Origin of the sequence: Hassallia byssoidea VB512170, assembly GCF_000817785.2 — a bacterium.
Lineage (GTDB): Bacteria > Cyanobacteriota > Cyanobacteriia > Cyanobacteriales > Nostocaceae > Hassallia > Hassallia carrinoi.
In genome coordinates, this window is record NZ_JTCM02000001.1 from 57001 (window position 1) to 172343 (window position 115343).

The following is a 115343-nucleotide window of genomic DNA, read 5'->3' on the forward strand; positions in this document are numbered from 1 at the left end:
CATATATTGCTGGGTATCTGAAAATGTCAAGATATTTGAAAGTACTAAGACTGTTTTGGAGTGCTGCCATAGCAGCGGAGATGGAGTATCGCATCAACTTTCTTTTAGCTACCCTCAGCAGTGTGGGGAATCTTGTAGGTAGTTTATTCGGATTATTCTTGTTTTACCGTACCGGCTACACCTTTGGTGGCTGGTCGTGGTCAGCTGCTTTAATAGTCTTGGGAATTTTTACTTTATTGCAAGGCTTTTCCGCTACTTTTCTCGCACCAAACCTAAATCGTATCGTCCGCCATGTGCAAGAAGGTACGCTAGACTTTGTATTATTAAAACCGATTCGCAGTCAGTTTTGGCTTTCTATCCATACCTTATCACCTTGGGGAATGCCGGATATAATTTTCGGTAGCGTGATAATTGCTTATGCAGGTTCAAAACTTAACTTGCGAATAAACGACTATTTACTTAGTATCGTGCCGCTGTTTTTCGGCTTAATAATTCTTTACAGCTTGTGGTTTATGCTGGGTGCGACTAGCATCTGGTTTGTGAAAATATACAACGTTACTGAAGTGCTGCGCGGTTTGTTGGAAGCTGGAAGATATCCGATGGTTGCATATCCGACTGCTTACCGCTTTTTCTTTACATTTGTAGTTCCGGTAGCTTTTTTAACTACGATTCCAGCAGAGGCAATGCTGCGTCGGGGTGAAATCAGTTGGGTACTAAGTGCGGCAGGATTGGCAGTGGGACTGTTTGCGTTTTCTACTTATTTTTGGCGGTTTGCTTTGCGTTTTTATACAAGTGCTTCGAGTTAGTCAAAATTATCAGGCGATCGCGATCGCCCTACTCAAAGCTATTACACTCAATCTAACTAATTAAATAACATAACTATCCGAAATCAATCGTTTTAATTTTGGATATACATATAAGATTTTATTTTCAAATGAAAAGCGCATGAGCAAAACTATTATAATACGTTTAAATTACAGACGTAGTTTAATACTTGCAATGTTAATTAGCAGTTTTTCACTGACTACAGCATGTAATATAGCTGTTTCAGATAAACAGAACAAAAACTGCCCAAAAGTTGCAAATCGCCTTTCAGCCGATTTATTGCACAATGATAATTCGTTAAACCTAACCAGTAGCGCTATAGTGCCGATACGATGGCGACCAAAACTTAAGCGATCAAAATTTCCCCCAGTTCGTCGTCTTCCTACCCGACTTAAACCTCTGCCAAAACCCGTTGGAAGAACAAGTCCAAGACAAATTCCACCTACATACACTAACCTCGATGATCTGCGATGGGGTCATCTAGCTGATGATGCAATTAAACAGGCAGAGAAAAAACTAGATGGGCAGATGATTTGGCGTGAAACTATATCACAAGCACATAATGACTTAATTAAGCAAGAAATCAAAAAAATAGTTATTAAAGAAGCTAGAAAAAATCCACATATTATAATTAACGAAGCATCTGTTCAAAATGAATTTCAAAGTATTGCAGAGCAAGCACTTTATCAGACAGATTATGTCTTCGCATTTGTGAATCAAGCCGCAGAGGATAAAGCTTTTGAATTTGCTCAATCAGGAGTAAAAGAACGCGTAACCCTGGTAGATGCACGTAATGCTATACAAGATGAGGCTGATAAAGCTTTCAATCAAAGTTTAAAGCAATTGCAGCGGCAGGAGCGCGTAGTAATTGTAGGTAACATCAAAAAAATTACCATTGCAGCAGTAGTTGGAGCGGCAATGACAAATATTACTCCCTGCTTGAGCAAAAATTAGGTATCCCGTAGCATACTCAAACAGATGCGATCGAGAAGTAATTACCATAGTAGACACCGTTTAACAAAATTCATCCAATTTTTATTACCTTGTACTACTTGCTGCAATATCTGCTCAATTTGGAAAGCCTCCTGAGTCATACCCTCCTTTTTCAATAAATAGATAGCAATTTTCAGACGCTCTATTCCATCCTCTTGCTTTCGTTGAGATAGTAAAGCGAACCCTAAATAAGCATAAGCAAATGCATCATTTATATTGAAGAGAATAGCTTCTTTTAATTGAGCAACTGCCTCTTTGAGCTTGCCCTGGCTATATAAAATTCTACCCAAATCTCTATAAAAAACTGCGTTGTCAGACTCGATGTAAATTGCCTGTCGGAGACTAGCAATTGCCTCCTTTAAATTTGTTTGCCTATATAGAGCCATACCCAAGCCACCATGAGCTTCTGCAAGATTGGGGTTAAGTTCAATTGCTTTTTTGTATTCGGTAATTGCCTCATCAAAGTTGTCTTGCTGGGATAAAGCGCGTCCCAATCGATTGTGAAAATCCGCCTTTTCCGGCTCGATTGCCACTGCTTTTTTATACTCATAAATTGCTTCATTTAAATCTGAATTATAAAAAATATTTCCCAGATGATAATGAAGTCGGGCATCGTCAGGTTCGATGCGAATTGCTTCTCTATACTCAGCGATCGCCTCTTGTATTTTGTTTTTAATCAACAAAACATTTCCCAAATTTCTGTGCGTGATTGGGTTGTTATTATTAATCAGAATTGCCTCTTTGTATGCCAGAATTGCTTTATCATTATCTTGAGCATTATACAGAGCATTACCTAGACTATTGTAAATTTTATCTAGATCCTCACTTTTTAATTTCCAAGTTTGCTGCAAAAGTTTAAATTCATCACGAGTCTGATCTGAAAAATGTGACTCATGATTAAGTGCCTCAACAAATCTTCGCAGGTAATTTTTCAAATTTTCCTGGTACTCTTGGTAAGGCTTTAAAGCCTCTGCTTCAATGGCATAAGCCTGTTCGTCTGTTATTTTTAGCTCTTTTATATAATCTGATAAAATGTGACGCTCGATATCAGAAATCTTGCCATCACAGGCAAACTCCTCAACTTTTTGGCGATATGCTTCAACAGCAGATAAACTGTATGTATGTTTATTCTTTTCGGAAATCTGTTCTTCAAATGTATCCGTTTTATCGACTGACTCAATAAGATTCGGCTTCTTTTTCAGCACTGGAATAGATTCACCTGAAACCCCAGCAAGCTGAATCGCATTGCAAGCAATGTTAAAAGCAAACTCTATCGCCGAGCCTTCATCGTATTGAGAATTGTAACGTGCTAGAGCATCGTAAAAACCAACAGCAAATTCCAAAGCGGCTTTATCCCCAATTGGCGCATTCATGCCAATGACATAATCAATATGTTGAGCGATCGCCACAGCTTGTTCTTCACTATAACAAGCATTCAACACCACACACTCTAGTTGGCTAGCGAACTGCGAGAACAGTCCGGCAAGTGCTTGTGCGGTTACTAGCTTTTCTTTTCCGGTTTCATCTTCAAATAATAATCCCGTCGTCTGCGAACCATGCCCAGAAAAATGGATAATATTTGGTCGAAAATCTAACACAGCACGGCGTACATTTTTTGGTTGTACTGCCCATTCTTGTTTTAGGATAAATGTGTCACGCTGTTGCGAAAGCCGCAAACCTTCGTTAATGTCGCGCACTTCCTCATCTAGACGCAGACGTGATGTTTGTTTCGGATTCGCTGTTAGAATTAAGATTTTTTTGATCGGGGTGCTGCTAATCATGCCATAGCTATCAAAAGGTATCTTTATTTAGTAATAATGACACAAACGAAGCCCAAACAATTGCCAAACATTTCATCAAGGATTGCTGACTGATTTTAAATATGAATAAAGAAAATTTGACGAATGATTGCAATATTAAAACCCGCCTTTGTAGAGACGCCTCTCTTGTGGAACGTCTCTACTAGGAATTAGGAATTTCAGCCTTTATATTCAGCAACGCCTTTAAACAAATCAAAAAAGCAAAAATCCCTCACAACACATCTGGATTTTCCCCCAACTCTCTTAATTTAGCTGCTAAACGTTCGGCTCGTGCATTTGCTTCCTCCTCTCGTGCAATTGCTTCCTCCTCTCGTGCAATTGCTGCATCCGCTTGTGCAATTGCTTCCTCCTCTCGTGCAACTGCTGCATCCGCTTGTGCAACTGCTGCCTCCGCTTGTGCAACTGCTGCCTCCTCTGGTAACAAAACCAGATTGCCAGCCACATCGTAAAACCGCAACCATACCGCTGTTTCTCTATCTATTGTTCCGGACCAAGTCCCCAACCATAAACCTAAACGTCTACACCATAGCCAACTGCGCTCATTTGGGGTCAAAGACTGGTATTGTTGATTATCATCTAAATGCCATCCTTGCAAAGAATTAGCGTCAAAGGGGTCGTAGACAAAATAATCTGAGGTATGAAAAGTTTGTTCGTAAAGGTTTTTCTTAATACCTTTGTCTATTGCTGCGGTAGATGGTGACATTAATTCCACAATTACATCGGGATAACGACCATTTTCTTCCCACACTACCCACCCTTGTCTAGAGTTATTGCCGTCAACATTGAGGACAGCAAAAAAATCTGGACCCCGGAAATCACGGTTACGAACCTGGGTGCTGCTGTAGTAAATAAACATATTGCCCCCGGTAAAATAATCATTGCGGTCAGCCCAAGCTTGCTGCAATGACCGAATCAGGATATTCATCGCAATACGGTGTCTATTTGATTCCAAGGGTTCACCATCATCAAAAATTAAATCTGTAGGTGGCTTATGGGATTCCCAGTCCACAACGGCTAGATTGTTTTCGGTAGTCATGAGGGATTATCGCCTTTCCTATCAAGCCTGAAATTTCTATCATAATCTGCCTAGGCTTGCTGAAAGTATTTTACCTGGTCAGGACTTACGCACGGACTACGTATTTCCCTCATTGCGACGCCAGGAAGCAATCTCAAAGTCTTGTTTTCTCGATCAGGAGTGTGTAAGTCCTATTGGGTACTAAATACAGCTTTGCATAAGTTCGTAGCGTTTTGAAACGCACTCGTAGCGCACCAGGTAGCGCAGAGGAACGCAGAGTTTTTGTGATAAATTTTCGTCATTAATTTATGCAATATTGTAGTAAGTGCGGCAGCTTTGCCTGTGGAAGTGTTTGCGTTTTCTACTTATTTTTTGCAGTTTATTTTGCGTTTTTATACTAATGTTTCAAGTTAGCCTGAAAAGGCGATTAACGTAGTTTCCGGAATATTTAATTTAAATGCTGTTTGTAGTTACTACATAATTAAATCAAAGATTTTACAGACAGATGCGATAAAATGAATATTGACACTCCAGCGAAAAAAATCTTAATTCTGGCAGCGAATCCGAAGCAGACATCTCGTTTGCGTTTGGATGAGGAAGTGCGCGACATCAAGGAAGGTTTGCGGCTTTCGCAACAACGTGATAAATTTATTTTGCAACAAGAATGGGCGGTACGTCCGAGAGATGTTCGCCGTGCGGTGTTAGATTTTCGCCCAAATATTATCCATTTTTCCGGACATGGTGCGGGAACCACAGGATTATCATTTGAGGATGAAATCGGCAAAGAAAAGTTAGTAACAGGAGAAGCACTCGCGGGACTTTTTGGACAGTTTGCCAAGCAAGTAGAGTGTGTGGTGTTGAATGCTTGCTATAGTGAAGAACAAGCTGTAGCGATCGCTCAACATATTGATTATGTCATTGGCATGAATGCAGCCATTGGAGATAAAGCAGCATTAGAATTTGCCGTTGGCTTTTACGATGCTCTAGTAGCTTACGATCCGCGATATGATACTTACTCGCGAATAGAGTTTGCTTTTAACATTGCTTGCAATGCGATTCAGTTTGCTGGCATTTCGGGTGACTCTATCCCAATTATGAAAAAGAAGCCGCATTTGGGTAAAGTTGAAGAACAACCCGCAAACCTTGTAGAGGAATCGCAGTTATCTAATGACATGTCAGTAAGGCAAAACTTGAGCCAAGAAGATATAGCGTCAATTGAAGCGATAATTTCTAATAAACAATCTACTTCTACTAATGAAAACGAACCAAATTCATTAGACGAATCACCGTTATCTAGTAACACCGCAACCTTTAGCCAAAATCAGAAACAGTCAGTTGCCCAAACTTCTGCACCTACTAATAGACTTTCTAATTCTACTTCAGTTCTGAGAAATAAAAAATCCCTGATTGGCGCAGGTATTGCCGCTGTTGTAGCGCTAACATCCTATTTTGTATTTAATTCACAACCTAGCTTAAAAGGAACATCCACACCCACTACCAGTTCTTCTCCGCAAGCCAGAGATAATAGTAGTTACCAAAAATCTTGTCGGAATATTTCTATTAATGGAGATGAGCTATCAGCTACTTGCCCTCAAAGTAATGGCTCATATAAACAAACATCAATTCGGGTTCTGGGCATTGAAAACAGCAATGGAGAGTTGAAGTATTATCCCAATCCTCGGACTGCTAGTACTTACCAAGGATCTTGTCACAATATTTCTATTAGTGGAGATACGCTATCAGCTACTTGCACTCAAGGCAATGGCTCGCATAAACAAACATCAATTCGGATTCTGGGAATTTCAAATAACGAGGGAAATTTAAGCTATTAAACTTAAATATGAATCAAAGGAGGTAGCAGCACTTTTTTCAGGCTGGCAATTGATGCGATCGCATTCTTTTAGTTTTCCACTTACAGCAGTACTTAGATTTCTGGTAAAATCAAGTTCTAATAACTGTGCAAACGGGAGAAACTAAAGTTGCCTAAAAACATCAACATCAACCTCATCGCTACCATCCGACAAGCGCGGCGACAATTCCGAATCTTCTACCAATTTTTCTTAACCGCTGTCATCATTATTCTTATCAATAGCTGTAATTCTCAAATTCCGCCTAATCAAACTGCTGATTCTCAAACTTCACCAATTCAAACTATCACTCAATCGTCAAAATGCGGCAGTCGTAGCAATGCACCTCAAGACAATCCCATTACTGTAAAATATAAAGATAACGCTTTTTCTTGGACTAAAAATATTAAATGGAATTGCGTTTATAACATTAAATATTTTCCCGCTTCTACCATAGATGCTAGCTTTAATGCGGCACGCGATGCTGCATCTGCTAACGGTGGGGGTGTTGTCTATTTTCCGGGTGGAACTTACAACTTTGCAGATAACATTTACTTAAAAGATGGTGTAGTTATCCGTGGAGATACACCCGCAGTCAATGATGCTAAATCTAGTTCATACAATCCAGCCACAAAGTTAGTTTTTCCTCAATATAAACCGAGTTTTTCTGGTAGCGGTACACCGAATAATACAGCTTTTAAAAAAATCTTCACTACTAACCCAAACCAAGATAGCAATATCGGTGTAGTCAATGTAGATATTAATCGTGCGGCAATTGAATTTTCATCAGCCGAAAATTCTGATAAAATTACTAACCAAAATATCATCATCTTCGGAGTTAGAAGTAATAACGTAGCTACTCCAGAACCTCGTGTTCCCGAATCATTTCAAAATCCTTGGCAGCGATTTTCTCACAGGTTTGCTGCTAATATACAAATTCAAGCTTTTGCTAACGTTTTAATTAGTAACAATCGACTCAATGATGCTGTCACCGATAATTTTGACCAACCAAATTATATAGTAAAACAACTTCGGGGAAATTCAACAGTTACGTATCCGGAAGGTGAAAAAGCTAAGTTTAACTATACAGACCATTATGGAATTTCCCTGAACCGCTTTAGTTCACCCAAAGAATTACCTAATGACCCAAATCGCTTTCCTAACTTCTTTCGTAAAGGTTTAGTAATTCAGGACAATTGGGTTTATCACACTATGCGAGTTGCTATTCATGCAACTGGAGATAATTTGATAATTAGAAATAATCAAATCAAAGATGAAAAAAATAAGCAAGTTTGGATAGATCCCACTGGCACAAAACAACCTCAAAACGCTGCTACTTTTGAAAATCGTGCGATTGATTGGTCTGGCTGGAATGTCACCATTGACGGCAATGATTATGAAGTTTCCCGTCATAAAATTGCGGGAGGCAATTACGAAAGCATTGATGGAGAAGGTATTCTGATTCAAGAATGTTGTGGTGGAACTAGCGTTAATGGCGTGAAAATTAGCAATAATACGGGTAATTCTTATATCGGTATCTACAAAGTACCTGAAGTAAAGAATGTGTTGATTACCGGAAACAAAATATTAACTAATATGACCAATACTCCAGCAATTTATGTTAATGCTGATACGAATGGAAGCAAAAACAGAATGGATAATGTCAAGATACAGAATAACACGTTAAGTAATGGAATTTTAGCTAGAGCTAGTAATGGTGGTATCGATAATTTTATTGAAGGAAATCGCGGTAATAATGGCGGAGATATATCTTATTCTTGTGGAATTAAGGTAGAAAATAATATTGGCTTTGCAATTAAGCAGTGTGGAACATAAGTAGTTTTGATTTCAGATACCCGACTTATTTCAGAAGTCGGGTATCTTCGTTTACAAAAAGACCCCTCTCCAAACCTCTCACGCCACATCGCTCAACGGGGGGGAACCCCCGCACGCGAGTGGCTCCCCCACGGGGGGAGAGGCTTTGAAACCCCCTTTTCCTCTAAAGGGTTGGGGGGCAAAGGGGGGTTAGGTCTGTTTGTCAAATCTAATACTTTCACTTGCATCCTCTGAGGATTTTAACGGCTGAAGCCGTTACTACGTTAAGGAACGTTTATTTATACTCATCTACTTATTATAAATTCGTGGAGTTATGAAGGCGATCGCTTACCCTCCAATCTCCATTTGGGCTAAAATCAAGACCTGAGGATGCAAACAGGAGAAATTAGAGTGTCTACACTCGGCGTAAATATTGACCACATCGCTACTATCCGTCAAGCGCGACAAACGGTGGAACCAGACCCTGTAGCAGCTGCGGTACTGGCAGAATTAGCAGGTGCTGATGGAATTACCGTACATTTGCGCGAAGATAGGCGCCATATTCAAGATAGAGATGTGCGTTTATTGCGGCAAACGGTACGATCGCATCTTAATCTAGAAATGGCAGCGACTGAGGAAATGTTAGCGATCGCTCTCGATATCAAACCCGATTATGTAACTTTAGTACCCGAAAAACGCCAAGAAGTCACTACCGAAGGCGGTCTCGATATCGTCGGTCAAATTGCTAGAATCGGTGAGATTGTTGATAAGTTGCAAAACGCTGCTATCCCAGTTAGTCTGTTTATTGATGCCGAACCCGCACAAATTGAAGCTTCTGTCAAGGTACAAGCTAAATTTATTGAACTGCACACCGGGCAATATGCTGAAGCGAAAAATGAAACAACTCGTCAGCAAGAATTAGCTTTGTTAGCATCGGGGTGTGAACAAGCGATTAAATCCGGATTGCGCGTGAATGCCGGTCATGGACTGACTTACTGGAATGTTTATCCTGTGGCTTGTCTTCCAGGAATGGAAGAGTTGAATATCGGTCATACTATCATCAGTCGGGCAGCTTTAGTCGGTATAGAAAGAGCAGTCCGCGAGATGAAACAAGCCATGCGGGGAAATCTTTAGAAGCGAACATGTTTAGGGGATGTTGCTGCGAAATCTAAAAAATAGAAGTTCGACAGAAGACTTTGAAGCGATCGCTTACGTTTTATTAAATTAATTGTTAAAAATATTCCTTTTGAGGGATGCTCTAATAGTGAAGCTTTTAGTCGTGGTGTGGTTATCAAGCGCTGCACCCTTTTGGCTAAATCGAACTAACGCAAAACTTGAGTCAAATCTTAAACCAAGACTTCTATGAGCGCAACACAATCTAACAGCCTTCCGCTTTGGGTGCAAGATAGAGATACAGTAATTGCACAAAGCACTGATGCAGAGTGGCGTTATCAAACGCCACCAGATTATTCGCGGTCAAAAGAAAATCTCGCTCAAGAAAGTGTGTGCAATCACCTTGAAGGTTCGCTAGAAGCGATCGTGCAAAACTTGGTCAGAACCTTCGAGATGGAAGCATCATTCAAAAGCGACCCGCAACAGTGGTTGTCGGTTGTGAGTGACAAGTTTCGCGTCAGTACCAATGGTGGAGTAGAGTATACAGCCGCTGAATTAGGAGTTGCTGGTACTTACAATTTGTTCATGGCTGATTCACAACATTATAAAGCTTCTGAAGAAGACTTTGAATCATCGGGACAAATTTTTCATACAACATTTCCGGAAGGATTTCCTTGGGAATTGTTAGAAGTCTTTTCTGGACCACCAAACGTTACATTTAAATGGCGGCATTGGGGACATTTTAACGGTTCATACAAAGACTTTGCAGGTACTGGAGAAATGGTGGAAGTTATCGGTATGAGTATTGCCCGCGTCACCGATGATTTGAAGATAGTTTCTATGGAACACTACTTTGACAATACCTTGTTTTTAGACAAGCTGACAGCAGGTGGAAAAACAACTACATCAAAGCTGACAGGAAACGAAAAACAAGCTACAGGAGAACAGAAACCAACATTTTTGGGTATAATCAAACGACTTTGGAACTGGGGAGAAAAACAAGTAATTAGCGAATCGCCAGCTAGTCGTTGTCCTTTTAGTGCTTTGCTCAGGTAAAATTTAAGTTTAAATGAGTCCCCGTCCTTAAGGACGGGGTCTAATTTAGATAGGGGCATGGTGGCTGACACTGTGCCCTTATCATTATTAATGAGTCCCCGTCCTTAAGGACGGGGTCTAATTTAGCAAGCAAGCAAAGAATGAATATGCAAACATACTATTACGCTTTGGCAAGTGAACGCTTTCTCATACAAGAAGAACCAATCGCGGAAGTTCTTAAAGAACGCACTCGTCACTACCACGAACAAGAAAAAGAAATTGATTTTTGGTTAGTTAAGCAACCAGCTTTTCTAGAATCTAAGGAAATGGCACAAATCAAACAGAAGTGTCCCCAACCAGCCGCAGCAATTATTTCGACAAATTCCCAATTTATTACCTGGTTAAAACTGCGATTGGAGTATGTGATTACAGGCGAATTTCAGTCACCTTCTGAGACGATTCCTGAAGCTTTAGCATCTCTTGCCAACGTTTCTTGATATAATATAGCGCTCAGTTGTCTTGGAAAGCTTTGATCGGAGGAAACCTCCGCTCAAACTTTCCGCTGCGATCGCCTGCATAGGGGCAGGTCTGATACTTGCCCCAAAAAAGGAACAAAACATATTTTTAGGGAATCTTTGGAAAAAATTTAGAAAATTTAATTATGTATCAAATTGTGATGCGTATTACGACTTTATCAAGTGCTTTGGTGTTAGCGATCGCCAGTTTGATTGGTGGGAAGATCAGTTCTGTCACCGCTCAAAAAAACATTCCTGTTTGTCAACCACCAGCTGCTGGTGAGTATCTGTTATTGGTAGTCAGCCCCACACAAGATAATCAAACTCAGTTGCGTCGCGCTTTGCCCACTGAACTAAAAACCACCACCTGTAAATATCTCAACGATACAGTAACTCGCATTGGCGGGTTTAACAAGATTGACGATGCCAATCGTTGGGCAAGGTATGTTAACAGTATTGTCGGCTTGTCTGCCATTATCACCACTCGACCGACGACGACAACGACAACGACAACAACAAACGTACAGCAGCCTCGTTCTCAGGCAGTAAGCTATAATCCCCAATCACTAGGAATGGGTTATGCCGTCTTGGTGGATTATTTCAACCGTCCAGAATTGGCAACTCAACTGCAACAAATCGTAGAAGGTGACGTGGGTTTTGTTTCTTATGGACAACGCCCTTACTTGCTAGCAGTTTACACCACTAACCAAAAGGAAGCATACAACACATTGCAAAAGCTGAACGAGCGCGGTTTTTCCACCTATTTAGTAGACAGCCGAAAGGTGTTGCTACTGCGTTCAGTTGTGCGGTTATAGTAGTTATTTGTTAGTTGTTAGTTGTTGGTTGTTGGTTGTTATTTGTTGGTTGGAACGTTGAAGCGTTGGAGCGTTGGAACGTTGTAAAAAACAACCACGCTCCCACCATCCACCATCCACTACCCATTACCCATTACCCATTACCCATTACCCATTACCCATTACCCACTAACTAATAAGCAGACCTAGCTAACCAAGAAATGGTTATGCCCAAAGCGGAACCGACTATCACCTGAACTGGTGTGTGTCCTAGTAATTCTTTGAGACGGTCTTCGTTAAATTCTGGATGTTCCCGAAACAATTCGTCAATCATTTGATTGAGAATACGAGCTTGCTTACCAGCAGCTTGCCGAACACCTGCTGCATCGTACATGACGATGATGGCAAAAACTACAGCGAGTGCAAACTCTGGAGATGCCCAACCCAAAGTTTGCCCCACACCAGCGGCTAAAGCTGTAACTAAAGTGGAATGAGCGCTGGGCATTCCTCCAGTGGTGACTAAAACACTAACATTAACTTTACGATGTTTGACTAGTTCAATTATGAGCTTTAATGCTTGGGCAATTAAACAAGCAATAAGGGCAACTAGCAGCACCCGATTGTTTAAGATGTCGCCTATGTCCTGCATGGTATTTTGAGCTTTGTTAGTAAATATTAGCAGGGGTTGTTATTTAGGGAAATATTTCGCTCAAGCCGAAAAGCGAAGTCGGCATCTTCTAATATAATTGGATGCTATTCAAAGCAAGCTGCCCCGCTACGATATAAGCCGCAGAGAATTCGCGCGACAAGCACTTTTTGTGACTTGAAAATACAAAATATACCGTACCCTGCGCTTTAATTAAAAATTAAAAATTAAGTAATTTTAATTTTTAATTTTTAATTTGCTTGGGGGATAGAACTAGCGATCGCGATTGATGATATATTGAGCGATCGCTATTAGCGGTTTCGCTTTCTCACCAAATGAATCTAATTCCACACAAGCGGCTTCAATTAGCTCTTCAGCCTTACTACGCGATTCCTCCAACCCCCAAAGCTTGGGATAAGTCACTTTGTTGGCTTTTTGGTCTTTCCCAGCAGTTTTGCCCAATTGCTCCTGCGTCGCCGTGATATCTAAAATATCATCGATAATCTGAAATGCCAGCCCAATATTTTGAGCATAACGAGACAGGCGTTGCAAATCTTCAGACGAAACCCCAGTCAAAACTCCGCCACAGGCAACGCAAGCTTCTAAAAGAGCGGCTGTTTTGTGATTATGAATGAAATTCAGCGTTTCTAGTGAAATGTCGGGCTTTCCTTCCGATTCTAAATCGACCACTTGACCGCCAACTAAGCCAGCTGCCCCCAACGCACGCCCCAAACGGGCAATTACTTGCAATACTCGCTCTGTTGGCACATTCTGGGTGCTAATGGCGACATGTTCAAAGGCAAAAGCCAACAAGCCATCTCCAGCCAAAATCGCAATATCTTCGCCATAGACTTTGTGATTTGTCAGCTTGCCGCGCCGATAATCATCATTATCCATCGCCGGCAAATCGTCGTGAATCAACGACATGGTGTGAATCATCTCCAAAGCACAAGCCGTTGGCATTGCCATTTCGATTGTTCCACCAGTCATTTCACAGGTAGCAAGGCAAAGGATGGGGCGCAGACGCTTACCTCCAGCTAACAGCGAGTAGCGCATTGATTCATAAATCTTGTCTGGGTAACGCATGGGAATCGCGTTATCGAGAGCAGTTTCACAGAGCTTTTGCCGCTCTTTTAGATAAGCTAATAGGTCAAACTTAGCTGACTCAGGAGTTTTGTGAAGGTTATGCGCTGCTACCATCCTTAAATTCCTTACATTTTTTAATTTTTGTCATATAAGTCACAATTTTACGGGTATTTGGAGCTAAAAGAGTTAGGAGTTAGAAGTTAAGAATTAAAAATTTATAACTTATAACTCATAACCCTGTACAGACGCGACCGGTCGCGTCTCTACCCATAACTCATAACTCATAACTCATAACTCATAACTTACCTACCGCCCATGCACAGAATAGCTATAAACTGTATTTTGCAACAACATAGCGACAGTCATCGGACCTACACCGCCAGGAACAGGAGTGATAAATCCTGCCACGTTTTTGGTTGAGTCAAAGTTGACATCGCCAACTAAGCGACTATTACCACTAGAATCGGTGACACGATTTATTCCCACATCTACCACAACAGCGCCCGGTTTTATCATTTCTGCGTCGATGAGATTGGGACGACCTACTGCTGTAATGAGGATATCAGCATTATTAGCGATCGCTTTGAGATCGTGCGATCGCGAATGAGCGATGGTAACAGTCGCATCAGCTTCTAAAAGCATCAAAGCCATTGGTTTACCCACCAAAATACTGCGTCCCAGCACCACCGCTTGTTTTCCCTTCAAAGGAATTTCATATTCCTGCAACAGCCGCATAACTCCATATGGAGTGCAACTGCGTAAACCAGGTTCTCCCCGCACGAGTCGTCCCAAATTAAGCGGATGCAGTCCGTCGGCATCTTTGTCGGGATCAATTTGATGTAGTAGAGTGACAGCATCCAAATGATCTGGTAGAGGAAGTTGTACAAGAATGCCATCCACTCGTTCATCAGAGTTGAGTGCAGCAATAACCAATTCTAGTTCGGCTTGGGTGGTTTCGGTCGGAAAATGCTTACCAAAAGAGGCAATCCCCACCGACGCACAAGCGCGTTCTTTGCCGCGTACATAAGCCGCAGAACCTGGGTTATCACCAACCATCAGCACTGCTAAACCTGGTGGGCGTCCTATTTGGGGTTGTAATTTTGTAATCACAGCAGAAAGTTCTGTCTGAATTTTTGCTGCTATTGCTTTACCATCAATAAGTTTGGCAGTTTTTGTTTCCATAACGCTTCGGGGGAGTGGGGGAGTGGGGAGTGGGGAGTGGGGAATGGGGAATGGGGAATGGGGAATGGGGAAAGGGGAAGGGGGAAAGGGGAAGGGGGAAAGGGTTTGGGAAAATATAATACATGTATTTAAATAACTCTTCTTACAAACGTCAACCAGACCCACACCGACCCCGCTGAGGAAAGCGCTTTATTTCCATGCCTTTTCCCTTTACCCTTTACCCTTTCCCCCTCTTAAAAAAGCCCATTGCCCAATTCCCCATTCCCAATGACCAATGAATACTATTGATGAGAACTAACTTTATGAAACTGGCGACAAGGCAAGAAAGTAATGCAAAAATTCCCTCAACACATGCCTGTGATGCAACAAACAAAAAAAATTAATTTTTACTACTGGGGGTTGACATTTTTATGTTTATTTGCTTTACATAGTTGTGGTTATTCTGGGCAGTCTGGGCTGAACGGCGTTAACTTCAGTATCGGTGTCAATGTTACCCCGATTCGGGAACTGAAACCACGGCAAGAGAAAGCTACAGTTTACATTCAAGGTAAGGTAAACTCATCAGTTCCTCTTGTGAAGCAGCAGGTTTATCAAATCAATGACTCAACTGGCAAAATTTGGGTTTTAACCAAGCAAACTGGTTGGAAAGAGGGACAGCAAGTGGTAGTTAAGGGTAAAGTGAACTACCAAAGTATCCCTTTAGCGGGCAAAGAGTTTGGGGAAATTTATTTAGAGGAAGAGTAATTATAGTTACTTTAAATAGCTACTTAAAATTTTATGACTAATCAACAGGTGCATGTAGCGATCGCTATTCTCTACCAAAAAGACAAGTTTCTCATGCAATTGCGTGACAACATCCCCAATATTCCCTATCCTGGTCAATGGGCGCTGTTTGGCGGACACATCGAAGTCGGCGAAACTCCAGATATAGCACTAAAGCGAGAAATTTTAGAAGAAATCGGCTATAATTTACCACCAAGATTTGCTCACTTTGGCTGTTATGCCGATGAAAGAGCGATGCGTCATGTCTTTTATGCACCTCTAGAAGTAGAATTCAATCAACTGGTTCTGAATGAAGGCTGGGATATGGCATTATTGACACCATCCGATATTCTACAGGGAAGTTGTTATAGTGCGATCGCCCTCGAAGTGCGACCTTTAGGAATAATACCTCAGCGAATTATGCTGGATTTTATGAAAATGGGTAATGGGTAGTGGGTAATGGGTAATGGGTAATGGGTAATGGGTAGTGGGTAGTGGGTAGTGGTTAGCGTCAACCATCAACCATCAACCATCAACCATCAACTATCAACCATCAACTATCAACCATCAACCATCAACCATCAACTAACCACTAACAACCATCAACTAACCACTAACAACTATCAACTAACCACTAACAACGCTCCCACCAACAACTAACCACTAACTATTATCAATTTCCCAATGATGCAAACAGCAAACAAACTGCCACGATGGTTAAGTTTAGGATTGGCATTTCCCCTTGCCATTCTTAACGGTTGGCTCTTGATCCAGGTTGTAAAATATTTTCAACCTTTGGTGAGTGTTTTTGTTGCTGCAATTTTGCTAGCTTTTGTTTTAGATTATCCGATTCAGTTTTTACAGCGGCAAAAAGTAAAACGCAACCTGGCTATAGTAGTAGTTTTGCTGTTGAGTGTGGTGATTTTAGTGGCTTTGGGTATAACCTTAGTTCCGCGAATTCTCGGACAACTCAACGAACTAGCCAACATTTTGCCAAGTTGGATTGATTCTGGAACCGATCAACTGCAAGCTTTTCAAGATTGGGCTTTAAATCAACAGCACCTACCGATTAATTTAAGTGGTTTAGTTAACCAAGTACTCGACCGATTATCTAGCCAACTTCAAACTTTTACAGGTCAAATTCTCGGCTTTGCTGTAGATACTATCAATATTGTTGTCAATGGTCTACTTGCCGTGGTGCTGACTATCTATCTGGTATACAATGGCGATCGCCTTTGGGATGGACTTTATCAATGGATACCATCTCGCATTGGCACACCAGTACGGCAATTACTGCGCGAAGATTTTCATAATTATTTTATCGGTCAAGCTACCTTGGGCGCCGTGCTGGGAGTAGCACTTACTCTGACGTTTTTAGCTTTACAAGTTCCCTTGGCTTTACTTTTTGGGATTGTAATTGGCTTTTTCTCTTTGTTTCCCTTTGGTACGGGAATCGGTATCAGTATAGTCAGTCTTTTGGTAGCGTTGCAAAATTTTTGGTTAGGGGTAGAAGTTTTAGGTGTTGCTGTAGCGATCGATCAAGTAAATTCTAACTTTATCGCGCCTCGCATTTTAGGTAATTTAACTGGTTTAAATCCGGTGTGGGTAGTAATTTCTTTATTGTTAGGTGCTAAATTAGGCGGATTGTTGGGTTTATTAATCGCCATACCCTTAGCCAGTTTTATTAAAGATGTCGCTGATAGCTGGCTTGCTGGGGGATTCCATAAAGTAGATGATATTGAATCAGAACCTGCAACAATTGTCAATGAGACAGCGGGAACTTATTCGTAGTAAGCACTTCAGTGCTTAAATTTGAAAGCGCTGAAGCGCTTACTACGGTTTGTGAAACTACACATAAGCTGATAGCGTCAAACAAAGAAAATATTTGTGTGGATCTTCGAGCTTGAAAACGCGCTCTAATTACTGGCAACTTTTACCGTATATTCGACCCCAATGGCACAATATTGTCAAGGGTTTTATTGGCATTTTAGGATATGTATTAGCAACTTTAGCTCTGATTACGCTAGCGCGTCAATTTGCAAGTGTCTTTGGTGGGAGAAATTTATCTGCGATCGCTCTCGAAATTTCTTTACTCGCAACGGTGTTTCTTGTCAGAGGTTTTTTTCAATCTGTGCAAGATATCTACATGGCAAAAGCCGCTCTGCGAGTCGCTTTTAATCTTCGCAAGTATATCTACACCCACTTACAAAAGTTAAATCTCAGCTATTTTGAAACTGCAAAAACAGGTGATTTATCTTATCGATTGACCGAAGATGTTGACCGAGTTGGGGAAGTTGTCCATAAACTCTTTCACGACTTTATCCCCTGCGTTTTGCAGTTGGTGGCAATTCCGATATACATGATTTGGTTAAATTGGCAATTAACCTTAGCTATTATTATCGTTGCGCCGTTGATGGGCGTTTTAATCGGTTGGTTTGGCGAACGTTTGCGTATATTTTCGCTGAAAAGTCAAAGTCATGTATCTGATTTATCGGCAATTTTAACGGAGGTTTTCAGCGGAATTAGAATTATTCAAGCATTTGCAGCGGAGAAGTACGAAATCGCTCGCTTTAGTCGTGAAGCCGATCGCACGATGAAAGCGAAGTATTCAGCGGAACGTCTCAAAGCAATTCAGATTCCCATCATCGGATTTTTAGAAGCTGTTAGTATTTTAATTTTACTTTTTGTGGGTGGTTGGCAAATTGCTACTGGTAATTTGACGGTTGATAAATTCGTCGCTTTTTTAACAGCAGGAGCTTTATTAATCGATCCGATTGGTCATGTTACCAGCAATTACAACGAATTTAAACAGGGTGAAGCTTCTGTAGACCGCGTTTTTGAGTTGTTGGCAATTAAACCAACGGTGGAGGAAAAAGCAAATGCTCTAACTCTACCTGATGTCAGCGGTAAGGTGGAATATCGTCATGTTTCCTTTGCTTACAAAAAAGGCGAATTTGTAATTAAGGATATCAGTTTATTGGCGATGCCAGGAGAAGCGATCGCTCTTGTTGGTGCTTCTGGTGCTGGTAAAACTACTTTCGTAAATCTTCTACCCCGCTTTTACGATCCCGAAGCTGGTCAAATCTTAATTGATGGTGTTGATATTAAAGATGTGACGCTAGATAGTCTGCGACGACAAATTGGCATTGTTCCTCAAGAAACTATCATGTTTTCGGGGACAATTGCTCAAAATATCGCTTTCGGACAAGATGCTTTTGAGATGAAAGCTGTAGAAGAAGCAGCGAAAATTGCTAACGCTCATCAATTTATTACGCAACTACCTGATGGTTATGATACTTGGGTAGGTGAGAGAGGAGTGAATTTATCCGGTGGACAAAGACAAAGAATAGCGATCGCTCGTGCTGTTCTGCGAAATCCGAGAATTTTGATTTTAGATGAAGCGACATCTGCTTTAGATTCAGAATCAGAAGCTTTGGTACAAGAAGCACTGGAAAGATTAATGGCTTCGCGGACGGTATTTATTATTGCTCATCGGTTGAGTACGGTGAGAAGATGCGATCGCATTTTAGTTTTTGAACGCGGGCAAATTGTCGAATCTGGTACTCATGAAGAATTATTAACGCTTGAGCGTCGCTATGCGCGATTTTATGCCCAGCAGTTTAGTTAAACAGGTGAATATAATGTTGCAAAACACTCCGACTATCCTGTTTTTATCTGGTGCATCCGGTGTTGGGAAAACTACAATAGTTGCTAGTCTTCGGGAACATAATACTAATCCGTCTCGTGTTTTCCTGCACGCTGATTCTGATGGTGTTCCCTCTCTCACCGAGATGATTTCGCAAGCCGGTTCTTTGGAAAGATTCCAGGAAATTGCTACACACAAGTGGATTGAAAAGATTACCCGCGAATATCAAAGTACAGACACGGTAATCATAGAAGGGCAAGCTCGCTTTAATTTTATTGAGGACGCTTGCCGTAAATTCGGTGTCACAAAATACGCCATTATTTTAATTGACTGCGATTGGGAAATAATGCGCGATCGCCTGCTCAACAATCGGCAACAACCAGAATTAGTTACTCATGATATGCATAACTGGGTTAAGTTTCTACGCAAGCAAGCGCGGGAAAAAAACATTCCGATAATAAATACTTCTTGTTTGACCCTAGACGAGGTAGTGGACATTATTCAAACTAAGGTTTTACCAATTTCTGCCAGCGCAGGTTAAAAATCCTAACAGCAAGCTGGTCTTGGAGAGCAACGCGGCAAATTTAAGGAGTGATGGTGCAAATTACACCTTAACTTGGGAAGTCTTAGCTTAAGCTTTGGTGCGTTCGCCCTTGGCGTTGGCGGAGCCATCGCTTGTCAAAATTGCTTCTTGAACGGATACGCGATCGCGCAAGGCAGATAAATGCTACTTACCTACGCACGAACTTTACGCCGTAGTAAACTTATCATGCCCATACAAGATATCAAAGCTACAACAGTTGATGGTTCAGGAACAGTTGTTTTTTGTGTCTCTAAAAAATTAGCCATATCTTCACCAATGATTTGATGTACGCGACGAGTGGGATGAATCTCGTCGTAGTAATAATAATTATCAGGTGTTGAACAACCAGGCTCCAACCCAGCAGTAGTGTATAAAAGTTCGCAGGCATCATTTATATTGGTAAAACCATATGCCGCTGGGGTAGAGCGAATTTTTTTGGTAATTGCAACGTGGTCATACAGTGCAACTTCAACACCTAATTGCTTATTCAGAGTATCGAGTTGACCGGGAAGACTTTCATTGATAACATCTCTAAACTTAGCTGCCTCTTGTGAGTATTGCTCAAAAAGCGGTAATGCAGCTAAATCTGTAGAATTTACGACAAAAAACTGTTTTGCCCCTAGCGCTGCAAGTTGTGATACTCCAGAAGCAATATTGTTAACAGCAGCATCAGCTAGTGCATCGACCGAACCAGTCTGATTATTAAAAAACCTTTCTAATAAGTCATTTGTAGATATAAAAATGAAGTATAACCCTTTAGAATCTGCCACGCGATTAACTTCTGTTTTATATTCTTCGATTTGACCAAATAAACCCGTATTTTGATATTGATCAAGCCAGGTACTTAAATTGCCATTACCGCTTTTTGCACCACCTACAGCATAATCTGTTAACTGTAAATTTTCTTGTTTTGCCAGTACCTCAACTGATGTTAATCCGGGATTATTTGTCCATCGACCACCAGAGTCATACACATCCACTCGTGGGAATATAAATGATCCAGGTACCCCAGCTTTGACTGCTGCTGTTGAAATCACAAGTGCTGCCCCATTATCTGAATAGCTATCACCAAAGGCATAAATACGAGAAATGGAGTTGAAAGAAGCGGCAATAGCGTTATGAACACCCACACACAAGAAAGCCGCACTACTTACTGCGGCAATAGCGAAAGTCTTCAAAAAAGTATTTTTTCGCATACGAACAAACTCGTTTACAAATATTCAATATGAATTATAAATTATGTTCGCATGAATTTTTAAGTGGTAGCCCTTCGTCTTGAGGACATGGTTCTCCCGATCCGTCTGACAACGGGCACGCTCAAAGTGAACCATCTCAACAACTATGCAGTTTTAGCATTCTCATCTAATGCTTGTTCTGCAACATTTTTCAAGCGACTCGACCTGATTTTGCGGACGCGATCGCTATTGCGAACACCACCCGCCATCTCATATTCGCGGCTGTCTTTGCCGTACTTGATAGCAACCACCATCAGCATCTTCTCAGAAAGCTGACTCAAGTTTTTTTCCATGTCTTCAATCTCAGTTTTAGAAGAGTCAACCACAGACAGAGCGGTGTTATAAACATCAAGTTTGTTACGTAACTGCTCAATTGACTCAATCAGTTTTTCCAGACTATAATTTTCATCAAATTTGATGTTTGGAACAATCGATTTCAGTCCAGCGGATCTTAACTGAGCTTTTTCTAAAATGCGCGATGTGCGTTTTTGACGAGACATAAATTTATTTCTTTAAGATACTTCTAGAGCTAGCTTGCCTCAATTAAACTGCATTCCGGTTCAGCAAAACTCGCAATTGTTTCTAATAAAATTTTCAGTTTATCTCGGTAATTTTTCGGTATTTAATCAGTAATGCAACATGAGTTCGACGGCTTATATAATGTTCGCCTAGTTAGTCGAATCAAAAAACCTCTCCCTGGTTTTACTACGCAAAATCTGTCCCTCTCCGAGTCGGAGAGGGACAGACTTGAACTTTAGTTCAAGGCAGGGAGAGGTTTGTGTTAATGCAAGAAGGCACGAGTTAGACCGCTCCCGTCACGAGGTAGACCGCTCCCGTCACGAAGGAGACCGCTCCCGTCACGAGGTAGACCGCTCCCGTCACGAGTTAGACCGCTCCCGTCACGAGGTAGACCGCTCCCGTCACGAGGTAGACCGCTCCCGTCACGAGGTAGACCGCTCCCGTCACGAGGTAGACCGCTCCCGTCACGAGTTAGACCGCTCCCGTCACGAGTTAGACCGCTTCCGTCACGAGTTAGACCGCTCCCGTTTGTTGGTTTGGTTTAGACGCAAAGCGATTTGTTGCTAGATATCGCTGCGTAGGCAAAACTCAACTTAGGCGATCGCAGTTTATAAGAGATAGTTAGATATAATTTGTGACGAAAAACATGCCATCAGCGCAAACACGCACCATGTTATCTTAGTTAACGGTGTCTTGCGGCTTAATCATCAACGCTGCCACGATCGCACTGACGATCGCCAGTCCAGACGCAATCAGCATAACTAAACGAAAACTACTTACAAATGATTGAGCGATCGCGCTTTTCAATACCGAAGCAACCGCTTCACTTAATCCAGCTGGAATTTCTGCTCCAGCTAGTTTAACTCGTTGCGGGTCTAGCATTTGTTGGACTTCAAACGGTATTTGTAGCTGTGTCAAACGAGTATCAAGAGCAGAATTAAAGGCATAGGAAATGATTAAACTAAAAACAGCGATCGCTAGTAAACTGGCAGTTCGAGCAACTGCATTATTAATCCCCGAAGCAGTTCCAGCTTGCTCGACTTTCACCGCTCCCATTACTGTAGTAGTTAGTGGTGCAACGCTGATTGACATGCCAAATCCTAAGACAGCGATCGCCGGAAAAAATGTTGTCCAATAACTACCCCCAATGCTGGGTAAAGCAAACAGAGCAAATCCTACAGCAGCAATACTCGGACCGATAATCAATGGTCGTTTTGCTCCGTAACGGCTGACTAATCCACCAGACCAACGTGACAGCAGAAACATTAACAAAATCAGTGGTAAAAAAGCACCACCTGCGGCAGTTGCTGAGTAACCTTGTACCTGAATTAAATTAAACGGAAAAAAGAATAACACTCCACCCAATGCAGCATACAACAGCAGCGTGAGTAAGTTTGCACCACTGAAAGTCCCAGAACCAAATAAACTCAACGGCATCATCGGCATACGCTGATTTTTTTCCACCAGCACAAACACAATCAGCGTTGCAATACCCATACCCAATCCAATAATCGCAACTGGATCGCTCAAGCTTCTATGTCCGGCTTCCAGCAATCCATAGACAAGACTACCTAAGCCGACTGTCACCAAAAATGCACCCCACCAATCCAGCTTGCCCGTTGCCGCTTCATTACGGCTTTCTGGTACGCGCCAAAATACAATTCCTAAGACCACCAATGCTATAGGCACATTCAGAAAAAAGATCCAACGCCAAGATGCTTGTTCGACTAACCAACCACCCAACACAGGACCCAGTGCAGATGTAATCGCAGTAAAACCCGACCAAGTACCGATCGCTTGTCCTCGTTGTTCTTGACTAAATGCAGCACTTATGATAGCCAAACTTCCAGGCACTAACAGCGCACCTCCAATTCCCTGTATGGCTCGTGCTAAAATTAACTGATTGATATTGGGCGACAATCCACACCAAATCGAAGCTAAAGCGAAAAGTGCGATTCCGGCTGCAAAAATGCGTCGCCGTCCGAAGCGATCGCCCAACGCTCCACCAACTAAAATTAATGCCGCCAGAAACAGCGCGTAAGACTCTACCACCCACTGCACCTGAGTTGCGGTTGCATTTAATCGAGCTTGCATCACAGGTAGTGCGACGTTAACCACACTGCCATCAATCATTGCCATGCTGGAGCCTAGAATCGTCGCAGCCAAAACCCACGGTCTCACATCTCTAGCACATGGCTCATGGCTGGATGTAGTGCGTATAACAGCTTCATCGCAGGGTGGTTTGACGATATTAGCCATCTGCTTTAATCCCTAGTTTCCATTTTGATAATCTCATCTTCGCGGGTTGCGGTAAACTTAGTTTTCAGGATTTCAATGCTGACTTTGATAACGAGCATTGCCAGCAAAAGCCCCTGTAATGTTAATGCTGGTAGCAATCCACCGAATATGGCTAATGTAAGAGCGATCGCTACTGAAGCAACCATCAGCCAAGAGAAGTTGCGACGACAGGCAGTCACCGAAATAATGGAAATCGACAGCATATAAAGAGCAACTCCTCCGCACAGTGCCCAACGTGCCCCAAATGAAAGCACATGATGGCTGGCTTCATGGATTGTATGCTCGGTGCCAACTGCGACTAAAGCAAGTCCCATAACGATTGGCAGGTGTCCGTAATTATAGACGTGAACCGAACGAATACCGCGAATAATCACTGCTGTTTCCAGAAAATTGAAATAAAGCCACCACAAGCAAGCGGCGATCGCAAAGCCGAATACAGCTGCGATTGTGGGCAGTAAATCCCAGTTGCCTCCAGCAGTGGTAGAAGCGACAGAGACGATTTCTTCGCCAAGCACAATCAGCGTTAACAAGCCAAAACGTTCTGGCAAATGCGAAGGATGTACTGGAGTTCCCGTTAACAGTCGCGATCCGAGAATCGGGGTAAGTAGCTCAATTGTCATGGCGATCGCCCAAAGAATGTAGCGAGTTGGTTCACCAAAGGCAATCGAGGCTAACCAAAGGATGGTACTGGGAATGTAGGAGCGAAGATATAGGTTAAGATTGGCTCGTGCAACGGAAACATACTGCACTACTCGTATATATAGCATCAGAACAATCGATCGCGTCGCTACATAAGCCAAAGTAAAACCGATTGCACCATTATTAAATGCGTTGTGGACATTCGCTGCTAGAAAGATGATTGCCAGCATTCCACTTAAAATTAATAGCCGATGCACCACATCATCAGTGTCATAGCGATCGGCGTAGAATGTAAAGAGCGTCCATGCCCACCAACACGGAACAAACAGTGCCGCAAACTGCAAGAAACCAATCAAGGAAAGATGCGTTTCTAAAGTGTGACTTAGTTCGGCGATCGCAACCACAAATACTAAATCGAAAAATAATTCAATCCAACTAGCATGGCGCAATCCTTCCTCATCACTGTCTACCCGTAAACGAGGTTGTCTCCAGCGATCGTTGGTTAGGTGAGGAATTCTTGTCTCTTGACGCATCGTGGTTGTTTCCTAAACAAACTTATTCTCAAAATAACACCGCCAACCCTCACCGATTTGAGCGTCGTTATCCGCGATTTTATGCTGACTCAGTTTAATAAGAGGGACTAGGGCAGTCAATCAATGTAATATTATAAATACATTTGTACTAAAGCGATTAACTAAGCAATATATGGCTATTCCTAAGAAAGGTTCAAGATTAATAGTGGTTGATGGCGATCGCTATCGGTGGCGTGTCCGCAGAAAAATCACTTATTCTCAATGTAATGGATGGACAAAGCTAACCGTAGCAATCGAACACTTTGATAAATCAGGCGCGACTTTGATCGTTAAGATGCCTCAAGGACATCCAAAAAATTGGACGTGGGAACCGGTCGTTCCCGTTCTTCCGTGTGATGTCGAATATAGTATACGTCAAGCGATCGCCAAAGGTTGGAAGCCGTCCGAACCGGGTAGTTCATTTGAACTGCAATATTAAACTGGGGACTGGGGACTGGGGATTAGATAAAGAATTATTATACATTTCCCACTCTCAACTCCTAACTCCTAACTCCGCTCCTCCCAACTCCCCATTCCCCATTCCCCAATCTCAAAGACTTTCCAAATAGTTGAGCAGGTCTGCCATTTCTTTGACGCTAGGCTTGAATTTTGGCATTGGTGGGGTGTCACCGCTGGTTACTTGGTGAATTAACCCATAACGTGACTTTCGCTTGGAGACGGCTTGCAAACTCGGACCCACTCGCCCATCGGCTTCTAACCCATGACAACCCGCACAGTTTATTTGAAAGATAGCGTGTCCTTGAATTGGGTCTCCTGTCAGCGATAGAACACTCTTAACATATGGATCGGAGGCTCTAAGGGTGCGAACAGCAAAAATGCCCAAAAGGATTGATAGCAGAATCGCCACTGCCAACAAAGCGATCCGCTGAATCAGAATTTCAGGTTTAGTAATCTGGTTATCCAAAGGGTTTGCTGTAAAACTATAAGAAAGTTTTCATTTCATACACATAGCTTAAAAGTTCTTGATTGTGTCTGCAAGCACAAATTTAAGTTTCGTTATTTTTATTCAGCGCTGAAAAATGCAATTCAATTGGGGATTCATGCCCGATTTGGTAGAATCGAAAGCAGAAAACGTTAATTATAGGAGATTTACAGTGGTTGAACCCCTGCTATCAGGCATTGTTATTGGTTTGATTCTTGTCACCCTGGCTGGCTTGTTTTATAAGGCTTACGAGCAATTCAAACGCGGCGAAAAGCTCGGTCTGTAAATTGGGCATGGGGCATGGGGCATTGGGCATTGGTAATTGGTAATGGGGAATTGGTAATGGGGAATTGGTAATTTTAACTCCCCCAGCTCCCCCAGCTCCCCCAGCTCCCCCAGCCTCCCCTGCCTCCCCTGCCTCCCCTGCCTCCCCTTGTCTCCCTTGTCCCCCCATCCCCCCCTCTCCCCCTCTCCCCCACTCCTCATTCCCGAATCCTGTAGAATGTCAAAGCGGTGTTGCCGTAAACTTTCTCGCGGCATATTTCCCAAGTGGGAATTACTGGGGCTATCCAATTTTGGGGACTGTGTTCTACTGCTATTTCACCGCTAGAATCTAAAAGCTGACCTACCGCGATCGCTTCTAACACTGGCTGATATAATCCACTTGCATAAGGCGGATCGAAGTAAATTTTATCAAATTGCTTTCCTTCTAAGTTTTTTAAGCGCTGCAATACGTCTCCCCGCAGCACTTGAAATTCCTGATTTTCGTTTTGTACTTGCTGCCAGTTTTGTTGGATAATGGCACAGGCTCGACTCGACTGTTCAATGCCGACAACAACGCTTGCTTGTCTAGATAAAGCTTCTGCCCCCATTGAACCGCTACCAGCGCACAAATCCAGCCAGCGACAACCAGCTATTTCTCCCTGCCAAATATTAAAAACTGCTTCGCGTACCCGCGCACTCGTGGGACGGGTATCAAGTCCAGGTAAAGTTTTTATCTGGCGATTTCCGTAAATTCTCAGACTCATTTTTAATTGGTCATGCGTCATTAGTCCAATGGATGTCAGGACTAATGACTAGGACTAAACATAAAACTCACATTTATATTATGCAGGAATTTTTTCGCGGACTTGAGAAACAAAATTAGAGAGGATTTGCAGTCCTATATTAGAGGATTTTTCAGGATGAAATTGGACTGCCATGAGGTTATCGGTTGCGATCGCTGCTGTGACTGTTTGATTACCGTGGGTGACAGTGGCAGCGCGGACTTGGGGGTCAATTGGGTCAACATAGTAAGAATGGACAAAATATACCCAAGGCTGATAGGGCAAATGTTCCCACAAAATACTTTTTGGCTGAGTCAATTGCAGTTGATTCCAACCCATGTGGGGAATAGTAATTCCTGGTTCGTGAATAAACCGTCGCACTTTTCCTTTGATAATTCCCAGTCCTGGTAGTTTGCCTTCTTCACTTGATTCAAAGAGAATTTGCAATCCTAAGCATATACCTAAGAAAGGTTTGCCGCTGGCGATCGCTTCTTTTATTGGTTGTTCTAAACCACGCGCTCTTATATGTTGCACTGCCGGATCGAATGCTCCCACTCCTGGCAAAATAACAGCATCTGCTTGTTGTAAATCTTTTGAAGAGTGAGTTATCTTCGGAGTTGCCCCTGCTTTTTCCAAACCTTTGCAGACGGAATGCAAATTTCCCATCTCATAATCTATGACTGCAATTACCGGCATTTACCTTCTCCTTGTAAATTTATTAGGGAGACTTTTTATATTCTAAATAATATTTGTTATGAAGAAAAGAATCCTATTAACTTCTTTTGACATTTGGTTGCCTCATCAGCAGTCAAATTCCTCTGATGATTTATTGATCGAAGTCGGCAAACTTAACTCCCTTGTTTATGATTTGACTTTTTTACGACAGTTACCGGTCGATGGACAGCTTGCCAGTTCTCAGGTTCAGGCAAAAATCGAAGTTGTTCAACCAAATTACATCATCCTTTGTGGCATGGCAGAAAGCCGTAAACAATTGAGTGTTGAAAAAATTGCCAGTAAAGCCGAAAATATTTTGCAGACAACGGTAGATTTAGAACAACTGGTGGCAAAAGCAACCGCAATTGAGATTAGCGATGACTGCGGCAAATTCGTCTGCGAGCATCTTTATTATTCAGTCTTGGACTATTTGAGACAGCACCAACTCACAATTGGTTGTATCTTTGTCCACGTTCCCGTTTTGACTCAAGAAAATTTTGGGGGAATTTTTGCCGATTTCTTATTGATTGTTGACAAATTGGCACTTCTATAAAGTCGTTTGCGTCTCGATAGTGAACAAATATGTAGATTTATGTTGCCTTTTTTACTAATTTTTCCCATCGCTCAAACAACTCCTCCACCACAACCAGAGGAAGTGGTGCAACAACAAGAAGTGCGTCCTTTACCCGGACAGTTAGATAATGTGCCTGTGTTTAACAGTAATAGTCCAGAATTAGTTTTGAAGGAGGGGATTTTACTTTCTACTTTTCCTTCATATGGGAAAAAAATACCGCAGGCACACTTGAATTTTCCTTTTCGGGGAAGATTTGATATTTTTGCTCACCACATTGCCAGAGCGGAACCTCCAGATAATTTGCGGACGTTGTATTTAGGGATAATTTTGCACAACCCAACGAAGCAATCGGTGAAGGTAAATGTTTTGCGGGGAGCGAGTTATTTAAGTCAACCAGATGCACCGTTTATACAATTGCCATCTATTATTGATAATTCTTTAGGTACAGTTTTCGCAGGTCCTGGCGATCGCGCAATGACTGATATTCTAAGAAAACTGCGACAACCAATTTTACCAGCACAAATTGTCATTCCACCTGGGCAAAGTCAGATGTTGTTAAATCAGCCAATTCCCGTCAAGGAATTGACACCGCCGTTAAATGGTCGGTCAACATTGATACATCTGCAAAGTAACGGCACGGTTTATGCAGCAAGTATGGCGATGTTTGCACCGATAAATTCTGATGGTAGCGAGCGATCGCCTTCTCTGCAAGAATGGCAAAATCTCCTAAATAACGGTGATTTAGCCGGACCCCGTGATAAAATACCCACTGAGCCAAATAGTCCTAAACCAATAATATATGGTCGTGTCGCCGGCGTTGCCCAAGGTTCTGAGTGGAAAGCTTTATTAGTAGATCGTCCCCAAGCTAAATATCTAACTATTCCCCAACCCGGTCAAGCCTTTTCTTACGCTCTGAGTACAATTCCGGGTGGTAGCTTGGGAACTAATCAAATTCAAAGTGCGCCGATGTTGGTACGCTATCCTGATACCGCATATCGCGCTCACGGCAACTATGGAATTCAATACAGTCTCAAATTGCCACTATATAATAATACTCAAAGTCGGCGCATTGTAACTATATCAATGCAAACACCACTAAAGCAAGATAAATTAGTAAATCGAAGCTTGCGCTTTTTGAGTATACCCGGACCGCAAGTATTATTTCGCGGTTCAGTGCAACTACGTTACAAAGATGAGCAAGGAAAGCCACAAACCAAACTTATACATTTAGTGCAAAAGAGAGGTCAACAGGGTGAAGCGTTAGCAGTGCTAAACTTAAAAGCAGGCGATCGCTCCGACGTTGAAGTAGACTTACTCTATCCACCAGACGCCACCCCACCGCAAGTATTAACAGTCACAACTCAGTAATTAACGTATTTTTCGTAGTAAGCACTTCAGTGCTTGAAAAGAAAAGCGCTGAAGCGCTTACTACAGAAGTACTCTCAATCTTATTGGTTCAACAACTCCGTAAAGGTAAAAATTGTCTGGCTGCCCTTGTGTCCCCTTAGCAGTAATACTAATTTTCAATGTCAACAACTAAAACAATCATGGGTAAGCGGGGTTTGACACTAGGTAAATTTGCACCTCTCCACAAAGGTCATCAACTTGTGATTGAAACTGCCTTAGCAGAGATGGATGAAGTAGTTGTGATAATTTACGATTGCCCAGAGGTTACTGAGGTTCCTCTAACAATTCGGGCTAACTGGCTGCGAAAAATTTATCCAACGATTCAGATAATTGAGGCTTGGGACGGTCCAACCGTTGTTGGGGATACACCTGAGATCAAAAAAAAGCATGAAGATTATATTCTAGGGCGATTGAAATCGCAGAAAATCACTCATTTCTACAGTAGTGAATTTTATGGAAAACATATGAGCGAGGCTTTGGGAGCAATCAATCGGCTTGTGGATTGCGATCGCCAAAAAGTCCCGATCTCAGGAACGGAAGTCAGAAAAGATCCCTTTAAATTTCGGAAATATTTACATCCCCTAGTGTATTGTGACCTCATTACCAATATAGTTTTCTTAGGTGCCCCTTCAACGGGCAAAACTACGATCACTTCCCAATTAGCGCACGAGTACAACACCGTTTGGATGCCAGAATATGGACGTGAGTATTGGGAAACCCATCAGGTTGAGCGAAGACTCTCGCTTGAACAACTTGTGGAGATTGCATTTGGGCATCTAGAACGCGAAGAAGCGATGAAGCAACAAGCAAATCAGTACTTGTTCACAGATACGAATGCGATTACGACCTATCACTTCTCGCTGTACTACCATAATAGCGTCGCTCCAACCCTGGTAGATTTGGCAAATCAGGCAGCTTTGGGCTACGATTTAGTATTTGTTTGTGAGACAGATATCCCTTATCATGACACCTGGGATCGCTCTGGGGAGACAAATCGAAATATATTTCAGAAAATTCTCCTTAGCGATCTAATTCTCCGAAAAGTTCCATTTTTTCAATTGCGAGGCAGTTTAGATACTAGAATTCAAGTTGTAAAGAGAGTTTTATCACACTACCGGAAATACAGCAATCTTCTGGAATTGTTATCACCGAATGTTTGAATTTTGGAGTGTAAACAACATCGCCTTTAGGCTCATAGGATATCCCATGAGCTACATTGAACTGTTGGGAACAATTTTCTACCTATGGTCAGTTTGGCTAATTTCCAAAAGAGAAATACTTACTTGGGCTGTTGGTATCGTTAGTGTGTTACTTTATATGGCACTTTTTTACCAAATTCGCTTGTATTCTGATGCCTTAGAGCAAGTATACTATCTTTTCGTTAGTGTGTATGGCTGGTGGCGATGGAGTACACCCCAACCCGATACGGGCAAGGTATTGGATGTGCGATATTGTCCACATCGCAAATTCCTACTGACTGCGGTAGTTACTATCGTGGTGGCGATCGCTTTGGGTACAGTTATGAGTCGGGTTCATCTGTTACTCCCTACCATCTTTCAACAGCCTGCATCTTATCCATATCTGGATGCAATCACAACAGTTATGAGTTTTACCGCAATGGGACTCATGGCACAAAAGTGCATTGAAAGCTGGTATTACTGGATTATAGTTGACATTATCGGAATTGGGCTGTACTACGCTAAAGAAGTTAAATTTATTTCATTGCTTTATGTGATTCTGCTTTTCATGGCAATTAATGGATTGATTTCTTGGCGCAAGGCAGCTAAAATGCGAAAAGCCTAAGCCTTTTATTTGTTGGGTTTTCACCCTTCGGGTTCGCCAGTTCCCCATCTGGCTGTAAGCCAAGATGGGGACTGGACTCACTATCGTTCAACCCAACCAAGAACTACTATCCGTTAGGTAGATGTTTAATTTTCGACTTTGTGAAAGCGGGATTGAAGATAGTAGCCAAACCGAGTATAGCGATCGCACCTATACCAAAAACAGCAGAGGGTTCGGGAATAGATTTCCCAACACTATAGCAATTTGCGGGCAAGGAACCTCCATCAGGTACATTGCCATCAAAAATAAATGAGATACCTGTAGTTCTTGTATTTTCTATAAACGCTTGTGTGGCACCACCTGGGTAGCAAGCTTTAGGAGGTTGAGGTCCAGCAACACCGATATAGACATCCAAGCCTGCGGGTAGAGTTACTCTTTCTCTCAATTGCGCTAAATTTGGAGGAGGTCCGAAGTATTGAGCTAGAGCCAACTCTTGAATGGCATCTAATGTAGTTTTACCATTACTACTGTCATAAAAATTAGTTGTTAAAAATCTACCAAACCGATAAGTATTATCATCATTGTAATAGCGATAATAAGTAGTATCTTGCGTCAGGGTCTGTTTTGTACATTCTGAGTTAAGAAACGACGCAATAACGGTAGGTTGATCCAAAACGGAGTCGGGTATCGGACAAGCAGCCGATGCAGGTGTCTGTCCAGCCACAATCACAAAGGGACAAAGACCGATAAATGCCACTCCACCTAACCAAACAGCACAATCCCGCTTATTCATTAAGATAAATTTTACGTGTAATTTCCCAGAGATTCTATCAAGTTCGTTCCTTTTGTGTCAATCAAGAAGTTGGTAACTGTATTAACACGTTGGTACAAGATGTGAGTATAAGCACACACGAGTGCTTATACTCACATCTTAACTTCGTTGAAAACCCTTTGCTGTCGGCTTTTTCCCTTTATCCTTAGACTTAGACTTATTCACATCTGCCAAAGCTTCTTGAAACAAGTTATGCAGATGTATAGGTACACTAGCAATTTCCGGTAACTCTGGCTCAATCGGTTTGTTGAATTCTTGCAAAAGCGGTTTCAAATCACTTGACAAACGAAAATCCGGACGCTGTAAGTAAGTTTGCAACACCTTTTCTAATTGAGTTGGGTACTGTTCAGCTAACCGATACCAAACGAAAGCATTAATACTTTTATCTTCTAGAAAGTAACGAATTAGTTTTTCTGAACCTTCAATATTTTGCACATCAGCTTCTAATATTACCTTCATTTTCCCGTATGTTGGTAAAAACATTTGTCCCCAACGTGGATGAGAAAGTGCCGTTACTTGTTCTGCTTTCTTTAGTTCCGCAGGTAAATCAACCTTTGGCATCACCATTTTATTATTGGCAGATTTATTGTTAAATACCTGAGAAACTACTTTGGAGTCAGCACCCAACTCTTCCGCTGCTGCTTTGATTTCTTCTTCGTCGATACCTGCGGCTGAAGCGGCTTCAGCTAAAGATTTAGAAGTATCAATGCCTGCTTCTGCCAAGCGTTTTTCAGTCATTAACTCTTGGAATTCAACTATTTTTTTATTAAGTTGATATCCAGGTAATGTAATTTCATCGCTACCAAAAAAGTCAACAAATTCCTGATGATATTTTTCTACTGATAGCCAAGCTTCTTCTAATAAATCTGGGGCATCTCCGTAAAGATTATTTTTGTAGTTATCTTTGAAATTACCGATCGCTACTGCTAATTTTGGTTTACCGAGTTTACCCAAGAGTGTATGGGAACTAAAAAACATCCATTCAGTATCGGTTAAAGGAGCAATTCGAGTAAGGAAAATTTCTCCGACTTTAAACCGTGACATTTCTTGAATTGTTAATGTATCAGTTGGCTTGACAATATAGTGTTTATCTGTTAGCCAATTTACCAATTCAAAGCCATCAGGTAAAATTTGAACTACGGCAAATAAGCCAATAAAACTACGATGCCAACTGCGAATCAGGTTGCGTTCTGTTTCTGGTAAATCTGGATGACTTTCTGCAAATAAATCAAGCGGTGTTTTATCACCGACTTTCCCTTCTATCGCAAAACTGTCAATGATAAAATCTTGCTGTTTGCTATCACCCGAACCACGACGCGATTGTTCTGCTGCATAAGTTTCCAGCGCTGTTGCCAGTTCGTCTTCCGCGTCAAGGACGAAATCGATTAAGGCTAGTTTTAATTCGTGCGATCGCTCTAATATTAAATCCACAGTTTCATCTCTCGCATCAACATTGGTACATTATAAGTTCCAAAATACTTTTGGCATCTGGCAATAGCTAGATTTTTAAGAATGCGAGCCAATACCAGGTAAGTTGAGGCGTTATGTATAATACTGCATTTACAAGTAAATCTCACTTTATTCAAAACTTCTAAAGTTGAAGTTATGGAGATAATTAAGTGCTTTTAATCATTGAAAATAAATTTGAGTATATGTAGGGTGCGTTAGCCTTTGGCGTAACGCACCTACGTGTATTTCTATTTTGATACAGTTAATTATAGATTTTATATCATTATTTACACCGATATTTATAGAAGTTTCACAGACATTTTTCCGAAAGGTTACTGTTTTTATTCAAATTCGCTTTTTTGTATGATAAATTCACCAGCTTGTTCTACTGGTATTGCCGTGTCAGTAAATTGATTTCTCACCACTTTTAATATGTCACCAGCACTATACATATTTATTTTTTGGTTAATAATTACTGTATTTATTGTAATTATGTATAACAGCTTAATTTCCAAAAAGAATCAGGTAGATAATGCATTCGCCAGTATTGATGTACTTCTGCAAAAAAGATGGGATTTAATACCTAATTTAGTAGCAGTAGCCCAAAATTACATGCGATTTGAGCAAAAAACCTTAACAAAAATCGCTCAATTAAGAACTAAGGCTATTTCCGAACGAGTAAGTGCTAATACAAGAGTTGGCTTAGAAAACGAAATATCTAAGACTTTAGGTAACATCATAGTAGCAGTAGAAGCATATCCAGAATTAAAATCAAACGAACACTTTCTACAATTGCAATACTCATTGAATGAAATCGAAGAACAAATTTCAGCAGCTAGACGGTTTTATAATACTGCTGTGAAAGAATACAATAATGCTGTGGAAATGTTTCCCACAAATTTTATAGCTTCGTGGATGAACTATCAGTTAAAAGTCCAATTTAAGGCAACTGCACAAGAAAGGCAAAATGTTAATGTAAGAAACCTATTTAATCAATAGATAATATTTTAATTTTGCAATTTTGGGTAAAAATTTATATGTCATCTTTTGAAGCGCTTCAATCTGGGTTGGAAGCTATTAAGCAAGGACGCTACTCAGAAGCTATTGATTTGCTAGAAAACTTTTGTCAATGCGAAGTAACTTCTAAAGCAGTATCTAAGGAATACTTACAAGCACAAATAACTTTAGTTAAAGCCTATCACTGTACTGGAAAACGTGAAAAAGCTCGCGTATTATGTTCTAAACTTGCAGAAAGTAAAAATCTCCAGGTGCAATCTTGGGCACAGCGAATTATGCCATCTTTATCTGCTGAGTCTTGTGTAACACCAGAAAATCTGCAACAAGAAACTTCATCTATTGCCCCTAAAATATTTCTGTCATCAAAGGAAGCAACCGAACTACTGGCACAAGGATATAAAGCGCTAAAATTTAGGCGCTACATTGAAGCTGTTCAAGTTCTTGAAGAATTTTGTCAAAGAACTGATGCGAATACAAAAGACTATTCTCAAGCACAGATGTGGTTGGTGAAAGCTTATAAAGCCAATGGACAATTAGACAATGCGATCGCACTCTGTCAGCAACTTACCACAAGTGAGCAACAAGCTACGCAGATTTGGGCACAGCAATTTCTCTTGACTTTATTACCAGAGGGTGAAGTGCCGTCTTCAGCAACAGAATCAACCACCTGCGAACATCAATCTACATCTACACCAAAACAATCTACTGCTGTGAAAATGAAAATGAGAACTTTAAGTGAGTTCAAAAGTTTCTGTCAGCAGAATTTAATCAGTGATTTAAAGGCTACTGAAGCAACGAGAAAAGAAGTACTGAAATCTATCAGCTTTGTTGGGATTATTCTATTAATTATAGTTGGATTCCTAATTAAGTTATTTCCTACAGAATATATAATTTTTTGTTTAGTACATAAAATAAGTCCGCCATTTTTAATTATCTTTATATTTTTATTTGGGTTTTTAGGTTGTCTGTGGATATGGGTTGCTTTTTACACTTCTGCAACAGAAACTTATACTAGCGGCTTTAAATCAAAGATTATAGAAAAAATCTTTGATTTTATTAACACCGATAAAAATCTTAGCTATTCTAGCTGTTCATCAGATGCAGACAGAGATTATACTTTGTCTGGTTTCATCCACAGCCAGCTTTTTCAAAATTTCTTAAAGCCGAATAAAATTACCCAGAACGAATGTATTTTTGGGAAACTGCATGAGACACCCATCTTTTTTTCAGAAATTTGTGCTGAAGTAGAAGTGCATCATGCTTGGGCTAAATACTTGGATTTTCCACAACATATAAGAATATTAAATTCATTCATGATACCGAGATTTATTACCAGACGTATTTTTGTATTAATGCTTCCTTTATATACTATTATTTTGTTAATCAAACTTATTAAGGCTTTGCCTTATATTGTCAGCCGAATGCTAAAAGGTCAGAAAATAGATTATCAACATTTTGCAGAAGAAGTATTTAGCAACAAAGTATCCAGAAAGAGCCTTTTTAAAGGTTTATTTTTTTCAGCTAATTTTCCGAAAAACTCAAAAGGCAAGACTTTAATTATTCCAACAATTATTAATTCAAATATTCATTCTTTAAACATAGGCAAAAGACAGATAATTAAACTAGAAGACCCTGAATTTACCAAATTTTTCACTGTCTATGGCAATGACCAAGTAGAAGCAAGATACATTTTATCTACGAACTTAATGGCAAAACTGGTTAATTTTAGAAAGAAAGCTGGTAGGAATATTTACGTTTCTTTTGTAGACAATATGATATATATTGCCATTGAGTATGCAGAAGATGTATTTGAACCTAAACTGTTTAAAACTATGTTAAGTTTTGCGCCTATGCGAGAATACTTTGAAAATATACAGTTGATGCTGGGAATTGTTGAAGACTTAAATCTTAATAGACATATATGGAGCCAGAATTAGTTAAAACAAATGCTGCATTATAAAAATAAGCTTTATTAGCCCACGTTATGTAGCGATCGCTCTTGTTTACGAGTTATTTACAGCATCAGGATCGACACCAAGCGATGTCTAACGACAAGCCGCTTCGCGTCTACGCAACTGTTCTTTTAACCTTTCTACCTGTAACTCAGCTTGTTTTGCTCGCTCCTCAGCTTGCTTTGCTTGCTCTTGCGCTTGTTCTCGTGCTAAAATCTCTTGCTGTAGCGCTTCTACTAACTCCCCAGGAGCCAATAACTTTTCTCCTGTATCCTGTTTGTAAAAAGCAATCAATTGCTCGTCAATCTCTAATCGCAGCTGCAAAGCCTCACTTTGCTTATCTGTAATTAACTCATACTCTTGTCTAATTAAACGATAACCCCGCAGTTGTTCGGGAATCCACTCTCCTTTCGGGTCAAATAACCAGTACTCCAGTACTCCTAACTGTTCGTACAAAGTTTTTTTGAAACTGATATCTTGCTCTCTAGTTCCTTGAGAAGTCATTTCAAAAATGACTAATGGTACTTGTCCTTCTTCCCAAATCTTATAATTATCTCTAGCTCCAGGCGCAACATTATAAATTACCATTACATCTGGAGCTACCCTCAATCGAGGATAACCTTGAGCGTAGTAGAGAAACTGATCTGCCAAAACAATTGCCGACTTACCCGCAAGATACTGACGCAAAGCAACAACAGTGTTAATAATTGCATCAGCATGAACAGAAGTTTCTGCCAAAGGTTCACCATCCGAACTTGGATAAAAAATATCAGTTGATTCAGATTTGGGTACGAGGCTAGTCATAACTCACGCCGCCAATTTAAGGGGATAATGAATGATAAATTTAATCGTGTTTTCTTCAAATTATGATAAGTAGGTGGGTATAAATAAACTAACACCCAGATCCCCGACTTCTTTGAGAAGTCGGGGATCTATTTTTCCAATTTTACGTTAATTAGGTTGACTTAATTAAACACAGATGAACTAATTATCTGTGTTTATCTGTGATTCAATTTAAAAGTTCTCGAAGTTAGCGATCGCTTCCTTCATCTTCTCCATCACCTCATCTACAGGTATACTTCCTAACTCCCCTGAAGCGCGTGTACGAATACTTAAGCTGTTGCTTTCAACTTCCTTCGCTCCGACTACCGCCATCACGGGTATTTTTTGTTTCTCAGCATTGCGGATGAGTTTACCCAAGCGATCGCCACTCAAATCGACTTCCGCACGGATACCCAAAACCTGCATCTTCGCTGCTACCTCTTTGGCAAAAGGTAGAAACTCATCACTCACCGGCAACAATCTCGCTTGCACTGGTGCCAACCACAACGGGAAATCCCCCGCATATTCTTCAATCAAAATACCAATCAGCCGTTCAAGAGAACCAAAAGGCGCACGGTGAATCATTACCGGACGTTTGCGAGAACCATCTTCAGCTACATATTCTAAATCAAAGCGTTCAGGCAAGTTATAATCTACTTGCACCGTTCCGAGCTGCCACTCTCTATCCAAAGCATCCTTGACGATAAAATCTAGTTTGGGACCATAAAACGCCGCTTCGCCAATTCCCTCAAAGTGTTCCATCCCCAAAGTTTCCACAGCACGACGAATCGCACTTTCAGCTTTATTCCAAGCTTCATCGTCACCAATATACTTATCTGAAGCTGGATCGCGGAAACTGAGTCGCGCTTTGAAATTCTGATCTAATTTCAGACTCTTAATCACTGACAGAATCAAATCCACCACGTTGAGGAATTCACTGTCTAACTGTTCTGGGGTGACAAATAAATGAGCATCGTCTTGAGTAAAGCCGCGCACTCTAGTTAAACCGCCTAATTCCCCAGATTGTTCGTAGCGGTAAACGGTACCAAATTCCGCAAGGCGTATCGGTAATTCTCGGTAGGAGTGCAACTCACTCTTATATATTTGAATGTGGAAAGGACAATTCATCGCTTTCAGAACAAAGCCTTGCTCATCTGCTGCGGCTTTTTCATCCTCCGCCATCATCGGAAACAAATCTTCTTTATACTTCTGCCAGTGTCCGGAGACTTTAAATAAATCTACTCTGCCGATGTGGGGCGTTACCACAGGCAAATAACCGCGTTTTAGCTGTTGTTGTTGCAAAAAGTCTTGCAGAAGAGTCCGTAATAAAGTTCCTTTGGGTGTCCACAAAGGCAAACCGGGTCCGACTAAATCAGAAAATACAAATAATCCCAGTTCTTTACCTAATTTTCGATGATCTCGGCGTTGCGCTTCTTCTTTGCGTCGCTTGTATTCGGCAAGTTGTTCTGGAGTTTCCCAAGCGGTGGCGTAAATGCGTTGCAATTGCGCTTTGGTTTCATCTCCACGCCAATAAGCGCCGGCAACGCTTTCTAATTCGATCGCTTTCGGGTTTAAATCGGCGGTGTTTTCGACATGAGGTCCGGCGCACAAATCCCACCATTCATTCCCCAGGTGGTAAATGGTGATTGGTTCGGATTTAATATCTTGGAGAATTTCTAATTTGTAAGGTTCGTTAATTTTCTGAATTCGGCTTTCGGCTTCTTCCCGACTAACTTCTTCGCGAATTACGGGAATTTTGCGATTGATAATTTTTACCATCTCTTTCTGGATGGCTTTCAAATCTTTGTCGGTAAATGGTTCGGGACTGTCAAAATCGTAATAGAAGCCGTTTTCAATCCACGGACCAATTGTAACTTGCGCTTTGGGAAACAGCTTTTGTACTGCCATCGCCATCACATGAGAAGCTGTGTGACGAATCTTTCGCAAATTTTCCGATTCGCTGCTACGCGGTAAGTACATTTTTTCGAGTTGTTCTGCTTGGTTTGAAGATGATTGTGGCGACATCGGCTGTTGAACCATTGGCTAAATAATTATATGATGATTTGCGATCGCTCAAGTTTCAAAAAATATACCCAAATATAACAAGGGCTTCAATTCTTTTGCTTTGTCAGGTTTAAAGCTATCATGGATGCACTTTAACATCACGGCTCAATTTCCTTTATGATGCTCTTTTACACAAAAAGAGCGATTAGTTACTTTGCCGCCCTGCAATAGTTGCACGTTAACTGTAATATAAATTCTTTTTATCTTATAGATTTATTTAATTTATTTAGCAGTATTAAATATATCTTTCAAATAAGCGCTTTCAGTTGATCTCTGCAAAGTCTGAAAGATTATTTTTTTAACTGACTGTACGATCAGCTGTTTTCATAAATTATATCAAAACCCTTCCATCATATCATATTTATCATAATTCAACTTTAATATAAATTTTTCATAAAGCTGCATCTATCTTAATGCTGCAAGTACAGCTATACCTATCGGAACTGTACAAACCTTTGGTGTAGCTCATATAATTAAATCTTAACGTTTTTTACAAAAATATAACTATTTCTGTCTTCTGACATATATAAGAAAAATGTAAAGAAATGTAAATAACGTTAATATTAGTAAGCAAGTTAGAAATATGCCTCTGATTTATGCGAGACTCAAACTTACCAGAGCCAGAGTTGTTGAAAACGGTTTTGCAGCCGTTGTTGGAAGATTTTCAGTATTGGTTTGCGCGATCGCGTCAATTGCTGGAAAAAGAGCAACTCTCATTTATGAGTGACCAGGAGCAATCGGATCTACTGTTGCGAGTCAAGCAGGCTCAAGACAAAGTGAACACGGCGAAAATGCTGTTTGCTGCAACTGACGGACAAGTCGGTATTGAGATGGAAACCTTAATGCCTTGGCATAAATTAGTTACAGAATGTTGGCAAGTGGCGATGCGCTTGCGTCAAGATCGAGAAGTTTAATGTTTTTTAGATGAGAACTTTGCTAAACTGCTTGGCAATAGCAAAACGGTATATAAGTCGAAGAGATACTACAAAATCGTTCAAATCCTTTGAATTAAGAAAATATTGTATTTTATGATACTTAACATTGACTGACAGTTAAAAAAATTGTCTCACATCGACATAAGCGCACCTTATGTGCGTTAAGTATTCGCCTTACCCTGGAGTCCCGCCCAAAGCAAAGTAGGGGTGGGGAAACCCCACCCAAAACGACAACATAAATTTTTAAAACCGCAGCACCTAGAGGAAAAACCGATGTTACACTTACTTTACATTCTTGCTTTTACCATCCTTGCTTTTATAGCCGTTGCCAACTTAATTCGCAACCTGGTGATGTTCAGTTTTGACACAGATCGAACTTATTCCAGGTCATCAATGGGGCAGGGAAACTCAGCATATATGTCATCAAGAAAACAATTTATACCCCATCCAGAGTTATTAGACAGTTCCGGAAATTTAATTAAAGAACCTCTATTGGTAATGCGTTCAGTCAACGTTGAAGATGCTCGTCAACAATTAGACGCTCTTTATGAAGCTTCCCCAGGACAAAAGAGTGAGAAGGAAGAAGGCTAAAGCGGGGAATGGGGAGTAGGGACTAGGGAGTGGTGAATTTTTTACTGCCTACTCCCTATTTAAGCGAGGAATGGGGAGTAGGGAGTAGGGAGTGGTGAATTTTTTACTGTCTACTCGCTATTTAAGCGGGGAATGGGGTGTAGGGAGTAGTGAATTTCCTACTCCCCACTCCCCACTCCCCACTCCCCACTCTCTATTTAAGCTTCGATAACTACGCGGAGATTACCGCGTTTTTTGGCGACGCGACAAGCAGTGGTGTTACCAGAGCGTTCAAATTCTAAATCGAGAACGGTACCACCAACGCGCAAATTGTGAAACGACAAACGATTAATCGACTCTGGCAAAGCGGGGTCGATGATTCGCAAGCAGTTATTTTGAGCATCAGGCACCAAGTTGACCATCATTTGCAGTAATTGAAAGATACTGCCAGTAGCCCAAGCTTGAGGAGTACAAGCGACAGGATATTGCACGGGAGCGTTATCACCGTTACGTTCATAGCCGCATAAAAGTTCTGGGGGACGGTGGTAGGGCTGCTGGCTAGTCATATCGATCAAGCCTTGGTACAATTCTAAAGCTTGATCGATTAAACCGAGCGATCGCAAACCCATTGCAATCAGCGCGTTGTCGTGGGGCCAAACTGAACCAATATGATACCCCATCGGATTGTAAGCTGGTGACAAACTACTTAGGGTGCGAATGCCCCAACCATTAAACATATCCGGTGCCCGCAACCGCTCTGCCACACTATAAGCTTTTTCAGGGGTGAAAATTCCTAAAAGCAGACAATGACCGGGATTTGAGGTAATACTATCTACATGCTTACCGTCTCCATCCAAAGCAAGAGCGCAGAAATCCTCGTCTTCCATCCAGAAATCTCGATTGAAACGAACCTTTAGGTTTCTTGCCTCTTCTTGCCAGCGGTCAGCTAAATCAAGCCGCTTTTTCATCCTGGCAATTTCTGCCAGACGCATTTTCGCAGCGTACACATAAGCTTGCACTTCACAAAGGGCAATAGGTCCGCTTGCTAATTCTCCCTTGCGGTCTACAATACAATCACCAGAATCTTTCCAGCCTTGGTTAGCAAGACCGCGTTTAGATTTGCAATAGTAGCTTAAGTAGCTAGTTTCTTTAGTATTGCGATCGATCCACTCCATTGCAGCTAGAGCGTTTGACCAAAGTTGCTCTAAAGTTTCTTGATCGTGAGTCCAAGTGTAGTATTCAGCATACAACATCAGCCACAGAGGAGTAGCATCAACAGTACCGTAGTAGGGCGTGTGGGGAATTTCTTGACAACGCGCCATTTCTCCCAATCGCAGCTCGTGTAAAATCTTACCTGGTTCCTCTTCCCGCCAATCATCTTCACTTTTACCTTGGTATGCGGCTAAAAGAAAAAGAGTTTCTTTGGCGATTTGCGGATTTAACATTAAGCTTTGGTAAGCTGTAATCAGCGAATCCCGCCCAAATAGTGAAGAAAACCACGGCACACCGGCGGAAACAGTTTTATGCTTGCCAAAAGACTGCCGCAACAAATACATATCTTGTTCAGCTCGTTCGATGACTCGATTAAATAAGCTTTTATCTGAGCGAATTCGGGTAATTTGTTGTCCCCAGTGCTGTTCTTCCATCACCTCAGCGGCTTTTGCTTGTCCTAGGGTGGCAGGGGCACTTACAGTAGAGCTAGATTTGTTGTTTGTTAACATGTTCACCCGATAACCCAGTTTTTGGGTTTCGTGGGAAGCCAATTCAAACCGCCAAACCGCCGTGTAACCTTTGAAATAATCGGGGATTCGATGCTGGAATTGAATGCGCGATTCCATGATTGAGCCATCTAGACCTTGATAGGCTAGTGTCAACATTTCTGCTGTCGCTGTTGTCTGTATCGGCGAAACGCCATCACCTGTTAGTATTGCTTCCTCAATTGTTGGGTCTACTAGGCGCAAAAGTTTACCGCGTTTCTGTCTGTCATAGCCCCGCACTTCAAATAAATCGACAAAATCCGCATCAAAGCTGATAGTTAGTTCAAAGGTGATGGGAGTTGTGCTATAATTGGATATCTCTATTTCTTCAAATAGTGCCCCGTTGAGGACAAGTTCGCGGCAAATTCCTACAGTGTCGGCATTTAGGCGATCGTCAATTCTGGGATTAGTACACAAAACTGAAAGTGAAAATCCTTTATCGGCAGTGCTGCTGAGGAGAACAGGCGATCGCCCTTCAATCTGCAACTCCAAACGACTGAGAAATCTCGTATCAGAGCAAAACAGTCCCATACTGGGGTTGCTGTCGTTGAGCGAACAACCAGATATATTGCCGATAGTGTCTGTGACGAAAAATAAATCATCATCTTTAACAGTAAGTGTCGGTTGTGGTCTTTGTGTTACTACACAAGCCCACTCTGGGATAGGTATTTGTTCGGCATGTACAAAAGTTTTTCCGTCTAGCGAAATTTTATCAGCGAAGAACTGCTTATCCGGTGTCATTAGGCAAATTTCCGTGTACAGGTTTATGTGGTGGTTCTAGCAGCGTCTGCAAAAAAGACGCTTTCAAAATTTATTTGAGCCATTGAGCAAAAATGATACTCATATACAGCGACAAAAGGACATGCACAAAAGCTATATAATTAAATCTTTATAATTGTATATTTTTTAAAATTTTTGTAAAGGCAAATCTCAGGCGGAAAAATAGGAACTTTTACTTAATTTATTTAAGGCTGTAACTGAGAAAGCGTAAGGCACAGAGACTATTTAGCCTGCGTTGAAAATTAACGGCTTTTGCTCTCGGTTCGGCGATCCGGATTGTATGAAGCTTTCTTTATATTCATTGATGTTATAACAAAAAAATGGGAAGATTGTCAGCTTTGTGGCAAAAAATCCGATTTTTGATTTATTTCTGAATTGGGGAATTTGCTTTGCTTTATCTGTTAGACGCTAATTTATCAGCAATGCGAGTAGTTTCTGGCAGTCGATATTTTGGCGTGCAGCGCAATACGTAGTCAATAGCCGTTGGTAGACTGACGCGATGACCGCTGGAGATATATAGTGGTTTGACTTTGGTGCGCGATCGCAAAACGGCGCCAATCGTTTCACCCTTATGTATAAGTGGTTGCCAACTGCCTCTTGTTTCTGGTAATATTTCATGTTTACCAACCAGCAAGGATTTTGCTACACCAATTGTCGGTATATCCACAAGTACACCCAAATGACAAGCTATGCCAAATCTGCGAGGATGGGCGATTCCCTGACCATCACAGAGAATAATATCTGGTATTGTTGTAATCTTTTCTAAAGCGTCGAGTACAGCCGGAATTTCGCGAAATGAAAGGAAACCAGGAATGTAAGGAAATGTTGTGGGACGATAGGCTAAACTCGTCTCGATGACCTGCAAATCGGGAAAACTGAGTACCGCTACTGCTGCCCGACTAATCGTCCCGTCTGCTTCAAAACCCATGTCTACCCCAGCAACATACTGAACTGGTTCTTTAAATTTATCTTCGGTAATTACCTCAGCTTGGAGTTGTTCTTGGATAGCGATCGCTTCAGAGAGTGTTAGTTGCCAAGCATGACGTTGATAAATTTTCATGTTTAAATAAGTTTGAGTTTAAAGTTTTTTCCGAAATCGTTACCCGCAAGAGTGTTTTTACTGATGTTACTGATGGAAAAATCTTTTTCGCCTGACACTAAAGCAAAACTATATCACTCAATTTAGCAGATAAAATATGGAAAGTCTGAGAAACAATAATACTAATAACCATCATCACGCATTGTACCTTGTCGGCGGAATAGTTTTATTAGCTTTAGCAATTATTTTTCGTCCCTTTAGCATCGTGAATGCAGGTGAACGAGGAGTTGTCATGCAATTTGGCAAAGTTCAAGATAGAGTTTTTGATGAAGGTATCCATCCTATTACACCAATTGTCACATCAGTTAAAAACATCAGCATTCGCATTCAAAATACTAGTTTTAAAGCTGATGCTACTTCCAAAGACCTCCAGAAAATGACAGCAGAAATCGCTGTAAACTGGAACGTTGACCCGACGCGAGTCAATAAAGTTTATCAAAAAATTGGAGATGAGCAACAAATCATTACAACAATAATCGCTCCCGCTGTTTCCGAAGTTTTGAAAGCAGCAATTTCTCAAAAAACGACAGAAGAAATTATTACCGAAAGGGCAGAAATAAAAGCAGAAATTGATACAGAACTTAAAAATCGTTTAGCGCCTTATGGTGTAATTGTCGATGATGTATCTATAGTAAATTTCGCTTTCCCTGAAGAGTTTAGCAAAGCTGTAGAAGCAAGACTTATAGCAGAACAACAAGCAAGACTTGCAGAATTTAATGCTGATAAAGCAGCACAAGAAGCTCAAGCAAATATCAACCGCGCTAAAGGAGAAGCAGAAGCGCAAAAATTACAAGAAAAAACTTTAACACCAGCGTTTTTACAGAAGCAAGCGATAGAAAAATGGGATGGTAAGTTTCCGATGGTGATGACTGGTGATGGGAAATTACCAATGATTAATATTACAACTGCTACCTCGACTAATAATGCTACTATGTCTTCGCAGCAAAAACAGAAATAGAAGGTGCAGTACCCTAATTATCTATTGTTTTCTCAATTAAGGAACGCAGCGAATCCGCTTCTCCACTTGTCCGCGCTTACTTAAGTTTTCCTTCTTTATCAGCAAGCCTCACATCTAAGGTTTCACTTGACCTTAATGCATGAATTAGCTTGTTAATTGATTTTAATAAGATTTTAACTTCTTCGCGAGATGCCCCCATCCTTGTACTAAACTCAGACAATTTAATCCCATTACATACCTCATTAAGAGCGTTATTTAAAATGAGCAGATCATCTATTGAAAATTGAATATCAGCCTTGTCTTTTGTGGTTTGAAGAATTTGTATCGTCATCAGTAATTGTTCCGTTAATACTACAAAGAACCCCTTGACCAATTTTTTTGGAGAACAAAACTACCATAAATTATCGATAGTTCAAAGATATCTGTGGTAATTACAGCAGCTTCCTGATGAGATTTTATACCCATAGAAAAGCCGATTAGGTCAGCTTCTGGTTCATGTATTTCCTCTGAATCATGCACAGTCCACCTTATGTCGTGACAGTCCTGAAAAATTAGCACATAAGGCAAGCGCTCCTTAGCAGGATTGTACACACATTCAAGTGATACTTCGTTTCCCCATAGAGAGACCTTCACACTTGTAATTAGCGATGTCAGACCACCAAGTTTAAGTAAATGATAATCGTCCGGCATATTAATTTAATTACTTACCTTTTCTAAAGTTTTCTTACTTTATCCCCTCGAACTGAGAAAGTCTGCCGATGCTGTTAAATCAAGCTCAGGCTAAGTCAATTAGGCTTTTTCCGTCGTTGTTAAATGAGGTGCGGAGCCATTCCACAAAATCTGGATCTAATTTCTCAGCCTGCTTCAGCAAGCGCAAATCTTCGCTTTGTTTAGCCATTTCTCGAACTGCCAACGGGTGGCTAGCGATCGCCTCTTCCAGTTTTTTTAATCCAACTTTAGACTCACTGACATTGAAAGATTTGTCTCCGTGAGGGATGAATGCATCAATGGTGTTTGTAACACAGTTCGCCACCCTAATAATCTGCTGTGGGGTAGGATTTAGACAGGCTTCTAGAGTGTTGCAGATCGCTATAGCTGCCTCTTGTGCTTCCATATCAGACAAGCCACCAAAGTCATCCGAGTCTGGGATTACATCTTCACAATCCTCTATTAATTGACGAATTAAAGCAGCATCTACTGGCTTTCCTTGAAGGATTTGCCAAACTTCATTAAGTGCAGTTCTCAGTACAGAAGGATCTCCCCAGTTTTCCAGAAAAGAAAAAGCGTTGTAGTTAGGAAGCAGCCTCTCGCAACAAGAAGCTGCAAACGCGATTCTATGAAGGGGAGGAAGTCCTTTTAGTTCTTTTTCTAAAGCATCAAATTTGTATAAGCGTAGATTCATTTTGTTATTCGCTTGTATCTACACAGCGGTTTTGGCTTTATCCAGCCTGCTCTAGCAATGAAGAATGTTCTTAGGCTTCTAGCCTGCCCCATTTTTCAGTTTTTCATGTTTGAGTTTTGGCATCAGGGTATTTTTGGCATATCCCTTCCGCTGCAAAGGGCTTCAATGGCATCAATTCCAGAGTCCCCAACATGAATCAATGTGTCGTCATAGCCTGCGTATACTTTACCATCTTGAGCCATCACTAAAGTCATATGATAGCTAAAAGCCTGACCGATTACGCAAAGTGGTACACCTACCCGTTCGCTATATTCTTCCACCCAACCTGAACCAATATCTGCAACAGCAACAGTCGGATTGATGTAGAATTCATCTTTTTCGTCCTTGACGCGGTAGTGTGGATATACTACTCGCAAACCCCCAAAACGTTTCAAAAAATCGACTACAACTGCATGAATAGGATACCCTTCTGACTGCAAGCTTTTCTCATATTCGCTTGTATTCACACAACGGTTTTCGCTCCATCCTGCCTGTTGTAGCAATGCTCTTGTTTGTGCGGAAAATACTGCCATAAGTAACTGTTCCTTTTCCTATGTCAAGATTGTCCTTAATTAATCAACGGGTTAGGGGTCGCTTGTCACGTTTGGACCATCAATAGTTTTTCGACAATTTCTACATCGGGGATATGCTTGACCTGTTTTAGTCCTAACCGTATGGACTTCTAAATCTCTTATGTTCGCTCCATCTAACAGCGCATCATTGACTGCCTTAAACTCAGCACAGTTGGAAACCTCCCACGGTTCTTCACTAGGTACAGGCATTCGCTCTGCTAAATATTCATCGATTGTTGTGGGTAAAGGTTTACCGCTAGTGCCATAGTAAACCTTACCAGTTTCAGTATCCACTGCGACAGCGGTTGCAGTCGGTGCTTTTTTACCCAAGTTTTCATACAGTTCAGCAGCCTTTGCTTCTGCTAAGTCTTTCGCTCGCGCAGTTTCAGGTATTTCCGATAATGGTTCTGGTCTTGGTTCCTGGGAAGTGTCCAGTGGTTCATTAGAATCAGGCAAAGTAGATGATGGGTCAGACGAGGAACCAGATGAGCCACTACTTGCTGTTGGCACAGAAGGATTTTGCGGCTCTGGGTCAGCAGAATCTGCTGTCCCATCTGCGTCATAATCAAAATCATTTCTTCCAGGAAAAGTAAAGAATCCGTGTTCCTTCCTCAATAAACGCTCATCTGCTGGTGTATTAGGGTCGTCTGTCTCTTCCCCTGGAATTACAATGAAAGGAGCATTAATCTTATCTCCAGGATTTAATACCCCGGCTGATGGCATTGAATTAATCAAACTTTGCCAGTCAGAATTATTTAGTAATTGAACAGCCGCATTGCGTTTTTCTTGGGGCCAATCTTTCCACTGAGGTGGATCAGAAATTTTAGTAAATGTGGCAGTACCAGCAAAAAAGTTCTCAGGTGAAAGCTGATCGTCCAGCACAACTATATCTTTAGGACAATCCTGAAAAGGACCGTCAGTAAAAGTAGAAGATGAAAAGCTAATACTGGTCGCATAAAGTGTACGCGGATAAAAAACACCACTAAGTTCACAATAAGGCATACCACTAGCAAGCCCCTGACCAGTCACATTCCATGCGAATCCACAAACAGAATCACTTGGATTAGCAGCACAATACTTTTGTTTAGCCTTATTTTGAGCCAAATCATTTTGAGACTGATTCCAATAGTATAAAATTCCTAAAGTACCAAGCCTCGCAGCAACAGAAATTTCAGCAACAGCTTGCACAGAAGAAGAAGTAGCTCCAGCAGCAGTAGTAGTGCTAAGAGTTGAAGCACCAAACCCAGCACCTGTAGGAGCAGAAACAGCAGGAGCTACTTCAGAACTTATAGCAGCAGCACATTCAGGATTAGCAGCGCAAGCGTCTAGAGATGACAGGAATGCGTAAGCAGGTTTAGGAAAGATACCTTTAAATATTAAAAGTAAAAGAAACGTCCAAATTCCTACTAATCTAGATACAGATTTCTTTGTTTTTGAGCGCATTGTTCTAATCACAACACTGTTGAAACTATCTTTGATTTTTCAATTACAGAATCTTTTATAGGAAAAAATCTGTAATTTACTAATTACAAGCTACTACCAGTTTTCAACAGTGGCTGCTGGAAATAATACTGAGTTTTCTATGAAGTTAAGTTGAAGAGATGTAAATAACTTCACATATACCCCTCTCTACATTTTCAAGAAGAGTATTATTATTAGGATAATGTGAAGTTAAATTGAAGAGATGTAAATAACTTCACATATACCCCTCTCCACATTTTCCAGAAGAGTATTATTATTAGGATAAGTGCCTAAAACCCTTATTTATTTGTTGTTGGGCACTGCCCACCTACGGTTATTGAAAATAATGCAAGATGTCAGCTAATCAAATTGCGCTATTTTATTTTTTAAATTACCTGTAAGTTAGGGAACATACAGTTTTATACCAAGCTATTTCTTCACACATACCCCTCTCCACACTTTGGAGAGGAGTAGTATTATTAGGTTAATGCTAGAAAATTCGGCAACAAATAATCCAATAAAGTATCAATACTGCTATCAGATAAATTGGGGATAGATAGCACGCGTTCGGCTTTGGGAAAGTCCCGTTTTATTGACTGTCTATAGGTAGGGTCATAGTGGTATTGCAATATATCCTGCACAAATAATTCCCACTCTCCGGCATCAATCAACTGATACCAGTGACATAATTTATCCCAACCATAGCGAGACTTAAGTTTTTCCAACTTCCATTTTAAAATATCAGCACGATCCACCAAATGCGGATATTCTTCTAAAAGAAACTTCACTCTAGCAGCTATCGGTATTTGAATTTCTACACAGTTAGCCTGTTTCATTTTCTCCCATAAAAATTGGGGTAAGTAAATATTGCCAATTTTTTGGCTTTCTGATTCTACCCACACTGGTTGATGTGGATTGAAGTTTTGTAACTGTTCTAATAGCAGAGATTCAAAGTATTTTTGTGAAGGTTGAGGTGAAAGTTTTCCTTGCCATTCTTCCCCCAGCAGAGAACCGCGATGGTTGGCTAAAGCTTCTAAATCTAAAACTTGAGCGCCACGAGTTAAGCGCATCTGGTGTAAGATATGCGTTTTACCGCTACCAGTAAGACCGCACAGTACCTGATAAGTAAATTTTTGTGGCAAATCTTCGATTTGCTGGCGAACATAGGCGCGATAAGTTTTGTAACCACCTTCGAGTAATGTGACTCGCCAACCAATTTGCGATAGCACCGAAGCCATGCTACCAGAACGCTGTCCACCGCGCCAGCAGTAGACTAGAGGACGGTAGTTTTTATCTTTTGTGGCAAAGTATTCAGTTAGATGCTGGGAGATGTTTTTTGATACTAAAGCAGCCCCAATTTTCCGAGCGGTGAAGGGGTTGATTTGTTTATATATCGTTCCCACTTCAGCGCGTTCGTCATCATTCAGCACTGGTAAATTGATAGCTTTGGGGATGTGGTCTTGGGCAAATTCGCTCTTTGAACGAACATCAATTATTTCACTATAAGATTCAGACCAAGGCTGTCGGGTATATGTAGGTGAAGGTGTCATTGCAGTCAAACCTATCTTTCTCAATTGTGGCACTCCCATAAGTTTTAAGCGGGATGATGGGATATGGCGAATGAGTGCAATTGTAAAGAAAGCTGTGATTGATTGGTTGTTGGGCGAGAGGTATTATTTAATCGTTCATATGATATTTATAGTTTGTTCTGATACAGCCGAATAGACGTGAAAATGGCGATGTGTAAGTTGAGAGTGCGATCGCATCGTCTGAGTTTACCTAACCATTAATTTAAATGAAGCGGAGGATGGGTCATATGAAAAAATTTGGATTACCTATATGGTTTCCTTATCCTAATTCCTGGTTAAGTGCTTTAATGTTATCTGTGCTGATGACTGCGTTTGTCAATATTATTAGACGCAATAGTGAATTGTTGCTGAATCTGGCTAGATGGTCAAACAGACCGGAACAATTTATCATCTGGCTGATTTTGTTACTTATACTACCAATTCCGGCGATCGCCTTTTTGCATCACTTTTTTCTCGGTCGCTTTATTTCCGCAATTCCCGGTGAAAAAGTCAGCAAAATTCAAGGTTTTTTTCCTGGGTTCATCAGTTGGTGGGAAAGTTTATATAGTTGGCTTGTATTTATTCTGTCAACCTTAGCCGCAACGTTGTTTTGTACCCCTTTTCTACCTTTATTTAATCTCAGCTACGAAAAAATTATCACCAACTCAAGTTTCATTGACAGAAACATACAAACAATCTTTGCTGTAGTCTGGCTGATTAATGCGGCTTTAATTTACCAGATTGGGTATTTATTTAAGTGTCGCTTGGTTTATGGTGATTCTGTTGATAATACAGTAGAAAACCCCAATTTGGATGCATCTCCCCAAATTGAGACTGACAGCATGGGAGATGAAACTATTTCAACCCAGATGCAAACAACTGAAGAGTTACCAGCTAAAAAACCAACTTTTTTGAGCTTTATTACCAAGCATGGTAAATCACCAAAGAGAATATTTACAATTATTTTGATTCCTTTGGTGGCTGCATGGATATATTTGTTTACCAAGTTACCAGAAGTTCAACAAACTGCAAATTTAGCAGAGCAAATTAGATTATCTGTTTCTTCTGAAGCTACACCAGTTAATTCTAAATCTCTTGAGGATGATACTTTTGAAAAAGGACTAAGCAAAGGTAAAAGTGCAGCAAAACTAGCTAGGGTTGCAGAATCTCATGATGAATGGAAGATGGTTGAAAATATGTGGAAAGAAGCAATATTTTTGATGAATTCTGTGCCATCTTCAAGTCCTGATTATGCATTGTCTCAGCAAAAAATTACACAGTATCAGGTTTATTTGGATTTTGCAAAGCAAAGTGCTGGAAATAAGTAACATTCATTTACCGACGACTAAAATCGCGGCGTTGTGCGTACAAAGTCCGCCTGCGCGGACTTCCATAATTGTGAGTGAATATACGTAATAAAGGGCGTGATTAACTAAAAATATAGACAATGTTAATCGCGTCTTGAAAATGGGAATCCTGAGAATGGAGAATTAATTTTCAGGTTTTCACTTTTACTGGTTATGACACAAGCGAATCTTTTGGAACTTGCTAAACAGGGAAATGTAGAGGCGATCGCATCTTTGATAAACCGCCAATTACAAGCTAAAGGCATCACTGCAAAAATTGCTCTCAAAGGTGCTTGCTTACAAGTAATGCTGGAATCTCCCGAAGTGCCAGATCAGCAAGCCTTAGTTACATTCATCCGGAAAGGGATAATAGGTTTGGGGGTTACATCTATTGAGAGAGTAAAGGTTTATGGACGGCAAATAGGTGAAGAGTTTCCGGTTTGGAATCAAGAGTTTGAGTTAGTAGCACAGACACCTGCAACATCAAGTCCTACCAGTCTTTCTCTAACCCATCCTAAAAAGAACGCTAATAATAACTATCACGTTCAAAAAGAAAAGCTTAATAAAAACATTTATGCTGATGACTACCGAGTTGTAGGAGAAAAAGTGGTACTTTACTCAAGCCTTGGTGTTTTAGGATTTATCTTTTTTATTTTGCTTGGGATTAGCCTGGGTTTAGTACTTGTAGTAGTAGGCTCATCAGCATTTTGGATTAAAGTTCGTCAAGGTCAACTACTAGGTAGCAGCATCAAGGTTTCAGAGCATCAACTACCTGAAGTTTATCGAGCAGCAAAAGTTGCTGCTGAACGGCTTTGTATGAGAATGCCAAATGTATTTGTAAGGCATAGTCCAGAACTTAACGCTTATGCAACAGGATTTATTGATGATAGAAAAACAGTTGTGCTTCACTCTGCATTAGTTGAAGCAATGGATGAGGATGAGCTTATTTCAATAATTGGTCATGAATTCTCGCATATAAAATGCAATCATACTAATTATATTGTATTAACTAATACCGCTGAAAATATTGCTAAAGTACCTATAATATCTGATATAACAGGGTTTGTTTTCTTATATTGGTCAAGAAAGTGCGAATATACCTGTGATCGTGGTGGACTATTAGCAAGTCAGAATCTTAAAGCTTCAATAACAGCATTAGCCAAGTTGGTTATTGGTAAAGAACTTTTCGAGAGAATAGATTTAGATGCTCTCTTGGAGCAAAAAAGAGATATTGATGAAAGTGGTGTATCAAAAATCTCTGAGATTTTCAATACTCACCCTTACATAATAAATAGAATACATGAGCTACAAAAATTTTATGAATCTTCTTTGTATAAAAAGCTTACTGTAGAAAGTTGATTCTTCAAAGGCGCGTTCGCCCTTGGCGTTGGCGAAGCCATCGCTCCTCATCCTCAGCTAAAAAAAACAAGTGCGATCGCCCTGCTTGTAAACTAAAATAGAAAATACTATGAACATCAAAAGCTTTACTGCAATCGTTTACAAAGAAGAAGATATCTACGTTGCCGAATGTCCTGAAGTCGGCACAGTTGATCAGGGGGAAACTATTGAAGAGGCTCTTGCTAATCTCAAAGAAGCCACTAAACTATATCTGGAAGAGTGTCCCTTACCTGAAACAAATCCAAGGTTTGTAACTAGCATCCAGGTTAGCTATGCCTAGATTGCCAAGAATATCAGGGAACGATGCAGTTAGTGCATTAGAGCGCTTGGGGTTTTTTCAAGCTAGGCAAACTGGTAGTCATGTCGTACTTAAAAAACCAACACCAGAAGGAGAAATAGTTTGCGTTGTACCACTCCGACGTGAGTTAAAAGTTGGCACACTCAGCGGTGTTCTTAAGCAAGCAAAAGTCACACCTGATGAGTTTATAGAAAATTTGTGAGAGGATGTTTGAAAAGCATTATTATTAACATCAGAATCTAACAAACCTAACCCACGCGGCTGTGCCTCAAGTCGGGAAACCCGCCCACGGCACTGGCTCCCCTGCCCCCCAACCCTTTAGAGGGAAGGGGGGTTTCAAAGCCTCTCCCCCACCGGGGGAGAGGTTTGGAGAGGGGTTTTTGGTATATTTTAGGACTTTCCAAACATCCTCTGAGCGCGTTCGCCCTTGGCGTTGGCGAAGCCATCGCTCCTCATCCTCAGCTAAAAAAACAAGCGCGTTCGCCCTTGGCGTTGGCGAAGCCATCGCTCCTCATCCTCAGCTAAAAAAAACAAGTGCGATCGCTCTTGTTCTTAGCTATTCTTATGCAAGGCGGTATTCCTAGATTAATCAGGATGAAAAATCATGCTTAAGGGACTCAGGCAAAAAGCGGTAGTAAAACCTGGTGGTGTAGTACAAATCTGTTCTCCAGAACTTCCTACTGGCGCAACTGTGGAGATTATAGTACTTATATCACCCACCGATCAATCTAAAAGTTCTTTAACCAGCTTTATTGGCAGTGCAAAAGGCAGTTTTGCTACACCAGAAGAAGTAGATAAGTTTATTAGCCAAGAACGAGATGCATGGGAATCCTAGATGCTATTCAAGGCAACCGAGTTTATCTTGATACCAATATCTGGATCTATGCCTTAGAAGGATATCCAGTATTCATCCACGATTTAACCCAGCTATTTCAAAGTATTGATCGGGGTAATTTGAGTGCTGTTACCAGTGAGTTGTCACTATCTGAAGCATTGGTCAAACCGTTCCAAAATCAAGACTTAGCTAAACAAACTATATACAAACAGCTTATCAGTAACTCACAGAATTTAACAGTAATTACTGTCAATCGTGATGTATTAATTGAAGCTGCTCGACTTCGTGCCAACGTTAACATAAAATTACCTGATGCTATCCATGCAGCAACAGCATTGTTGACTCAATGTTCCACCTTTGTAACTAATGACCAGCGCTTTCAAAATGTTCCTGGACTAACAGTAGTTTTGCTGTCTCAAATTACTTCTTTGTAGCTAACATACTAGAAGAGAAGCGATTTCACCTCCCAAGTAAACCATGTCAGAAAAAACGACGCGGCGCAACTTCTTAATGACCAGTGTTGCCGTCGCAGGGGGTATTGTAGGATCTACTACCTTGCAACAAAATGCTACCAACACTGCGACACCACCAGCAACAATGCCAGAACGAGTGCTGGGACGCACAGAAGTAAAAGTGCCTATCTTCGGCTTGGGTGGAGCGGGTCAAACGCCGCTATCCTGGGAAGGAAGAGAACGTGATGCTGTGGCAATTATTGAAAAAGCGTTGCGATTAGGCATCCGTTATTTTGACACTGCCTCAAGTTACGGACCAAGTGAAGATTATTTGGGAAAAGTTCTACCACCCCACAGACCAAAGCTGTTTTTAGCAAGTAAGACTGACAAAAGAGATCGTGATGGAGCTTGGCGAGAATTAGAGCGATCGCTTAAACGTCTCAACACAGATTATCTTAACTTATGGCAGCTACATCACGTATCTTTCCCCCAAGAACTCGACACCATCTTTAGTAAATCCGGAGCAATTAAAGCTGTAGAAGAAGCGATGCAGCAAAAAATCGTCCGGTTTGCTGGTATTACCGGACACCACGACCCTCAAGTAATCGCCGAAGGGCTGCGTCGCTATCCTTTCCACACAACGCTAATTCCCGTCAATGCAGCAGACAAACATCATCCGCGCCCATTTTTACCTGTAGTTTTACCGATAGCGCAGCAACAAAATGTAGCTGTGATTGCAATGAAAGTCCCCGCTTACGGTCGATTGTTCAAGCCAGGTGGTTTGTCAGGTATGCAACAAGCTTTAGGATACAGTTTATCTCAGCCTGGGGTTCAGTGCTGTGTAATTGCCGCTGAGACAACAGCACAATTAAAAGAAAATGTCAAGGTCGCACGAGCTTTTCAGATCCTCAAAAATCAGGAACTGGCAGAAATAGAGCAACGTACTGCTGCTATTTGGGAAGATAGTACATTTTTCCGCACTTGGACTTAGTACAGTACTTCATTAATACGAGTGTTTTGAAACGCACTCGTGAGCTAAGGTAAGCGCAGAGTAACGCAGAGTCAATGCTCATAAATTTCGTTATGAACTTGTGGAATTTTGGACTTAGTATTAACACTAGGGTGTGTTAGCGCACCTTGACTTTCTCGCTCTTGGTTCTATAACTTGCGGATTTATTCCATAATATCTAGCAGCTTGAGACATATCAAACATCAGTAAATTTTCGTTTCCAAGCTCTTGTATAACTCCTGGTTTAATTGGTTTTATATCAATAGCTTTAATAATTTCTGACGCCACTGCCTTAGCTAATAACGGAGGGACAGAATTTCCGATTTGTCGAAATCCATGCCATTTTGTTGTATGAAATCTGAACCAGTCTGGATAAGAATGTAAACGCGCAGCTTCGCGTACAGTTATACATCTTGGGGTAAATGGATGTATTGGTCTAGCAGAAGTAAAAGCTCCTCTATTGCTAGCAGTTCCTGCTCTGAGTGTATTGCATATTCCTTCCGGATCAAGTTTATGAAAGCGGCTTATAGGTTCTGTTTTGCCACATGGAGTAGACTCAAACCTATGACGTGATTCTAAACTATGCTTTGTTCTTAAACTTGAGGTAAGCATTCTCGGATCATATTTACGCTCATAGGAATAGTCTTTATCTATAGAGGAAAGACCACGAAGTTGTCTACCATAATTACTTGGTTTCCCAAAATCTGCTTCTTTCACCCAATCTTTTTCAGATAACTCTATGTAATTTTCTATTTCAGGTAGGTCTTTAAGTGCATCCCAAACTGTAGGGGTTAATGGTAGTTCATTATTCAAGCCAGCTTTATTTGATTTTGCAGGTCTAGTAATAGCTTGTGGATAATTTGGTAATTCCAAATCCTGACGACAACCTAGTAAAAATAATCGTTCGCGATTCTGTGGCACCCCGTATTCAGCAGCATTTAATACTTTGTAATCTTTGCGAACTTTGTAACCGTTCTTTTCAAACTTATTAATGATTATTGAAATAAACTCTTTATGCTTTCCCAAAGTCATTCCTTTCACATTTTCTAAAACAAAATACTTTGGCTGTAATTCTAAAACTAACCGGATATAATGATGTACTAGAGAGTTCCGAGGATCGTCAAAAACACGTTTACCTATCAATGAAAAACCTTGACATGGAGGTCCGCCAAACACCACATCGATTTCTCTATCACCAATAGAGGATTTACTTCTAATTTCTATTGCTGTAGTATCTACAACACTTTTACATAAAATACTCGAAAAAGGAAAATTAAATTCATGTGTAGCGCAATGAATTGGATCAATTTCCAGAGATGCAAGTACGTCAAAACCTGCTTGCTCAAAACCAAGAGACATCCCCCCAGCACCAGCAAATAAATCAACAGCGATAGGTCTTTCTTTGTTATTACTGTGAATCATATTTGCAATTCTTAAGCTTGAAAGTATTACCTTAATCTGACAAAGCCATATTGGCAATAAATATAATTATCTCATATTTTTATTTTTTGGCTTGTTCTTGAATTAAAAATGCAAAAAGACGCTTTAAATAGCGTCTCTACCTGAAATTATTGACTCGATCGCACTCTCAAATCACGAACATCGCGTTATCAGGAATCATTTGTAAAATCTCTTCCGCAGCGCGATCGCATACTCCGACTTCTCCCAAACACTGCCGCATTTGGTCATAATCAGTTAAAGTTTGCTCTTTTAGGCTGGGATTCAGCAATAATTCCATTGCAGCTTGAGTTAGGTTTTCTGGCGTTGCTCGCTCTTGTAAAAACTCTGGTACAATTTCTCTCATCACCACTAAATTAGTTGGCGATGCGAAGGGTATAGAACCTTTAAGAATATTACGCGCAATCCAAGCTGTAACTGGATGCAGCCGATAGGTAACAACTTGCGGCACATTTAGCAGGGCAAGTTCTAAATTGACTGTACCAGATTTAGTGATTGCCAAATCCGCAGCCGCCATAACTTCTTGTTGCTGACCGGATACTACAGTTGCCCGCAAATTATAACGCTGTATTGCTTTTTCTAGAGATTCTCGGTATATTTCCAGAGATAAGGGAATCCAGAAATGAACTTCAGGTAATTTCGCTTGAATATTTTGGGCAGCTTGAAAAATTACTGGTAAGAGATATTTTAGTTCTTGGCGACGAGAAGCAGGTAAAAGAGCGATCGCTATCTGTTCCGGTGCAATCCCCAACGATTCACGAGCAGCTTCTCGACTGGGAGCGTTTTCCATTCGGTCAACTAAAGGATGTCCTACCCAGCTAACTTTAGCGCCATTCTCTTGGTAGTAACGGGCTTCCTCTGAGAAAATTGCCAAAAGCTTATCTGTGAAGCTGACAATTCGGGAAGTGTTACGCAAACTTACCGACCAAACCCACTCTTGGGGTGCAATGTAATACACCACTGGGACTTGGGGCATATGCTTTCGCAGATAAGTGCCAATGCCCAGATTGGGTGTCATATAGTCAATTAAAACTACCAAATCTGGTGGATTTTCTTTCAGGTGAGCGATCGCCTTTCGTTGCACCTGGATAGTTGGCAAAACATAAGGCAACGATTCAAAAAGACCCATTGAGCCAATACTACTAGTATTACCCAGTAGATGTGCGCCCGCCGCCGCCATTTTTTCGCCACCCAGCGCCACAATTTCTAATTCTAACCCTGCCGCAACGACTTGACGTTGAAGTGCTGCAATCAGCAACGCTCCTTGCAAATCGCCAGACACTTCACCGGTGCTGATAAATATTCGCATTATGTAAATTTAGGAGTCAGTCAATAGTCAACGGTCTATAGTCAACAGTCAACAGTCAATAGTCAATAGTTAAAGATACTTAAACTATGGACGAATGGACTATGGACTGCGGACTATAAACTCATAACTCAAGATTCATCACTTCCGGCTGCTTTGCCCTTTCCAGGAATCAAGCCGCGTCTTCCGGGCATTTGAGATAATAGCAGAAAGCGGCGCAGATACTGCAACTCTTGTGTGTCCCCCAGCAGTTCCAACTGTTCCAAAGCGTCTTTAAAAGTTAACTCAGAACGGTAGAGAAAGCGGAAGGCTTTTTTGAGGATTTGCAAGCCAGTAGAACTCATTCCAGAGCGTTTGAGTCCTACAAGGTTGAGGGTTCGTATCCGTGATGGATTGCCCTCCACCATCATATATGGCGGCACATCGCGGTCAATGCGAGTCATACCGCCGACCATTGCCAAGCTGCCAATATGTACAAATTGATGGACACCTAAAACCCCGCTCAGTCGAGCGCAGGAATCAATATGGACGTGACCAGCCAAAGCCACAGAGTTAGCAATAATTGTAGAATCGGCAATGACGCAGTTATGACCTACATGGACATAAGCCATCAACAAGTTACCATCGCCAATGACAGTTGCTTCACCTGCACCTGTAGCGCGGTTAATCGTGACATATTCCCGAATTTGGTTATTGTCGCCAATTTTGACCCAGCTAGGTTCCCCAGCGTATTTTAAATCTTGGGGTTCCATGCCAATACAGGCTCCGGGAAAAATGTGATTTCGCGCTCCAATTTCCGTCAGTCCGTCTAGGACAACATGAGGACTAATAATAGTTTCCGGACCTACTTTGACTTGCCCTCCAATAACCGCATAGGCACCGATTTGCACCGTGGCGTGGATTTGCGCGTTAGGATGAATTACAGCAGTTGGATGAATAAGAGTTTTCAAGGGTGCATCTCCAGAATAGTCTTGAGTGCTGAGTGTTTAGGTATTGTGTGTCAGAAATCGGCGATCGCAAGTTATGTGTGAGGGCGTTTAAAATCTAGAAATTAAACAATGCGGTTGTGGCAAGTTTTATTTACTGCTATCCTTTTTCAGGAATCAGTAATGGGCACCTCACGGTGGCGCCCATACCACAAAAGCGGATTTTTTAATTAGCAAGTGAAAACATCAGTTCGCCTTCGGCAGCGAGCTGACCGTCTACCTCGGCACGAGCCTGCATCTTACCGAAACGACGTTGTTTTACCCACAACAGTTCCACGGTCATTACTAGTTGATCGCCTGGTACTACTTGGCGGCGAAACCGGACTTTATCTATACCTGCAAACAGGAAAAGTCCGCCTTCTAACTCTGGTAGTTGAGTTAAAACGATACCGCCGACTTGTGCCATAGCTTCAACAATTAGCACTCCCGGCATAATCGGCTGACCGGGAAAATGCCCTTGAAACTGAGGTTCGTTAAAGGTGACGTTTTTTATACCCACAGCCCGGTTTCCTGGCACGTAGTCGATAATTCGGTCTACAAGTGCAAAAGGATAGCGATGGGGTAAGAGTTTCTGAATTTCTTGTATTGTAAAAATCGTTTTTCTCTCAGATGTGCTTGTTTCATTGGTTTGAGATTTGGTAGATGCAGAATCAGGATCTTTGACTGTGTTAACTTCAGTGAGAATTGACATTGGCACGCTCGGTTGATTTTCACTTTTGGCTTGTTGTAGGTGCCGCTTTTAACTTTCCCCGGATTTAGGTTTTTAGCTTTTGACTAACCGCCAACCGCTGACAACTCTAAAATCCTCTGGGCGAGTTGAATGTGTAAATTGTGGCTGGCTTTGTACGCCAAGAAATGAGCACTAGGTAAGAAATTTCCTAGTAAACTTAAATCTCCTACTAAATCCAAGATTTTATGACGTACTGGCTCATTTGCATATCTTAATGGTGGATTTAGCCAACCTTCGGGTCCGCAAACCAGAGCATTATCCAAGCTTCCGCCTTTAATTAACCCTGATTTTTGCAGGTATTCAATTTGATGTAATAAACCGAAAGTACGGGCAGGGGCAATTTCCGCCGCAAACGCAACTGATGCATTTGCCAGATTTGAGCCTCGTGACCAACTGTACCATTGATTACCGATCGCCGGCAGGTCGAAGTCAATACCGTAGGTAAAACGAATTTCTGGTGCGGGGATAGCACAGACAAAAGCATCGTCTTGACGCACCCAAATTGGTTCGGTTATCACCGGGGGAATTTCGTCGTTAGTCAAAGTTTGTGAGACTAAGCCAACTTCGGCGATCGCTTGTGTCCAAATTTGCGCTGAACCGTCCAACAGAGGCACTTCCGCCCCATCAATCTCAATTCGGGCGTTATCTACCCCCATCGCACACAGAGCCGCTAATAAATGCTCTACAGTGCGAATGCACGCCACCCCTTTACCCAACTGAGTCGAAAGCACAGTCTCATTCACCGCCGCAACTTGTGCGGGAATTATCGGTAAGTCCGGCAAATCCACCCGGACAAAGTAGCGTCCACTACCCGCATCTGCTGGTAGTATCCGTACCTGAGTTTTCTCACCGCTATGTAGTCCGACTCCTACTTGGGCGATCGCCTCCGCAATTGTGTGTTGTTGCATATGTATTTTGTTAGTTGAGGGTTGTTAGTAGATAGTTGTTAGTTGTTAGTAGTTAGTAGTTAATTGATGGTTGGAGCGTTGGAGCGTTGTCAAAAATTACCCATTATCCATTACCCACTACCCATTACCCATTACCCACTACCCACTAACTACTAACTCCTTAAAACCTTTCCCCAATCCCAAAGTTGATTCGGCTGTCGCCATCGTCGTTGATGCCGTAGTCAACGCGAATCGGTCCTAATGGAGACTGCACGCGCACGCCTAAACCGTAGCCATAGCCGGTGCCATTTTTGTTCAGTAAATCAGCCGATCTAGTACTGCTTCCCAGATCACTACCGACATCAAAAAATAATGCACCACTAACTACGGAAAATACGGGGAAGCGATATTCAAGTGATGCTTGTACATAAGAGCGTCCACTACCTAATGCTCCTTCTTCATAGCCCCGGACGGAGTTGCTACCACCAAGGGTAAAGGCTTCGTAAGGAGGTAAGTCACCCAGGACGGTTCCCCCTTGAATGTTAAAAGCGAGGGTTTGTGGTCCTTTGTTAAAGTTAGTTAATTTGACGGGGACATATTGGCTGTAACTACCCCGGAATCTAGTGAGGAAAATGCTGCCTAATCCCACTGGTACTGATTGATCGACCCCGAAGCGGAGAAAAGAACCTCTGGTAGGTTGCAAGGAGTTGTTACGGCGATCGCGTGCTGCTCCTAATTGCAATAGCAGCAAGTCGTCTCTACCTTCCCCAGATTGACTTAGTTCAAGTATGTCGTTAGGGTTAGTACTATTCTCAACTCGTCCTAACCTTCTGACATCGCCATCGGAATCAGTGATCGAAATTCTTTGATACTGCAAACCTGCTGAAGCTGTCCATTCCGAATTTTGGAAAGGATTACCGGACAAGGGACGAGTAAAGGTGACACCACCACCTAGACGAACAACACGCGGGCGATCGCCATCTTCATCTGGTCTTCCGACGTTAAATGTTTCAATATTGTCATCATCACCATCAAAAATCAACGAAATCGACCTACGGCGGAAAATATTCGCTGTGTAGGAAGTGCGGTTAGGATCGCCGGCAATCCACGGGTCTGTAAACCGCAAATCAAACAGCAATTCTCTCTGTCCTACTTGTAACTCCGCACCTAGTTTTTGGTTTCTTCCCCCTAAATTTTGCTGCTGATAGCTGATAGTACCAAACAGCCCACTAGCAGAACTAATCCCCGCACCTGCTGCGATCGAACCACTATTGCGTTCAGCCACATTCACTACTACATCCACCTTGCTAGGGTCAGTACCTGGGTCAAGGGAAACATTTATATCTTCAAATAGTCCTAGTCCAAATACCCTTTGCAAGTCTTTTTGCACTGTGTTGCGGTTAAAGACTTGTCCGGGCTTCAATTCCAATTCTCGCTTAACGATATAGTCCCGCGTCCGACCCCGGATTGGTCGTCCTTTATCGTCTGTATCTTGACCGTCTTTATTGCGGAATCGAACGCGAATATCTTCTACCACCCCTTCTGCTACTTGTAGGGTGACAACTCCGTTTTCTGCTACTTGCGGCGCACCTACTACGTTTGCTAGTACATAACCTTGGTCTTGATAGCGCTTGGTTAAAGTTTTGATGCCTTCCTGCAAGCTACGTAAGTTGAGAATGCCGCCATATTGCTCTTTAAAGATTTCATCAACAGCGTTGGCAGGCAGTACGGAGGGAACATTTGTGCCTGGATTTGCCTGGATTTGGACTTTAGTTAAGACAGGGTTGGGCTGCACTACGAAGCTGACGCGCACGCCTAATGGAGTATCTTCTGGCACAGCTTGGACGTTAGAGAAGTAACCAGTACCAAAGATAGCGTTGATATCTTCCTGTAGTTGCGATCGCGTTGTTGTCCTTCCTGGTTGGGTACGAATCGCTCTGTAAACTTGGTTTTCTAGTTCCGGTAATAATTGCTGCCCTGTCTGACTTCTAACCAATACCTCTGATACTAAAACGCGGGATTCTGTCGCTTCTGGGGTTGCGTTTTGTTGATTTTGTTCGGGTGCTGGCTGATTGAGTTGTTGATTTGGCGGTTGTTGATTTTCTCCTGGTACTGGCTGATTGAGTTGCTGATTTGGCGGTTGTTGATTTTCTCCTGGTGCTGGCTGATTGAGTTGTTGATTTGGCGGTTGTTGATTTTCTCCTGGTGCTGGCTGATTGAGTTGTTGATTTTGCTGTTGTTGATTTTCTCCTGGTGCTGGCTGATTGAGTTGCTGATTTTGCTGTTGTTGGTTTTCTTCAGGTGTTGGCTGATTAGGATTCAGCGTTGGCAAATTCTGGGAAGGAACTTGTTGTTGATTCTCAGGTGGGGGAATATCGGGAACTGTATTTGAACCGGGAATATTTTGGTTTGACGGCGGGTTTTGTGCCGTGATTGGCGCTGCGTGGCTTGGTATTATTACTACTGGCTTCTTTGCCGGAAAGACAGCGACAACACCTGGCTGCTTTTTGAGGTTTTCTGGATTCACATTTGAGGTGGAACGCGGTTCTACTCTTAAGGCTGCTGCCCCTTGAGTGTTTGCACTTTGATTTACCAGTTGCGAGTCTTGATTTGTCGTTGGTTGCAAAACCACTGGTTTCTGTTTTGAGCTATTAGGGGTTTGTGCATTTGCACTCAAAGAGCTGCCCAAAGGGGCTGCAATTGTCAACGCCGCCACCAATACGGGAGATAAACGCATTTTATTCACATTCCTCTTCACTTCCACACAAATAACGAAAAGCAATCTTGCTGTTATACAAAAGCTAAAAGTATAAACATAATTTTTTCTTTTGTCTTTTTACTTTACTAGGCCCAAGCCAAAAGGCAAAAGTAAATTAGGGACTCTTTACTAGGGATTAGGGATTAGGTAAGAATTACCAATAAAGAATTTTCAATCATTTTCCATTCATCAAATATCCAGTCCTCAGTCTCCTTCATTTTTTACTTTCTACTGCTTTCAGCACTCGTTGTAAAACCTCCTGGTAGGCATTTTCTACATTCCCTAAGTCTCGGCGGAAGCGGTCTTTGTCCATTACTCGGCGGTTGGGGTCGTTTTCGGCTTGATCCCACAAACGGCAGGTGTCGGGGCTAATTTCATCTGCTAAGAGCAATTGCTGTTGTGAGTCCACACCAAATTCTAGTTTGAAGTCTACTAGTGTAATTCCACACCGCTCCCAAAAGCCACGGAGAAACTCGTTGATTTGCAATGCTAGATGGGTTATTGTCTCAACTTGTTCCGCAGTTGCTAGTTCTAGTAGACGCAGGCGATCGCTTGTCAACAACGGATCTCCTAATTCATCACTCTTGTAATAAAACTCTACCAAAGGCTGTTTGAGAACGGTTCCTAATGGCAATCCTGTTTGCTGACACAGACTGCCGGCAGCAATGTTTCTCACCACTACTTCTAAAGGCACAATCTTCACTGCCTTTACCCGCATTTGATTTGGCTTTGGGCTGTCAATAAAGTGAGTTTTAATACCTTGTGTTGACAACTCTTGAAATAATTTAGCGGAGATGCTACAATTAATGGTTCCCTTACCCAAAATACTACCACGCTTTTGAGCATTAAAGGCAGTGGCATCATCTTTGAAATCAGCTAACAAAACTTCCGGATCTTCCGTTGAATAGAGAATTTTTGCTTTGCCTTCGTATATCTTTGAATTAACACTCATGATGACAGGTAAAGTTTTTTTAGGCGATCGGCAGCTTTGATGCTTTCGAGCTTAACCATTTTATCTTTAGTTATTAGTCATTAACTAAAGACAAATGACAAAGAGCAAAAGAAAATTTTCACTCTTTCAATCGTCAGCGGACTACAGCGTATATTTTTTAACATTTGAAATAGTATTTTTACATCAAAATCAAATTATATTTTTTTGCGGAATTTAGGAGGGAAAAAATTGATGTATAGAATACCACATACAATTTGCTACTTTCAAGTTAAGTTAATTACAATCAGCATTTAAATGAGTAACTCTCAAATATAGTCAATAAGCGTGACTCTGCCGATTAGGTTGCTTTATTTGACGAGTGAGAGGGGTGTAATCAATGGAGATAACAATAATGAATAAAGACGATTTTCTCTATCCTCGCGGTCGCTATTACGGTCAGGTCAAGCCAGAAAACTTAGTTTTTAATGCGAATTTACAGGAATTTGCTCAGAAAATCAGCTACATCTGCAACTTAGAAACAGGTGGAAAACTACCACCAGAAGAAGCATACGAGCAAATCAAGGATCTTTGGAAAGAGTTGAAACGCACAAAAAAACAACTGAGAATTGGCGAACACCCGTTTCAGGATGATGAGGGGCAGGGGGAGTAGGGGGACAGGGGGACAGGGGGGACAAGGGGACAAGGAGGACAAGGAGGACAAGGGGTGAGTGTTGACTCCTAACTTTTAACTCCTAACTGCTAACTCCGCTCCTCCTAACTATTCACTTTGCAACCATTGTCCAGACTCCATCCCAGGAAGTTGGGGGAGGTGTTTGTTGGTAATTACGAGCGCGTTCTAAATGGATATTAACAGCTTGGTCTGTGGGTCGGATGCGTTTTGCGGCTTGAAAACAGGCGATCGCTTCTTTAAAGTGGCGCGATAAATAAGCGGCGCGTCCGGCATGGTAATGTGATAAAAATTCGTGGGTGGTGTTGTCTAGGGGAGTAGAGCGATCGCCAATCAACTCATAAATATTCACCGCTTGATGTTTACCCTTAACGCGAATTCTGTCTAACTCGCGTACCCAGATGCGATGGCTACATAAATGATAAGTAAATTCACTTAAAATAATATCGCAGCCATATTCTTTAGTTACTCCTTCCAAGCGCGAACTTAAATTCACGCCATCCCCAATTACCGTATAATCCATTCGTTTCTGGGAACCAATATTACCCGAAACCACTTCCCCAGAACTAATACCAATCCCAATATGAATTTCTGGTTGTGCTTGAATAATCCGCTGTTGGTTAAATTCTGCCAATCGTTCTCGCATATCCAACGCCGATTGTATCGCCTTCCAAGCATGATTTTCCACTAGCGGTAGCGGGGCACCAAACACCGCCATTAAAGCATCGCCGATAAACTTATCTAAAGTACCTTCGTGGTTAAAAACCGCTTCCACCATTGTTTCAAAATACTGATTTAGCAGCGATACTACCTCAGCCGCACCGAGATTTTCTGTCAGTGTGGTGTAGCCTCGGATATCAGAAAACAAAATGGTGACTTCCTTGCGCTCACCTACCATTAAAGCATCTTCTCCCAGTGCCATAACTTGCTCTGCCACATGGGGTGTCAGGTAACGGTACATTGTAGTTTTCATCCGTTTTTCCTGACTGATGTCTTCTAGCACCACCAAACCACCGCGCACCCCCCCTTCTGGATTCGTTAGGGGGTTGACAGTGAGATTCGTGCTGCGTTCTATTTTTTTAACAGCAGCAGAATTTAATAACTCAGATTGGGGAGTAAGCGGTTGATTCCAGGGGATAAATATATCTGGGTTAGTGCGATCGCCTACTGCCAAAATATAAATGTCATGCGTACTAATTTCTTTACTTTCGTACAGACGTTCCGCCGGAACGTCTCTACAGACGCGATAACCTGTGTCTCTACTTTTAACTTGATGAAGTCCCACTATTAAACTTTGCTCTGGCACATAATGTCTTGCGCCAGTCTTTAAACTATCCTCCAATCGCATTTGCAAATTGTCAATCGGCACAACCTCCCAAACCAGCCGATTAATCAAATTTTTTTCCCACAAAGGCTTGCTATTTTTGGCATTAACTTCTCCTAAAGGACAACCAAGTAACTCTAAAGCCGCATCATTAATTGTGACAATCCGCCCTTCCATATCTGTAGAAATTACCGCATCAGATAGACTTTGCAAAATGTCTTTTTGATATTGTTTTTCTAACAGCACACTTTCAAATAAACGAGCATTTTCCAGCGCAATTCCTGCTTGAATATTAAATGCTCTCATAAACTCTTCATCAGAAGAAGTAAAACTGCCTTGGTGCTTATTAATTAACTGCGTCACGCCAATTAATTCATTAGCCGAATTAAACACGGGCAAACAGAGAATATTCCGAGTTATATAACCAGTTTTTTTATCTGTAGTTGGGTCAAAGCGCGGGTCTTTGTAAGCATCCGAGATATTTAAAGCTTGACCGGTAGATGCCACATAACCGACAATGCCACGATTAGCAGGGATGCGGATTTCCATCATAGTTGAGCGATCGGCTACCTCTACCTTCGTCCAAAGTTCGCCCATTTCTTTGCGGTGCAAAAACAGCGTGCTGCGGTCTGCTTGCATTAAAATCCGGGCTTGCTCCATTACTATCTGTAAAGTAGCTTCTAAATCGAGACTTTGCCCTAATGTTTGAGTAGCCCGTAAAAGTGCGGTTGCACCTCTTTGATTGCGAGCTGCTACATAGAAAGATTGGCAACTTTCTAAGATAATACCAATAGAAGAAGCAAAGTCTCGAAAACAGACTTCATCATCATAATTAAAAGGAATATTTCCTGCTTTATTTGCTAGTTGTACCACTGCCACTATCTGATTTTTGCTACTGACAACTGGCATACATAAAATATTGCGGATTTTGTAGCCCATTTGTTTTTCTAATTCTGGGCTGAATAAAGGGTGAGTAGAGGCTTGAGATATGTTTAAATATTCACCCGTACTGGCAACATGACCGGGAATGCCTACTGCGATCGGAGTGCGAATTTCTAAAGGTTTTTGGGTGTTATCTTGGGGGACTTTTGACCACAATTGATTTTTATCATGGTCAACCAAAAAAATCGTAGTATGTTCAGCTTGGAGAATTTGACCAATTTTAAGTGTAATTGCCTCTAGTACCTTCTCCAGCATTGTTTCTAGGGCTTCATTATTAATTAGTTCAATTGCCCTCAGAAATTGCTGAAACTCTGCGGTAATAAAATCTAGTAAGCAAACAAATTCGTTTACAGAAAGGTCTTTGACACGACGCAGTAGAGCGTGGGTGCGATTAACCTGAGTAAGTTCAGTTAATGTAGCCAGGACGCTACCAGGGCTGGGAAGTGTCATGGGGATTTTAGATTTTAGATTTTGGATTTTAGATTTTAGATTTTAGATTTTGGACTGTGCAATTAAATGATGAGGATTAGGAAATGGGTAATGTTAACTGTCAACTGTTAATAAAATGCCATTTTCCTAATCCAAAATCTAAAATCCAAAATCTAAAATCGTATTATGCTGCTTTGGGATATTCAGAGTAGAGCACCTTTTGATAATAATCTTGTAGCTGGCGTGTGGCAGATGCCCAGCCCCAACGTTCTGCTTCTTGTCGGGCATTTTGACGGATGATTTCTCGTTCTTGTTTCTGTTCTAGAAGGCGAACAGTAGCGGTTATAGCACTTTGGATATCAGCTTCTGGTTCAAAAAGATACCCATTCACCCCATCTGTAACAATATCAGGAATTCCGCCAGAACGAGCTGCTACCACTGGACACCCAGCAGCCATTGCCTCTAATAATACTAATCCTAACGTTTCTGTACGGGAAGGAAAAATAAAAGCATCAGCGCTAGCAAAAGCAGAACCCAAATCTCTGCCGGTAAGATAACCGACAAAATTAGTGTTTGTCCCAGCAAAGTGTTTTTCGAGTGCTTGACGGTGGGGACCATCTCCCACCAATGCCAAACGCGCTGCGGGAATTGCTTCTAATATTGGTTTGATGCGCTCAATTTCTTTTTCAGCACCCAGACGCCCTACGTAAAGCAGCAGGTGACTTTCTGGGTGATTTTGCGATAAACGCGATCGCATTTCCGAACTTACCAAATCTGGATGAAATAATTCTGTATCTACTCCTCTTTGCCACAAGTTCACCCTTTCTATACCATGTGTTGTCAATTCCTCCATCATCGCTGTAGAGGTACACAAATTCAACGCTGCTTGATTATGCCCCGCTTTCAGCAATTCCCATAAAAAACCTTCTAACATTCCCAAGCCGTAATGGTGAAGATACTGCGGCAAGTGCGTATGATAAGACGCTACAAGGGGAATATTATGTGTTTTGCTATGAAATATCCCCGCCAATCCCAAAACCGCCGGATTTACTACATGAATAACATGCGGCTGAAACTTTTCCAGTTCGTAGCCAATTGCTGGGCGAGGAAGTGCCATTTTTAACTCTGGATACAGCGGCAGGGGAAAGCCAGTTACACCGTATACTTTCGCTCCTTTATATTCAGTAATTCCACCCTCTGGGGCAATCACCATCACAGAGTCGCCGTTGCGCTGTAAATGGTCTACGGTGTGGCTTAGGCGCGTCACAATGCCGTCAACCTTGGGCAAAAAGGTTTCGGTAAACAGGGCAATTCGCATAAAAAACTATTCAGTAAAAACAGATAATCCCAGCTTTTGTTGGATTTCGATATCAATGACAGAGTAAACTGTTTCGCGGGGCGTAATCAATGCCGTACAGTCACTTTTAATGTTTTGCCGTTGCTGGTGAACAAATTCGGAAATATCCTCAATCTTTACAATCCAATTTTTGGCGTAACTAGCTAAAATTTGACCGCGTAACCCTAACTGAATAGCGCGTCTTTCTAATTTTGCCCCAGATGGGTGATAATCAATCTTCCCATTGCAAACGGACTTGCGATCGCTTTAAAGTTTTTTCCCATTCGCTTCTACTTGAGTATAATTCTGGCTCAAAGCTAGAATGCACCGCTGCTGCTAAAATTTCCTCAAAAGCTGCACGTTGAAGCCAAATTGCCAATACTACTTCTTGATCTATTTTTGTACCCCAAAGAGAACGGTACATCATCCACAAAAAGTTAGTCTTGATCCAACTCATGCGATCGAGTTTAAATTCTCCGCCAAAATAATTATGAGTCGCGGCATTCCGGAGCGATCGCCTGACGATAAGCTTGATAAACAACTATTGAATGGTCGTCATACTGTGCTATAATATGGCGACCAGTTTTAGGCAATCGACTTACTTGAGTTAAGTAAGCTTCTGTAGCTAGCTGCATGTCAAGTTTCCCATTCAAATCAAGATGTTTTGTTAGGCAAGGTGCAAATGCCATGAATGCCAATAGCAACAACAACCCCACCTAACAAAACTCCGACACCCTCAGCAAAGCAATTTATTCTATGTCTGTTTTCTGCTGCTTCAGCAATTAGTAAGTCATTCACCGTCGAAGATGAAGACTTAGCTATTTGCTGATAATGCTTGTAGCTAGCATCTAGTACTACCCATTCCGGAATTAGGTAGTAGACGCTCATAGCGCTAGCTGCCGTACCTGGTAGTATGACTAACAGCCAGAGAATAAGCGATCGCTTATTCATCCTTTGCTGTTGCGATGCCAAGAGACTTTCGGCATAATTTGCTTGTTATCAACTCGGTTTTGGTACTTGACGGCAAAGTTTAACAGAGAATCAAGTAAAGAATCTGAGAGATAGTGAGGTTGTAAGCCCAAATCTAACAGTTTGGTGTTTTTAGCGTTGAAGTAATGTTCTTCTTTTTCGACTCTGGGATTATCGATGTTATTGATTTCCACATTTAATCCCATCGCGTTTCCGGCTTTTTTCACCATCGTTGCCAAGTCACCGACGCTAAATAGTTCGGTAAATTGGTTGAATACGCGGAATTCTCCTGGTTGTGCTGGGTTAGCGATCGCTAATTCCACACATCGCACTGTATCGCGAATATCTAAAAAGCCGCGAGTTTGTCCACCTTTGCCATAAACAGTCAAAGGATGTGCGATCGCTGCTTGAATACAAAAGCGATTTAATGCAGTACCAAACACTCCATCATAATCCAGGCGATTAATCAACATTTCGTCCATCCCGGTTTCTTCGGTTAAGACACCGTAAACTACACCTTGATTTAAATCTGTTGCCCGTAAGCCCCAAATTCTACAAGCAAAGTGTATGTTATGGCTATCATGGACTTTGCTTAAGTGGTACATTGAACCGGGCTGTTTAGGATAGGGCAAAGTATCTTTACGCCCGTTGTGTTCAATAGTGATGTACCCTTCTTCTATGTCGATGTTAGGTGTACCGTATTCACCCATCGTTCCCAACTTCACTAGATGACAGTCTGGGAAATCTTCCCGCATCGCGTACAGCAAATTCAAAGTGCCGACTACGTTATTCACCTGTGTGACAACTGCGTGTTCGCGGTCAATCATGGAAAACGGAGCCGATCGCTGTTCGCCAAAATGTACAATTGCCTCAGGCTGAAATTTGTGCAACGTTTTGCTGAGAAATTCATAATTGGTGATATCTCCAACGAATAAGTCGATGGATTTACCAGTTAAATCATGCCAGCGCTGAATGCGTTGTTGAATTGGTGCGATCGGCGTTAAAGTTTCCACACCCAATTCATTATCCCAGTGCCGCCGCACCAAACTATCTAAAATCCCAACTTCATAACCTCGATTGGAAAGGTAAAGTGCGGTTGCCCAACCGCAATAGCCATCACCACCAATAACCAGGACTTTCATCTTCAACCAGTTTTTTACTCGCTGATAGCTAAATCTACCAGGTTTGTGTCCCCTCTCGCACAGAATGATGGGGGAAGTGGAGGAGTGGGAGAGTGGGAAATGGGGGAGAGGGGGAGACAAGGGAGACAAGGGAGATGGGGAAGACAAGGAAGACGAGGAGGCAAACTCCCCCTGCCCCCTGCCCCCTGCCCCCTGCCCCCTGCCCCCTCCCCTCATCCCCCTTGCCCAGAAATGCGGTACTCCTGGGCGATATAGTAAAACACGCGATAATAATTGCTAAATTCGGACGCTGGCGATCGCCCTTGCCAGTAATATTTGACTTGAGCCTTTGTTAGTGTTAGTGTCATCGAACTTTCTTGGCTACCAACTTCTACCTCCAGCACCCCAGATACTCCTTGATTTGTCTTAAAGTTGGGATTTATCGTTTTTTTAGCGTTTTTATCTGTAATTATGGTGTCTGGTAGCCGATTACCTGCCCAACCGCGAATTTCTACTCTCGTGTTTTGCGGTGAAACAAACGCTATGCCATCATTATTTTCTGGCGGTGGTAAAGAAGTCCAGGTGCTGGGATATAAAAACTCAAAGCCATAACGGGAATTAGTATAAGTTTTCCATGTGACACCGGAGTTGGTGAAACTGGGCGCATTACAACCGCATAAGATTAACGATAAGGCGATCGCATAAGTTTTTCGTCCTCGTCTAGTTTTAGTAGCGGTAGACATTGTTACACCTTTTACCTGGTTCGCTGATGAACGTAAATAGTCAGATCCTCAGCCGGAAAATCTACTCATTAAAGACTTTTGCTTGATAGCTTCAGATTTTACAGAACAGTAGCAATATCTGTGCTTTCTACCTACTCTGTGTAACAAAACAGCTAATATTTTCTCACCGATCTACATTTGCATCAAATCAGATTTCCGCGAAAAGTAAATAAATGTAACGAAATAGGCGTCAAAACGTTTTGCCGTCTTGACAAGCTAGAACCAAGCCGATATCGTGAAATACATACCCGGGTAAGACCAACAAGAGTTATATGCAAACGAAGCAAAAGGTTACTTTATATTTGTCGCCAGAACTACACAGGAAACTGAAGATTCGTTCAGCAGTAGATTCTGAACCAATGTCAGAACTTGCAGAACGTGCCCTCGTTTTCTACCTGGCAAATTCAGAATTAGTTGATGAAGTAGAAGCGTCTTCTTATGGACGAACTCATAGAGTTTATTCCTGCCCATCTTGTGAGAGTTCCTTAGTCTTACGCGACGGAGAATTGGTAGCCCTAGGCAATCAAGCAGGAGTAACTCAAGAGCATTTACCCGTCAACGAAATGGATGAGGATGAAGCTTATCCCAAGGGTGAGGAAGAATTAGTTCCTTGCTAGACCTGAATTATGAATATTACATTCATAATTCGTCGGTTGCCATTATCAACGATGTCTTTACTGTCTTTATAAGGTCTCACGTAGGTCGATAGTATGAAAGAAGAGCTAAATATCCTCATTCAAGCTCAATACCCTTTAATCTACCTTGTGACCTCCGAGGAAGAGCGGGCAGAGCAATCAATTTCCACAATCGCCCAAACGTTAAAACCAACTCGGCGAGTGTATGTGTGGACAGTAACTCACGGCATCGTGGAGTATGGACAACCCCGGAATGTCACTCAGCATAACACCGTTTCTCCAGAAGCGGCGATAGAGTGGATTATCCGGCAAAGAGAACCAGGTATATTTATTCTTAAAGATTTACATCCGTTTATTGATGCGCCAGCGACAACAAGATCGTTAAGAGATGCGATCGCCCAATTCAAAGGAATGCAGAAAAACATCATCTTGATGTCGCCAATGCAGAATGTTCCTATAGAACTGGAAAAAGAAGTTGTTGTTATAGACTTTCAGTTGCCAGATATGGCTGAGTTAAATAAAGTATTGACTCACCATATAGACCAAAATCGTGGACGACGGTTGTCAACAGAAGCGCGAGAAAAGCTTCTGAGAGCCGCTTTAGGTTTAACTAAAGATGAAGCGGAAAAAGTCTACCGAAAGGCACAGGTAACTATCGGGCGTTTGACGGAAGATGAAGTAGATATAGTTTTATCTGAGAAAAAGCAACTAATTCGGCGCAATGGTATATTAGAATACATAGAGGAAGATGCAACCATTGACGCTGTAGGCGGCTTAGAAGAGTTAAAGAAATGGCTTAAGCAACGCTCGAATGCTTTTACAGAAAGAGCAAGAGAGTATGGTTTGCCCCAACCGAAAGGAATGTTAATTTTGGGAGTTCCCGGTTGTGGTAAGTCGTTGATAGCCAAAACAACTTCTCGGCTGTGGGGTTTACCTTTGTTGCGCTTGGATATGGGGCGAGTTTACGACGGCTCAATGGTGGGTCGAAGTGAAGCGAACCTACGTAACGCCTTGAAGACAGCAGAATCGATTTCTCCAGCAATTTTATTTATCGATGAATTAGATAAATCCTTCGCTGGTAGTGGTGGTTCTGGTGATTCTGATGGCGGTACTTCCAGCCGGATCTTCGGTTCTTTCCTGACTTGGATGCAAGAGAAAAAATCTCCAGTGTTTGTGATGGCAACTGCTAACAGAGTAGAACGTTTGCCTGGGGAATTCTTAAGGAAAGGACGCTTTGATGAGATTTTCTTTGTCGATCTGCCGACTCCTGAAGAACGGCAAGATATATACAAGATTCACCTAACGAAACGCCGGGAAGACATTACTCGATTCGACTTGGAACAACTAGCCAAGATGTCCGACGGGTTTTCGGGAGCAGAAATTGAACAAGCGATCGTTGCGGCAATGTACGAAGCTTTTGCCCAAGAACGCGAGTTCACCCAGTTAGATATTATTGCTGCACTCAAGGCAACACTGCCGCTGTCTCGAACGATGCAAGAACAAGTCACAGCCCTGAGGGACTGGGCTAGACAGCGCGCAAGACCCGCAGCATCCTCCGTAGCTGAATATCAGCGAATGGAGTTCTAAAAGCTTTCCCCTGCTAACACGGGGGCAAAGGCTAGCTTAAAGGCTAGCAGTTAAGAAAAAAGCCGCGTCCTGATATGCGCGGCTGTGCCTAAAACAAACCGTTGTCGTTTTTCCCAATCTTCTCTCTGGAGGAAACCCCAAATGTCTCATTTTAGCACTCTCCGTACCAAAATCACCGACGCTGAAATCCTCAAAGCTTCCTTACGCGACCTGGGTATCAGCACAAAGACAGAAGCTGATGTTCGTGGTTACAACGGTCAACGTGTTCGTTCTGACATCGTTGCCGTGTTGGAAGGCGAATATGATTTAGGTTGGTCTCGCAACAGCGACGGTTCCTTTGACCTAATTGCTGACCTGTGGGGCGTTGCTAAGAAGCACAATCAGACCGAGTTGATCAACTCGATCAACCAAAAATATGCCGTTAACAAAACCTTGGCTGAAGTGAAACAGCGCGGTCTGCAAAATGCCAACGTTAAGTTGGTATTGCAATAATATTTCTCTGCGCGTTCCCAAAGCTGCACGGGTTAACCAGGTTTACTAGCGGTTAGCCCGCTTTTTTATCGGGGCTGAGTTTATTCTCAGTCCCGATTTTAATATTTTATGATTTACTCAAGGGGAATATTGGACGTTAAATAAAATACTGTATCTCAACAGACAACACACGGTTTAGAACAGATACGGCACTAATCGTTTTGTACGTTGCCTGTAAGCTTCATACTCATCTCCGAATTGATCGAGTAACATCTGTTCTTCTTTGTCGATTCGTGTCGCATAGGCAATGCTGAAACAGATGAGTCCAGCCAGTCCAGCAATCCAGTTCGGAAGTAATAACGCTTGTGCGATGCACAATAACACGACAGAGGTATACATCGGGTGACGAATGCTGTGATAAACGCCATTAGTCATTAATGTATGCCCTTCTCGAATTTGCAGCGTTGGCGACCAATTTTTGCCAAGGTCATGATGAGTACGCCAGAATAGCCAAAGCGCGATCGCAAAGGTAACGACCCCTAATCCATTTGCCCAGATTGGTAGACGATAGTTCGCAAAGTTTAACCAAGGGGATAAAACATAAATCAAGGGCAGAAACAGTATCCCAACTAATACCAGGAAGCGAATTACCTTTTCTTGAGCGGTTTTTCGGTCATCAACAATCGTGTTTCTCTGCTGTTCTCGCTGATAGGGAATCCGAATTATTAACCACAACACAATCCCAATTGTGAAAATTATCTTTAAGGTCAGCGGATTCATTTTGCTCATTTCCTGTTACGACTCGAAGAGGGCTTGCTAATCTCATCACTTCCACCCAGAAGCATTTCAACTAGCTTTAATCAGATTTTGACTCAAGCTGAAAGTTGCTGACAAAAGTAATGTTATTCGACTCATAGGGAAGCTGAAGGAGGAAAAAACGAATGAAGCGATCAATCGCCAAAATTATTGAAATCCTACAAAAGCCTTGATCATCTAAAGCTTTAGAACAAGGTAAACATCCAAAAGCATAAAGCGATCGCGCTATGAGCGCGTGCGAGCGGGTTGTTCATGTAGTGTTCCGTAGCTTCTCAAACATCCAAAATTTTATTGGGGGATTATAATTGGAGCCGGAAATTCGTCTAAGGATGGTATACGGGGGATGGATGGCGGCATCGACTTATCATCTAATAACACCCAACCATTACTAGGGGTAAAAGCTATATCTGTTAAACGCTTCCCTTCTTTGTACTTTGTCTTGATTGTATCAATAAGCAGTTGTGGAACTTTATTATTATAAAAAGCATTATTGCCACGATTATAAATAATTAACCACCCTCCATTCGGTGTAAAAGCAATAACCTTGATAGCGTATTTTTGAGATATGTCCTTAATTTTATCAATAACGTTTTGTGGGAAATTGCTACTCCAATAAACTTGGGAACCATTAAGATTGTCAGCAATAATTGTCCAATCTCCATTAGGCGTAAACACAATATTGTTAACAATGAAAACTTGACGTTTAATCTCCGAGAGTCTATTAACAATCTCTTGGGGAAAATTCTTGCTCCAATAAGCTTTAAAATAATCATACATAACTATCCATTCTCCATTTGGCGCGAATGCAATAGTATTGATAGTTGAGTCTTGTTTATTCAGAGTGGCAAGTACATTAAGAGCGTCAGGTGGAATCTTATTTGTACTATAAGCAAAACCATTCTTGCCATAGAGAATTACATATCCTCCATTAGGAGTGAAGGCAATAGTTTTAGGAGTTAGACCCCGCTCATTTATCCTCTTAAGGTCGTCAACTGCCTCTTTTTGAATATCTGCTGTGTAAGTAACATCAGCCCTAGCCGGAACAGCAGTTAAGACGATAGGACATAAAGTCAAGATTGTTATTGATGCTTGGGCAAAAAAGTTATTGCCTGCTTTCACAATCTGCCGTGCTAAAAAATTATTAGACATATTACTCTCATGATAAATAAATACAAAAATTTATACCGCTTCTTTTCTCAGTAAGAGATATTATATAGTGCAGACACCCTTCTTCGTTTATTGGCGGCTATACTAACGCGCATCAGTACATAAGAACGTACAGTTTATGTAAAGTGAGGTTAGATTGGTTGGGCAATCAATTTGTGTAAAGCGCGCCCTGTCAAGTTCTAAGCGCCGTCTCGATTATAAAGCACATTATATCTATCGGTATCAATCAGTTTATTGAAATTGAGTACACTCCTGGTGGTAGCGGTTTCATCACCTCTACAGGACTTAAAAGTGATGACCCATCTGCGGTATCAGAACGAACAGCAAAAGCACTCGCTGCATATAATGGCGCCATTGATGGTTTAGAATCGTTAATCCTTGCTCAGGCTTGCGAAGGTATTGATATTACTACTAGGGGCCCCTTCGAGGGCTTTTTGTTTTTTCGTGGTAACAAAAAAAGGTAGAATTCCCTTTTAGCAATAGTTTTGAGACAGGGAATTTTAGCTAAAATAAAATTTTGCTGGAGGTATTGCACAGCAATACTTCTAGGCTCCGTGTAGCGGCCCGTATCAGCTATTCAGATAACCTCGAACGACCAACAGAAACCTCTGTACGGTCGTGTGCATTGGAGTTGTTAGGTTGATTGACGCACTGTAGCAGCATTTTTTTGTGCTTCTGCATAGATTCTTAGTGCAGCAGCCATATGCTGTTCAGCCTCTTCACCCTTTGATTGGAACCATGCCAACGTTTCAGAATCAACACGAATAGCAACTGTAGCCAATGATGATACAGGCATTCGTAACTTTGCCTTCGAGAAAAATTCGTCTGTAAGAGGTGGAATATCTGAAGTGTCGATGTCATCGTCAGTCATTGCATCAATTCTAGCCCAGTCGGTTCTTGAGGTATTGCTCATAACGCCTTTTTTCATGTGAGAGTGCTTTCCTCAACGAGATGATACGAATTATTCCTTCATCAGGCTCAGTGTATACAACCACTACAATCCGTTCATCCAGAAGTCCAGTGCCGATCCATCGATCTTCACCATAGTCGCTGCGCTCGTCAAGGTCAACTGCCATCGGCAAATCAAAAACTCGATAAGCATCAGCAAAATCGAAACCGTGTTTATTAATGTTAAGTTCGTTTTTTCGCTCATCCCACTCAAAATTCATGGGCTAAACTTATCACACCTGTATAAATTTAGTGTATAATACAGCCTTAAGTGTTTGCTAGATATAAAGAGTGCGATCGCTTCAAAGCGGGCGCTCCGCGCCATCGCACAATTTGAAGGCTCCATAAAGGAGCATCGCGCTCATAGCGGGTGAGTTTTATCCATGCTGAAGATGGCGATCGCATATTTTAGGGATTGTGGTGTAGGGCGAAGCACGTTCGCCTTGGTGTCGCAAAGCGACTCAGCAAGAGCGGATGTGCGCTATGAGCGTTCCCGCTCTTCCTAGTAGCGTGACCTCTAGATAACGGCTAAATTGAGCCGACGTAAATCACTTGTTGAGATCAACAGCTCGCTCTTGTACGTTCGGCTCCAACGCCGTGTTAGACAGCTGCTCAGGAGATAGCGTAACAAACTGCCTGCCTTGGGCTGAACCTGGACAAAAATGGACAGCCTTGTTTACTAGATCCTCAACACCCCACGACATTTTACAGATGTTGGCTGTCAATGAGTGTCTATTGTTTGTGAAACCCACTTTGCGCCTGCTTTCTTCGCCAATCTTCGCAGATCGCCTTTAAGTCATAATTAAAAGACTTCGCGTGTTCCTCACGAATTCGATGAATTTCGTCTAAGATTTCATTTTGCCACATAGCTTACTCTCCCATTAGCTCATAAGGTGTGCAAATTATCGGCAAAGTGTGTCCAAAGCTTACGCAAATTTCCAACAACTTTTTTTAGATTTGCGCGTTTGCAATGTGTTTACAATTCCAGGTTAACAGGTAATCGAGACGGTTAACTGTAGCCAGCGCAATATGAATCGCATCATCAGAGGCTTTTGGGGGGAGATTGCTCCTCGCCATAAACTGTGCAGCTAAGTTCTCTACAGTTTCAGTCACTTCTCCTTCATGGCACATCCTGCAATACTTCAAGTCGTTGGGCAGCTATTTCTGCATCGCCTTGTGCTACCTCGTCCAAAACAACTTGCGATATGTAGAGATTGAAGGTGCTTCGGCGCAGTTGCCACCAATCTCTCGTCACCTCAATATTTCCCGCAAGGATTAAATTTTTGGTCGATCTGGCTGTGAGGTAGCCCAAGATACTGGTTTCAATGTAGACGGTTTCACTCATACGGAATGGGTTGCTAGACATTCAATGTTAGACTAAGGCATCACTCATCCGACTCAGAAGTTATAGCGTTGCTGAATCAAGGTATGAAAATTTCACTTTTAGGCGCACCAGAGAAACGATGATTCATCTGAGCGCTTCAGCAACGCCCAAAATTTTCGGGATGGTTGCGAAATAAGTCTGCGTTGCTAGCCGATCGCTATAAATACTCTTGGAAATAATTTATTTTGCATAAATTAACCTAATGTCAATGTATCTTTTGGTATAATCGCAAAGTTTTACAGGTAACGTCAGTTTGCCACTATGGATTTTCTGGAAAAATGCTGCGAGTTTATCATCTTCTGATTGGTTTTATTTTGCTGATATTAACACCGATAGTATTCAAATTTGTTCACCCTAATTCTTCCACCGACAAATTGCAGAGAAATCCAGTTCGACAACCCAAGCCGGTTGCAACACTGACTCAAACTAACTCAGCATCCAAACCTACTGAAGGAAATATCTGGAAGAGTGTTCTGGGGAAAACTGCTACTCCACCAGGTTGGAAGGTAGAACCTTGTGAAGGAAATGCACCGTTGTTGTGTGTCTCCTCTCAAGGAAAAGTTTTGGGTACAGTTGAGATGCAAGTTTACCCATTGGCAAATCAACCGAATTTCCAAAAAATGCTGGTAGCTGCTGGTATTCCACCTGGGGCAAAAGTGGATTTACAAAGTCCCAACTACCAAACGCAGGTATTGACAGCACTTAATGCTTGGGTCGCAGACCATTACGCTGTATTATCAAAAGACCGTCAGAGTAGATATGGTGGCATTTCTTTTTCACCTCAACCACCGCAACAAGTTCCCTTTGGAATGCTTCACGGGATGCGTTACGGCTTTAGAGGAATTCAACAAGGTGGTAAGGTCTACGAGCAAAATCTCGGTTATGTTGCTTTTGACGGTGCTTCACTTTACGTCATTCATACTGCTTTTGACCCGGCAGCAAAAACAGGTAAGTTTGAGAAAGTCGAAAATTTTGAATTGATCGAATCTTATCTGAGTGCAATTGTCGCAGATTTGCGTTTGCCAAAATAAAGCGATCGCTTTGCCCGCCGCAGGCATCGCAATGAAAGTTAATAGCTGATGACTAAAAACACTCAGATCCCCGACTTTTCCAAAAAGTCGGGGATCTTCCATTAACCATTAGCTCTAAGTCTAAATCTCAGCTAATGCTCGTTCAATCAAGCGACGCGCTAAAGTTTGCGTACCTGTGTGTTCGTAGTAATTCGTACTCACATCTAAAAACGCCGCTAGGTAATCCAATTTATCGTCAGCAATCTGCGTAAAGTTTTGCAAATTATTAACAACTTTCTGTGGCGTTAAATTATTCGACGCGACGAGATTACCCATCCAGCCTTTGACTGAATCGAAACTTTCGCCGATAAAGTTGAGTTTGCTACTAGAATTATTACCGGGAATCGAATCTTGGATGTTCTTAAAAGTCGAGTTTTGCTCTAAGTCTTGCGGACTGGTTTGATTAATGCTAGATAACGCTTTGTTGATGAAGTCGGGACCCAAGGGTATCAAACCATCAACGCAAACTAACGCTACCATGCGGATGAGAGACTCACCGCTATATTCACCCAAAGAAGCGACAAAATCGCCTATGCTGTCTCCGGGGATACCGTTAATTTGGCAGAAAGCTACTAACTCAGTAACTAATTTTAGTGCTAAGTCAATGGTTTGAGCTTTGTCTGGTTTGGGAGTAACTTTATTTAAAAAACCCAATAACGGAATTGACTCACCTACCTTATTCGCTAAAGCTGCTGCACCAAGCGCTTTATCTGTACCATCAACAGTTTGGTACAACCACATAGCTCTTTGGTATCCTTGAGAGCGATCGTTGTAAAGATAAATTGCTCTCTCGCCAATTTGCTGAATTAGGTCTTCGTCAGTTTCGCCGGTAACAGTCTTAATGGTATTGACAAAACCTACCACATTATGCCATTGACCAGGAGCAACAAAATCAAGGGAATTCAACAGAGAAACAGTCAAGCCACCGGTAGGCAATTGGTCAACTAACTCAAAAATGGATTTGCTCACGGTTCCGAAAATCTCCTTAGATAGCGTGTTTTATTTTAATCGCAGTAGTGAAGTTTATTTCAATTGCGCTAGACCGCTGAGATTAAATTTCTCTATCCAATCTTCGCGATCGCTTGCTGTAAATGACGGATCTTTGGAAATCACTTTCACTTGATACTTACCCACCAAAACCGACGTTTGAGTATTGCCAAGTGTCGCTGCCGGATAACCGCCAATTTTTTTGGTACTACTAGAGTATTTTGCCGCTGCACTTGGAGTGCTGGTGGTGTCAGAAACAGCCAGTTGCGCCATAACTTTGCCGCCTTTTTTCAAATTCGCTTCTGCAAAGCCTTTTTTCTCTTGGGTAAATACACGTTGATATCCAGCTTGCTCCGCAGGAAAAAGTTTGTTAAATTCGCTACCTTGAGTTGCATTCTTAGCAACTGCTTGACCGCTTTTCTTTTGTGTGCTTTCTTTTTGCACTTGGTCAAATTGACCTGGTGTCTTGGGAGCGCAAGCTGTTGTCAGTAATAACACTGAAAGCAACAAAGCCACTAAAATCCTATGTCCACGGCGTCCAATCATATTTGGTTTCTCCTTATGCTTCTTTGAGGCAATTATCAGCGCTTCTTTGAGATTCCACCCGGAAAATTTACTTTTTGATAAGATTTGGTATCTCGAATCACATTTTTTTCGGGCATTTTCTGGGCTACTGGAAAAATTTATGAGTTTTACTCCTCACTCATAACTCATAACTCATAACTATTGCTTAACTCCGGGAAGCTATAACAGCATAAAACGGATCTCCTCCGCCCGCACCCAACCATTGCAAGATATTTGGAACCGTTGATTGACGGGTAATTACTTCTGGAGTAGTAAATCCCGGAACCGAGGAGAAATAGCTTTTAACTAATTCAACTCGACTTGCTTCTGAACCCTCCCGCCATGCTTGAATCGCCTTTTGAAAAAACATGCGGTTAGAAAAGCTGAAGATAGCGATACCACCCGGTTTGAGGATGCGATGAATTTCGGAAAACACAGCCTCTGGATATTGCAAATACTGTACGGAAACGCAATTGAGTACAGCATCAAAATCTTCATCCTTCAAGGGTAACTGAGGATTGGCGTTGAGGTCTTGCACAAAGTAATGATCTAAGCGCGGGTTGCGTGCAAGTTCTTCAGCGTTGAGTCCGTGTCCTTCAACATGGGCAAACTGCATCTCTTCTGGCAGATGAGACACCCAACTGCTCATCATATCAAAGATACGCATATCGGGTTTTAGTCGCTGACGATATAAATCGGTTAGCTGTTGAATAAAGCCTTCATCCACATGAGTGACGAAGCGGGGATAGTCGTAAAACAGCTTGTCGTCTGTATCATCTAGCTTAATGCGTTGATTCGGTCTTAGTAGCATAAACCTCTGTTGAACGAGAACTTATTCCCAAAATAGTCTAAATTTCAGGTAGTATTTGATGCAGAATAGTTGTATACAACCTTACATATTCTAGAAATAGAGAGAAATAATTAACAACTTTTTCAACTTAACAAATTTAAGTTATTTGTAATTCAATGAAATATCAAATAAAAAATTTGAATTCTCTTTGGCAACAAATTCATCTTTGGGGAGGATTTCCTTATATCAGTTTGTTGGTATGGATACTGCCATTATTGCTATTTAATTCTGGAAACAATAGCTTGATGGCTCATGATGAAGGACTTTATGCTTGGCGATCGCGTGTGATGTTTGAGTCTGGTGATTGGATAAATCCTTGGTCAGAACCCCATCACAAAACACCAGGTCCTTATTGGATGATTGCCAGTTCCTACAAGCTGTTTGGTATAAGTGAAGCTAGCGTGCGACTTACTAGCATGATTGCTGGCATTCTGAGCATACTCCTTTTATATGAAATCGGTAAAATTATACTTAGTAAAAAACTTGGTTGGCTAGCTGCGGCAATTTTGAGTGTAGAATTTCTCTGGCTACAATATTGTCGATTAGGTACGCCTGATGTACCAATGATTTGTCTGGTACTTTTAGCTATTTGGTCTTTTCTCAAAGCAGAATTACATCCAAAATATCGCTCTTTTTATCGCTTTATTGCCGGTTTGAGTTTCGGTTTAGGCTTTCTAGTCAGAAGCTTTATGATTTTTTTGCCAATCGTAGCTTTATTACCTTATCTTATTGGAGAACATCGCCGCCATCGTCATCTTACCAACCCGATGTTTTATTTAGGGTTTGCAGTCGGTTTAATTCCTACTTTAAGTTGGATTTGGTTAAGTTCGCAGCGCTTTGGTAATAATAGTTTTGAAGAATTATTCCGCTTTGTTTTTCGCTTGGGGTCGAATGATAGAGGCGATCATGGAATACTATTTTATTTCTGGAATGTACCCGCAAAAGCTTTTCCTTGGTTTTTCTTTGCTCTTTTAGGCTTAGTCTTATTAGTGCGTCGTCCCATTCCTCGCTACCAATTGATATTAGTTGGCTTTCCCCTAGTTCTGTTTGCTGAACTTAGTATTTTCTCTACTCGCCTACCTCATTATAGTCTTGCTCTTTATCCCTTTATCGCAATGCTAGCATCTGTCGGGTTAGACTGGCTTGGCGCAATTTTTAGCAAACGGATTTGGAGACAAGGAGACAAGAGGACAAGGGGACAAAAGGGACAAGGGGGACAAGGGAGACAAGGGGGAGAACTCCTAACTCCTAACTCCTCACTCCTAACACCACGCTTCCCCACTTTCTACGGGAGCATCCCCCACTCTCCCACTCCCCCCCTCTATTTTGAGATTCCGCGAAATCTTAGCTACGCTTTTGGTGGATTGGGTATTTTACTTGTGCTAGCGGGTGTAGTTGCTTTTGCTGTGGGTGGGGTGGAAATTCGCAAGTATGCAACTGTCGTTTTGGCTTTGGGGTTGGGTTGGTTAATTTTACCTTTAGTGTGGATCGGTCGTTATCGCTTTGGTCAAAAGTTTCTCACAGCACGTTACTGGATAGCGGGGTGGTTGATTCCGGCTTGGTTGGCTTTGGCGGTGGCTGGTTTTAACGGCTTTATTGGCGATTACAATCCTGATGTTAGAGCTTTCTTGACACAAAAAGCGATCGCCGAAATCCTCCAAACTAATCCTATCAACTTTGTCCAAGTAGGGGGTAAAACTGGTGTACTCCTCAATTTCTACACTCCCCACCACGGTAAGCAGGTACAACAAGTCTCTCAACTAAGTGCGGGTAGTTATGCTTGGATATCTGCTAAACAGCCGGCTTTATCCACTCCTCATCGAGTTCTCGGTACTGTGCAAGATTACCAGTTGATTCAATTGGGGAGTGGGGAGTAGGGAGGAGCCAGTGCGTTGGACGGGTTCCCCGGCTTGAAGCACCTGGCGTTGGGGAGTGGGGGAGGGGGGGATGGGGAGAGGGGGGAGAGGGGGGAGACAAGGGAGAAAATTCACCATCTCCTCCTTGTCCTCCTTGTCCTCCTTGTCTTCCTTGTCCTCCTTGTCTCCCTTGTCAAGAAAGTCCCCTTAGAGCAGCTCTTGCTAAAAACAGATTTATTTGGTTATAATAATATTACGCACGCTAAGGAAATCCGAAAATGATTTCTACATCAAAAAATTTACAAGCTGTGGACTCTTGGCAACAAGTTCTGGCACCATATAATGTTGGCTACAGAGTTAAACTGCTTTCACAACTTCTCACCCGCAAGTTTACTGAGCGGTTAGAACCCTTTGGACTAACGCCATTTCACTGGTTGGTTTTATGCTGTTTGTGGCAAGAAGACGGTTTACCTACTTCCTGCATTGGCGAAAAACTCCAACAAGTGGGAGGTACGTTAACTGGAGTACTCGATCGCATGGAAGAACGCGGCTTGATTCGTCGAGAACGCGATTCGTCCGATCGCCGCATTTGGCGCATTTGGCTTACAGATGCAGGATCGCAACTGGAAACGGTCTTACCTCCAATTGCAGCCGACTTGCGTGAACAAGCGATGTGTGGCATTTCCCACTCTGAACGCGAGCAGTTTTCCCAACTTCTCAATCGAGCGATCGCTAATCTGTCTTAAGAATATGCCATAATCACCCGATTGACTGAAGCACCGTTCATATTTATTTGCCAAAATATTACGTATGCTAAGGAAACGAGATATAAATAGTTGAAGTTAAATATTACGCCTTCTAAATAAAATTTAGTTAATTAAATCATCCATCGGGGGACTTAAGAATTATGGAACGCAGCAATACAACTTTAAATGAACGTAACGGACACTCTTCAGCGGTTTTGGATAAAGAGCTAATTGTGGACTTAGAAACACTGGAAGCTCGGACCATAGAGAAGCCTGCACCAGCTGAAACGCCAGTAGATAAGGAAAATATCCAGCCAGAGACGGCAAAAGAAGAGCAAAAGAAAGCTGCACCGAAGCGGAAAAAACCGATTGGGATAATTTTGGGAGTATTGGGAGTAGGTGCGATCGCCGCAGGTGGATTTGGTTATCGCTACTGGGAATATGCCTCTACCCACCAAGAAACAGACAACGCTACAGTAGCCGGACACATTAACCAAGTTAGCAGCAAGATTCCCGGAACTGTTAGCCAAGTGTTGGTAAACGATAACCAACTAGTACAACAGGGACAGTTGCTAGTAAAACTCGATCCGCAAGACTATCAAAATAAAGTGCAGCAAGCACAAGCAGCACTTTCAACCGCACAGCGTCAAGCACAAGCAGCCGAAGCGAATATTGCTTTAGCTTCACAAACTACCTCTGCGAAGACAAATCAAGCACAAGGCGATGTTAGCGGTGCATTAGCAGCGATTTCCACAGCAAAAGCAGCAGTGCAAGAAGCACAAGCCGGAATACCAGCCGCGCAAGCTGACGTGAAATTAGCAGAAGCGGGAATTCCCGCAGCACAAGCGGAAGTAGCCCAAGCTGATGCTAACTTGCAAAGAGCGCAAGCTGATTACAACCGTTACAAGACTTTGTTTCAACAAGGTGCGATCGCTCGCCAACAACTTGAAACAGCCACATCAACTTATAATGTGAATGTAGCGCAAAAGAATGCTGCTGTTCAGGGAGTACAACAAGCACAAGCGCGGTTAGCATCAGCGAGAGTTGGAGTAGCTAGAGCGCAGTCAAAATTAGCACAAGCGCAAGAAGGCGTAACCAGCGCTCAAGCGAAACTTGCAGCATCCAAAGGAGGACTGCAACAAGCTACCGCCGGCGGACAGCAAACAGCAGTGAATCGCGGACAGTACGAAGCGGCAAAAGCGTCAATTTCCCAAGCGGAAGCGACATTGAAAGACGCGCAACTGCAATTATCTTACACCAACATTACCGCACCGGCAGCCGGACGTGTGGGTAGAAAAAATGTAGAAGTTGGTAATCGCGTGCAAGTAGGAACACCGATGATGGCGATCGTCAATAACGATTACTGGGTAGTCGCTAACTTCAAAGAAACCCAGTTAGAAAAAATGAAGCCAGGAGAACCAGTAGAAATCAAACTGGATTCATTTCCTCATCACAGCTTTAAAGGTCGTGTTGACAGTATTTCGCCAGCTTCCGGCGCTCAGTTTGCCTTATTGCCACCGGATAACGCTACAGGTAACTTTACCAAAATTGTGCAGCGTATTCCTGTGAAAGTTGTTTTCGACCAACAAAGCATCAAAGGCTACGAAGCACGAATTACACCTGGGATGTCTGCGGAAGTTGCGGTAGAAGTCAAGTAATACCAAACGCGAATGAAAACATTTTACGCCTCTCCAATATCTTTCCACCTCCGGAGAGGCGTTTGCAGTCAAGTTAGGTGATATTTATGGAAAGCGTATTGGTATAAACTAAACTTTTAATGAAGACGCAAGCAACTGAGAAAAAGCCGAGAATACCGGCATTTAGGTCAAGAAACTACCGTTTATTTTTTCTCGGGCAAGGTATATCTCTAATTGGCTCGTGGATGACGCAATTAGCCACGATTTGGTTAGTTTATCATTTAACAAATTCACCTGTAATGCTAGGAATTGTGGGATTTACCAGTCAAATTCCTAGCTTTTTTCTCGCTCCCTTTGGTGGCGTTTTTGTGGATCGTTTTTCTCGCCATCGTACCTTAATTGGTACACAAATCTTGGCGATGATTCAGTCATTAACGCTGGCAGTGCTAGCATTAACTGGCGTAATTCAGATTTGGCATATTATCGCTTTAAGTTTGTTGCAAGGATTTATTAATGCTGTAGATGCGCCGGCGCGACAAGCATTTGTGCCAGAATTAATTGAAAGAAGAGACGATTTAGCGAATGCGATCGCCATCAACTCGACAATGTTCAATGGTGCGCGATTAATAGGTCCTGCGATCGGTGGTTTACTAATTGCTCAAGTTGGTGCAGCTTACTGTTTTTTAATTGATGGTGTCAGCTATATCGCTGTAATTGCTGCTTTGTTGGCGATGAATATTAAGTCAAATAAATACCAAGTCAGTAATGCCAATCCCATACAAAAAGTAAAAGAGGGATTTAATTATGCTTTTGGCTTTCCGCCAATTCGGGCAATATTAATATTATCAGCCTTAGTCAGTTTTCTGGGAATGCAATATACAATAATTGTGCCAATTTTTGCGGAAAAAATCTTGCAAGGTGGCGCAGATACACTAGGCTTTTTGATGGCTGCGTCAGGAGTCGGCGCTTTATCTGGGGGAATTTATCTGGCTACACGGGGAACAGTAATAGGATTGGGCAGATTAATTGCCTTTGGTCCAACAATTTTAGGATGTGGACTGATTGCTTTTTCTCTATCGCGATTTTTGCCACTTTCTTTATTTTCATTGTTTTTTGTCGGTTTAGGAACGATTCTACAAATTGCTTCTGGTAACACAGTTTTACAAACAATTGTAGATGATGACAAACGCGGACGAGTAATGAGTTTATATACAATGTCTTTTTTGGGTACAATACCTTTTGGTAACTTATTGGCAGGTTTTTTAGCAAATCATATCGGCGCTACCAATACGCTAATAATTGATGGAATAGCTTGTATTTTGGGGTCTATATTTTTTGTGAGAAAGTTACCTGCTTTAAGGCGATCTATTCGCCCAATTTATGAGCAAAAGGGGATATTAACCAGTAGTGGAAAAGCTTAAGAAATAATAACCGCAGATGCACGCAGATGAACACAGATAAAAGGCATCTGCGTTTAAGAAAATTTATAATCAATATGAAAAACAGCATCTACCTTAAGGTACATTTATAATATCGCCTCAAGTTTGAAAATATAAATATCTTTTATTTCAACGCCCCACTTTCTCAACCGGAGTACCGCTGTGGCTAATACAAATGCAGTTGGCAAAGGCAATCAGACTTCCTCTAATAACGTACCGCTGAGAACCTGGATTGGTGTAATGGCGAGTATGCTTGGTGCATTCATGGCGGTGCTGGATATTCAAATTACCAACGCTTCGCTACAAGATATTCAAGCATCTTTAGGGGCAACTTTAGAAGAAGGTTCTTGGATTTCTACCGCTTATTTGGTGGCAGAAATTGTAGTAATTCCTTTAACTGGATGGTTATCGCGGGTATTTTCCCTCAAACGATATTTGTTAGTTAACACCGCCTTATTTATCTTCTTTTCTATATGCTGTGCTTGGGCGTGGGATCTCAATTCTATGATTCTTTTCCGCGCTTTACAAGGCTTCAGCGGCGGGGTTTTAATTCCTACTGCTCTAACAGTTGTCCTGACAACTTTACCCCCGGCAAAGCAAGCTGTTGGACTAGCCGCGTTTGCGATTACCGCAGTTTTTGCACCGTCGGTTGGTCCCACATTAGGAGGTTGGTTAACAGAAAATTTAGGTTGGGAGTACAACTTTTATATAAATGTAGTTCCAGGGGCATTGATGTTGGCTGGGGTTTGGTATGGCATCACTCAACAACCACCCCAAATGCAATTGTTAAAACAAGGTGATTGGTGGGGAATTCTTTCGATGGCGATTGGGTTAGGTTCCCTACAAGTAGTTTTAGAAGAAGGTAGCCGCAAAGATTGGTTTGGTTCACCTTTAATTGTCCGCTTAAGTATAGTTGCGGCAATTTTTCTAGCGCTATTTTTCTTTATAGAATTAACTCGCAAGCAACCATTTATTAATCTGCGACTTATACGTTATCGCAACTTTGGTTTAGCCAGTGTTGTTAATGTTTCGCTGGGTATAGGATTGTATGGCTCAATTTATATTTTGCCGCTGTATCTAACACAAATTCAAAGATATAACGCCCTACAAATTGGTGAAGTGCTAATCTGGGCTGGGATGCCGCAATTACTGATTATTCCTTTTCTACCCAGAGTTATGAAGCGTGTTGATGTGCGCTTAATGGTTGCTGTGGGTGTGGTTTTGTTCTCTATTAGCGCGTTTATGAATTCGCGGATGACTTATCAAACAGGACACGATCAATTAATTTGGTCACAACTTGTCCGAGCGATGGGACAACCGCTGATTATGGTTCCGCTTACGTCGATTGCTACTGGTGGATTAAATCCCAAAGATGCGGGTTCGGCAAGCGGTTTATTTAATATGATGCGTAATATGGGCGGTTCGATTGGAATTGCATTGTTAGCAACTTTGTTAACTAATAGAGAACAATTTCACTCGAATAGATTGGGGGAATCGATATCTTTATTTTCTCCAGAAACTCAAGCGCGAATTAATCAATTGACGCAGTATTTTGTCAGTCGTGGTTCTGATTTGAGTACCGCGCAAGACCAAGCGATAAAGTCTATTGATAATATCGTTCGTAGAGAAGCGTATGTGATGGCTTTTAATGATTGTTTCTACTTTATTGGCATTGCTTTATTATTAAGTGGAATTGCGATTATTTTCTTGAAAAAGGTGAAGGCGACTGGCGGCGCTGTGGGACATTAACAGCGTTAAAATGTTGAAGATAGCTACCCAGTCCCAGCAAAAAGATGGTTACAAACAAACGCGAATATTACATATCCCCGGAAGAATATCTAGAAGGCGAAAAAGTCAGTCAAGTTAAGCACGAGTATATTGATGGGGAAGTTTATGCAATGGCAGGGGCAAGTGATGCCCATGTTACGATTACCGGAAACTTGTTTAGCGTGCTGCGAAGCCACCTCCGGGGTAGTGGTTGCCGCGTTTATATGGCAGATATGAAAGCGCAAATTCAAGCGATAAATCGCTATTACTATCCTGATGTCATGGTGACTTGCGATACACAAGATAGAGAATTTGAATATTTTAAATCTTCTCCTTGTTTGATTGTAGAGGTGTTGTCTGGTAGTACGGAAGCTTTTGACCGAGGTAAGAAGTTCACGGACTACCGACATTTGCAGTCATTACAAGAATACGTGCTGATTTCTCAAGATACGATGAGTGTTGAATGCTTTCGTCGCAACGAAGAAGGACGCTGGGTGCTTTACCCTTATGAAAAAGGGGAAGAGGTGCATCTAGCTAGTGTTGATTTTCGGTGTGCGATCGCCACAATATATGAAGATGTAGCTTTGCCAGAAATGAATTGATAACTAACTCATCCCATTAAGATGACGTTATCAAGTACATGAATCACACCGTTGTCTGCTTCGATATCCGCAGCAATTACTGTTGCATTCTTCACTTCAAAGTTATCAGATATATTAATTCGGATTTCGGAACCTTCCACCGAAGTTAGAGAATGAATATTTGCCAAATCCGCTTGCATCAACTTTCCGGGTACGACGTGATATTTAAGAATACGCGCAAGTTGTGGCGGATTTTGGACGAGGGTGTGAACGGTGCCGGGAGGAAGTTTGGCAAAAGCATCATCGGTGGGTGCAAAAACGGTGAATGGACCAGGACTTTTCAAAACTTCAACTAGTCCCGCAGCTTTCACCGCAGCTACAAGAGTAGTAAATCCATCGGCACTCACAGCAATATCAACTATATCAGGCATTTGATTTCACCTCCGTAATTTTACCGATAATCTTGGCGCTGAACATCGCGCAATCTCGCTTCTGGACGCTGGAAACGGTCTAACTGAGACTCAAAAAATCGGCGATTTGCCATCAGATGTTCTGGGTTGGGGTCATCTAACGGATAAAGTAATGCTTGTCGTAATGCTTGAATTACTGCTGATGTGACGCAATACATCGAACGCTGAAAGCTAATTCCCAGTTGAATCAGCGTGTCATCTTCACCGCGACAGTATTGTTGATAGTAGTCCACCAAGTAGTCAGGCAAGAAATGTAGCATATCTTGCATCAACAGTGTCGGTGGAATACCCGCTGTCCCGACTGGGAAGACATCTGCATAAAGAATGCCGAAGTGGAAATCTTTTTGGTCTTCAGGTACTTGCTTTGCTTGAGCGTTATAAGATTTAGTACCTCTAAAAGGTGCAGTCCGATAAAATACTGCTTCTACGTAAGGGAGAGCCGCTTCATACAACCAGGTAAAACCTTTGGATTTAGGGATAATTTCGTAGCACTCACCGTGAATATATACATGATGATAAATTGGGCGTCCGGCGATCGCAAAAATTCCATTTACCAAAAAATTCATCGCTTCCGGTACACTTGTTATTTTACCTTCATCGTAAAGGTCTGACATCTCAAAGAATACCGGCGCCATCACTTCCCAAAATAAGCCGAGGTTAGAGTAGTAAGATAGTTGCCGCACTTGCTCAATAAACATATCCGGAAACATTTTATACAGTCCCAACATTACCGGATTGCTTTTGAAGTAAGCTTTAATTGCACGATCGGCATTTGCTTTATACTCGTCGGTATCTAAGTAAGGGTCAAACAGTCCACCCATACCCCGATGCCAAAGCATCGCTTGCATACAAGCTTCGGCAAATTCCATATTGATGCGATCGTGCCAAAGGTGATGTAATAGTTTGGGCAGCTTTTTATTTACTTCACCCTTTTCCATAAACTCCAACAATTCAGGATGCGCGGTTGCTTCTCCGCGCCAAATGCGAATATCAGCGTCATCACCTGCGTAATGATTGTGTAGTTCTAAATATTCTTTGGGTAGAAAGTATTTGAAGAAGGGCACAGGATCGAGAAAAACTCGTTCGGCAATATAAAGTAAGTCGCGCCAGTAAAAGTCCATCGGCACCGCATACGCTTTATAGATGCCGATGATTTGCATCAAGTTTTCCGGTGTATCTGGAAGCATGGCGCCACCTGCTTCTAAGCGGTGAATTACTTCGGGAAATTGATGTTGAGAGGGGGGAAGTTTGGTTGGAGATTGAATTGAAGTTTGGGTCATGGGAGGGGTTAGGGGTCTGCCAAATTGATTATTATGGGTTGTAGTAAGCGGCTCTAGGGCTTTTGGAAGCACTAAAGTGCTTACTACGAAATACGTAAGAAGTAATTTTTTAGCCTTTGAAGTGTTGCCGCTCTAAGTTATGGGCGATGTTAGTTACGGTGGGAATTGCTGATACCATTGTTGTGACTGTCTGTTCGCTCCAGCGGACAAGCCAAGTGGGTTGTACTCCGAGGATGAAAATCAAAATTGCTAAAATGAGGGCGGGTATTCTTTCGCTAGCTTTCACTTTGGGGAAATTGGCGATCGCATTATCCAATTTTCCGAAACAAGTCCGATTGAGCAATATCACAAAGTATACTGCTGTTAAACCGGTTCCCACTACACATAACAAAGTTGGGATGGGAAACTCTGCATAACTGCCTTGAAATACGAGAAACTCGGCGATAAATCCAGCCATACCCGGAATTCCCGCACTCGCCATTCCGCTAAGAATTAATAACGCGCTGATGCTTGGTAATCCGCGAATCGGGTTTAGCAGTCCATTCAAGACGTTTAAATCGCGGGTGCCGATTTTCTCTTCAATTACACCCACCAAGTTAAACAAAATTGCCAGAATTAAGCCGTGGGCGACCATTTGGGAAACAGCACCAACTAAACTTAATGATGTGTGCGCTGCACCACCTAACAAAACGTAGCCCATGTGACCGATTGAACTATATGCTACCATCCGCTTGATGTCTTTTTGAGCGATCGCCGCTGCTGCTCCATAAAGTACACTGACAGTTGCCCAAATTGCTAACCAAGGTGCCAATGTTGCCCAAGCTTCAGGGAAAAGTCCCAAGCCAAACCGGAAAATACCGTAAGTACCAAGTTTCGCTAACACACCTCCTAACAACATCGCTACAGGTGCGGAAGCTGCAACATATGTATCGGGTAGCCAAGTATGCAATGGCACGAGGGGAATTTTGATGCCAAATCCTACCAGTAGTAGACTTAGCAGGATAATTTGCAATCCCAAGGGTAACATTTGTCCCATCAAGGATTCATACGCAAAGCTGGTAGCATGAGTTAACCAAACTAAACCCAAGAATGCTGCTAAAATCAAGATTCCGGAAAGAGCGGTGTAGAGCAAAAACTTTGTTGCTGCATAACTGCGCTTGTCACCACCCCAAATCGATATTAATAAATAGAAGGGGACTAACTCCAGTTCGTAGAACAAAAAGAACAGCAGTAAGTTTTGGGCAACAAATGCACCCGCAACGCCACCAGCAATCAGCAGAATCATCGAGTAAAATAATCGCGGACGCTGAGTATCTTCGTGGCTGCTGTAAATAGCAATCCAAGTAATCAAGCTATTCAAGGCAACCATTACCAAGGAAATACCATCTACTCCGAGTTGGTAATTTAATCCTAAGGTTTCAATCCAAGGTAGGTATTCTGTAAGTTGGAATCCTGGCTGATTAATATCAAACTGAGCCATTACCCAGAATGTCCACAATAGCATTGCTCCAGTAATTAACAATGCGCTCAAGCGAATTTGCCGGGAGGAAACGTTTTTGGGCAAACATCCGATAATGGCTGCACCGAGTATTGGTATCCAAATTAATGTACTTAGCATAGGGGAGGGGGGGAAGATTTTGCGAGAAATCTATTGTGATATTAAAGTCTGGAGAATTTGCTTTAAGTCAGGTACAAATGAGAGGATGACAAGAACAGCGATCGCACTGATGCAGATGGCGATAGTCAAGGCATAAGTTTGAGTTTTGCCTGAGTTGCCATATTTGAGGACTTCACCACCGAATATCGAAGCAAGTCCGACAAGATTCACCAATCCATCGACGAGATAGCGATCGCCCCAATCAACGATGCGCGAAAATATATCTACACCACCCACAACACTGGAGCGATATAAGTTTGGTGTATAAAAATCGTAGGCGAACAAATCCTGCAAACCTTTCCAGGGCAAGCGAATCGGTTTTTGGATGAAGTTTGTGAAGTATATAATACCACCAAGACTTAAACCAAAGATGCTAGACCAAGTAAGCAGCAATGCGACATCTTGATTCAATGTTGCCCATTCGGGGAGAAGAGACAAACTTTGGAGAATCATCGGGATATGAAGCGTAAAGCCTGCTAATGCTGTCATGGGTAGGATTACAGCCCACATAGGTTCAGGCGATCGCTCGGTCATTTGCGTCGGCTTATTCGCAAAAATCAGACCGAATACGCGAACCAAGCTAAAGGCAGTCAAAGTGTTAATTAGCACAAGCAGCCCTACTAATAAAGGCTGAGTATTCCACAGTCCATCTGCTAATTTCAACATTGCCCAGAATCCACCAAGGGGAGGCATTGCAATTAGCCCCAACATACCAGCAATAAAGGAAAGTCCGGTAACTGGACGACGCTTCCAAAGCCCGCCTAATTGAGTTAGATCCTGAGTTATGCAGTTGAGAATAATTGAGCCGCAACTTGCTACCAAAGTTGCCATTGCTACAGCATGAGCTAGTACAATCAACAGAGCCGCTTCGATTTGCTGACTACCAACAGCAATGAAGACAAGACCCATGTAAGCGCTGACGAGATATGAGAGAGTACGTTTAATATCAATTTGAGCGATCGCAATCAATATTCCACCAACAGCAGTAATTGCGCCGATAGCGATCGTCATTGTCATTGCCCACGGAGAAAGTTCCAGCACCGGCTCTAGTTTCACCAGCACCCAGGCTCCAGTCGCTACCACTACCGAATTCCGCAATATTGTACTGGGAATGGGACCTTCCATCGCCTCATCTAACCACAGATGCAACGGAAACTGAGCGCATTTACCCATCGGTCCTGCAATCAGCGCCAAACTTACCAGCGCTGCCACCGTTGGATTAACTTCAGCCGTTTCTGCCCACTGTGCTAACTCTCGAAAATCCCAAGTACCAGCTAAGGGATAAAGAGCCAACACACCCATCAGCAAAAATAAGTCACCTACGCGCTTGGTGAGGAATGCATCTCGCGCTCCCGTAACCACCAAAGACTGATTGAACCAGAAACCAATCAGCAGGTAAGTTCCTAAAGTCAAGATTTCCAGCACAATGTAGCTGAAGAACAGGGAATTGCACAAAACTAAGCTACACATCCCCGCTTCAAACATTGCCAGAAGAACATAAAAGCGTGCCCAACCCCAATCCATCTCTAGATAACCGATCGCATAAAGTTGTGCGAGCAAGTTCAGCCCTGTTACCAAAATGCAAGCTCCCAGGCTGAGAGATGAGATTTCTAACGGAATTGTTAAATTTAACCCTGCAACTTGCAACCAAGAGATAAACTCATATTGAGCAGGTAAATTCCACAGATAATAAAATGCCAAAACACTGTGGACAAAAGCGATTAAAGTCACGATTAAGTTGAAATATCCTGCAGGTCTGGGTCCTGTGCGACGGGTAATCGACGGAAACCAGAGCGCCGACAAAACCATGCCAACTAATGCATAGCACGGTATTAACCAAGCAGTTAGAGTAATAAGTTGAGCCATCCGTTCCATCCTGACACGATAAGACTAATTAAATATACTTATATCTATGATTATTATTTGAGGCATCAAAAATAATCTATATCTATGAAAGTAGCTTACCGTTTAAGTATAAAGAACGTAAGAGTCAAATCATCAAAAAATTCTTGGTAGTGGTGCGAGATTTATCTATGGTTCTATGACTGTAAAATGTAACTTTTGTCAAGCTGTTAATCAAAACATTGCAACCCTCGTAGAGACTTTTGCCGGAACGTCTCTACAATATATGTGATTTGTTGGACATGATATAACAACGCTCCAACGCTCCCACCCTTCGGGTTCACCACTTGCTTCAAGTCGGCAGAGCCGCCCAACGCAGTGGTTCACCAACAACCAACTAATCCAACATTTGCGCGTCAATTCCCAAAGCGTTGAGTTGTTCTGGGGAAAGGGTACGCAACTTCTCAACAATTCTCTCGCGCTTGTGTCGCTCAACTTCGGCGCGTTCCTCTCCTGTTAACAATAAATTCCCCTGTGCATCCCACCACCGCAACCAAGGTAACTCTGCATTTTGATACCATCCTTGCCAAATTCCCAACTCTACCCCCATTGGCTTAATGGGATAATGTCCCCGTTCATTGGGTTGGAGAATTTGATAAGTATTATCAATGAGATGATAAACTTCAACTTGTTCTTTTAATACTTCGTATATTGCATAATAAGGTACGCGAATCGCTTGTTCGTAAACCCAAAACTTACCAACCTCTCCCTGTGAAGGTGGCGTTTTATCGCGTTCTTCGCTACCATCCCCCGATACAAATTCAATCACAATCAACGGTGCAACGTACTCCTTCCACAGCACGTAAGAACGCCGCATTTTACCTTCTAAAGTCGGCGGGACATTGGGTACATAAAACCAGTCTGGTGATAAAGCACCTTTTTCTGGCGGATCTGTCAACCGCCAGTAGATACCTGAATCTTGTCCAATACAATATTGACCATCCGGATGAAGTTGCTCTAAAACAGGTTTGATAGAATCTGTTATTAAGATACTTTGGGGATGCTCTTGAAGGTTTTTCACAAATTTACCATCTGAGTCTGGTAATTGGGTATGGTCAGGCAAGGTGAATGTTGATAGGGAAGTCATAGGCGACAACCATGATTGTATCTAAATTTTATTTTAATGCTGGGGAATGGGTAATGGGTAATGGGGGAATGGGGGAATGGGGAATAGGGAATGGGTAATGGGAATAAAGCCAAATCTATTACCAATTCCCAATTCTCTATTACCAATTCCCAATTCCCAATTCTCTATTACCAATTACCAATTACCAATTACCAATTATCAATTACTTGGTGCGGGGTGCGGGAGAGGGAAACAAAGCTTGAAATGCAGATTGGCGATCGCTAACCGGTTCTGGAGCTGAATCCCAAAGGCTTTCGTAGTAAAAGAAAGTTACGCCCAAACGACGTTGTTGAGCTGCTCGCACTTGCGATTGAATTTGTGCGATCGCAACTGGGCGATTTCTCAACCCTGCCATAATACCAATTCCGGTGGGAATCATCTGTTGTGTTTCCTGAATTTCCGGACGGGTAATTTTTGCGATAAAACTTGACAAATCCTGACGATAAACTTGCATAATTAGTTCGTCTACAATATTCAACCTTACCCAACCGAGCCAATCTTGCAGATGTAACTTATATGCAAAATCGTAATAATTGGGCGAAACCGAGAAAATCGCATTCGGTTTTCTGGCTTTTACAGCTTCATTAAGTTGTATCATGAAGGTTGTGATTTTATCTGCCCGCCAGCGCACCCATGCTTCATCTTCAAAATTCGTTGGCGGATTATTTTTAGTTTCTTGAGTATACAACGCTACTGTATATTTATCGTAGCCAAATTGGTTGGGCAAACTCATGTGATCGTCAAATTGAATTCCATCGACATCATACTGAGTGACAATTTCTAACACCAGGTTGGTGATAAATTGTTGCACTTCTGGAAGAAAGGGATTGAGCCAGACAACTTCACCGGCGACACTAATCGAAGTTTCGCTACCATCCCGCTTTTGCGTGAGCCAATTAGGACGATTTAATGCTAATTCTGAAGTTGGGGGAGCCATGAAACCAAACTCAAACCAAGGAATCGCGAGTAACCCTTGACGATGAGCTTGAGTAATTACATCTGCTAGAATATCTTGTCCTTGGGAACCTCGATCAAAGGAGGGGATACCGATTTTTTTGGCTACGGCGCTGGGATACGATGTATAGCCAGAATTCCATACTACAGGATAGATTGTATTGAAGTTGAGCCGCCTTAATTGACTCATTGCATCCTGCACTTTCAAACGATTTTTCAGGATGTCAAAATCATTACTAGTCAGCCAAACTCCCCTAATTTCCTGCCGGGGTTGTTGAGCGTAGACGCGGAGCGGCTTGTCGTCAGACATCGCCTGAAGGCTATTTATTTGAGATACCGTTATAAATGATACTAAAAACAAGACTGGCAACAAACATTGAATCGAACGCCGCCAACCTAAAGCAATTATACGTAATTTCATTGAATTGAATGATAAGTTAATTACTTCAACAGGCTCGCACCTATTTTTTGATGGAAACAAAAGCGGTAATTCTGATAACTTTGAAGGAAGAAGTCCGTGTATGTATCCATACCACTTTTCAATTCATCCGTAAATAGCTTTGTGAAAATATTCAGTTGTTAGGTGAATCACTTGATATACACGTAATTGGGAACGCGGTAATCAAAGAAAATTATTACTTGATTACCGACCTCATAAATAATAAAAGTGTTCCAACGAATCGGATTTTATGCGATCGCTACACTAAAGTAGTGTCATAGTTGCTATTTCTAGTTAAAACTATATTTCTCCAGAAAAATATTTATAATTTTAAAGATTTAAGTTAAATAAAATACAATTATATTGCTATATGACTATGTGATAATTCGTGGAATGTGAGTTATGAGCGATCGCATTCTTACCACCGCATCAATCTTTCGGTACTAAGGCAATCCGATATCCAAGAGCATCCAAAAACTCAATCAAAGTGTAAATTTCACTTCCACCAGATTCTGACAGCATCTTATCAAGCTGTTCATAATGCAGTTTAGCTTCTTCTGAGAGATTATCTGACAGCAAACGCGCATCAACCACATTTTTCAACGCCGATCGCAATAGTTCAGGTTCACGACCTTCTTCTTCTAATTCCAACATAACCCCAATATATGCAGCAGCATGTTCAGGATCTTTAAGAGAAGAAATTAAATAATCGTGGTAACTGCTACTTGTTGGTGCTTTCACTTCTTTCATAATCTCTCCAATATTCCCTAGCTGTAAGAATGTCTTGCTCTTGCATACTTTTATCTCCACCAGAGAGTATAACTATTATCGTTGATCCTATTTGCCCAAAATAAACGCGGTAGCCAGGACCATAGTCAATTCTCAGTTCAAAAACTCCTTCACCTACTGAGCGATAATCTCCCAAGTTACCTGACCTGACTCGTTCAAGCCTCTTTTCTATTTTAACTCTGGCTCTCATATCTCTTAAACAATCAAGCCATTCTGCAAAAGGACTTCTTCGGTCTGCTGTTTGGTAGTTCCTAATCTCTCTTGGTTGGACTTCCACTCTTTAACTGTCAATGCTTCATAACTTAACTTACTTGAAAACGCTCTCCCTTAAAAATATGAATTTGCATTCTCACGCCAAGACGCAAAGACGCTCTTTTAATTCTTTGCGTCTCTGCGACTTGGCGTGAGACTTTCTTAACCTTCTCCCCGCAGCTTATCCAACACACTGCGATCTTCTAAAGTCGAAGTATCCCCCGATACCTCTTCCCCCGCAGCTAGATTTCGCAGCAATCGCCGCATAATCTTACCCGATCGCGTCTTCGGCAAAGCATCAGTAAAGCGAATTTCTCCCGGACGAGCGATCGCGCCAATTTCCTGAGCAACGTGCTTTTTCAACTCCTTACTCAATTCCTCACTCGCCTGAAAACTGCCTTCCAAAGTCACAAAAGCAACAACTTCCTCACCCTTCAATTCATCCGGTTTACCCACCACCGCAGCTTCAGCCACCGCCGGATGAGACACCAACGCCGATTCAACCTCCATCGTCCCCAAACGATGCCCTGAAACATTCAGCACATCATCTACTCGTCCCATTACCCAGAAATACCCATCTTCATCCTGCCGCGCACCATCGCCAGCAAAGTAGATATAATTGCCATCTTTGGGGGGGATGTGTTCCCAATAAGTGCGGCGGAAGCGTTCTGGATCGCCGTATACAGTCCGCATCATACCGGGCCAAGGATGACGCACCGCCAAATAACCGCCTTCGTTATTCGGTACAGAATTGCCTTCTAAATCTACAACATCCGCAAGAATTCCGGGGAAAGGACAAGTTGCGGAACCGGGTTTAGTGGGAATTGCTCCTGGCAACGGCGTAATCATAATACCGCCTGTTTCCGTTTGCCACCAGGTATCCACAATTGGACAGCGTTCCCCGCCTATTATCTTATGATACCACATCCAAGCTTCCGGGTTAATCGGTTCGCCAACAGTTCCCAGCAAACGCAGCGAAGACAAATTTCGCGCTTTGGGATGTTGTTCGCCCATTTTGATAAAAGCACGAATTGCCGTAGGCGCAGTATAAAAAATATTTACACCGTATTTTTCAATTACATCCCAAAAACAGCCTGGATTTGAAGCACGCGGCGCACCTTCATACATGACGCTGGTTGCACCGTTGGAAAGGGGACCGTAGAGAATGTAACTGTGTCCCGTAATCCAACCGACATCAGCCGTACACCAATATACATCAGTATCTTGCAAGTCGAAAATCCATTTCGTGGTGATGTGAGTGTATAAGTTATAACCACCCGTTGTATGCACAACGCCTTTTGGTTTGCCAGTACTACCAGATGTGTAAAGGACAAACAGCATATCTTCGCTGTCCATCGGTTCGGCAGGACAATCGGCTGAGGCATCTTTTTGCAAATCGTGCCACCAGCGATCGCGTCCCCCTAACTGCATATAAATATCTTGTCCGGTACGCTTGACAACGATGACGTTTTCTACACTGGGGGCAGCACCATCAGCCAAAGCTTTGTCAACTTGTTCTTTGAGAGGAACGATCGCATCTTTTCTGAAACCACCATCAGCAGTGATTACTAGTTTAGCTTGGGCATCGATCAGGCGATCGCGTAAAGCTTCCGCACTGAAACCACCAAAAACGACGCTGTGAGGTGCGCCAATTCTCGCACAAGCTAGCATTGCGATCGCCGCTTCGGGTATCATTGGCATGTAAATACCAACGCGATCGCCTTTTTGTACTCCCAACTGCTTGAGAACATTGGCAAACTGGCAAACTTCTCGATGCAATTGCGCGTAAGTGAGAGTGCGTGAGTCTCCTGGTTCTCCTTCCCAAATCAGTGCAGCTTTATTTTTGCGCCAAGTGGTGAGGTGTCTGTCAAGACAATTGTAAGAAATATTAATCTTACCGCCGACAAACCACTTCGCAAAAGGCGGTTGCCAATCTAGCACCGTGTCCCATTTTTCAAACCAGTGCAACTCATTTTCAGCCAATTCTGCCCAAAATGCTTGCGGGTCAGCTTTAGCTTTGTCGTAGAGACGCTGATAGTCTTCTAAACTTTTGATTTGGGCATTTTGGGAAAACTCAGTTGGTGGGTGGAATAAACGCTTTTCTTGGAGGATTGATTCTATCGTGGGTTGAGACATAATGCGATCGCTAATTAATATTGTTACTGCAAACTATTCTGTACGCAGATTTGCTAAAAGTGTTTTGATTTTCGTAAAGATAAGGGAAAAATGGCATTGCATCGAGTCACAATGGCATTGCATCGAGTCACAATGGCATTGTATCGAGTCACAATGGCATTGCATCGAGTCACAATGGCATTGTATCGAGTCACAATGGCATTGTATCGAGTCACAATGGCATTGTATCGAGTCACAATGGCATTGTATCGAGTCACAATGGCATTGCAGGGTGTTGCTAAGTTTAATTTGCTACAAATTAATCAAATGCTGTACTTAGCGATCATTTATTAATCTCGCCAGATTAAATTTGAAACCCTATTTTTAGATTAGTCCGCGCAGGCGGACTTTGTTTGTGTAGCCGCGATTTTAATCGTCGGGGTTTCATGAAATTATTCTCTTCCCAGAGTCATAGAAGAGGGTTAGTATGCATTGGCTAGATAGCTAATGCGGATGTAAATTGCGAGAATATGAGATTAGTATAAATCAACCTATCAGCACCTATGACACTCACCGTAGAAGCGAGTAACCTATCTTTAAACGACGTTCATCGCTTGCTGAACCTGGAAGAACAGCCAATTGGCTCAACAGACTACTTAACTTTACAACCTCTGACTGAGTTTGAACAGCAAGATTTATTGCGGATTAGCAACGACTTTGAACGTTACCTAGCAGCGGGAAAAGTTTCGGAAGGATTAGTTAAATTTTTAACTCTTGCCCCATTAATGCGATTGGCTGGATTTTATGATGTGCTGATTCGCTTGACGATGGAGGATGTAATTGCTATTTCCATCGAAGATGAAAATACAAATATTAAAGGACGCATGGATATTTTAGCAATCAACAACGCTCAGGCAATTACTATGCCGCCTTTTTGGATTTTAGTAATTGAGACGAAAAATAGTTTAGCTGACGTGCTTCAGGGTTTACCACAACTGCTAACCTACGCTTATAAAAGTTTAGAACAGCAAGAATCTGTATGGGGATTGATAACGAATGGACTGCGTTATCAATATGTTTATCTTAGACAAAGTACACCACCAACTTATCAGTTAATGCCATTACTGAATTTGAATGAATCTCCAGATGCAATTGAATTATTGCAAGTTCTCAAAGCCATTTGCCAACTGCCAGATTTTCAGTTGTGAGAAATAGGCGATCGCTCTCGTTGAATATAAAGCGTATTGCAAGTTGCAGGAGGTACACCCCACCCACGAAGAAAGCGCACCCTCCCCGCAAGCGGGGAGGGTTGGGGAGGGGTTCTTCTCTACCTCACGCCCGTTGAAATCTGCTGTAAACTTAATATATTTTCCGAAATTAGCGCAGTCAAGCTGGTAGTATGCTGTGTAATTGCGCTTTACGAAAGTAGCTTATGGAACCGTTAACCGCCGGTGCGATCGCCCTAGGACTATATATAGGCGGCAAATTTGCTGATTGGGGTATAGAAAAGGCTTTTGATGCAGGGCTTGATTATGCCAAACAAAAGCTGCAAGCAAAATCGCCTGATACCGTAGCGACTTTAGCAGCTTTACCAGCAGGGCGAGAAGATATTGGTGTCGCTGTTTTAGAGATAGAGAAAGCAGCGCAAGCAGATCCAGAGATAAAAGCGGCAGTGGAAGCTTTGGGAAATGATGTAAACCAAGCCGCAAAGACAAATCCTCAACTGGAGAAGGCTATTCAAGATTTAACACAGATGGTGCAGGCACAACGCCCAGGAATCATTAACGAAAATTGGCAAGGGATAAACATTAAAGGCGGAGATACCACCATTAATAAACCTAATTTCGACTTTCGCAGCAAATAAATACCTATCCTGGCGTTGCTGAAGCGCGGATATGAAATTGAAATATTCAACATCTGAAACTCTTACTCTTTGCGCCTTTGCGCCTTTGCGTGAGGCTAATTCATACACACTCATGACTAACAACGAAAATTGGCAAGGTCTAAATATTAAGGGCGGAAGTGTCAGCATCCATAACCCAAATTTCCATCTTGGGCAATCCCAACGAACTCCTCCACCAAATCCTATAAAATATATTCCTAATCGAGGCGTCGCTAACTTTGTTGGACGACAGCAGGAACTCACCACGCTGCATGAAAAATTGCAGCAACCTGGTACTGTGGCAATTTCGGCAATAGCGGGTATGGGTGGAATCGGCAAAACCGAACTGGCAACGCAATACGCTCTACAATATCAACAAGATTATCCTGGGGGTATTTGCTGGTTAAATGCGAAAAAATCGAATCTGGCAGCGGAGATAATAGAGATTGTCCAGTTACACATGCAGGAAGTACCCCAAAAACAGGGGGAAAGACCGCTGACTCTCCAGGAACAGGTAGCCTGGTATTGGCAAAACTGGCAACCAGCAGAAAAGCTGGTGTTGGTAGTATTAGATGATGTGACTGATGAAAATTGGCAAAGTTGTCAAACGCTACTACCAACAACTAACCGCTTCCGCGTATTGCTGACAACCCGCTTGCGAAACCTCGACAATGTGCAGGAAATACCTCTGAATGTACTACCACCAGATAAAGCTTTGGAATTGCTGACATTAAATGGTGAAAAATCGGTTGATGCCGAAAAATTGTGCGAATGGTTGGGATATCTGCCCTTGGGGTTGCAATTAGTACGGCGGTATTTACTCGAAAATCCAGATTTATCTCTAGCAGAGATGTTACAAAGGCTGCAAGCGCAGCGACTGGAAGACGAAGCAATAAACTTCTCAACGCGAGGGGTGAAAGCCGCATTTGAATTAAGCTGGCAACAACTCAACCCGATAACCCAGCGTGTGGCAGCGTATTTGAGTTTATTTGCCCCAGATGTTATTTCTTGGAAATGGGTAGAATCTGCAACTGATTTGCTTAATTGTACAGAGTCAGACATTAACGAAGCCAAAAAGCAACTTTACAAGCGTTATTTAATTGAAAGGCTGCAAGAGAAACAAGCTTGCTACAAAATACATCCTTTAATTCGGGAATTTCTCAAGGCAAAGTTAGCAGCATTAGAAAACACAGATGACTTACGAAGAAATTTTGCGGCTGTATTTATAGAAATCGCCCAGGAAATACCCGAAACACCCACTCTTGAGGACATCAAGTCAGTGCAAGATGCCATACCCCATTTAACAGAAGTGGCACAAAATCTCATTGATGCGGTGAGTGATGAAGATTTAGGTTCGGTTTTCCTCGGTTTGGGCAGATTCTATGAAGGACAGGGTTTGTATGCGATCGCCGAACCTTGGTACAAGCAGTGTGTAGAAGTAGTCAAAGCCAGTCTGGGAGAAGAACATCCCGATGTAGCCATGAGCTTGAACAACTTGGCACTACTCTACTCTGACCAAGGACGCTACAGTGATGCCGAACCGCTGTTAATCCAAGCTTTAGAACTTAATAAACGCCTGCTGGGAGAAGAACATCCCGATGTCGCTACCAGCTTGAACAACTTGGCACTACTCTACTCTGACCAAGGACGCTACAGTGATGCCGAACCGCTGTATATCCAAGCTTTAGCACTGCGAAAACGCCTGCTGGGAGAAGAACATCCCCATGTTGCCACCAGCTTGAACAACTTAGCACTACTCTACAATTTCCAAGGACGCTACAGTGAAGCCGAACCCCTGTATATCCAAGCTTTAGCACTGCGAAAACGCCTGCTGGGAGAAGAACATCCCGATGTAGCCATCAGCTTGAACAACTTGGCAGGACTCTACAATTCCCAAGGACGCTACAGTGAAGCCGAACCGCTGTATATCCAAGCTTTAGCACTGCGAAAACGCCTGCTGGGAGAAGAACATCCCGATGTTGCCATGAGCTTGAACAACTTGGCAGGACTCTACAATTCCCAAGGACGCTACAGTGAAGCCGAACCGCTGTATATCCAAGCTTTAGCACTTTTTAAACGCCTGCTGGGAGAAGAACATCCCCATGTAGCCATGAGCTTGAACAACTTGGCACTACTCTACTCTGACCAAGGACGCTACAGTGAAGCCGAACCGCTGTATATCCAAGCTTTAGCACTGCGTGAGCGGGTTTTGGGGTTTAATCATCCAAATACGGTTACTGTCCGTGAAAATTTGGCAGATTTACGGGCTGAGATAAGTGCTAGTCATGAAAATGTCACAAATTCCTCGACTGAGGAAAAGACTAGCAATTCCTGGTGGGGAAGGCTTCTGGAGTTTTTATGGGGGTAGCCGCTACGCGAAATGCCAAATTCAAACTTGGTAAACCGCGCATTTTATGACTTTATAAGGCTCATAGTTGAAAGTTCATATCCAAGCCCGATTGATATCATGTCCGCTTGATTACTTGCTAAACCCGCAGAACCCCACCCCGCCAAAGCAAAGCTTTGTCTCCCCTCCCCGCTTGCGGGGAGGGGATTAAGGGGTGGGGTACAGAGATTTTTACTAGCTTTTACGATAAATAATGATATTAAGGCTGATTGTCGAGGTTCTGAGGCTCATCCTGTCGTAATTTTACCAGAAAATGCGCCCAAATTGCCAGGTTAGTCAGTTTACATCCGCCATAACTAAGTAAAGTTTTGCGTAAAAGCGCAGCGTTTTTAAATGCAAGGGGATGCATTGGCATTGCATCGGGATGCATTGGCATTGCATGGCGATGCATTGGCATTGCATCGGGATGCATTAAGATTGCATCGGGATGCATTAAGATTGCATCGGGATGCATTAAGATTGCATGGCGATGCATTAACATTGCATCGGGATGCATTAAGATTGCATCGGGATGCATTAAGATTGCATCGAGATGCATTGGCATTGCAGGGTATTGCCAAATTTAACAAAGCGATCAAATTAATGAAATACTGTACTAATACCGTTTCTATATGAAGATGCGTCTAATTAACCCACGCAGCTTGAATCTGGTAGGGTGCGTTATGGACTTTAGTCCTAACGCACCGAAAATCTGGTAGGGTGCGTTAGCCTACGGCATAACACACCCTACAAAACTATATGAAGATGCGTCTAAGATCGCCCACGCAGGTGGGCTTTGTTCGTATAGCCCCAGGCTTCCAGCCTGAGGGTAAATAAAGCGCAACCTCACAATGAACAACATTAAAATATATTTTTTTTAAACGGAAATCTTTTTGGCAACAAATCAGTATAAATTTATAATAGAGCTTTTGTTACTGAAATTAGGGCATCGTTTGCAAGCAAAAGAGATTAAGGAGAAGCTAAAATTTCTCATTGAGCAAGCCTCCTCGCTAGACCCCAATTTAGCGAGAAGATTAGATGAAATTAATCGTTGGGTAAAAGATATAAAAGTTGGTTCGCTGACTGCGAAACCATTTGTCCTTGCTTTTCTCTTAGAAGTGATAGCAGATTCTACTGTTTGGTTGGTGATTCAATCTTTACCTACTGAAGAAGAACAACAAGCAAAGTTTGACCAAATGACACCTACTGAAAGATATTGGTATCAGTATCTTTTTCCCAAATGGCTAAATGAAACAGACCCAAAGTTTTGTATTTGGCGACAAAAATTAATGACGGGGGAGTTTAATCGAGCCGATAATGATATCATTAAATTAATAGCTAAAGATATTGTCCGTCGAGAGGGAAGTTTTTGGCAGCGTTATATTGCCGACCTTTCTATGGCAACAGATTTAATTATCAGCAACAGTCAACAGAAACCACTTTGTATTCAAGTTACCAGCGTCTCAGAAGAATTGAATCAGCACAAGTATCAATATTGGAAAAATACACTTGTATTGTGGGAAATAGAGAGAGGACTGTTTTTTAGTTACAATCCGGCAGAAGCTAATTTTATCAACCAATTAGTTAACGTGGCGCTATTTAACAGCGCTTATCTTTCTGGCGGAAAGTATTTAAAATATTTTTAAGATTGTCAAAAGTTAAATATTAACGTTTTTTAAACACACATAATAATCAACTCATAGCATAATTTATGCCTAACCAACGACAAAGTAACGGCAACCAACAAGTGGATAGATTTTCGGAAGCTTTAGCTACAGCACGAAACATGCAGCAGGATTGGCTAAATTATGGAATTGATTTTGTCCATCTTTATGTTGAAGATGTGCATGGAGATTGGTTGGAAAGGTGGGGAGAAGAATCAACTTTAGACACGATTAAAGAATTTTTGGTAAGTAATGATGATGTAGCAGTGAGGGTGAGGCAGATATTAGGAGAACGTTCTTTGTTTGATATTGCAGTCAACTTAGAAGAATGTCTTAGCCTGAGCGAAGAAAATGACAAGTTATATGCTGTCATAAATCTCTTAGCTGGCAGCGAAAATAATTATGATGCTCGTGAAATAGATGATATCGAGTTATTGAATTTAGCAAATAGTCTGCTGTCAAAGTTAGCAGAAATAATGTAGAGACGTTTCATGAAACATCTCTACAGTAACTTTTACGCTCTTCTAAACGTTAGACTTTTAAGTAAAATATACTCTTAATTCGTAGTGAGCGGTTTACCGCTCATTGCTTCTATTTTAAGCGGCTCTATCCGCTTACCTCACATCTTGCACCTACACCCTAGAAGGGTGAGGCTATACAAACAAAGCCTGCCTACGCAGGCTGCAAATCCTTGTTTATTAGTGCGCTCAGTCTCGAAAAAATGTTTTTATTATAACTACCTTAAGCAGTATTAACACGTTGGTGCAAGATATGAATTACTACGTTTAGGAGCATTTATTTATACTTGAGTATTGAGAAGCGATCGCACTCACCGCGTCAAAATTTGCTATTTTATCGCCAAAGTTAGATCAGCCTTATTTGTGGGAAAAATAAGTTTGTTGAAAGCTTTAATCACAAGGGGTGTTGCGTGAATTTAGCACAAATTTGGGACATAATTTGGCAGAACGAGCCTTTTCATTGGGCAACTGCCATTGTATTATTTGTGGCAACTATTGTTGAGCTTTACACATTATGGCAGTATTGGTATTCAGAATGCGGAGAAACAGCAGTTGCAATTCAGAGTTTGAAAAATCCGAAAAAAATTCAAAAACAGGATAATTTCAAGCTTCATCACTGGAAAGAAGAACATCTACAAATTAAAAATGGCAAATTCATACTTACAAAGTATCCAGTTGTTTTAGCGCGTCCAATACCTCGTAGTTCCCTGCGCTTCGTGACTACCTTGTGTACTGCAATCGGTGTTTTGGGAACATTTTATGGTATTCAACAGGGGTTACAAGGAATCAATTTAGATACAACAAGTTCCCAGCAGCTAATGAGTTCTAGTAAGGAATTATTGGTGGGAATGAAAACAGCTTTCTCGACTTCCTTAATGGGACTTGGTTCTGGTAGCTTGTTCACGATAATTTTGTTTATATGTGATTCGCTACGTCAGAAACGACGTGATGATTTAAGACATAAATTGAAAGCGATCGCCATAGAAACAACAGACAACGCTAACTATGAAGTAGCACAAGTTCTTAGCCTTGTAGCAGACAAGTTTACACAGATAAACTTAAGTGCTGAAGCTATTGGAGAAGCAGTAGGACAGCAGATGCAGTCAGTTATTTTACCAGCACTGCGAGGAATATTACAAGAGCAACAAAAACTCAGAGAACTTGAAGAGAACCAGGGACAAAGAGTTTTAGAAGAACTTATTAAAAACTTGCGAATTGAGGTATTTGAACCGATAGGCGATCGCTTAGATAAAAGTGCAGAATTAACTCAGCAAGCTTCCGAAGCTGTGCTAACTCTCCACAAAGATTTGGCAAGTTCTATCGTCACAATTCAAAACTTTCAAAAAGAGACTTTAGTTAGCCTCCAAGACTTCGCTAACAATCTCAAACAAACTTTGAATCAATTTCAAACAGATACAAAAGGTGTTTTAGAACAAACCGCTCACGATATTAATCGAGCTATCGAGCAAAGTATTCAAGGAATGACATCTCAACAAAGTGCTTTTGAAACAAGTGCAGAAAATGCGGCTGATACATTCCGAGGAATTAGAGAGGAACTGGAAACAGCGTTGCAAAGACGCGCAGAAGTAGAAAAGCAAATGCTTCAAGCTACTCGGACTGGAATTATCCACATTCTCGCACAAGCAAATACAACAAACAAATAGCAGACTAACATATAGGTAACGGTAATAACCATCATGAATGATTTCACAAAAGGCGATTTTTTTGAATCAGAAATTGCTGAGGATGATGATTCTAGCATCTATTTATCTATTGGCGATTTGATGTCAGGTTTGCTGATGTTTTTTATGCTACTTTTTATCACTGCGCTACTCCAGCTTGCAGAGAAAGATGCACCAAAACGAGTGGTAATCGGCAATGTTGTGGGACAAATGAAAAGTAACAACATTAATGTCAAAGTCAACCCCGAAACAGGAGATGTAAGTATCCAAGAATCGATTTTGTTTGCGAAGGGAAGTACCGAACTGAAACCCGAAGGTAAAGACTTTCTGCGCGGCTTTATTCCTGTTTACAGCAGGGTGATTTTCTCCAAACCTGAATTTGAGAAAGAAGTTAGCCGCGTAGTTATAGAGGGTCACACCAGTTCTGAAGGAGACTACCAAACTAACTTACAACTTAGTTTACTGCGTTCGGCTTCAGTTTATCGGTACATTTTCTCGGAAATGAATTTTCCAACCTTAGTACCTTTAAGCCAAAAAATATTAGCCGCCGGTCGTGGAGAAATAGAAGCTGATAAAACTCGCGATAACCCAAGCGATCGCAAGGTAGTTTTTCGCTTTCAATTTCGTAGTGATGATTTAGCTGAAAAATATCGTCAAAATCCTTCTGGAGAGGAAAAAAAGCAATAAAGCTTAATGATTTATAAATAATTTTATGGCAGAAGCGATCGCACTGGCTCATGTTGTTAAGGTAAGCTGTAGGCGATCGCACAGAATTAGGGATGTAGGTTTTAGGCGATCGCGTTACCTTCACAATACGCAAAAATTGGCATTGCATAATGGTGGGATGAATCGTAGAGACGTTCCGACGGAACGTCTCTACAATACGTTCAATTTTTGACATGTATCACAAAATCATCCCGAAAATACGCAACGCCCAAAAATTTTTAGTGAGAGTAAAATCCGCGCTTGCGTGCCGTCAAATCGCGCATAGCGCATAAACAGAAATCACCCGCTTGCCTGTTAAGCTGTATTAAAGAGGGAAATGAATCTTTATTTTCAATTTACACTTGCCCTTATACTGACTTTTTCAAGGTGCGGTTTAAAAAAAATCTGAATGTTAGACCAAATTTTTGATTATCTTCACTTTCACTTCAGCGTCGAAGCGCCTCTAGTCTTACTCGTTCTGATTTTACTAGAGGCTGTACTATCTGCTGACAACGCGATCGCCCTCGCTGCGATCGCTCAAGGACTCGAAGACAAAGAACTCGAACGTAAAGCACTAAATGTCGGCTTAGTCGTTGCCTACGTGCTACGCATCAGCCTAATTCTTACCGCAACTTGGGTGCAACAATTTTGGCAATTTAACGTATTGGGTGCTGCTTACTTGCTATGGCTGGTATTCCAACATTTTACCTCAGAAGAAGGCGAAGATAACCAGCATCACGGTCCGCGCTTTAACTCATTATTGCAAGCGATCCCCGTGATTGCTTTCACGGATTTAGCATTTTCTTTGGATAGTGTGACAACAGCGATCGCAGTTTCTCAAGAAAAATGGTTGGTACTCACAGGGGCAACTATTGGTATTATCACCCTGCGATATATGGCGGGTTTGTTTATCAAGTGGTTGGATGAGTATGTCTATTTAGAGGACGCAGGCTATATCACTGTAGCGTTAGTAGGTTTGCGCTTGCTCCTGAAAGTCGTCAACGATAGCTTTGTCCCGCCAGAATGGGCGATGATTGGTGCGATCGCCCTCGTTTTTGCCTGGGGCTTTTCTAAGCGCACTACCCCAGAATTATCAGAAGAACCGGAAAAGAGCGAAGTAGTGGAAGGGAGTAGGGAGTAGAAAGTGGGGAGTGGGGAGGAGCCAGTGCGTTGGACGGGTTCCCCGGCTTGAAGCACCTGGCGTTGGGGAGTAGGGAGAGGGGGGGATGGGGAGAGGGGGGGATGGGGAGAAAGAATTATTCTCCTTGTCTCCTTGTCTCCTTGTCTCCTTGTCCCCTTGTCCTGCCCCATTCCCCATTCCCCATTCCCAATTCCCCATTCCCCATTCCCCATTCCCCATTCCCTAAATTACTCGTGCAACCAACGCATAATATCGGGTTGCCAATCGACTAATTCATCTTCCTTAAACCACAGGGAAACTTCCTTTTGGGCGGTTTCCGGAGCATCGGAACCGTGTATGATGTTGCGACCAATATTTACGCCGAAATCGCCCCGAATTGTCCCTGGTTCCGCATTCAGAGGGTTTGTAGCGCCAATTATCTTTCTGGCAGAGGCGATTACGCCATCACCTTCCCAAACCATCGCTACCACCGGTCCAGAGGTGATAAACTCCACCAACCCAGCAAAAAAGGGTCTTTCGCGGTGAACATCGTAGTGCGCTTCAGCCAATTCCCGACTGGGTTTGAGAAACTTCAAGCCAACCAGAGTAAAGCCTTTCGTTTCAAAGCGACGGATAATCTCACCCACCAGTCCGCGCTGCACCCCATCAGGCTTAATTGCTAAAAATGTGCGTTCCATTGTCATCTCCTCAAACTTAACGAATTTGTTAGTAGTCCATAATCTAAAGTCCAAAGTCTAAAGTCAAGAGTCCAAAGATTGACCATTGACCATTGACTGTTGACTGTTGACTCTTGACCAATGACCAATGACCAATCAGAGTTTATCTTAGAAATCATCTCTGGGTGCATATGCGTTGCTTTGTTAATGCGTTAAATTGATTACTTGTGGGTGACACACAGAGGTCAGGAAGAAATGCGTGTTGAGTTAACTGGTGCATCGGAAGAGGTGGTGCAACCTCCGGCTAATGGACATAAAGCTGAAGTGAAGAATCAAAAGCAAAAAAAGCTGCTACCACCAAGTACCACTAGCGAGGCGCCTCGCGGAAACTGGAAAATTGAGGATAGTGAAGCCCTTTACCGCATCGAAGGTTGGGGACAGCCTTATTTTTCGATTAGCGCGGCTGGTCATATCACGGTTTCTCCCAAAGGCGATCGCGGAGGTTCTCTAGATTTATTTGAATTAGTCAATGCCCTAAAGCAGCGTAATTTAGGCTTACCTTTGTTAATTCGATTTTCCGATATTTTGTCAGACCGGATTGAGCGATTAAATGCATGTTTCGCTAAAGCGATCGCCCGTTACAACTACCCTGGCATTTATCGTGGCGTGTTTCCCGTCAAGTGCAACCAGCAGCGGCACTTAATTGAAGATTTGGTAAAATTTGGCAAACCGCATCAATTTGGCTTAGAAGCAGGTTCTAAGCCAGAGTTAATGATTGCTTTAGCTATGCTGGATACACCGGGAGCATTGTTAACTTGCAATGGCTACAAAGACCGGGAATACATCGAAACCGCGATGTTGGCTCAAAGACTAGGGCAGACCCCGATAATCGTCTTAGAACAGATTGAAGAGGTCGATTTGGTAATTGATGCCAATCGCCAGTTAGGAATTAAACCAATTTTGGGAGTTCGTGCTAAACTCAGTACCCAAGGCATGGGACGCTGGGGAACATCTAGCGGCGATCGCGCTAAATTTGGTTTGACAATGCCGGAAATTATCGATGCAGTTGACAAGTTACGCCAAGCTGATTTGCTCGATTCTTTGCAGTTGTTGCACTTCCACATCGGTTCGCAAATCTCCGCCATTAATGTAATTAAAGATGCCATTCAAGAAGCCAGCCGCATCTACGTAGAATTGGCGATGCTGGGAGCTGACATGAAATATCTTGATGTCGGCGGTGGCTTGGGTGTAGATTACGACGGCTCGCAAACCAACTTCTATGCCTCGAAAAATTACAACATGCAAAACTATGCCAACGATATCGTGGCAGAGTTAAAAGATACCTGTGCCGAACGGGAAATAGCCGTACCAACACTGATTAGCGAAAGTGGACGAGCGATCGCCTCCCATCAATCGGTGCTAATTTTTGACGTTCTCAGTACCAGCGAGATTCCCCTCGACCCACCAGAACCCCCAGAAGAAGGAGAATCCCCGGTTATTAATTACCTTTGGGAAACCTACCAAGGCATCAACAAAGAGAATTTTCAAGAGTTCTACCACGATGCCGCTCAATTCAAAGAAGAAGCCATCAGCCGCTTTAACTTGGGAATTTTGCGCTTGAGAGAACGAGCCAAAGCAGAGCGGCTCTACTGGGCTTGTTGTCATAAAATTCTTGACATTACCCGTCAGCAGGAATACGTACCCGACGAGCTGGAAGACCTAGAGAAAATCATGGCTTCCATCTACTACATCAATCTTTCAGTGTTTCAATCAGCACCAGATTGTTGGGCGATCGACCAACTATTCCCGATCATGCCGATACACCGCTTGGGAGAAGAACCGACGCGGCGAGGGATTTTGGCGGATCTTACCTGCGACAGTGACGGCAAAATAGACCGCTTTATTGACCTGCGCGATGTCAAGTCAGTTTTAGAACTGCACAACTTCAAACCAGGAGAACCTTACTATTTAGGGATGTTCCTGAATGGAGCTTACCAGGAAATCATGGGCAATTTGCATAACTTATTTGGCGACACCAACGCTGTTCATATCCAACTAACCCCCAAAGGTTATCAGATTGAACACGTCGTCAAAGGTGACACCATGAGCGAAGTAGTCAGCTACGTGCAGTACGACTCCGAGGATCTGGTAGAAAAAATCCGCCAGCGTTGCGAACACGCTTTAGAAGAAAATCGCATCACCCTAGCGGAATCTCAGCGACTGCTACAAACTTACGAACAGAGTTTGCGGCGGTACACATATCTTAATGGTTAGGGAATGGGTAATAGGTAATTGGTAATTGGTAATTGGTAATTGGTAATTGGTAATTGGTAATTGGGAATAATTCTTCCCCTTTCCCCGGAAGAAAATCCCCATTCCCCATTCCCCATTTTCCATTACCCATTACCCATTACCCATTACCCATTCCCCATTCCCCATTCCCCATTCCCCATTCCCTAACTGCCGTTTGTCCCCAACAACTCAGCGATCGCTTGCCGTTCAGCTGGGGTATGAGATGGTAGTGCTTGACGAGCATCGGTAATTAACCAGTC

At 42.1% G+C, this 115343-nt stretch carries 118 protein-coding genes (1 of these 118 running past the window's edge); 56 read left to right on the forward strand and 62 right to left on the reverse strand.

Translation table 11 applies throughout. The features are described 5' to 3' along the window. Positions 1 to 23: 23 nt before the first annotated feature. Positions 24 to 806 carry an ABC transporter permease gene (locus tag PI95_RS00295; protein ID WP_039753063.1) on the forward strand — a complete coding sequence of 261 codons (783 nt, stop codon included), beginning with the start codon at positions 24 to 26 and terminating at the stop codon, positions 804 to 806. A gap of 547 nt (positions 807 to 1353) precedes the next feature. Continuing rightward, positions 1354 to 1779, forward strand: coding sequence for a hypothetical protein (locus PI95_RS35475; RefSeq protein WP_236116876.1), 426 nt, complete (start codon positions 1354 to 1356; stop codon positions 1777 to 1779). Positions 1780 to 1820: 41 nt separating this feature from the next. On the opposite strand, the gene PI95_RS00305 is transcribed toward PI95_RS35475, so the two are convergent. Next, entirely contained in the window at positions 1821 to 3599 is a 1779-nt protein-coding gene (locus tag PI95_RS00305) for a tetratricopeptide repeat protein (RefSeq protein ID WP_063842452.1), read from the reverse strand. 250 nt (positions 3600 to 3849) lie between these two features. Next, positions 3850 to 4674 carry a Uma2 family endonuclease gene (locus tag PI95_RS00310; protein WP_039753061.1) on the reverse strand — a complete coding sequence of 275 codons (825 nt, stop codon included), beginning with the start codon at positions 4672 to 4674 and terminating at the stop codon, positions 3850 to 3852. Positions 4675 to 5168: 494 nt separating this feature from the next. Here PI95_RS00310 and PI95_RS00315 point away from each other — a divergent pair, with 494 nt between their 5' ends. The 7 genes from PI95_RS00315 to PI95_RS00345 all read left to right on the forward strand — a co-directional run bounded on the left by PI95_RS00315 (position 5169) and on the right by PI95_RS00345 (position 11969). Further along, positions 5169 to 6485 (forward strand): CVNH domain-containing protein, encoded by a 1317-nt coding sequence (locus PI95_RS00315; RefSeq protein ID WP_063842451.1) that lies wholly within the window; start codon positions 5169 to 5171, stop codon positions 6483 to 6485. 147 nt (positions 6486 to 6632) lie between these two features. Beyond that, a complete protein-coding gene (locus tag PI95_RS00320) occupies positions 6633 to 8336 on the forward strand; it encodes a glycosyl hydrolase family 28-related protein (protein WP_052325788.1) in 1704 nt (567 codons plus the stop codon). A gap of 390 nt (positions 8337 to 8726) precedes the next feature. Next, a complete protein-coding gene (locus PI95_RS00325; RefSeq protein WP_039754073.1) occupies positions 8727 to 9449 on the forward strand; it encodes a pyridoxine 5'-phosphate synthase in 723 nt (240 codons plus the stop codon). Between the two features lie 228 nt (positions 9450 to 9677). After that, positions 9678 to 10484 carry a SnoaL-like polyketide cyclase gene (locus tag PI95_RS00330; RefSeq protein ID WP_039753060.1) on the forward strand — a complete coding sequence of 269 codons (807 nt, stop codon included), beginning with the start codon at positions 9678 to 9680 and terminating at the stop codon, positions 10482 to 10484. 146 nt (positions 10485 to 10630) lie between these two features. Next, the gene (locus tag PI95_RS00335; protein WP_039754072.1) at positions 10631 to 10960 is read left to right on the forward strand and encodes an MgPME-cyclase complex family protein; all 330 of its coding nucleotides are present in this window, start codon (positions 10631 to 10633) and stop codon (positions 10958 to 10960) included. 164 nt (positions 10961 to 11124) lie between these two features. Continuing rightward, positions 11125 to 11793 carry a hypothetical protein gene (locus tag PI95_RS00340; protein WP_039753059.1) on the forward strand — a complete coding sequence of 223 codons (669 nt, stop codon included), beginning with the start codon at positions 11125 to 11127 and terminating at the stop codon, positions 11791 to 11793. Between the two features lie 14 nt (positions 11794 to 11807). Next, entirely contained in the window at positions 11808 to 11969 is a 162-nt protein-coding gene (locus PI95_RS00345) for a hypothetical protein (protein ID WP_201280238.1), read from the forward strand. Here the strand turns inward: PI95_RS00345 and PI95_RS00350 are convergent. The 3 genes from PI95_RS00350 to folD form a co-directional block, all read right to left on the reverse strand. Then, positions 11966 to 12421: a divergent PAP2 family protein gene (locus tag PI95_RS00350; protein ID WP_039753058.1), complete on the reverse strand. Its 456-nt coding sequence runs from the start codon at positions 12419 to 12421 to the stop codon at positions 11966 to 11968. The two genes, PI95_RS00345 and PI95_RS00350, sit on opposite strands and share 4 nt — an antisense overlap. A gap of 270 nt (positions 12422 to 12691) precedes the next feature. Further along, complete coding sequence (crtE, locus tag PI95_RS00355; protein ID WP_039753057.1) at positions 12692 to 13618, reverse strand: geranylgeranyl diphosphate synthase CrtE; 927 nt, start codon at positions 13616 to 13618, stop codon at positions 12692 to 12694. A 192-nt stretch (positions 13619 to 13810) separates the two neighbouring features. Continuing rightward, a complete protein-coding gene (gene folD / locus PI95_RS00360) occupies positions 13811 to 14686 on the reverse strand; it encodes a bifunctional methylenetetrahydrofolate dehydrogenase/methenyltetrahydrofolate cyclohydrolase FolD (RefSeq protein ID WP_039753056.1) in 876 nt (291 codons plus the stop codon). Between the two features lie 330 nt (positions 14687 to 15016). On the opposite strand from folD, the gene PI95_RS00365 reads away from it, so the two are divergent. The 6 genes from PI95_RS00365 to PI95_RS00385 all read left to right on the forward strand — a co-directional run bounded on the left by PI95_RS00365 (position 15017) and on the right by PI95_RS00385 (position 19635). After that, the gene (locus PI95_RS00365; RefSeq protein WP_052325787.1) at positions 15017 to 15430 is read left to right on the forward strand and encodes a hypothetical protein; all 414 of its coding nucleotides are present in this window, start codon (positions 15017 to 15019) and stop codon (positions 15428 to 15430) included. A 33-nt stretch (positions 15431 to 15463) separates the two neighbouring features. Further along, entirely contained in the window at positions 15464 to 15901 is a 438-nt protein-coding gene (locus PI95_RS00370; protein WP_039753055.1) for an NUDIX hydrolase, read from the forward strand. 48 nt (positions 15902 to 15949) lie between these two features. Then, positions 15950 to 16108, forward strand: coding sequence for a hypothetical protein (locus PI95_RS34985; RefSeq protein WP_236116877.1), 159 nt, complete (start codon positions 15950 to 15952; stop codon positions 16106 to 16108). 27 nt (positions 16109 to 16135) lie between these two features. Further along, the gene (locus PI95_RS00375) at positions 16136 to 17239 is read left to right on the forward strand and encodes an AI-2E family transporter (RefSeq protein WP_039754070.1); all 1104 of its coding nucleotides are present in this window, start codon (positions 16136 to 16138) and stop codon (positions 17237 to 17239) included. A 112-nt stretch (positions 17240 to 17351) separates the two neighbouring features. Beyond that, entirely contained in the window at positions 17352 to 19076 is a 1725-nt protein-coding gene (locus tag PI95_RS00380) for an ABC transporter ATP-binding protein (RefSeq protein ID WP_039753054.1), read from the forward strand. A 13-nt stretch (positions 19077 to 19089) separates the two neighbouring features. Then, positions 19090 to 19635: an ATP-binding protein gene (locus PI95_RS00385; protein WP_039753053.1), complete on the forward strand. Its 546-nt coding sequence runs from the start codon at positions 19090 to 19092 to the stop codon at positions 19633 to 19635. Between the two features lie 194 nt (positions 19636 to 19829). Here the strand turns inward: PI95_RS00385 and PI95_RS00390 are convergent, their stop codons facing one another. Together PI95_RS00390 and PI95_RS00395 are read right to left on the reverse strand one after the other, a co-directional pair. Beyond that, positions 19830 to 20873 carry an SGNH/GDSL hydrolase family protein gene (locus PI95_RS00390; protein ID WP_052325786.1) on the reverse strand — a complete coding sequence of 348 codons (1044 nt, stop codon included), beginning with the start codon at positions 20871 to 20873 and terminating at the stop codon, positions 19830 to 19832. Positions 20874 to 21016: 143 nt separating this feature from the next. Next, positions 21017 to 21412, reverse strand: a complete 396-nt coding sequence (locus tag PI95_RS00395; RefSeq protein ID WP_039753052.1) for a hypothetical protein — start codon at positions 21410 to 21412, stop codon at positions 21017 to 21019. A gap of 247 nt (positions 21413 to 21659) precedes the next feature. On the opposite strand from PI95_RS00395, the gene PI95_RS00400 reads away from it, so the two are divergent. After that, on the forward strand, positions 21660 to 21998 hold the full coding sequence (locus tag PI95_RS00400) for a hypothetical protein (protein ID WP_163518469.1): 339 nt from the start codon (positions 21660 to 21662) through the stop codon (positions 21996 to 21998). A gap of 111 nt (positions 21999 to 22109) precedes the next feature. Here the strand turns inward: PI95_RS00400 and PI95_RS00405 are convergent, their stop codons facing one another. Beyond that, on the reverse strand, positions 22110 to 23690 hold the full coding sequence (locus PI95_RS00405; RefSeq protein ID WP_039753050.1) for an MFS transporter: 1581 nt from the start codon (positions 23688 to 23690) through the stop codon (positions 22110 to 22112). 5 nt (positions 23691 to 23695) lie between these two features. After that, positions 23696 to 24901 (reverse strand): low temperature requirement protein A, encoded by a 1206-nt coding sequence (locus PI95_RS00410; RefSeq protein ID WP_052325785.1) that lies wholly within the window; start codon positions 24899 to 24901, stop codon positions 23696 to 23698. Positions 24902 to 25073: 172 nt separating this feature from the next. Here PI95_RS00410 and PI95_RS00415 point away from each other — a divergent pair, with 172 nt between their 5' ends. Beyond that, a complete protein-coding gene (locus PI95_RS00415) occupies positions 25074 to 25379 on the forward strand; it encodes a hypothetical protein (protein WP_039753049.1) in 306 nt (101 codons plus the stop codon). Between the two features lie 111 nt (positions 25380 to 25490). Here the strand turns inward: PI95_RS00415 and PI95_RS00420 are convergent, their stop codons facing one another. Then, on the reverse strand, positions 25491 to 25865 hold the full coding sequence (locus PI95_RS00420) for a c-type cytochrome (protein ID WP_039753048.1): 375 nt from the start codon (positions 25863 to 25865) through the stop codon (positions 25491 to 25493). Positions 25866 to 26055: 190 nt separating this feature from the next. On the opposite strand from PI95_RS00420, the gene petG reads away from it, so the two are divergent. Next, positions 26056 to 26169: a cytochrome b6-f complex subunit V gene (gene petG / locus PI95_RS35480; protein ID WP_163518486.1), complete on the forward strand. Its 114-nt coding sequence runs from the start codon at positions 26056 to 26058 to the stop codon at positions 26167 to 26169. A gap of 196 nt (positions 26170 to 26365) precedes the next feature. On the opposite strand, the gene rsmD is transcribed toward petG, so the two are convergent. Both rsmD and hisH read right to left on the reverse strand, forming a co-directional pair. Then, complete coding sequence (gene rsmD, locus PI95_RS00430) at positions 26366 to 26911, reverse strand: 16S rRNA (guanine(966)-N(2))-methyltransferase RsmD (protein ID WP_039753046.1); 546 nt, start codon at positions 26909 to 26911, stop codon at positions 26366 to 26368. Positions 26912 to 26989: 78 nt separating this feature from the next. Further along, entirely contained in the window at positions 26990 to 27625 is a 636-nt protein-coding gene (hisH, locus tag PI95_RS00435; protein ID WP_039753045.1) for an imidazole glycerol phosphate synthase subunit HisH, read from the reverse strand. A 58-nt stretch (positions 27626 to 27683) separates the two neighbouring features. Here hisH and PI95_RS00440 point away from each other — a divergent pair, with 58 nt between their 5' ends. From PI95_RS00440 to pnuC, 4 genes are all read left to right on the forward strand, one after another. Beyond that, the gene (locus PI95_RS00440) at positions 27684 to 28196 is read left to right on the forward strand and encodes a pyroglutamyl-peptidase I family protein (protein ID WP_039753044.1); all 513 of its coding nucleotides are present in this window, start codon (positions 27684 to 27686) and stop codon (positions 28194 to 28196) included. 39 nt (positions 28197 to 28235) lie between these two features. Next, complete coding sequence (locus PI95_RS00445; RefSeq protein WP_039753043.1) at positions 28236 to 29585, forward strand: DUF3370 domain-containing protein; 1350 nt, start codon at positions 28236 to 28238, stop codon at positions 29583 to 29585. Positions 29586 to 29743: 158 nt separating this feature from the next. Then, positions 29744 to 30784: an AAA family ATPase gene (locus PI95_RS00450; protein WP_201280239.1), complete on the forward strand. Its 1041-nt coding sequence runs from the start codon at positions 29744 to 29746 to the stop codon at positions 30782 to 30784. Positions 30785 to 30830: 46 nt separating this feature from the next. Further along, the gene (gene pnuC / locus PI95_RS00455; protein ID WP_052325784.1) at positions 30831 to 31427 is read left to right on the forward strand and encodes a nicotinamide riboside transporter PnuC; all 597 of its coding nucleotides are present in this window, start codon (positions 30831 to 30833) and stop codon (positions 31425 to 31427) included. Positions 31428 to 31533: 106 nt separating this feature from the next. Here pnuC and PI95_RS00460 read toward each other — a convergent pair whose 3' ends face one another. Together PI95_RS00460 and PI95_RS00465 are read right to left on the reverse strand one after the other, a co-directional pair. Beyond that, complete coding sequence (locus PI95_RS00460; RefSeq protein ID WP_052325783.1) at positions 31534 to 32199, reverse strand: hypothetical protein; 666 nt, start codon at positions 32197 to 32199, stop codon at positions 31534 to 31536. 138 nt (positions 32200 to 32337) lie between these two features. Then, a complete protein-coding gene (locus PI95_RS00465) occupies positions 32338 to 33669 on the reverse strand; it encodes a hypothetical protein (RefSeq protein WP_039753040.1) in 1332 nt (443 codons plus the stop codon). Positions 33670 to 34119: 450 nt separating this feature from the next. On the opposite strand from PI95_RS00465, the gene PI95_RS00470 reads away from it, so the two are divergent. Beyond that, entirely contained in the window at positions 34120 to 34686 is a 567-nt protein-coding gene (locus PI95_RS00470) for a LemA family protein (RefSeq protein WP_052325782.1), read from the forward strand. A 38-nt stretch (positions 34687 to 34724) separates the two neighbouring features. Then, on the forward strand, positions 34725 to 36641 hold the full coding sequence (locus PI95_RS00475; RefSeq protein ID WP_039753039.1) for a DUF3137 domain-containing protein: 1917 nt from the start codon (positions 34725 to 34727) through the stop codon (positions 36639 to 36641). A 108-nt stretch (positions 36642 to 36749) separates the two neighbouring features. Here the strand turns inward: PI95_RS00475 and PI95_RS00480 are convergent, their stop codons facing one another. Continuing rightward, positions 36750 to 37460 carry a Uma2 family endonuclease gene (locus PI95_RS00480; RefSeq protein WP_039753038.1) on the reverse strand — a complete coding sequence of 237 codons (711 nt, stop codon included), beginning with the start codon at positions 37458 to 37460 and terminating at the stop codon, positions 36750 to 36752. Positions 37461 to 37670: 210 nt separating this feature from the next. Then, positions 37671 to 39518, reverse strand: a complete 1848-nt coding sequence (gene thrS, locus PI95_RS00485) for a threonine--tRNA ligase (protein WP_039753037.1) — start codon at positions 39516 to 39518, stop codon at positions 37671 to 37673. Positions 39519 to 40138: 620 nt separating this feature from the next. On the opposite strand from thrS, the gene PI95_RS00490 reads away from it, so the two are divergent. Together PI95_RS00490 and PI95_RS00495 are read left to right on the forward strand one after the other, a co-directional pair. Then, positions 40139 to 40456: a DUF2605 domain-containing protein gene (locus PI95_RS00490; protein WP_039753036.1), complete on the forward strand. Its 318-nt coding sequence runs from the start codon at positions 40139 to 40141 to the stop codon at positions 40454 to 40456. Between the two features lie 294 nt (positions 40457 to 40750). After that, positions 40751 to 41068, forward strand: coding sequence for a DUF2973 domain-containing protein (locus PI95_RS00495; RefSeq protein WP_039753035.1), 318 nt, complete (start codon positions 40751 to 40753; stop codon positions 41066 to 41068). Positions 41069 to 41265: 197 nt separating this feature from the next. On the opposite strand, the gene PI95_RS00500 is transcribed toward PI95_RS00495, so the two are convergent. Continuing rightward, on the reverse strand, positions 41266 to 43545 hold the full coding sequence (locus PI95_RS00500; RefSeq protein ID WP_039753034.1) for an amylo-alpha-1,6-glucosidase: 2280 nt from the start codon (positions 43543 to 43545) through the stop codon (positions 41266 to 41268). A gap of 433 nt (positions 43546 to 43978) precedes the next feature. Next, complete coding sequence (nfi, locus tag PI95_RS00505; RefSeq protein WP_039753033.1) at positions 43979 to 44644, reverse strand: deoxyribonuclease V; 666 nt, start codon at positions 44642 to 44644, stop codon at positions 43979 to 43981. Positions 44645 to 44780: 136 nt separating this feature from the next. On the opposite strand from nfi, the gene PI95_RS00510 reads away from it, so the two are divergent. Continuing rightward, on the forward strand, positions 44781 to 45641 hold the full coding sequence (locus PI95_RS00510) for a prohibitin family protein (RefSeq protein WP_039753032.1): 861 nt from the start codon (positions 44781 to 44783) through the stop codon (positions 45639 to 45641). Between the two features lie 76 nt (positions 45642 to 45717). On the opposite strand, the gene PI95_RS00515 is transcribed toward PI95_RS00510, so the two are convergent. The 6 genes from PI95_RS00515 to mnmH all read right to left on the reverse strand — a co-directional run bounded on the left by PI95_RS00515 (position 45718) and on the right by mnmH (position 50665). After that, positions 45718 to 45972, reverse strand: a complete 255-nt coding sequence (locus PI95_RS00515) for a hypothetical protein (RefSeq protein ID WP_063842462.1) — start codon at positions 45970 to 45972, stop codon at positions 45718 to 45720. Between the two features lie 20 nt (positions 45973 to 45992). Beyond that, entirely contained in the window at positions 45993 to 46160 is a 168-nt protein-coding gene (locus PI95_RS00520; protein WP_163518471.1) for a hypothetical protein, read from the reverse strand. A gap of 256 nt (positions 46161 to 46416) precedes the next feature. Then, positions 46417 to 47043 carry a YjaG family protein gene (locus tag PI95_RS00525; RefSeq protein ID WP_039753031.1) on the reverse strand — a complete coding sequence of 209 codons (627 nt, stop codon included), beginning with the start codon at positions 47041 to 47043 and terminating at the stop codon, positions 46417 to 46419. Positions 47044 to 47165: 122 nt separating this feature from the next. Next, positions 47166 to 47615: an SUKH-3 domain-containing protein gene (locus PI95_RS00530; protein WP_039753030.1), complete on the reverse strand. Its 450-nt coding sequence runs from the start codon at positions 47613 to 47615 to the stop codon at positions 47166 to 47168. Between the two features lie 51 nt (positions 47616 to 47666). Further along, positions 47667 to 49097, reverse strand: coding sequence for a YwqJ-related putative deaminase (locus PI95_RS00535; RefSeq protein ID WP_039753029.1), 1431 nt, complete (start codon positions 49095 to 49097; stop codon positions 47667 to 47669). 497 nt (positions 49098 to 49594) lie between these two features. After that, a complete protein-coding gene (gene mnmH, locus PI95_RS00540; protein WP_039754060.1) occupies positions 49595 to 50665 on the reverse strand; it encodes a tRNA 2-selenouridine(34) synthase MnmH in 1071 nt (356 codons plus the stop codon). 266 nt (positions 50666 to 50931) lie between these two features. Between mnmH and PI95_RS00545 the strand changes: the two genes are divergently transcribed. The 7 genes from PI95_RS00545 (at position 50932) to PI95_RS00575 (ending at position 56003) form a co-directional block, all read left to right on the forward strand. Further along, positions 50932 to 52011, forward strand: a complete 1080-nt coding sequence (locus tag PI95_RS00545) for a hypothetical protein (RefSeq protein ID WP_039754058.1) — start codon at positions 50932 to 50934, stop codon at positions 52009 to 52011. 192 nt (positions 52012 to 52203) lie between these two features. Beyond that, on the forward strand, positions 52204 to 53388 hold the full coding sequence (locus PI95_RS00550) for a M48 family metallopeptidase (RefSeq protein ID WP_052325779.1): 1185 nt from the start codon (positions 52204 to 52206) through the stop codon (positions 53386 to 53388). 109 nt (positions 53389 to 53497) lie between these two features. Next, positions 53498 to 53707 (forward strand): type II toxin-antitoxin system HicB family antitoxin, encoded by a 210-nt coding sequence (locus tag PI95_RS00555; protein ID WP_039753028.1) that lies wholly within the window; start codon positions 53498 to 53500, stop codon positions 53705 to 53707. Then, the gene (locus PI95_RS00560) at positions 53700 to 53927 is read left to right on the forward strand and encodes a type II toxin-antitoxin system HicA family toxin (protein ID WP_039753027.1); all 228 of its coding nucleotides are present in this window, start codon (positions 53700 to 53702) and stop codon (positions 53925 to 53927) included. The genes PI95_RS00555 and PI95_RS00560 overlap by 8 nt, the downstream gene beginning before the upstream one ends. A gap of 402 nt (positions 53928 to 54329) precedes the next feature. After that, positions 54330 to 54560 carry a hypothetical protein gene (locus tag PI95_RS00565; protein WP_039753025.1) on the forward strand — a complete coding sequence of 77 codons (231 nt, stop codon included), beginning with the start codon at positions 54330 to 54332 and terminating at the stop codon, positions 54558 to 54560. Beyond that, on the forward strand, positions 54548 to 54994 hold the full coding sequence (locus PI95_RS00570) for a type II toxin-antitoxin system VapC family toxin (RefSeq protein WP_039753024.1): 447 nt from the start codon (positions 54548 to 54550) through the stop codon (positions 54992 to 54994). The genes PI95_RS00565 and PI95_RS00570 overlap by 13 nt, the downstream gene beginning before the upstream one ends. Positions 54995 to 55037: 43 nt before the next feature. Beyond that, complete coding sequence (locus tag PI95_RS00575) at positions 55038 to 56003, forward strand: aldo/keto reductase (protein WP_039753023.1); 966 nt, start codon at positions 55038 to 55040, stop codon at positions 56001 to 56003. A 126-nt stretch (positions 56004 to 56129) separates the two neighbouring features. Here the strand turns inward: PI95_RS00575 and PI95_RS00580 are convergent, their stop codons facing one another. The 7 genes from PI95_RS00580 to purC form a co-directional block, all read right to left on the reverse strand. Next, positions 56130 to 57443, reverse strand: a complete 1314-nt coding sequence (locus tag PI95_RS00580) for a DNA cytosine methyltransferase (RefSeq protein ID WP_039753022.1) — start codon at positions 57441 to 57443, stop codon at positions 56130 to 56132. A gap of 166 nt (positions 57444 to 57609) precedes the next feature. Further along, the gene (gene lpxB, locus PI95_RS00585) at positions 57610 to 58788 is read right to left on the reverse strand and encodes a lipid-A-disaccharide synthase (RefSeq protein WP_039753021.1); all 1179 of its coding nucleotides are present in this window, start codon (positions 58786 to 58788) and stop codon (positions 57610 to 57612) included. Between the two features lie 128 nt (positions 58789 to 58916). Beyond that, the gene (gene lpxA, locus PI95_RS00590) at positions 58917 to 59735 is read right to left on the reverse strand and encodes an acyl-ACP--UDP-N-acetylglucosamine O-acyltransferase (RefSeq protein ID WP_039753020.1); all 819 of its coding nucleotides are present in this window, start codon (positions 59733 to 59735) and stop codon (positions 58917 to 58919) included. 202 nt (positions 59736 to 59937) lie between these two features. After that, positions 59938 to 60462: a 3-hydroxyacyl-ACP dehydratase FabZ gene (gene fabZ / locus PI95_RS00595; RefSeq protein ID WP_039753019.1), complete on the reverse strand. Its 525-nt coding sequence runs from the start codon at positions 60460 to 60462 to the stop codon at positions 59938 to 59940. A gap of 83 nt (positions 60463 to 60545) precedes the next feature. Continuing rightward, positions 60546 to 61409 carry a UDP-3-O-acyl-N-acetylglucosamine deacetylase gene (gene lpxC / locus PI95_RS00600; RefSeq protein WP_039753018.1) on the reverse strand — a complete coding sequence of 288 codons (864 nt, stop codon included), beginning with the start codon at positions 61407 to 61409 and terminating at the stop codon, positions 60546 to 60548. Between the two features lie 160 nt (positions 61410 to 61569). Next, positions 61570 to 64125, reverse strand: coding sequence for a BamA/TamA family outer membrane protein (locus tag PI95_RS00605; RefSeq protein WP_039753017.1), 2556 nt, complete (start codon positions 64123 to 64125; stop codon positions 61570 to 61572). 235 nt (positions 64126 to 64360) lie between these two features. Continuing rightward, positions 64361 to 65098 (reverse strand): phosphoribosylaminoimidazolesuccinocarboxamide synthase, encoded by a 738-nt coding sequence (gene purC, locus PI95_RS00610; protein WP_039753016.1) that lies wholly within the window; start codon positions 65096 to 65098, stop codon positions 64361 to 64363. Positions 65099 to 65489: 391 nt separating this feature from the next. Between purC and PI95_RS00615 the strand changes: the two genes are divergently transcribed. Further along, a complete protein-coding gene (locus PI95_RS00615) occupies positions 65490 to 65747 on the forward strand; it encodes a DUF7219 family protein (RefSeq protein ID WP_039753015.1) in 258 nt (85 codons plus the stop codon). Positions 65748 to 65859: 112 nt separating this feature from the next. On the opposite strand, the gene PI95_RS00620 is transcribed toward PI95_RS00615, so the two are convergent. The 8 genes from PI95_RS00620 to PI95_RS00645 all read right to left on the reverse strand — a co-directional run bounded on the left by PI95_RS00620 (position 65860) and on the right by PI95_RS00645 (position 72629). Beyond that, positions 65860 to 68481: a GAF domain-containing protein gene (locus PI95_RS00620; RefSeq protein WP_039753014.1), complete on the reverse strand. Its 2622-nt coding sequence runs from the start codon at positions 68479 to 68481 to the stop codon at positions 65860 to 65862. A 163-nt stretch (positions 68482 to 68644) separates the two neighbouring features. Further along, positions 68645 to 69778 (reverse strand): glycosyltransferase family 4 protein, encoded by a 1134-nt coding sequence (locus PI95_RS00625; RefSeq protein WP_039753013.1) that lies wholly within the window; start codon positions 69776 to 69778, stop codon positions 68645 to 68647. 6 nt (positions 69779 to 69784) lie between these two features. Next, positions 69785 to 70033 carry a DUF4291 family protein gene (locus tag PI95_RS36585; protein WP_336507013.1) on the reverse strand — a complete coding sequence of 83 codons (249 nt, stop codon included), beginning with the start codon at positions 70031 to 70033 and terminating at the stop codon, positions 69785 to 69787. Further along, complete coding sequence (locus tag PI95_RS36590) at positions 70029 to 70337, reverse strand: DUF4291 family protein (RefSeq protein WP_268896623.1); 309 nt, start codon at positions 70335 to 70337, stop codon at positions 70029 to 70031. The genes PI95_RS36585 and PI95_RS36590 overlap by 5 nt, the downstream gene beginning before the upstream one ends. Next, positions 70285 to 70431, reverse strand: a complete 147-nt coding sequence (locus PI95_RS35485; RefSeq protein ID WP_236116878.1) for a hypothetical protein — start codon at positions 70429 to 70431, stop codon at positions 70285 to 70287. The genes PI95_RS36590 and PI95_RS35485 overlap by 53 nt, the downstream gene beginning before the upstream one ends. Before the next feature lie 19 nt (positions 70432 to 70450). After that, entirely contained in the window at positions 70451 to 70768 is a 318-nt protein-coding gene (locus tag PI95_RS00635; protein ID WP_236116879.1) for a hypothetical protein, read from the reverse strand. Beyond that, entirely contained in the window at positions 70744 to 71907 is a 1164-nt protein-coding gene (locus PI95_RS00640; RefSeq protein ID WP_039753011.1) for an NAD-dependent epimerase/dehydratase family protein, read from the reverse strand. Before PI95_RS00640 ends, PI95_RS00635 begins: the two co-directional genes overlap by 25 nt. Before the next feature lie 212 nt (positions 71908 to 72119). Continuing rightward, entirely contained in the window at positions 72120 to 72629 is a 510-nt protein-coding gene (locus tag PI95_RS00645) for a hypothetical protein (RefSeq protein WP_039753010.1), read from the reverse strand. Between the two features lie 311 nt (positions 72630 to 72940). Between PI95_RS00645 and PI95_RS00650 the strand changes: the two genes are divergently transcribed. From PI95_RS00650 to PI95_RS00660, 3 genes are all read left to right on the forward strand, one after another. Then, positions 72941 to 73285 (forward strand): slr0373 family blue light stress response protein, encoded by a 345-nt coding sequence (locus PI95_RS00650; protein ID WP_039753009.1) that lies wholly within the window; start codon positions 72941 to 72943, stop codon positions 73283 to 73285. Positions 73286 to 73378: 93 nt separating this feature from the next. After that, entirely contained in the window at positions 73379 to 74890 is a 1512-nt protein-coding gene (ycf46, locus tag PI95_RS00655) for a stress-responsive protein Ycf46 (RefSeq protein ID WP_039753008.1), read from the forward strand. 141 nt (positions 74891 to 75031) lie between these two features. After that, on the forward strand, positions 75032 to 75382 hold the full coding sequence (locus PI95_RS00660; protein ID WP_029636060.1) for a DUF1257 domain-containing protein: 351 nt from the start codon (positions 75032 to 75034) through the stop codon (positions 75380 to 75382). 174 nt (positions 75383 to 75556) lie between these two features. On the opposite strand, the gene PI95_RS00665 is transcribed toward PI95_RS00660, so the two are convergent. The 6 genes from PI95_RS00665 to PI95_RS35490 all read right to left on the reverse strand — a co-directional run bounded on the left by PI95_RS00665 (position 75557) and on the right by PI95_RS35490 (position 79658). Beyond that, on the reverse strand, positions 75557 to 76141 hold the full coding sequence (locus PI95_RS00665) for a protein-S-isoprenylcysteine O-methyltransferase (protein ID WP_163518473.1): 585 nt from the start codon (positions 76139 to 76141) through the stop codon (positions 75557 to 75559). Positions 76142 to 76465: 324 nt separating this feature from the next. Then, positions 76466 to 77326: a WD40 repeat domain-containing protein gene (locus PI95_RS00670; RefSeq protein ID WP_039753007.1), complete on the reverse strand. Its 861-nt coding sequence runs from the start codon at positions 77324 to 77326 to the stop codon at positions 76466 to 76468. 244 nt (positions 77327 to 77570) lie between these two features. Beyond that, positions 77571 to 77699 carry a hypothetical protein gene (locus PI95_RS36595; RefSeq protein ID WP_268896624.1) on the reverse strand — a complete coding sequence of 43 codons (129 nt, stop codon included), beginning with the start codon at positions 77697 to 77699 and terminating at the stop codon, positions 77571 to 77573. A gap of 279 nt (positions 77700 to 77978) precedes the next feature. After that, a complete protein-coding gene (locus PI95_RS00675) occupies positions 77979 to 78215 on the reverse strand; it encodes a BrnA antitoxin family protein (protein WP_236116880.1) in 237 nt (78 codons plus the stop codon). Positions 78216 to 78225: 10 nt separating this feature from the next. After that, positions 78226 to 78513, reverse strand: a complete 288-nt coding sequence (locus tag PI95_RS00680; RefSeq protein ID WP_039753005.1) for a BrnT family toxin — start codon at positions 78511 to 78513, stop codon at positions 78226 to 78228. Positions 78514 to 79412: 899 nt separating this feature from the next. Continuing rightward, entirely contained in the window at positions 79413 to 79658 is a 246-nt protein-coding gene (locus tag PI95_RS35490; protein WP_236116881.1) for a PIN domain-containing protein, read from the reverse strand. A gap of 296 nt (positions 79659 to 79954) precedes the next feature. Between PI95_RS35490 and PI95_RS00690 the strand changes: the two genes are divergently transcribed. Further along, on the forward strand, positions 79955 to 80707 hold the full coding sequence (locus tag PI95_RS00690; RefSeq protein WP_039753004.1) for a hypothetical protein: 753 nt from the start codon (positions 79955 to 79957) through the stop codon (positions 80705 to 80707). A 120-nt stretch (positions 80708 to 80827) separates the two neighbouring features. Here PI95_RS00690 and PI95_RS00695 read toward each other — a convergent pair whose 3' ends face one another. The 3 genes from PI95_RS00695 to PI95_RS00705 form a co-directional block, all read right to left on the reverse strand. Next, the gene (locus PI95_RS00695) at positions 80828 to 81715 is read right to left on the reverse strand and encodes a hypothetical protein (RefSeq protein WP_039753003.1); all 888 of its coding nucleotides are present in this window, start codon (positions 81713 to 81715) and stop codon (positions 80828 to 80830) included. Between the two features lie 54 nt (positions 81716 to 81769). Then, a complete protein-coding gene (locus tag PI95_RS00700; protein ID WP_039753002.1) occupies positions 81770 to 82279 on the reverse strand; it encodes a hypothetical protein in 510 nt (169 codons plus the stop codon). A 184-nt stretch (positions 82280 to 82463) separates the two neighbouring features. Then, positions 82464 to 83108, reverse strand: coding sequence for a class I SAM-dependent methyltransferase (locus tag PI95_RS00705; protein WP_039753001.1), 645 nt, complete (start codon positions 83106 to 83108; stop codon positions 82464 to 82466). Positions 83109 to 83263: 155 nt separating this feature from the next. On the opposite strand from PI95_RS00705, the gene PI95_RS00710 reads away from it, so the two are divergent. The 6 genes from PI95_RS00710 (at position 83264) to PI95_RS00735 (ending at position 91194) form a co-directional block, all read left to right on the forward strand. After that, positions 83264 to 85024 carry an ArnT family glycosyltransferase gene (locus PI95_RS00710; RefSeq protein ID WP_039753000.1) on the forward strand — a complete coding sequence of 587 codons (1761 nt, stop codon included), beginning with the start codon at positions 83264 to 83266 and terminating at the stop codon, positions 85022 to 85024. Between the two features lie 257 nt (positions 85025 to 85281). Continuing rightward, positions 85282 to 85749: a MarR family winged helix-turn-helix transcriptional regulator gene (locus tag PI95_RS00715; RefSeq protein WP_039752998.1), complete on the forward strand. Its 468-nt coding sequence runs from the start codon at positions 85282 to 85284 to the stop codon at positions 85747 to 85749. Positions 85750 to 85910: 161 nt separating this feature from the next. Further along, positions 85911 to 87407, forward strand: coding sequence for an HlyD family secretion protein (locus PI95_RS00720; RefSeq protein ID WP_039752996.1), 1497 nt, complete (start codon positions 85911 to 85913; stop codon positions 87405 to 87407). Between the two features lie 119 nt (positions 87408 to 87526). Beyond that, complete coding sequence (locus PI95_RS00725; RefSeq protein ID WP_039752995.1) at positions 87527 to 88807, forward strand: MFS transporter; 1281 nt, start codon at positions 87527 to 87529, stop codon at positions 88805 to 88807. Between the two features lie 180 nt (positions 88808 to 88987). Next, positions 88988 to 90574: a DHA2 family efflux MFS transporter permease subunit gene (locus tag PI95_RS00730; RefSeq protein ID WP_039752993.1), complete on the forward strand. Its 1587-nt coding sequence runs from the start codon at positions 88988 to 88990 to the stop codon at positions 90572 to 90574. 44 nt (positions 90575 to 90618) lie between these two features. Continuing rightward, positions 90619 to 91194, forward strand: a complete 576-nt coding sequence (locus tag PI95_RS00735) for a Uma2 family endonuclease (RefSeq protein WP_039752992.1) — start codon at positions 90619 to 90621, stop codon at positions 91192 to 91194. Positions 91195 to 91202: 8 nt separating this feature from the next. Here the strand turns inward: PI95_RS00735 and PI95_RS00740 are convergent, their stop codons facing one another. From PI95_RS00740 to acs, 10 genes are all read right to left on the reverse strand, one after another. Next, positions 91203 to 91604 (reverse strand): fasciclin domain-containing protein, encoded by a 402-nt coding sequence (locus PI95_RS00740; RefSeq protein ID WP_039752991.1) that lies wholly within the window; start codon positions 91602 to 91604, stop codon positions 91203 to 91205. Between the two features lie 20 nt (positions 91605 to 91624). Continuing rightward, on the reverse strand, positions 91625 to 92923 hold the full coding sequence (locus PI95_RS00745) for a CO2 hydration protein (RefSeq protein WP_039752989.1): 1299 nt from the start codon (positions 92921 to 92923) through the stop codon (positions 91625 to 91627). A gap of 109 nt (positions 92924 to 93032) precedes the next feature. Then, entirely contained in the window at positions 93033 to 94541 is a 1509-nt protein-coding gene (locus PI95_RS00750) for an NADH-quinone oxidoreductase subunit M (protein ID WP_039752988.1), read from the reverse strand. 30 nt (positions 94542 to 94571) lie between these two features. Next, positions 94572 to 96446, reverse strand: a complete 1875-nt coding sequence (locus PI95_RS00755; RefSeq protein ID WP_039754054.1) for an NAD(P)H-quinone oxidoreductase subunit F — start codon at positions 96444 to 96446, stop codon at positions 94572 to 94574. A gap of 373 nt (positions 96447 to 96819) precedes the next feature. Next, positions 96820 to 97569 (reverse strand): Uma2 family endonuclease, encoded by a 750-nt coding sequence (locus PI95_RS00760; RefSeq protein WP_039752987.1) that lies wholly within the window; start codon positions 97567 to 97569, stop codon positions 96820 to 96822. Between the two features lie 33 nt (positions 97570 to 97602). Then, positions 97603 to 97743 carry a hypothetical protein gene (locus PI95_RS00765; RefSeq protein ID WP_163518474.1) on the reverse strand — a complete coding sequence of 47 codons (141 nt, stop codon included), beginning with the start codon at positions 97741 to 97743 and terminating at the stop codon, positions 97603 to 97605. A 28-nt stretch (positions 97744 to 97771) separates the two neighbouring features. Then, complete coding sequence (locus PI95_RS00770; RefSeq protein ID WP_039752985.1) at positions 97772 to 98983, reverse strand: glycoside hydrolase family 10-like protein; 1212 nt, start codon at positions 98981 to 98983, stop codon at positions 97772 to 97774. A gap of 447 nt (positions 98984 to 99430) precedes the next feature. After that, positions 99431 to 99751: a helix-turn-helix domain-containing transcriptional regulator gene (locus PI95_RS00775; protein ID WP_039752984.1), complete on the reverse strand. Its 321-nt coding sequence runs from the start codon at positions 99749 to 99751 to the stop codon at positions 99431 to 99433. Further along, positions 99723 to 100067, reverse strand: coding sequence for a type II toxin-antitoxin system RelE/ParE family toxin (locus PI95_RS00780; protein ID WP_039752982.1), 345 nt, complete (start codon positions 100065 to 100067; stop codon positions 99723 to 99725). The genes PI95_RS00775 and PI95_RS00780 overlap by 29 nt, the downstream gene beginning before the upstream one ends. A gap of 137 nt (positions 100068 to 100204) precedes the next feature. Then, positions 100205 to 102178, reverse strand: a complete 1974-nt coding sequence (gene acs / locus PI95_RS00785; RefSeq protein ID WP_039752981.1) for an acetate--CoA ligase — start codon at positions 102176 to 102178, stop codon at positions 100205 to 100207. Between the two features lie 90 nt (positions 102179 to 102268). On the opposite strand from acs, the gene PI95_RS00790 reads away from it, so the two are divergent. The 4 genes from PI95_RS00790 to PI95_RS00805 all read left to right on the forward strand — a co-directional run bounded on the left by PI95_RS00790 (position 102269) and on the right by PI95_RS00805 (position 106407). Further along, complete coding sequence (locus tag PI95_RS00790) at positions 102269 to 102511, forward strand: hypothetical protein (RefSeq protein ID WP_163518476.1); 243 nt, start codon at positions 102269 to 102271, stop codon at positions 102509 to 102511. A gap of 209 nt (positions 102512 to 102720) precedes the next feature. Continuing rightward, positions 102721 to 103365, forward strand: a complete 645-nt coding sequence (locus PI95_RS00795; protein WP_039752979.1) for a hypothetical protein — start codon at positions 102721 to 102723, stop codon at positions 103363 to 103365. Positions 103366 to 103589: 224 nt separating this feature from the next. Further along, a complete protein-coding gene (locus PI95_RS00800; RefSeq protein WP_052325778.1) occupies positions 103590 to 104021 on the forward strand; it encodes a hypothetical protein in 432 nt (143 codons plus the stop codon). 112 nt (positions 104022 to 104133) lie between these two features. After that, complete coding sequence (locus PI95_RS00805) at positions 104134 to 106407, forward strand: tetratricopeptide repeat protein (RefSeq protein ID WP_163518477.1); 2274 nt, start codon at positions 104134 to 104136, stop codon at positions 106405 to 106407. Between the two features lie 238 nt (positions 106408 to 106645). On the opposite strand, the gene PI95_RS00810 is transcribed toward PI95_RS00805, so the two are convergent. Further along, a complete protein-coding gene (locus tag PI95_RS00810; protein ID WP_039752978.1) occupies positions 106646 to 106990 on the reverse strand; it encodes a hypothetical protein in 345 nt (114 codons plus the stop codon). A gap of 388 nt (positions 106991 to 107378) precedes the next feature. Here PI95_RS00810 and PI95_RS00815 point away from each other — a divergent pair, with 388 nt between their 5' ends. The 6 genes from PI95_RS00815 to PI95_RS00840 all read left to right on the forward strand — a co-directional run bounded on the left by PI95_RS00815 (position 107379) and on the right by PI95_RS00840 (position 112135). Next, positions 107379 to 108071 carry a hypothetical protein gene (locus tag PI95_RS00815; protein WP_201280246.1) on the forward strand — a complete coding sequence of 231 codons (693 nt, stop codon included), beginning with the start codon at positions 107379 to 107381 and terminating at the stop codon, positions 108069 to 108071. Between the two features lie 65 nt (positions 108072 to 108136). After that, positions 108137 to 108571 carry a hypothetical protein gene (locus tag PI95_RS00820; protein WP_039752977.1) on the forward strand — a complete coding sequence of 145 codons (435 nt, stop codon included), beginning with the start codon at positions 108137 to 108139 and terminating at the stop codon, positions 108569 to 108571. A gap of 446 nt (positions 108572 to 109017) precedes the next feature. Further along, complete coding sequence (locus PI95_RS00825) at positions 109018 to 110271, forward strand: hypothetical protein (protein WP_052325777.1); 1254 nt, start codon at positions 109018 to 109020, stop codon at positions 110269 to 110271. Between the two features lie 33 nt (positions 110272 to 110304). After that, positions 110305 to 110976 (forward strand): OmpA/MotB family protein, encoded by a 672-nt coding sequence (locus tag PI95_RS00830; protein WP_039752975.1) that lies wholly within the window; start codon positions 110305 to 110307, stop codon positions 110974 to 110976. Between the two features lie 25 nt (positions 110977 to 111001). Beyond that, entirely contained in the window at positions 111002 to 111187 is a 186-nt protein-coding gene (locus PI95_RS00835) for a hypothetical protein (protein ID WP_163518479.1), read from the forward strand. Between the two features lie 216 nt (positions 111188 to 111403). Then, on the forward strand, positions 111404 to 112135 hold the full coding sequence (locus PI95_RS00840; RefSeq protein ID WP_039752974.1) for a TerC family protein: 732 nt from the start codon (positions 111404 to 111406) through the stop codon (positions 112133 to 112135). Here PI95_RS00840 and PI95_RS00845 read toward each other — a convergent pair. Next, positions 112088 to 112354 carry a hypothetical protein gene (locus PI95_RS00845; RefSeq protein ID WP_163518481.1) on the reverse strand — a complete coding sequence of 89 codons (267 nt, stop codon included), beginning with the start codon at positions 112352 to 112354 and terminating at the stop codon, positions 112088 to 112090. The genes PI95_RS00840 and PI95_RS00845 overlap by 48 nt on opposite strands. Positions 112355 to 112362: 8 nt before the next feature. Further along, on the reverse strand, positions 112363 to 112812 hold the full coding sequence (gene ndk / locus PI95_RS00850) for a nucleoside-diphosphate kinase (protein WP_039752973.1): 450 nt from the start codon (positions 112810 to 112812) through the stop codon (positions 112363 to 112365). Positions 112813 to 113046: 234 nt separating this feature from the next. Between ndk and speA the strand changes: the two genes are divergently transcribed. Beyond that, a complete protein-coding gene (gene speA / locus PI95_RS00855) occupies positions 113047 to 115065 on the forward strand; it encodes a biosynthetic arginine decarboxylase (RefSeq protein ID WP_039754047.1) in 2019 nt (672 codons plus the stop codon). Between the two features lie 182 nt (positions 115066 to 115247). Here speA and PI95_RS00860 read toward each other — a convergent pair whose 3' ends face one another. Beyond that, on the reverse strand, positions 115248 to 115343 hold the 3' portion of the coding sequence (locus PI95_RS00860) for a nucleotidyltransferase family protein (RefSeq protein ID WP_039752972.1). It continues 1074 nt past the right edge of the window; the window shows 96 of its 1170 coding nt (coding positions 1075–1170); its start codon lies beyond the right edge, outside the window; its stop codon occupies positions 115248 to 115250.

What these genes read in the sequence shown, in the direction of transcription:
- fabZ (WP_039753019.1), bottom strand. Translation starts at nt 60,462, where the DNA reads ATGTCAATTCTCACTGAAGTTAACACAGTCAAAGATCCTGATTCTGCA.
- hisH (WP_039753045.1), bottom strand. Translation starts at nt 27,625, where the DNA reads ATGCCGGTAATTGCAGTCATAGATTATGAGATGGGAAATTTGCATTCC.
- PI95_RS00480 (WP_039753038.1), bottom strand. Translation starts at nt 37,460, where the DNA reads ATGACTAGCCTCGTACCCAAATCTGAATCAACTGATATTTTTTATCCA.
- PI95_RS00370 (WP_039753055.1), top strand. Translation starts at nt 15,464, where the DNA reads ATGACTAATCAACAGGTGCATGTAGCGATCGCTATTCTCTACCAAAAA.
- PI95_RS00755 (WP_039754054.1), bottom strand. Translation starts at nt 96,446, where the DNA reads ATGGCTCAACTTATTACTCTAACTGCTTGGTTAATACCGTGCTATGCA.
- PI95_RS00800 (WP_052325778.1), top strand. Translation starts at nt 103,590, where the DNA reads ATGGAACCGTTAACCGCCGGTGCGATCGCCCTAGGACTATATATAGGC.
- PI95_RS00640 (WP_039753011.1), bottom strand. Translation starts at nt 71,907, where the DNA reads ATGAAAGTCCTGGTTATTGGTGGTGATGGCTATTGCGGTTGGGCAACC.
- PI95_RS00580 (WP_039753022.1), bottom strand. Translation starts at nt 57,443, where the DNA reads ATGATTCACAGTAATAACAAAGAAAGACCTATCGCTGTTGATTTATTT.
- lpxB (WP_039753021.1), bottom strand. Translation starts at nt 58,788, where the DNA reads ATGCGAATATTTATCAGCACCGGTGAAGTGTCTGGCGATTTGCAAGGA.
- PI95_RS00570 (WP_039753024.1), top strand. Translation starts at nt 54,548, where the DNA reads ATGGGAATCCTAGATGCTATTCAAGGCAACCGAGTTTATCTTGATACC.
- PI95_RS00740 (WP_039752991.1), bottom strand. Translation starts at nt 91,604, where the DNA reads ATGCCTGATATAGTTGATATTGCTGTGAGTGCCGATGGATTTACTACT.
- PI95_RS00820 (WP_039752977.1), top strand. Translation starts at nt 108,137, where the DNA reads ATGCCTAACCAACGACAAAGTAACGGCAACCAACAAGTGGATAGATTT.
- PI95_RS00440 (WP_039753044.1), top strand. Translation starts at nt 27,684, where the DNA reads ATGAAGAAAAGAATCCTATTAACTTCTTTTGACATTTGGTTGCCTCAT.
- PI95_RS00775 (WP_039752984.1), bottom strand. Translation starts at nt 99,751, where the DNA reads ATGAAAGAAGTGAAAGCACCAACAAGTAGCAGTTACCACGATTATTTA.
- PI95_RS35485 (WP_236116878.1), bottom strand. Translation starts at nt 70,431, where the DNA reads ATGCAGCTAGCTACAGAAGCTTACTTAACTCAAGTAAGTCGATTGCCT.
- PI95_RS00405 (WP_039753050.1), bottom strand. Translation starts at nt 23,690, where the DNA reads ATGGCTAATATCGTCAAACCACCCTGCGATGAAGCTGTTATACGCACT.
- PI95_RS00770 (WP_039752985.1), bottom strand. Translation starts at nt 98,983, where the DNA reads ATGAAATTACGTATAATTGCTTTAGGTTGGCGGCGTTCGATTCAATGT.
- PI95_RS00615 (WP_039753015.1), top strand. Translation starts at nt 65,490, where the DNA reads ATGAATAAAGACGATTTTCTCTATCCTCGCGGTCGCTATTACGGTCAG.
- PI95_RS00490 (WP_039753036.1), top strand. Translation starts at nt 40,139, where the DNA reads ATGCGAGACTCAAACTTACCAGAGCCAGAGTTGTTGAAAACGGTTTTG.
- PI95_RS00495 (WP_039753035.1), top strand. Translation starts at nt 40,751, where the DNA reads ATGTTACACTTACTTTACATTCTTGCTTTTACCATCCTTGCTTTTATA.
- PI95_RS00705 (WP_039753001.1), bottom strand. Translation starts at nt 83,108, where the DNA reads ATGCTACTAAGACCGAATCAACGCATTAAGCTAGATGATACAGACGAC.
- PI95_RS00680 (WP_039753005.1), bottom strand. Translation starts at nt 78,513, where the DNA reads ATGAATTTTGAGTGGGATGAGCGAAAAAACGAACTTAACATTAATAAA.
- PI95_RS00735 (WP_039752992.1), top strand. Translation starts at nt 90,619, where the DNA reads ATGGTTACAAACAAACGCGAATATTACATATCCCCGGAAGAATATCTA.
- PI95_RS00445 (WP_039753043.1), top strand. Translation starts at nt 28,236, where the DNA reads ATGTTGCCTTTTTTACTAATTTTTCCCATCGCTCAAACAACTCCTCCA.
- PI95_RS00725 (WP_039752995.1), top strand. Translation starts at nt 87,527, where the DNA reads ATGAAGACGCAAGCAACTGAGAAAAAGCCGAGAATACCGGCATTTAGG.
- PI95_RS00660 (WP_029636060.1), top strand. Translation starts at nt 75,032, where the DNA reads ATGTCTCATTTTAGCACTCTCCGTACCAAAATCACCGACGCTGAAATC.
- PI95_RS00670 (WP_039753007.1), bottom strand. Translation starts at nt 77,326, where the DNA reads ATGTCTAATAATTTTTTAGCACGGCAGATTGTGAAAGCAGGCAATAAC.
- PI95_RS00385 (WP_039753053.1), top strand. Translation starts at nt 19,090, where the DNA reads ATGTTGCAAAACACTCCGACTATCCTGTTTTTATCTGGTGCATCCGGT.
- PI95_RS00395 (WP_039753052.1), bottom strand. Translation starts at nt 21,412, where the DNA reads ATGTCTCGTCAAAAACGCACATCGCGCATTTTAGAAAAAGCTCAGTTA.
- PI95_RS00340 (WP_039753059.1), top strand. Translation starts at nt 11,125, where the DNA reads ATGTATCAAATTGTGATGCGTATTACGACTTTATCAAGTGCTTTGGTG.
- PI95_RS00535 (WP_039753029.1), bottom strand. Translation starts at nt 49,097, where the DNA reads ATGCGCTCAAAAACAAAGAAATCTGTATCTAGATTAGTAGGAATTTGG.
- PI95_RS00555 (WP_039753028.1), top strand. Translation starts at nt 53,498, where the DNA reads ATGAACATCAAAAGCTTTACTGCAATCGTTTACAAAGAAGAAGATATC.
- PI95_RS00650 (WP_039753009.1), top strand. Translation starts at nt 72,941, where the DNA reads ATGCAAACGAAGCAAAAGGTTACTTTATATTTGTCGCCAGAACTACAC.
- PI95_RS00625 (WP_039753013.1), bottom strand. Translation starts at nt 69,778, where the DNA reads ATGCGAATTGCCCTGTTTACCGAAACCTTTTTGCCCAAGGTTGACGGC.
- PI95_RS00415 (WP_039753049.1), top strand. Translation starts at nt 25,074, where the DNA reads ATGGCTATTCCTAAGAAAGGTTCAAGATTAATAGTGGTTGATGGCGAT.
- PI95_RS00720 (WP_039752996.1), top strand. Translation starts at nt 85,911, where the DNA reads ATGGAACGCAGCAATACAACTTTAAATGAACGTAACGGACACTCTTCA.
- PI95_RS00460 (WP_052325783.1), bottom strand. Translation starts at nt 32,199, where the DNA reads ATGAATAAGCGGGATTGTGCTGTTTGGTTAGGTGGAGTGGCATTTATC.
- PI95_RS00375 (WP_039754070.1), top strand. Translation starts at nt 16,136, where the DNA reads ATGCAAACAGCAAACAAACTGCCACGATGGTTAAGTTTAGGATTGGCA.
- PI95_RS00315 (WP_063842451.1), top strand. Translation starts at nt 5,169, where the DNA reads ATGAATATTGACACTCCAGCGAAAAAAATCTTAATTCTGGCAGCGAAT.
- PI95_RS00715 (WP_039752998.1), top strand. Translation starts at nt 85,282, where the DNA reads ATGATTTCTACATCAAAAAATTTACAAGCTGTGGACTCTTGGCAACAA.
- PI95_RS00470 (WP_052325782.1), top strand. Translation starts at nt 34,120, where the DNA reads ATGTCACCAGCACTATACATATTTATTTTTTGGTTAATAATTACTGTA.
- PI95_RS00665 (WP_163518473.1), bottom strand. Translation starts at nt 76,141, where the DNA reads ATGAATCCGCTGACCTTAAAGATAATTTTCACAATTGGGATTGTGTTG.
- PI95_RS00700 (WP_039753002.1), bottom strand. Translation starts at nt 82,279, where the DNA reads ATGATTGGACGCCGTGGACATAGGATTTTAGTGGCTTTGTTGCTTTCA.
- lpxC (WP_039753018.1), bottom strand. Translation starts at nt 61,409, where the DNA reads ATGCAACAACACACAATTGCGGAGGCGATCGCCCAAGTAGGAGTCGGA.
- PI95_RS00710 (WP_039753000.1), top strand. Translation starts at nt 83,264, where the DNA reads ATGAAATATCAAATAAAAAATTTGAATTCTCTTTGGCAACAAATTCAT.
- PI95_RS00365 (WP_052325787.1), top strand. Translation starts at nt 15,017, where the DNA reads ATGCAAAAATTCCCTCAACACATGCCTGTGATGCAACAAACAAAAAAA.
- PI95_RS00645 (WP_039753010.1), bottom strand. Translation starts at nt 72,629, where the DNA reads ATGTCTACCGCTACTAAAACTAGACGAGGACGAAAAACTTATGCGATC.
- acs (WP_039752981.1), bottom strand. Translation starts at nt 102,178, where the DNA reads ATGTCTCAACCCACGATAGAATCAATCCTCCAAGAAAAGCGTTTATTC.
- thrS (WP_039753037.1), bottom strand. Translation starts at nt 39,518, where the DNA reads ATGGTTCAACAGCCGATGTCGCCACAATCATCTTCAAACCAAGCAGAA.
- PI95_RS00565 (WP_039753025.1), top strand. Translation starts at nt 54,330, where the DNA reads ATGCTTAAGGGACTCAGGCAAAAAGCGGTAGTAAAACCTGGTGGTGTA.
- folD (WP_039753056.1), bottom strand. Translation starts at nt 14,686, where the DNA reads ATGGAAACAAAAACTGCCAAACTTATTGATGGTAAAGCAATAGCAGCA.
- PI95_RS00745 (WP_039752989.1), bottom strand. Translation starts at nt 92,923, where the DNA reads ATGACCCAAACTTCAATTCAATCTCCAACCAAACTTCCCCCCTCTCAA.
- speA (WP_039754047.1), top strand. Translation starts at nt 113,047, where the DNA reads ATGCGTGTTGAGTTAACTGGTGCATCGGAAGAGGTGGTGCAACCTCCG.
- PI95_RS00310 (WP_039753061.1), bottom strand. Translation starts at nt 4,674, where the DNA reads ATGACTACCGAAAACAATCTAGCCGTTGTGGACTGGGAATCCCATAAG.
- PI95_RS00675 (WP_236116880.1), bottom strand. Translation starts at nt 78,215, where the DNA reads ATGACTGACGATGACATCGACACTTCAGATATTCCACCTCTTACAGAC.
- PI95_RS00830 (WP_039752975.1), top strand. Translation starts at nt 110,305, where the DNA reads ATGAATGATTTCACAAAAGGCGATTTTTTTGAATCAGAAATTGCTGAG.
- purC (WP_039753016.1), bottom strand. Translation starts at nt 65,098, where the DNA reads ATGAGTGTTAATTCAAAGATATACGAAGGCAAAGCAAAAATTCTCTAT.
- pnuC (WP_052325784.1), top strand. Translation starts at nt 30,831, where the DNA reads ATGAGCTACATTGAACTGTTGGGAACAATTTTCTACCTATGGTCAGTT.
- PI95_RS00575 (WP_039753023.1), top strand. Translation starts at nt 55,038, where the DNA reads ATGTCAGAAAAAACGACGCGGCGCAACTTCTTAATGACCAGTGTTGCC.
- crtE (WP_039753057.1), bottom strand. Translation starts at nt 13,618, where the DNA reads ATGGTAGCAGCGCATAACCTTCACAAAACTCCTGAGTCAGCTAAGTTT.
- PI95_RS35490 (WP_236116881.1), bottom strand. Translation starts at nt 79,658, where the DNA reads ATGTCTAGCAACCCATTCCGTATGAGTGAAACCGTCTACATTGAAACC.
- PI95_RS36595 (WP_268896624.1), bottom strand. Translation starts at nt 77,699, where the DNA reads ATGGCGCCATTATATGCAGCGAGTGCTTTTGCTGTTCGTTCTGATACC.
- PI95_RS00515 (WP_063842462.1), bottom strand. Translation starts at nt 45,972, where the DNA reads ATGACGATACAAATTCTTCAAACCACAAAAGACAAGGCTGATATTCAA.
- PI95_RS00560 (WP_039753027.1), top strand. Translation starts at nt 53,700, where the DNA reads ATGCCTAGATTGCCAAGAATATCAGGGAACGATGCAGTTAGTGCATTA.
- mnmH (WP_039754060.1), bottom strand. Translation starts at nt 50,665, where the DNA reads ATGACACCTTCACCTACATATACCCGACAGCCTTGGTCTGAATCTTAT.
- PI95_RS00790 (WP_163518476.1), top strand. Translation starts at nt 102,269, where the DNA reads ATGGCATTGCATCGAGTCACAATGGCATTGCATCGAGTCACAATGGCA.
- PI95_RS00295 (WP_039753063.1), top strand. Translation starts at nt 24, where the DNA reads ATGTCAAGATATTTGAAAGTACTAAGACTGTTTTGGAGTGCTGCCATA.
- PI95_RS00620 (WP_039753014.1), bottom strand. Translation starts at nt 68,481, where the DNA reads ATGACACTTCCCAGCCCTGGTAGCGTCCTGGCTACATTAACTGAACTT.
- PI95_RS00525 (WP_039753031.1), bottom strand. Translation starts at nt 47,043, where the DNA reads ATGAATCTACGCTTATACAAATTTGATGCTTTAGAAAAAGAACTAAAA.
- PI95_RS00510 (WP_039753032.1), top strand. Translation starts at nt 44,781, where the DNA reads ATGGAAAGTCTGAGAAACAATAATACTAATAACCATCATCACGCATTG.
- PI95_RS00350 (WP_039753058.1), bottom strand. Translation starts at nt 12,421, where the DNA reads ATGCAGGACATAGGCGACATCTTAAACAATCGGGTGCTGCTAGTTGCC.
- PI95_RS00410 (WP_052325785.1), bottom strand. Translation starts at nt 24,901, where the DNA reads ATGCGTCAAGAGACAAGAATTCCTCACCTAACCAACGATCGCTGGAGA.
- ycf46 (WP_039753008.1), top strand. Translation starts at nt 73,379, where the DNA reads ATGAAAGAAGAGCTAAATATCCTCATTCAAGCTCAATACCCTTTAATC.
- rsmD (WP_039753046.1), bottom strand. Translation starts at nt 26,911, where the DNA reads ATGAGTCTGAGAATTTACGGAAATCGCCAGATAAAAACTTTACCTGGA.
- PI95_RS00475 (WP_039753039.1), top strand. Translation starts at nt 34,725, where the DNA reads ATGTCATCTTTTGAAGCGCTTCAATCTGGGTTGGAAGCTATTAAGCAA.
- PI95_RS00335 (WP_039754072.1), top strand. Translation starts at nt 10,631, where the DNA reads ATGCAAACATACTATTACGCTTTGGCAAGTGAACGCTTTCTCATACAA.
- PI95_RS00305 (WP_063842452.1), bottom strand. Translation starts at nt 3,599, where the DNA reads ATGATTAGCAGCACCCCGATCAAAAAAATCTTAATTCTAACAGCGAAT.
- PI95_RS00530 (WP_039753030.1), bottom strand. Translation starts at nt 47,615, where the DNA reads ATGGCAGTATTTTCCGCACAAACAAGAGCATTGCTACAACAGGCAGGA.
- PI95_RS00810 (WP_039752978.1), bottom strand. Translation starts at nt 106,990, where the DNA reads ATGCCAATGCATCTCGATGCAATCTTAATGCATCCCGATGCAATCTTA.
- PI95_RS00760 (WP_039752987.1), bottom strand. Translation starts at nt 97,569, where the DNA reads ATGACTTCCCTATCAACATTCACCTTGCCTGACCATACCCAATTACCA.
- nfi (WP_039753033.1), bottom strand. Translation starts at nt 44,644, where the DNA reads ATGAAAATTTATCAACGTCATGCTTGGCAACTAACACTCTCTGAAGCG.
- PI95_RS00500 (WP_039753034.1), bottom strand. Translation starts at nt 43,545, where the DNA reads ATGACACCGGATAAGCAGTTCTTCGCTGATAAAATTTCGCTAGACGGA.
- PI95_RS00605 (WP_039753017.1), bottom strand. Translation starts at nt 64,125, where the DNA reads ATGCGTTTATCTCCCGTATTGGTGGCGGCGTTGACAATTGCAGCCCCT.
- PI95_RS00450 (WP_201280239.1), top strand. Translation starts at nt 29,744, where the DNA reads ATGTCAACAACTAAAACAATCATGGGTAAGCGGGGTTTGACACTAGGT.
- PI95_RS00390 (WP_052325786.1), bottom strand. Translation starts at nt 20,873, where the DNA reads ATGCGAAAAAATACTTTTTTGAAGACTTTCGCTATTGCCGCAGTAAGT.
- ndk (WP_039752973.1), bottom strand. Translation starts at nt 112,812, where the DNA reads ATGGAACGCACATTTTTAGCAATTAAGCCTGATGGGGTGCAGCGCGGA.
- PI95_RS00835 (WP_163518479.1), top strand. Translation starts at nt 111,002, where the DNA reads ATGGCAGAAGCGATCGCACTGGCTCATGTTGTTAAGGTAAGCTGTAGG.
- PI95_RS00750 (WP_039752988.1), bottom strand. Translation starts at nt 94,541, where the DNA reads ATGCTAAGTACATTAATTTGGATACCAATACTCGGTGCAGCCATTATC.
- PI95_RS00805 (WP_163518477.1), top strand. Translation starts at nt 104,134, where the DNA reads ATGACTAACAACGAAAATTGGCAAGGTCTAAATATTAAGGGCGGAAGT.
- PI95_RS00550 (WP_052325779.1), top strand. Translation starts at nt 52,204, where the DNA reads ATGACACAAGCGAATCTTTTGGAACTTGCTAAACAGGGAAATGTAGAG.
- PI95_RS00690 (WP_039753004.1), top strand. Translation starts at nt 79,955, where the DNA reads ATGCTGCGAGTTTATCATCTTCTGATTGGTTTTATTTTGCTGATATTA.
- PI95_RS00795 (WP_039752979.1), top strand. Translation starts at nt 102,721, where the DNA reads ATGACACTCACCGTAGAAGCGAGTAACCTATCTTTAAACGACGTTCAT.
- PI95_RS00330 (WP_039753060.1), top strand. Translation starts at nt 9,678, where the DNA reads ATGAGCGCAACACAATCTAACAGCCTTCCGCTTTGGGTGCAAGATAGA.
- PI95_RS00545 (WP_039754058.1), top strand. Translation starts at nt 50,932, where the DNA reads ATGAAAAAATTTGGATTACCTATATGGTTTCCTTATCCTAATTCCTGG.
- PI95_RS35475 (WP_236116876.1), top strand. Translation starts at nt 1,354, where the DNA reads ATGATTTGGCGTGAAACTATATCACAAGCACATAATGACTTAATTAAG.
- PI95_RS00845 (WP_163518481.1), bottom strand. Translation starts at nt 112,354, where the DNA reads ATGGGGAATGGGGAATGGGGAATGGGGAATTGGGAATGGGGAATGGGG.
- PI95_RS00840 (WP_039752974.1), top strand. Translation starts at nt 111,404, where the DNA reads ATGTTAGACCAAATTTTTGATTATCTTCACTTTCACTTCAGCGTCGAA.